The 107786-nt window shown below is 68.8% G+C and carries 124 protein-coding genes and 1 tRNA gene (2 of these 125 cut by a window edge); 47 read left to right on the forward strand and 78 right to left on the reverse strand.

Annotated features, from left to right (window positions below; translation table 11 throughout):
- From C5E05_RS04840 to C5E05_RS19765, 12 genes are all read right to left on the reverse strand, one after another.
- Positions 1-386, reverse strand: the 5' portion of a protein-coding gene (locus C5E05_RS04840) for a hypothetical protein (RefSeq protein ID WP_104341282.1). It extends 19 nt beyond the left edge of the window; the window shows 386 of its 405 coding nt (coding positions 1-386); the start codon lies at positions 384-386; its stop codon lies off the left edge, out of view.
- Positions 383-790, reverse strand: coding sequence for a DUF6093 family protein (locus tag C5E05_RS04845; protein ID WP_104341283.1), 408 nt, complete (start codon positions 788-790; stop codon positions 383-385). The genes C5E05_RS04840 and C5E05_RS04845 overlap by 4 nt, the downstream gene beginning before the upstream one ends.
- Complete coding sequence (locus C5E05_RS04850) at positions 790-1185, reverse strand: hypothetical protein (RefSeq protein ID WP_104341284.1); 396 nt, start codon at positions 1183-1185, stop codon at positions 790-792. Before C5E05_RS04850 ends, C5E05_RS04845 begins: the two co-directional genes overlap by 1 nt.
- Before the next feature lie 15 nt (positions 1186-1200).
- Positions 1201-1557 carry a hypothetical protein gene (locus C5E05_RS04855; RefSeq protein WP_104341285.1) on the reverse strand — a complete coding sequence of 119 codons (357 nt, stop codon included), beginning with the start codon at positions 1555-1557 and terminating at the stop codon, positions 1201-1203.
- Between the two features lie 14 nt (positions 1558-1571).
- A complete protein-coding gene (locus tag C5E05_RS04860) occupies positions 1572-2525 on the reverse strand; it encodes a major capsid protein (RefSeq protein ID WP_104341286.1) in 954 nt (317 codons plus the stop codon).
- A gap of 54 nt (positions 2526-2579) precedes the next feature.
- Complete coding sequence (locus C5E05_RS04865; RefSeq protein ID WP_104341287.1) at positions 2580-3248, reverse strand: hypothetical protein; 669 nt, start codon at positions 3246-3248, stop codon at positions 2580-2582.
- Between the two features lie 67 nt (positions 3249-3315).
- Positions 3316-4560, reverse strand: a complete 1245-nt coding sequence (locus tag C5E05_RS04870; protein WP_104341288.1) for a hypothetical protein — start codon at positions 4558-4560, stop codon at positions 3316-3318.
- A 12-nt stretch (positions 4561-4572) separates the two neighbouring features.
- Positions 4573-6117, reverse strand: coding sequence for a phage portal protein (locus C5E05_RS04875; protein ID WP_181059368.1), 1545 nt, complete (start codon positions 6115-6117; stop codon positions 4573-4575).
- Between the two features lie 11 nt (positions 6118-6128).
- Positions 6129-7790 (reverse strand): hypothetical protein, encoded by a 1662-nt coding sequence (locus C5E05_RS20045; RefSeq protein ID WP_181059370.1) that lies wholly within the window; start codon positions 7788-7790, stop codon positions 6129-6131.
- Positions 7787-8245 (reverse strand): hypothetical protein, encoded by a 459-nt coding sequence (locus tag C5E05_RS04880; protein ID WP_104341290.1) that lies wholly within the window; start codon positions 8243-8245, stop codon positions 7787-7789. The genes C5E05_RS20045 and C5E05_RS04880 overlap by 4 nt, the downstream gene beginning before the upstream one ends.
- 723 nt (positions 8246-8968) lie before the next feature.
- The gene (locus C5E05_RS04885) at positions 8969-9175 is read right to left on the reverse strand and encodes a hypothetical protein (RefSeq protein ID WP_104341291.1); all 207 of its coding nucleotides are present in this window, start codon (positions 9173-9175) and stop codon (positions 8969-8971) included.
- 358 nt (positions 9176-9533) lie between these two features.
- Complete coding sequence (locus C5E05_RS19765; protein WP_146081033.1) at positions 9534-9767, reverse strand: hypothetical protein; 234 nt, start codon at positions 9765-9767, stop codon at positions 9534-9536.
- A 48-nt stretch (positions 9768-9815) separates the two neighbouring features.
- Between C5E05_RS19765 and C5E05_RS04890 the strand changes: the two genes are divergently transcribed.
- Positions 9816-10142, forward strand: coding sequence for a hypothetical protein (locus tag C5E05_RS04890; RefSeq protein WP_104341292.1), 327 nt, complete (start codon positions 9816-9818; stop codon positions 10140-10142).
- On the opposite strand, the gene C5E05_RS04895 is transcribed toward C5E05_RS04890, so the two are convergent.
- The 26 genes from C5E05_RS04895 to C5E05_RS05020 form a co-directional block, all read right to left on the reverse strand.
- Complete coding sequence (locus C5E05_RS04895; RefSeq protein WP_104341293.1) at positions 10139-10765, reverse strand: molecular chaperone DnaJ; 627 nt, start codon at positions 10763-10765, stop codon at positions 10139-10141. The genes C5E05_RS04890 and C5E05_RS04895 overlap by 4 nt on opposite strands.
- A complete protein-coding gene (locus tag C5E05_RS04900; RefSeq protein WP_104341294.1) occupies positions 10762-11217 on the reverse strand; it encodes an ASCH domain-containing protein in 456 nt (151 codons plus the stop codon). Before C5E05_RS04900 ends, C5E05_RS04895 begins: the two co-directional genes overlap by 4 nt.
- Entirely contained in the window at positions 11217-11615 is a 399-nt protein-coding gene (locus tag C5E05_RS04905) for a hypothetical protein (protein ID WP_104341295.1), read from the reverse strand. The genes C5E05_RS04900 and C5E05_RS04905 overlap by 1 nt, the downstream gene beginning before the upstream one ends.
- Before the next feature lie 23 nt (positions 11616-11638).
- Positions 11639-12277 (reverse strand): DUF6349 family protein, encoded by a 639-nt coding sequence (locus C5E05_RS04910; RefSeq protein WP_104341296.1) that lies wholly within the window; start codon positions 12275-12277, stop codon positions 11639-11641.
- A 160-nt stretch (positions 12278-12437) separates the two neighbouring features.
- Complete coding sequence (locus tag C5E05_RS04915) at positions 12438-12788, reverse strand: DUF4326 domain-containing protein (protein ID WP_146081034.1); 351 nt, start codon at positions 12786-12788, stop codon at positions 12438-12440.
- Positions 12785-13522 carry a hypothetical protein gene (locus C5E05_RS04920; protein WP_104341297.1) on the reverse strand — a complete coding sequence of 246 codons (738 nt, stop codon included), beginning with the start codon at positions 13520-13522 and terminating at the stop codon, positions 12785-12787. The genes C5E05_RS04915 and C5E05_RS04920 overlap by 4 nt, the downstream gene beginning before the upstream one ends.
- Complete coding sequence (locus C5E05_RS04925) at positions 13515-13910, reverse strand: hypothetical protein (protein ID WP_104341298.1); 396 nt, start codon at positions 13908-13910, stop codon at positions 13515-13517. Before C5E05_RS04925 ends, C5E05_RS04920 begins: the two co-directional genes overlap by 8 nt.
- Complete coding sequence (locus C5E05_RS04930; RefSeq protein WP_104341299.1) at positions 13903-14196, reverse strand: hypothetical protein; 294 nt, start codon at positions 14194-14196, stop codon at positions 13903-13905. The genes C5E05_RS04925 and C5E05_RS04930 overlap by 8 nt, the downstream gene beginning before the upstream one ends.
- Positions 14193-15383, reverse strand: a complete 1191-nt coding sequence (locus tag C5E05_RS04935; protein ID WP_104341300.1) for an AAA family ATPase — start codon at positions 15381-15383, stop codon at positions 14193-14195. The genes C5E05_RS04930 and C5E05_RS04935 overlap by 4 nt, the downstream gene beginning before the upstream one ends.
- Complete coding sequence (locus C5E05_RS04940) at positions 15380-16090, reverse strand: helix-turn-helix domain-containing protein (protein WP_104341301.1); 711 nt, start codon at positions 16088-16090, stop codon at positions 15380-15382. Before C5E05_RS04940 ends, C5E05_RS04935 begins: the two co-directional genes overlap by 4 nt.
- A complete protein-coding gene (locus C5E05_RS04945; RefSeq protein WP_104341302.1) occupies positions 16083-16328 on the reverse strand; it encodes a hypothetical protein in 246 nt (81 codons plus the stop codon). Before C5E05_RS04945 ends, C5E05_RS04940 begins: the two co-directional genes overlap by 8 nt.
- Positions 16325-16564: a hypothetical protein gene (locus tag C5E05_RS04950; protein ID WP_104341303.1), complete on the reverse strand. Its 240-nt coding sequence runs from the start codon at positions 16562-16564 to the stop codon at positions 16325-16327. The genes C5E05_RS04945 and C5E05_RS04950 overlap by 4 nt, the downstream gene beginning before the upstream one ends.
- The gene (locus C5E05_RS04955) at positions 16561-16986 is read right to left on the reverse strand and encodes a hypothetical protein (RefSeq protein WP_104341304.1); all 426 of its coding nucleotides are present in this window, start codon (positions 16984-16986) and stop codon (positions 16561-16563) included. The genes C5E05_RS04950 and C5E05_RS04955 overlap by 4 nt, the downstream gene beginning before the upstream one ends.
- Positions 16986-17192: a hypothetical protein gene (locus C5E05_RS04960; protein WP_104341305.1), complete on the reverse strand. Its 207-nt coding sequence runs from the start codon at positions 17190-17192 to the stop codon at positions 16986-16988. Before C5E05_RS04960 ends, C5E05_RS04955 begins: the two co-directional genes overlap by 1 nt.
- Complete coding sequence (locus C5E05_RS04965) at positions 17189-17737, reverse strand: hypothetical protein (RefSeq protein ID WP_104341306.1); 549 nt, start codon at positions 17735-17737, stop codon at positions 17189-17191. Before C5E05_RS04965 ends, C5E05_RS04960 begins: the two co-directional genes overlap by 4 nt.
- A 1-nt stretch (position 17738) precedes the next feature.
- A complete protein-coding gene (locus C5E05_RS04970) occupies positions 17739-18098 on the reverse strand; it encodes a hypothetical protein (protein WP_104341307.1) in 360 nt (119 codons plus the stop codon).
- Positions 18098-19009 carry a hypothetical protein gene (locus C5E05_RS04975; protein ID WP_104341308.1) on the reverse strand — a complete coding sequence of 304 codons (912 nt, stop codon included), beginning with the start codon at positions 19007-19009 and terminating at the stop codon, positions 18098-18100. The genes C5E05_RS04970 and C5E05_RS04975 overlap by 1 nt, the downstream gene beginning before the upstream one ends.
- Complete coding sequence (locus C5E05_RS04980; RefSeq protein ID WP_181059372.1) at positions 19006-19215, reverse strand: hypothetical protein; 210 nt, start codon at positions 19213-19215, stop codon at positions 19006-19008. Before C5E05_RS04980 ends, C5E05_RS04975 begins: the two co-directional genes overlap by 4 nt.
- Complete coding sequence (locus C5E05_RS04985; RefSeq protein WP_104341310.1) at positions 19212-20039, reverse strand: hypothetical protein; 828 nt, start codon at positions 20037-20039, stop codon at positions 19212-19214. The genes C5E05_RS04980 and C5E05_RS04985 overlap by 4 nt, the downstream gene beginning before the upstream one ends.
- Positions 20040-20042: 3 nt before the next feature.
- Positions 20043-20462 (reverse strand): hypothetical protein, encoded by a 420-nt coding sequence (locus C5E05_RS04990; RefSeq protein ID WP_104341311.1) that lies wholly within the window; start codon positions 20460-20462, stop codon positions 20043-20045.
- A complete protein-coding gene (locus C5E05_RS04995; RefSeq protein ID WP_146081035.1) occupies positions 20459-20815 on the reverse strand; it encodes a hypothetical protein in 357 nt (118 codons plus the stop codon). The genes C5E05_RS04990 and C5E05_RS04995 overlap by 4 nt, the downstream gene beginning before the upstream one ends.
- A 194-nt stretch (positions 20816-21009) precedes the next feature.
- On the reverse strand, positions 21010-21435 hold the full coding sequence (locus tag C5E05_RS05000; protein ID WP_181059374.1) for a RusA family crossover junction endodeoxyribonuclease: 426 nt from the start codon (positions 21433-21435) through the stop codon (positions 21010-21012).
- Complete coding sequence (locus C5E05_RS20050) at positions 21432-21671, reverse strand: hypothetical protein (RefSeq protein WP_181059376.1); 240 nt, start codon at positions 21669-21671, stop codon at positions 21432-21434. Before C5E05_RS20050 ends, C5E05_RS05000 begins: the two co-directional genes overlap by 4 nt.
- Positions 21672-21951: 280 nt before the next feature.
- Positions 21952-22197: a hypothetical protein gene (locus C5E05_RS05010; protein ID WP_104341315.1), complete on the reverse strand. Its 246-nt coding sequence runs from the start codon at positions 22195-22197 to the stop codon at positions 21952-21954.
- A gap of 97 nt (positions 22198-22294) precedes the next feature.
- Positions 22295-22531 (reverse strand): AlpA family transcriptional regulator, encoded by a 237-nt coding sequence (locus tag C5E05_RS05015; protein ID WP_258064772.1) that lies wholly within the window; start codon positions 22529-22531, stop codon positions 22295-22297.
- Positions 22528-22779, reverse strand: coding sequence for a helix-turn-helix domain-containing protein (locus C5E05_RS05020; protein ID WP_104341316.1), 252 nt, complete (start codon positions 22777-22779; stop codon positions 22528-22530). The genes C5E05_RS05015 and C5E05_RS05020 overlap by 4 nt, the downstream gene beginning before the upstream one ends.
- A gap of 86 nt (positions 22780-22865) precedes the next feature.
- Between C5E05_RS05020 and C5E05_RS05025 the strand changes: the two genes are divergently transcribed.
- The 5 genes from C5E05_RS05025 (at position 22866) to C5E05_RS05045 (ending at position 26366) form a co-directional block, all read left to right on the forward strand.
- A complete protein-coding gene (locus C5E05_RS05025; protein ID WP_146081036.1) occupies positions 22866-23243 on the forward strand; it encodes a hypothetical protein in 378 nt (125 codons plus the stop codon).
- Between the two features lie 68 nt (positions 23244-23311).
- Complete coding sequence (locus tag C5E05_RS05030; RefSeq protein ID WP_104341318.1) at positions 23312-23662, forward strand: ImmA/IrrE family metallo-endopeptidase; 351 nt, start codon at positions 23312-23314, stop codon at positions 23660-23662.
- 2 nt (positions 23663-23664) lie between these two features.
- The gene (locus C5E05_RS05035; protein WP_104341319.1) at positions 23665-24768 is read left to right on the forward strand and encodes a site-specific integrase; all 1104 of its coding nucleotides are present in this window, start codon (positions 23665-23667) and stop codon (positions 24766-24768) included.
- A gap of 153 nt (positions 24769-24921) precedes the next feature.
- Positions 24922-25464: a DinB family protein gene (locus tag C5E05_RS05040; RefSeq protein ID WP_104241828.1), complete on the forward strand. Its 543-nt coding sequence runs from the start codon at positions 24922-24924 to the stop codon at positions 25462-25464.
- A 74-nt stretch (positions 25465-25538) separates the two neighbouring features.
- Positions 25539-26366, forward strand: coding sequence for an SDR family NAD(P)-dependent oxidoreductase (locus tag C5E05_RS05045; RefSeq protein WP_181059378.1), 828 nt, complete (start codon positions 25539-25541; stop codon positions 26364-26366).
- A 70-nt stretch (positions 26367-26436) separates the two neighbouring features.
- Here C5E05_RS05045 and C5E05_RS05050 read toward each other — a convergent pair whose 3' ends face one another.
- Together C5E05_RS05050 and C5E05_RS05055 are read right to left on the reverse strand one after the other, a co-directional pair.
- Positions 26437-27690, reverse strand: coding sequence for an MFS transporter (locus C5E05_RS05050; protein WP_104241830.1), 1254 nt, complete (start codon positions 27688-27690; stop codon positions 26437-26439).
- Complete coding sequence (locus tag C5E05_RS05055) at positions 27687-28535, reverse strand: MurR/RpiR family transcriptional regulator (RefSeq protein ID WP_104241832.1); 849 nt, start codon at positions 28533-28535, stop codon at positions 27687-27689. The genes C5E05_RS05050 and C5E05_RS05055 overlap by 4 nt, the downstream gene beginning before the upstream one ends.
- A 211-nt stretch (positions 28536-28746) precedes the next feature.
- Between C5E05_RS05055 and C5E05_RS05060 the strand changes: the two genes are divergently transcribed.
- Genes C5E05_RS05060 through C5E05_RS05075 form a run of 4 tightly spaced genes read left to right on the forward strand, consistent with a single transcriptional unit; the run spans position 28747 to position 32683 of the window.
- Positions 28747-29334, forward strand: a complete 588-nt coding sequence (locus C5E05_RS05060; protein ID WP_104241834.1) for a tripartite tricarboxylate transporter TctB family protein — start codon at positions 28747-28749, stop codon at positions 29332-29334.
- Between the two features lies 1 nt (position 29335).
- Positions 29336-30907: a tripartite tricarboxylate transporter permease gene (locus C5E05_RS05065; RefSeq protein WP_104241836.1), complete on the forward strand. Its 1572-nt coding sequence runs from the start codon at positions 29336-29338 to the stop codon at positions 30905-30907.
- 29 nt (positions 30908-30936) lie between these two features.
- Positions 30937-32001 carry a tripartite tricarboxylate transporter substrate binding protein gene (locus tag C5E05_RS05070; protein ID WP_104241838.1) on the forward strand — a complete coding sequence of 355 codons (1065 nt, stop codon included), beginning with the start codon at positions 30937-30939 and terminating at the stop codon, positions 31999-32001.
- Positions 32002-32059: 58 nt separating this feature from the next.
- On the forward strand, positions 32060-32683 hold the full coding sequence (locus C5E05_RS05075) for a methyltransferase (protein ID WP_104241840.1): 624 nt from the start codon (positions 32060-32062) through the stop codon (positions 32681-32683).
- 81 nt (positions 32684-32764) lie between these two features.
- Here the strand turns inward: C5E05_RS05075 and C5E05_RS05080 are convergent, their stop codons facing one another.
- Positions 32765-33799 (reverse strand): NADPH:quinone reductase, encoded by a 1035-nt coding sequence (locus C5E05_RS05080; RefSeq protein WP_104241842.1) that lies wholly within the window; start codon positions 33797-33799, stop codon positions 32765-32767.
- 171 nt (positions 33800-33970) lie between these two features.
- Between C5E05_RS05080 and C5E05_RS05085 the strand changes: the two genes are divergently transcribed.
- Together C5E05_RS05085 and C5E05_RS20055 are read left to right on the forward strand one after the other, a co-directional pair.
- Positions 33971-34324: an MmcQ/YjbR family DNA-binding protein gene (locus C5E05_RS05085; protein WP_104241844.1), complete on the forward strand. Its 354-nt coding sequence runs from the start codon at positions 33971-33973 to the stop codon at positions 34322-34324.
- Positions 34325-34419: 95 nt separating this feature from the next.
- Positions 34420-34563, forward strand: a complete 144-nt coding sequence (locus tag C5E05_RS20055; RefSeq protein ID WP_160073511.1) for a hypothetical protein — start codon at positions 34420-34422, stop codon at positions 34561-34563.
- A gap of 72 nt (positions 34564-34635) precedes the next feature.
- Here C5E05_RS20055 and C5E05_RS05090 read toward each other — a convergent pair whose 3' ends face one another.
- Complete coding sequence (locus C5E05_RS05090) at positions 34636-36009, reverse strand: hypothetical protein (RefSeq protein ID WP_104241846.1); 1374 nt, start codon at positions 36007-36009, stop codon at positions 34636-34638.
- Between the two features lie 75 nt (positions 36010-36084).
- Entirely contained in the window at positions 36085-37410 is a 1326-nt protein-coding gene (locus C5E05_RS05095) for a GNAT family N-acetyltransferase (protein WP_181059380.1), read from the reverse strand.
- 80 nt (positions 37411-37490) lie between these two features.
- Here C5E05_RS05095 and C5E05_RS05100 point away from each other — a divergent pair, with 80 nt between their 5' ends.
- Together C5E05_RS05100 and C5E05_RS05105 are read left to right on the forward strand one after the other, a co-directional pair.
- Complete coding sequence (locus C5E05_RS05100; protein ID WP_104341321.1) at positions 37491-37916, forward strand: metalloregulator ArsR/SmtB family transcription factor; 426 nt, start codon at positions 37491-37493, stop codon at positions 37914-37916.
- On the forward strand, positions 37909-39141 hold the full coding sequence (locus C5E05_RS05105; RefSeq protein ID WP_104341322.1) for an MFS transporter: 1233 nt from the start codon (positions 37909-37911) through the stop codon (positions 39139-39141). The genes C5E05_RS05100 and C5E05_RS05105 overlap by 8 nt, the downstream gene beginning before the upstream one ends.
- Here the strand turns inward: C5E05_RS05105 and C5E05_RS05110 are convergent.
- The 9 genes from C5E05_RS05110 to C5E05_RS05150 all read right to left on the reverse strand — a co-directional run bounded on the left by C5E05_RS05110 (position 39132) and on the right by C5E05_RS05150 (position 48183).
- Positions 39132-41045 (reverse strand): FAD/NAD(P)-binding protein, encoded by a 1914-nt coding sequence (locus C5E05_RS05110; protein ID WP_104341323.1) that lies wholly within the window; start codon positions 41043-41045, stop codon positions 39132-39134. The genes C5E05_RS05105 and C5E05_RS05110 overlap by 10 nt on opposite strands.
- Positions 41045-41830, reverse strand: coding sequence for an ABC transporter ATP-binding protein (locus tag C5E05_RS05115; protein ID WP_104241856.1), 786 nt, complete (start codon positions 41828-41830; stop codon positions 41045-41047). Before C5E05_RS05115 ends, C5E05_RS05110 begins: the two co-directional genes overlap by 1 nt.
- Positions 41827-42927, reverse strand: coding sequence for an iron ABC transporter permease (locus tag C5E05_RS05120; RefSeq protein ID WP_104341324.1), 1101 nt, complete (start codon positions 42925-42927; stop codon positions 41827-41829). The genes C5E05_RS05115 and C5E05_RS05120 overlap by 4 nt, the downstream gene beginning before the upstream one ends.
- The gene (locus C5E05_RS05125; RefSeq protein WP_104299328.1) at positions 42927-44000 is read right to left on the reverse strand and encodes an ABC transporter substrate-binding protein; all 1074 of its coding nucleotides are present in this window, start codon (positions 43998-44000) and stop codon (positions 42927-42929) included. Before C5E05_RS05125 ends, C5E05_RS05120 begins: the two co-directional genes overlap by 1 nt.
- A gap of 62 nt (positions 44001-44062) precedes the next feature.
- Complete coding sequence (locus C5E05_RS20440; protein ID WP_258064773.1) at positions 44063-45208, reverse strand: peroxidase-related enzyme; 1146 nt, start codon at positions 45206-45208, stop codon at positions 44063-44065.
- 150 nt (positions 45209-45358) lie between these two features.
- Positions 45359-45949, reverse strand: a complete 591-nt coding sequence (locus C5E05_RS05135) for a GNAT family N-acetyltransferase (protein ID WP_104241864.1) — start codon at positions 45947-45949, stop codon at positions 45359-45361.
- Between the two features lie 395 nt (positions 45950-46344).
- Entirely contained in the window at positions 46345-46800 is a 456-nt protein-coding gene (locus tag C5E05_RS05140; RefSeq protein ID WP_104299330.1) for a hypothetical protein, read from the reverse strand.
- A gap of 6 nt (positions 46801-46806) precedes the next feature.
- Positions 46807-47391 carry an HdeD family acid-resistance protein gene (locus C5E05_RS05145; protein WP_104241868.1) on the reverse strand — a complete coding sequence of 195 codons (585 nt, stop codon included), beginning with the start codon at positions 47389-47391 and terminating at the stop codon, positions 46807-46809.
- Between the two features lie 72 nt (positions 47392-47463).
- On the reverse strand, positions 47464-48183 hold the full coding sequence (locus tag C5E05_RS05150) for a metal ABC transporter ATP-binding protein (protein ID WP_181059382.1): 720 nt from the start codon (positions 48181-48183) through the stop codon (positions 47464-47466).
- A 55-nt stretch (positions 48184-48238) separates the two neighbouring features.
- Here C5E05_RS05150 and aztB point away from each other — a divergent pair, with 55 nt between their 5' ends.
- The 5 genes from aztB (at position 48239) to C5E05_RS05175 (ending at position 53449) form a co-directional block, all read left to right on the forward strand.
- Entirely contained in the window at positions 48239-49114 is an 876-nt protein-coding gene (gene aztB / locus C5E05_RS05155) for a zinc ABC transporter permease AztB (protein ID WP_258063156.1), read from the forward strand.
- On the forward strand, positions 49096-50409 hold the full coding sequence (locus tag C5E05_RS05160; protein WP_104341327.1) for a hypothetical protein: 1314 nt from the start codon (positions 49096-49098) through the stop codon (positions 50407-50409). Before aztB ends, C5E05_RS05160 begins: the two co-directional genes overlap by 19 nt.
- Before the next feature lie 2 nt (positions 50410-50411).
- Positions 50412-51353 carry a zinc ABC transporter substrate-binding protein AztC gene (gene aztC / locus C5E05_RS05165; protein ID WP_104341328.1) on the forward strand — a complete coding sequence of 314 codons (942 nt, stop codon included), beginning with the start codon at positions 50412-50414 and terminating at the stop codon, positions 51351-51353.
- Positions 51354-51413: 60 nt separating this feature from the next.
- Positions 51414-52595 carry a zinc metallochaperone AztD gene (aztD, locus tag C5E05_RS05170; RefSeq protein WP_104341329.1) on the forward strand — a complete coding sequence of 394 codons (1182 nt, stop codon included), beginning with the start codon at positions 51414-51416 and terminating at the stop codon, positions 52593-52595.
- Positions 52596-52780: 185 nt separating this feature from the next.
- The gene (locus C5E05_RS05175) at positions 52781-53449 is read left to right on the forward strand and encodes an AIM24 family protein (RefSeq protein WP_104241881.1); all 669 of its coding nucleotides are present in this window, start codon (positions 52781-52783) and stop codon (positions 53447-53449) included.
- Between the two features lie 163 nt (positions 53450-53612).
- On the opposite strand, the gene C5E05_RS05180 is transcribed toward C5E05_RS05175, so the two are convergent.
- The gene (locus tag C5E05_RS05180) at positions 53613-55439 is read right to left on the reverse strand and encodes a helicase HerA-like domain-containing protein (protein ID WP_104241883.1); all 1827 of its coding nucleotides are present in this window, start codon (positions 55437-55439) and stop codon (positions 53613-53615) included.
- A gap of 33 nt (positions 55440-55472) precedes the next feature.
- Between C5E05_RS05180 and C5E05_RS05185 the strand changes: the two genes are divergently transcribed.
- Positions 55473-55949 (forward strand): type II toxin-antitoxin system RatA family toxin, encoded by a 477-nt coding sequence (locus C5E05_RS05185; RefSeq protein WP_104241885.1) that lies wholly within the window; start codon positions 55473-55475, stop codon positions 55947-55949.
- Here C5E05_RS05185 and C5E05_RS05190 read toward each other — a convergent pair.
- The 5 genes from C5E05_RS05190 to C5E05_RS05210 form a co-directional block, all read right to left on the reverse strand.
- Positions 55946-56440, reverse strand: coding sequence for an HNH endonuclease (locus C5E05_RS05190; RefSeq protein ID WP_104241887.1), 495 nt, complete (start codon positions 56438-56440; stop codon positions 55946-55948). The genes C5E05_RS05185 and C5E05_RS05190 overlap by 4 nt on opposite strands.
- A gap of 335 nt (positions 56441-56775) precedes the next feature.
- On the reverse strand, positions 56776-57813 hold the full coding sequence (locus tag C5E05_RS05195) for a C40 family peptidase (RefSeq protein ID WP_104341330.1): 1038 nt from the start codon (positions 57811-57813) through the stop codon (positions 56776-56778).
- Between the two features lie 196 nt (positions 57814-58009).
- Positions 58010-59176 (reverse strand): NlpC/P60 family protein, encoded by a 1167-nt coding sequence (locus C5E05_RS05200; RefSeq protein ID WP_104341331.1) that lies wholly within the window; start codon positions 59174-59176, stop codon positions 58010-58012.
- Between the two features lie 180 nt (positions 59177-59356).
- A complete protein-coding gene (locus tag C5E05_RS20445) occupies positions 59357-60469 on the reverse strand; it encodes a C40 family peptidase (protein ID WP_258063157.1) in 1113 nt (370 codons plus the stop codon).
- Positions 60470-60745: 276 nt separating this feature from the next.
- Positions 60746-61483, reverse strand: a complete 738-nt coding sequence (locus C5E05_RS05210) for a metal-dependent transcriptional regulator (protein ID WP_104241893.1) — start codon at positions 61481-61483, stop codon at positions 60746-60748.
- Between the two features lie 76 nt (positions 61484-61559).
- Here C5E05_RS05210 and serC point away from each other — a divergent pair, with 76 nt between their 5' ends.
- Positions 61560-62675, forward strand: coding sequence for a phosphoserine transaminase (serC, locus tag C5E05_RS05215; RefSeq protein WP_104241895.1), 1116 nt, complete (start codon positions 61560-61562; stop codon positions 62673-62675).
- A 259-nt stretch (positions 62676-62934) separates the two neighbouring features.
- On the opposite strand, the gene C5E05_RS20060 is transcribed toward serC, so the two are convergent.
- The gene (locus C5E05_RS20060; RefSeq protein WP_181059384.1) at positions 62935-64200 is read right to left on the reverse strand and encodes a DUF3027 domain-containing protein; all 1266 of its coding nucleotides are present in this window, start codon (positions 64198-64200) and stop codon (positions 62935-62937) included.
- A complete protein-coding gene (locus tag C5E05_RS05225; RefSeq protein WP_104241897.1) occupies positions 64200-64583 on the reverse strand; it encodes a cold-shock protein in 384 nt (127 codons plus the stop codon). The genes C5E05_RS20060 and C5E05_RS05225 overlap by 1 nt, the downstream gene beginning before the upstream one ends.
- Positions 64584-64725: 142 nt before the next feature.
- Between C5E05_RS05225 and C5E05_RS05230 the strand changes: the two genes are divergently transcribed.
- The 5 genes from C5E05_RS05230 to C5E05_RS05250 all read left to right on the forward strand — a co-directional run bounded on the left by C5E05_RS05230 (position 64726) and on the right by C5E05_RS05250 (position 69355).
- The gene (locus C5E05_RS05230) at positions 64726-64995 is read left to right on the forward strand and encodes a hypothetical protein (protein ID WP_104241898.1); all 270 of its coding nucleotides are present in this window, start codon (positions 64726-64728) and stop codon (positions 64993-64995) included.
- A gap of 95 nt (positions 64996-65090) precedes the next feature.
- Positions 65091-66680 carry a helicase-associated domain-containing protein gene (locus C5E05_RS05235; RefSeq protein WP_104299342.1) on the forward strand — a complete coding sequence of 530 codons (1590 nt, stop codon included), beginning with the start codon at positions 65091-65093 and terminating at the stop codon, positions 66678-66680.
- A 60-nt stretch (positions 66681-66740) separates the two neighbouring features.
- Positions 66741-68387, forward strand: a complete 1647-nt coding sequence (locus C5E05_RS05240) for a DNA repair helicase XPB (protein WP_104241902.1) — start codon at positions 66741-66743, stop codon at positions 68385-68387.
- A 61-nt stretch (positions 68388-68448) separates the two neighbouring features.
- Positions 68449-68925 (forward strand): hypothetical protein, encoded by a 477-nt coding sequence (locus C5E05_RS05245; protein ID WP_181059387.1) that lies wholly within the window; start codon positions 68449-68451, stop codon positions 68923-68925.
- Positions 68912-69355, forward strand: a complete 444-nt coding sequence (locus tag C5E05_RS05250; RefSeq protein ID WP_104241904.1) for a MerR family transcriptional regulator — start codon at positions 68912-68914, stop codon at positions 69353-69355. Before C5E05_RS05245 ends, C5E05_RS05250 begins: the two co-directional genes overlap by 14 nt.
- Here C5E05_RS05250 and C5E05_RS05255 read toward each other — a convergent pair.
- On the reverse strand, positions 69321-70136 hold the full coding sequence (locus C5E05_RS05255; RefSeq protein ID WP_104341332.1) for a methyltransferase domain-containing protein: 816 nt from the start codon (positions 70134-70136) through the stop codon (positions 69321-69323). The two genes, C5E05_RS05250 and C5E05_RS05255, sit on opposite strands and share 35 nt — an antisense overlap.
- A 126-nt stretch (positions 70137-70262) precedes the next feature.
- Here C5E05_RS05255 and C5E05_RS05260 point away from each other — a divergent pair, with 126 nt between their 5' ends.
- The 3 genes from C5E05_RS05260 to C5E05_RS05270 all read left to right on the forward strand — a co-directional run bounded on the left by C5E05_RS05260 (position 70263) and on the right by C5E05_RS05270 (position 73111).
- Positions 70263-70961, forward strand: a complete 699-nt coding sequence (locus C5E05_RS05260; RefSeq protein ID WP_068479813.1) for a response regulator transcription factor — start codon at positions 70263-70265, stop codon at positions 70959-70961.
- Positions 70962-70999: 38 nt separating this feature from the next.
- Positions 71000-72736 carry a cell wall metabolism sensor histidine kinase WalK gene (locus C5E05_RS05265; RefSeq protein WP_104341333.1) on the forward strand — a complete coding sequence of 579 codons (1737 nt, stop codon included), beginning with the start codon at positions 71000-71002 and terminating at the stop codon, positions 72734-72736.
- A gap of 84 nt (positions 72737-72820) precedes the next feature.
- Positions 72821-73111 carry a WXG100 family type VII secretion target gene (locus C5E05_RS05270; protein ID WP_104299345.1) on the forward strand — a complete coding sequence of 97 codons (291 nt, stop codon included), beginning with the start codon at positions 72821-72823 and terminating at the stop codon, positions 73109-73111.
- A gap of 125 nt (positions 73112-73236) precedes the next feature.
- On the opposite strand, the gene groL is transcribed toward C5E05_RS05270, so the two are convergent.
- The 4 genes from groL to C5E05_RS05290 form a co-directional block, all read right to left on the reverse strand.
- Positions 73237-74856 carry a chaperonin GroEL gene (groL, locus tag C5E05_RS05275; RefSeq protein WP_068479821.1) on the reverse strand — a complete coding sequence of 540 codons (1620 nt, stop codon included), beginning with the start codon at positions 74854-74856 and terminating at the stop codon, positions 73237-73239.
- A 213-nt stretch (positions 74857-75069) separates the two neighbouring features.
- Positions 75070-75285, reverse strand: coding sequence for a cold-shock protein (locus C5E05_RS05280; RefSeq protein WP_068479823.1), 216 nt, complete (start codon positions 75283-75285; stop codon positions 75070-75072).
- Between the two features lie 233 nt (positions 75286-75518).
- Positions 75519-76070, reverse strand: a complete 552-nt coding sequence (locus C5E05_RS05285) for a LytR C-terminal domain-containing protein (RefSeq protein ID WP_104307082.1) — start codon at positions 76068-76070, stop codon at positions 75519-75521.
- A 4-nt stretch (positions 76071-76074) separates the two neighbouring features.
- Complete coding sequence (locus tag C5E05_RS05290; RefSeq protein ID WP_104241914.1) at positions 76075-76368, reverse strand: DUF3263 domain-containing protein; 294 nt, start codon at positions 76366-76368, stop codon at positions 76075-76077.
- A 105-nt stretch (positions 76369-76473) separates the two neighbouring features.
- On the opposite strand from C5E05_RS05290, the gene msrB reads away from it, so the two are divergent.
- From msrB to C5E05_RS05315, 5 genes are all read left to right on the forward strand, one after another.
- Positions 76474-76890 (forward strand): peptide-methionine (R)-S-oxide reductase MsrB, encoded by a 417-nt coding sequence (gene msrB / locus C5E05_RS05295; protein WP_104241916.1) that lies wholly within the window; start codon positions 76474-76476, stop codon positions 76888-76890.
- Between the two features lie 80 nt (positions 76891-76970).
- Positions 76971-77046: transfer RNA gene (locus C5E05_RS05300), tRNA-Thr, on the forward strand.
- A 73-nt stretch (positions 77047-77119) separates the two neighbouring features.
- On the forward strand, positions 77120-78172 hold the full coding sequence (locus C5E05_RS05305; protein WP_104241918.1) for a permease: 1053 nt from the start codon (positions 77120-77122) through the stop codon (positions 78170-78172).
- Positions 78165-78998 carry a TIGR03943 family putative permease subunit gene (locus C5E05_RS05310; RefSeq protein ID WP_104299346.1) on the forward strand — a complete coding sequence of 278 codons (834 nt, stop codon included), beginning with the start codon at positions 78165-78167 and terminating at the stop codon, positions 78996-78998. Before C5E05_RS05305 ends, C5E05_RS05310 begins: the two co-directional genes overlap by 8 nt.
- Positions 78988-80394, forward strand: a complete 1407-nt coding sequence (locus C5E05_RS05315) for a hypothetical protein (RefSeq protein ID WP_104341334.1) — start codon at positions 78988-78990, stop codon at positions 80392-80394. Before C5E05_RS05310 ends, C5E05_RS05315 begins: the two co-directional genes overlap by 11 nt.
- Positions 80395-80473: 79 nt before the next feature.
- On the opposite strand, the gene rlmB is transcribed toward C5E05_RS05315, so the two are convergent.
- From rlmB to C5E05_RS05330, 3 genes are all read right to left on the reverse strand, one after another.
- On the reverse strand, positions 80474-81469 hold the full coding sequence (rlmB, locus tag C5E05_RS05320; protein WP_104241924.1) for a 23S rRNA (guanosine(2251)-2'-O)-methyltransferase RlmB: 996 nt from the start codon (positions 81467-81469) through the stop codon (positions 80474-80476).
- A complete protein-coding gene (gene cysS / locus C5E05_RS05325; protein ID WP_104241926.1) occupies positions 81466-82890 on the reverse strand; it encodes a cysteine--tRNA ligase in 1425 nt (474 codons plus the stop codon). Before cysS ends, rlmB begins: the two co-directional genes overlap by 4 nt.
- Before the next feature lie 119 nt (positions 82891-83009).
- On the reverse strand, positions 83010-83492 hold the full coding sequence (locus tag C5E05_RS05330) for a CarD family transcriptional regulator (RefSeq protein ID WP_104241928.1): 483 nt from the start codon (positions 83490-83492) through the stop codon (positions 83010-83012).
- Positions 83493-83669: 177 nt separating this feature from the next.
- Here C5E05_RS05330 and C5E05_RS05335 point away from each other — a divergent pair, with 177 nt between their 5' ends.
- Positions 83670-84269 (forward strand): DNA modification methylase, encoded by a 600-nt coding sequence (locus C5E05_RS05335; protein WP_104241930.1) that lies wholly within the window; start codon positions 83670-83672, stop codon positions 84267-84269.
- An 80-nt stretch (positions 84270-84349) separates the two neighbouring features.
- On the opposite strand, the gene C5E05_RS05340 is transcribed toward C5E05_RS05335, so the two are convergent.
- Positions 84350-85033, reverse strand: a complete 684-nt coding sequence (locus C5E05_RS05340) for a response regulator transcription factor (RefSeq protein ID WP_068479999.1) — start codon at positions 85031-85033, stop codon at positions 84350-84352.
- 97 nt (positions 85034-85130) lie between these two features.
- Positions 85131-86303: a cell wall metabolism sensor histidine kinase WalK gene (locus tag C5E05_RS05345; protein ID WP_104241932.1), complete on the reverse strand. Its 1173-nt coding sequence runs from the start codon at positions 86301-86303 to the stop codon at positions 85131-85133.
- A 173-nt stretch (positions 86304-86476) separates the two neighbouring features.
- Between C5E05_RS05345 and phoU the strand changes: the two genes are divergently transcribed.
- Positions 86477-87178, forward strand: a complete 702-nt coding sequence (phoU, locus tag C5E05_RS05350; protein ID WP_104241934.1) for a phosphate signaling complex protein PhoU — start codon at positions 86477-86479, stop codon at positions 87176-87178.
- Between the two features lie 137 nt (positions 87179-87315).
- On the opposite strand, the gene C5E05_RS05355 is transcribed toward phoU, so the two are convergent.
- A complete protein-coding gene (locus tag C5E05_RS05355; protein ID WP_104241936.1) occupies positions 87316-88065 on the reverse strand; it encodes a phosphoglyceromutase in 750 nt (249 codons plus the stop codon).
- 72 nt (positions 88066-88137) lie between these two features.
- Between C5E05_RS05355 and C5E05_RS05360 the strand changes: the two genes are divergently transcribed.
- On the forward strand, positions 88138-88950 hold the full coding sequence (locus tag C5E05_RS05360) for a bifunctional 2-polyprenyl-6-hydroxyphenol methylase/3-demethylubiquinol 3-O-methyltransferase UbiG (protein WP_104307086.1): 813 nt from the start codon (positions 88138-88140) through the stop codon (positions 88948-88950).
- A gap of 29 nt (positions 88951-88979) precedes the next feature.
- On the opposite strand, the gene C5E05_RS05365 is transcribed toward C5E05_RS05360, so the two are convergent.
- The 4 genes from C5E05_RS05365 to C5E05_RS20450 all read right to left on the reverse strand — a co-directional run bounded on the left by C5E05_RS05365 (position 88980) and on the right by C5E05_RS20450 (position 92367).
- Entirely contained in the window at positions 88980-90050 is a 1071-nt protein-coding gene (locus C5E05_RS05365; protein ID WP_104241939.1) for an FUSC family protein, read from the reverse strand.
- A 2-nt stretch (positions 90051-90052) separates the two neighbouring features.
- The gene (locus tag C5E05_RS05370; RefSeq protein WP_104341335.1) at positions 90053-91258 is read right to left on the reverse strand and encodes a folate-binding protein YgfZ; all 1206 of its coding nucleotides are present in this window, start codon (positions 91256-91258) and stop codon (positions 90053-90055) included.
- Positions 91251-91862 (reverse strand): FABP family protein, encoded by a 612-nt coding sequence (locus C5E05_RS05375; RefSeq protein ID WP_104242161.1) that lies wholly within the window; start codon positions 91860-91862, stop codon positions 91251-91253. Before C5E05_RS05375 ends, C5E05_RS05370 begins: the two co-directional genes overlap by 8 nt.
- Positions 91863-92076: 214 nt before the next feature.
- Complete coding sequence (locus C5E05_RS20450; RefSeq protein WP_228496617.1) at positions 92077-92367, reverse strand: hypothetical protein; 291 nt, start codon at positions 92365-92367, stop codon at positions 92077-92079.
- 81 nt (positions 92368-92448) lie between these two features.
- On the opposite strand from C5E05_RS20450, the gene C5E05_RS20455 reads away from it, so the two are divergent.
- The 9 genes from C5E05_RS20455 to pstB all read left to right on the forward strand — a co-directional run bounded on the left by C5E05_RS20455 (position 92449) and on the right by pstB (position 102796).
- Positions 92449-93168, forward strand: a complete 720-nt coding sequence (locus C5E05_RS20455) for a winged helix family transcriptional regulator (RefSeq protein ID WP_228496618.1) — start codon at positions 92449-92451, stop codon at positions 93166-93168.
- An 8-nt stretch (positions 93169-93176) separates the two neighbouring features.
- Positions 93177-94046 carry a mycothiol synthase gene (mshD, locus tag C5E05_RS05385; protein ID WP_104341337.1) on the forward strand — a complete coding sequence of 290 codons (870 nt, stop codon included), beginning with the start codon at positions 93177-93179 and terminating at the stop codon, positions 94044-94046.
- A 127-nt stretch (positions 94047-94173) separates the two neighbouring features.
- Complete coding sequence (locus C5E05_RS05390) at positions 94174-96303, forward strand: RNA degradosome polyphosphate kinase (protein WP_228496619.1); 2130 nt, start codon at positions 94174-94176, stop codon at positions 96301-96303.
- A gap of 4 nt (positions 96304-96307) precedes the next feature.
- The gene (locus C5E05_RS05395) at positions 96308-97267 is read left to right on the forward strand and encodes an NUDIX hydrolase (protein ID WP_104241947.1); all 960 of its coding nucleotides are present in this window, start codon (positions 96308-96310) and stop codon (positions 97265-97267) included.
- 146 nt (positions 97268-97413) lie between these two features.
- Entirely contained in the window at positions 97414-98496 is a 1083-nt protein-coding gene (locus C5E05_RS05400) for a phosphate ABC transporter substrate-binding protein PstS (RefSeq protein ID WP_104341338.1), read from the forward strand.
- A gap of 149 nt (positions 98497-98645) precedes the next feature.
- The gene (locus tag C5E05_RS05405; RefSeq protein WP_104241951.1) at positions 98646-99743 is read left to right on the forward strand and encodes a phosphate ABC transporter substrate-binding protein PstS; all 1098 of its coding nucleotides are present in this window, start codon (positions 98646-98648) and stop codon (positions 99741-99743) included.
- A 124-nt stretch (positions 99744-99867) separates the two neighbouring features.
- Positions 99868-100857, forward strand: a complete 990-nt coding sequence (gene pstC, locus C5E05_RS05410; RefSeq protein WP_104241953.1) for a phosphate ABC transporter permease subunit PstC — start codon at positions 99868-99870, stop codon at positions 100855-100857.
- Positions 100857-101969 (forward strand): phosphate ABC transporter permease PstA, encoded by a 1113-nt coding sequence (gene pstA / locus C5E05_RS05415; protein WP_104241955.1) that lies wholly within the window; start codon positions 100857-100859, stop codon positions 101967-101969. Before pstC ends, pstA begins: the two co-directional genes overlap by 1 nt.
- Positions 101970-102016: 47 nt before the next feature.
- On the forward strand, positions 102017-102796 hold the full coding sequence (gene pstB, locus C5E05_RS05420; protein ID WP_104241957.1) for a phosphate ABC transporter ATP-binding protein PstB: 780 nt from the start codon (positions 102017-102019) through the stop codon (positions 102794-102796).
- A gap of 980 nt (positions 102797-103776) precedes the next feature.
- Here the strand turns inward: pstB and C5E05_RS05430 are convergent.
- The 3 genes from C5E05_RS05430 to C5E05_RS05440 are packed head-to-tail and all read right to left on the reverse strand — an operon-like array spanning position 103777 to position 107051.
- Positions 103777-104793, reverse strand: a complete 1017-nt coding sequence (locus C5E05_RS05430) for an L-idonate 5-dehydrogenase (protein ID WP_104341339.1) — start codon at positions 104791-104793, stop codon at positions 103777-103779.
- A 47-nt stretch (positions 104794-104840) separates the two neighbouring features.
- Positions 104841-105605: an SDR family oxidoreductase gene (locus tag C5E05_RS05435; RefSeq protein ID WP_104341340.1), complete on the reverse strand. Its 765-nt coding sequence runs from the start codon at positions 105603-105605 to the stop codon at positions 104841-104843.
- Between the two features lie 54 nt (positions 105606-105659).
- Entirely contained in the window at positions 105660-107051 is a 1392-nt protein-coding gene (locus tag C5E05_RS05440) for a GntP family permease (protein WP_104341341.1), read from the reverse strand.
- A gap of 199 nt (positions 107052-107250) precedes the next feature.
- Between C5E05_RS05440 and C5E05_RS05445 the strand changes: the two genes are divergently transcribed.
- Positions 107251-107786, forward strand: the 5' portion of a protein-coding gene (locus tag C5E05_RS05445) for a FadR/GntR family transcriptional regulator (RefSeq protein ID WP_104341342.1). 214 nt of this gene lie beyond the right edge of the window; 536 of the gene's 750 nt are visible here — the first part of the coding sequence; its start codon is at positions 107251-107253; the stop codon falls past the right edge of the window.

The raw sequence follows: 107786 nt of genomic DNA on the forward strand, positions 1-107786 counted from the left end.
AGCGCCTGGTGCCCGGCGATCTCGATGCCGCGCTCGAAGTCAGCCGTGTTCGCCTCGAGCGCGGACGCGCCCTGGCCGAAGGGTGAGTTGTTGCGGGAGCCGTACTCGATGAGGTTGCCGAGCGCGCCCTGCGTGCGGGCCTTGTCGGGGCCGATCTCCCACCGGATGGACTTGGCGAGCTCCACCGTCTCGTAGCCGATGGAGAACGGGTAGGCGCGTGCCGATCCGCCGCCGAGGTCAGCGAGGGCGAGCGACTTCCAGTCGTCCTTCACGTGACGGGCGGTGACGGTGCCGGCGGTCTTGACGTTCTTCTTCAGCTCGCCTTCCAGGTTGCCGAAGCTCGCGACGAGGCGCTGCACGTCGGAGTAGTCGAAGGATGGACTCATGCGAGCTTCACCCCCTCGAGGAGGAAGCGCCGCGAGGACGCCGCCGACTTCGCGACCGGACCGATGATGCGGAACGTCTCCCCCACGAGCGCCGCGTTCTGCGACGTCGCGATCTCGACGACCATCCCTGACTCGACCTGCTCGGTGTCCCTCATGGGGAGCTTGAGCGTGTACTGCAGCGTCTGGATGAGGCGGCCAGCGTTGTCCTTGAGCTCCACCTGCGTGGCGGACTCCTTGAGCTCGCACGGCCACGGCTCGGCGTTGATGGGCGTGAGGACGGTGTCGTGCTTGAGCGTCTCCGGGTTCGGTTTCTCACTCAGCGTCTCGACGTTGATCGTGCACGTGTCGAGGAACGTCGCTTCCGTCACCGCCTGGGCTTGGGCGAGGAGTGATGGTGTCAGCATCAGAGCTCCAACTGCATGGAGTAGACGCCCTGGCTGGTGCCCGCGATTGGCCTCGGCTGGAAGCGGGCGAGGTCCTCGTCAGCGATGTAGATCTTGCCGCTTGCGAGCGACCCGTCCACGCGCTGCGAATACTCGTCCGTGCCGAACGTGACCAGGCCGCCGGCGTTGCGCACCTTCCGCTCCACCGCGTTCACGAGCGCGTCGCGGACGACGTTCTCGCGGACGTGGCGGGGGTTCTCGGGAGGGAGCGCCTTGCGGGCTTCGAGGTCCGGGACGGCGTCGAGGAGCTTCTCGACGGCCTGGTCGATCCACTGCGGGATCACCCGGACCTCGTCCGCGGTGAGAGGCCGCTCGATGACGCCACGGATCGAGTCGACATTGATCGGTGCTTGCATGAGCGGCCTCCCCTGCTACGCGGCGGGCGTCGTCGGGGGCGTCTCGGCGGGAGTCTCCGCCTCGACGATCTCCGTCTTGCCCGTGTCGAGGTTGTGCTTGACGCGCACCTTCGTGCCGTCCGGGCGCGCCTGCTCGTAGTGCTCCACGCGCTGCTCGGACACCGGTGTCTTCTTCACCGGGGCCTTCGCGACGGGGATCACCGCGTTCTGCGTCCCCGCGGCGATCGCCTCCGGGCTGGGCGTGCCCGGCGTCACCGACGTCGCGATCTCCGTCGGGTCCGTGGTGTCGGCGGGGCCGTCGCCCGGCTCCGTGACCGAGGGCTTCGTCGTGTCGTCGTCGAGGGTGGTGGTCTTGGCTCGAGTGGTTGCCATGATGGTTCTCCGTTCTAGCGTGCGAGGACGCCGGTCAGACGAGCAGCTGCCTTGCCGCCGAAGACAGCGAGGCCGCAGTAGAACTCGATGCGGGTGCGGTAGACGGGCTTCTCCTGCAGCTCGCCCAGGTCGTAGACCTGCACGCCGCCGTTGGTGAGGCCCGTGACGCCCTGGTCGCCCTCGTCGTCGCCGAACTTCACGGCATAGATGCTGGACGCGGTCGTCTCGGTGCCGGCCGTCTCGTTGCCGAGCACGGATGCGCCGGCCGCCGTGTTGCCCGGGTCGAGGACGGGGATGCCGTTCCACGTGAGGACACGCTTCCCGGTGATGTCCTCCTTGACCATCTCCACACCGCCGAGGCGGCGACCCGCGGAGCGGATCTTCGCGTGGATGACGCGGTTGGCGTAGATCGCACCGTTGGACGCGTCGAGGCCGTTGACCTGCGCGACGAGCCCGTCGAGGCGGTCGAAGAAGTCCTGCGCGTCCGTGCCCCCGTTGCCGAGCACGGGTGCGCCGTTGGTGCCGGACGAGATGACCTGGGCGCCGGTGAGGCGCTTGCGGAGACCGTCGAAGCCCTTCGGTTCGACGGCGGTGTCGCCGTTGAAGAAGGAGTCCTGGAACTTGTAGGCGGCAGCCTTGACCTTCATCGCCGTCTGCACGGCGCGCTGGTCGTTGAGGTTGCCTCGCGTCTGGACGATGAAGCGGTCGACGTCCGCGTCGCCACCGAGGATGACCAGGCTCTCAGTGAGCTGGTTCACCGTGCCGGTGGACTCGACGTACGCCTCGTTCACCGAGCGGAACGCGACGCCAGGAAGGGTCGCTTCCTGGTTGTAGGCGTACGCGTTGCCCTCGATGGGCATGAGCGGGATGCGGTCGAGGACGGACGACTCCTGCACGAACGTCTCGAGGACGCCACGCTGCAGGTCGTTGGTGCTCAGGGTTGCTGCCTGGGCGAGTGTCACAGCCATAGCTGCGGTTCCTTTCGGGTGAGGTTGAGCGCCGCCACTGCTGTGACGACGTGGTTACTTCTTGGCGCCGTAGGCGGCCGCGATGCGACTGCGTCCCGGCTGGACGTTGGTGGCCCCACTTGTGGAGCCGACCGAGCCGATGCCAGCGGTGCGGGAGTCGGTGACGGTGTCCTTCACGAGGTACGGCTTGGACTTGGCGAGGGCTTCGAGGAGCGTCTTCGCGGCCGCCCCGTCGACCTCGTCGGCGTCGGAGACGGAGAGTCCCGCGATCTGCTCAGCAGTGAGGAAGGCTCCGACGTCGTTCGGGTCGTTGAACCCGAGGACTGCGGCCTGTGTGCGCAGCTCGTTCGAGCGGAGCTTGTTGTGCAGCCGCTCGTTCGCAGCGTCGTTCGCTTCCTTCGTGGCCTGCTCGCGGATCTTGTCGGCGCTCTTGTCCTGGTTGGCCTGGACGAGTGCTTTCAGGTCGTCCGCGCTGAGCCCGAGTGACGTGAAGGCCTTGAGTTCGCTCTGGGCGGCGTTGCGCTCGCCCTTCATGCGCTCGATGGCCTGCTTGCCGGCGTCGCCGAGACCGTCAGCGCCTTGCGCGCCGTCGCCCCCGCCTGTGCCTGCTCCTGCGGCTCCTGCCTGCTGACCGCTGCCGTCTCCGGCGTCGGTCATGTAGCGGATGCCCATGACGTCGAACTTGCTGCGGAACCCGATGACGGGCGTGAAGTGCTTGCGCATTTCGCTTCTCCTTCGTGTGACGCCTTGCGCGTCGGTGAACCCGGCCCGGCCTTGCGCCGGCGGGAAGTCAGATGAGGCCGAGGAGGCGCGCGAGGTCGCGCACCTGGTCGGGTTGGCGGTCGAGGGTGCGGACCATCAGCTCGAGGTCCATGCGCACGCGCTCGCGCTGGTCTGTCGTGAGGCGCGCAGCGCCGGTCGACGAGAAGGGGTTACGTCCGGCCTTCACGGCCTCCCAGTTGAGGTAGGCGACGTGCAGTCGGCGCTCGGCGGCGGTCTGCGTGCCCGGGTTCAGCGGGTCGCGCTTGCCGGTGCGGATCGCTTCCCGGTAGGACTGCGTCGCGCCCTTGCGGGTGCCGCCGCGCCCCATCGTCCCGGCCATGAGGCCACCGAACTCGGAGAGCCCGTCGTTGCCGCGGATGCTGCCGCCTGGGACCTGACCGGCGGGGAGGATGTAGCCCTCGTCGGTGAGCATCCGGATGGCGTCGTCGCGGGACGTCGCGAGCTTGTTGATGTCGTCGACCGTCATGCGCGTGGGGGTGCCGTAGCGGCGCGCCTGGCGGCTCCTGCCGTCCGAGAGGCCCCGGTTGCGGACGTTCACCACCCGGTAGATGTCGCCGCCGTCACGGATCGCCTGAGCGTCCGCCTTGCCGAAGATCTTGTCCTGCTCGGTCTTCGTGAGGGACTTGAACGCCTCGTAGGGGTCGGTGCGCAGCTCGGCCATGGACTCGCGAGCGGGGATGTGCTCGCAGTCACAGCCGCCGTGGCGCTGAAAGCCCTGGTTCCACCTGTACCAGCGGCCCGCGAGGATGATGCAGTCCTTGCAGGACGGCAGGTTCAGCATCCGCACATACCCCGTCTGCGGGGTGCTCGTGACCGTGGTCGTCGACATGCCGGACGCCGCGCCCGTGAGCTCGTTCGCCGTCAGCCGCTCGAGCCACGACCCGGCCTGCGTGAGCGCCGAGGCGACATCGACGCCTGCCCCGACGAGCTGCTTCGCGCCGACGACCGACGTGCGGGTGACGCGGTCGAGCTCGACGCCCTCGCTGGTCCATCCGACGAACGCGAAGGGGTCAGCGAAGCCGACGGGGTTGCCGAGGTCGAGCTCGTCGCCCATGCCGAGCAGGTGCTCCTGCGCGGCCTGGGACGCGGCGAGCTGGCCCGCCATGATCGCGTCACCGACGTCGAGGCCGATCCGCGACCAGGACAGGTCGAAGTCGTCCGTCATGCCCCGCCAGAGGCGACGGACGGCCTTGACCGTCTTGACCTTGATCTGCTGCTGCTCCTGGTAGTGGACGATCGCGGACTCGAGCACGACGCCCCCGATCTACACGGCCGGTTCGAGCTCGTCCTCGTCCACCTCGGCGGGAGGTGGCGTGCCGGCGCCGCGGAACTCGCGAGCGACGCGCGTGAGGTTCGAGCTGAGTGCTTCCGCGTCCATCTGCTGCATCCACCGCTCGACCTTCTGCGAGGTCGCGCCGGGGATCATCTCGAACGCCGCCTGGTGCGGGAAGTCGACCGCGATGAGCTTCGTGAGCGCGTCGACGATCTGCGAGAACGAACGCGCTTCCGTGTCGGCCCACTGACATTCAGCGGAGGGGTCCCACTCGTGGTCCTCGCCGCGTGCCTTCCACGCGAGCTTCGCGACCTGCTCGTTGCCTTCTCCGGCGGAGAGCTTGATCTCCTCGAGCAGCGACGCGAACGTCGACTCCGCCCCTGCGAGAGCGTCTCCGGAGAGGTTCGCCATGCGCGAGAGGAGGTACTGCGGCGGGATCTGGCCGGTGGCGAAGAAGTTGACGAGGAAGTTCTCGTGCACCTTGATGTAGTTGCCGAGGTCCGACTCCGGCAGGTCCCAAACCTTCGTTCCTTCACCAGGGAAGGCGAGGATACGGTCGACGCCTGCCTTGCCGGGGCTGTGGATGATCGGGATGGGCTGCCCGTTGGCGTCGAGCAGCGGCTGACCGTCCGTGTTCGTCCGGTAGACGATGTTTCCCTCGGCGTCGAGCACGCGCGGGTCGAAGCCCGACACGGCGCGCTGACGGAACGCGGAGAACTGCATGGCGAGGAGCGTGTTGAACCGCACCGTGTTGAGCGCGTCCTGCTGCGGGATCATGTGGTCGAGGCCTGACCACGGCTCGCCGTTGTCCTTGACCTTGTAGTCGTAGAGCGCGAACGGCACTTCCCCCATGGGGTGCGTGCTCTCGAAGACCTTCTCCCAGCCGCCGCCGAACGCCGACGAGACGCCGCCCCGCTCGAAGCGGATCATCTTCTGGTCGTCGTAGACGATGCCGATCGTCTTCGTGCGGCTCATGCCGTTGGGGAGGATGAACGCGTTGGCCTGACCCGTCGCGAGGTCGTCCACCTGGTAGACCTTCGCCGCCCACAGCGGGGTCAGCGGGTCGTCGGGGTCCATCTCGATGTGCACGAGCTCGAAGGACTCGTAGCGGACGATGGGCTGCTTCGGGTTCTTCTTGTTCGGCCACACCGACGCGATGCCTCGGCCGTGGCGCATCAGGGACGCGTAGACGTGCGACTGGCGCACGTCCCACTTGTTCGCCTGGAACACGTCCCGCCAGATGGCCTTGTCGATCTCGCCAATCTCGCCGGCCTTCGGCTTCTTGTCCTTGGTGTCGAGCCCCGCGCGGATGCCGTCCATGCGCAGGCGCTGCACGGGGGCGCTCGACCAGAGGTCCAGCCAGTTCGCGATCGACATGTCGCGCAGCTGCTCGTACTCCTTGTTGACACCGTTCGGCGCGAACGGGAGCTCCTGGATGCCGCGCACATACCGCTCGCGCTTCTGCACCGTGGGGCGCCGGAAGTTGATCTTCTGCTCCGCGTAGCGAAGGCGCTGCTGCGCAAGGGTGGCGTCCACTGCGCCTCCTCTCAGTTGAAGCCGAACGCCACCGTGGAGACCTTCGAGGACTGCGCCTTGCCCAGGCCAGCCGCGATCGAATCGCAGGCGGCCGCGTGGGCGAGGACTCCAGACATCAGGAGGTCGATCTTCTGGTGGTCCTCGGGCTTGCCGATGATGAATGTCTCGCCCGCTCGGGCGCGCACGACCGCGTTGGACACGTTCGTGCGCATCTCCGAGCAGCCGTCGTGCGTGAAAGCCGAGTCGACCTCGAGGACGTCGTCGCGGAAGCGCACCAGCTCGGCGTGCATCCGCTTGATGCCGTTCGTCGGCCACTCGATGACGCGCTTTTCGCCGTACTTCTGGGCCCACGCGGCGATGTCGGTCTGCCACAGGTAGGGGTCGAAGTAGCCGCGGGTCACGTCGTACGTGCGGAAGATGTGCTCGACCGCGGCGCGGACCTCTTCGCGAGGGATGCGCCCCTTCCACTCCTCCGGCTTCCACAGCGCGAGGCGAGTGACGTCACCGGCCGTGTACGTGGGAGTGAACTGGTGCTGGCCCAGCGTCTCGAGGCGGATGCCCGTCCAGTCGTTCGCGTCCGAGCCGTCGAAGCCGAGCGCGACCTTCGTGCGCGGACGCACCTCGACGGGTGAGCGCTTGCCGTCCCACGGCTGCATGTCGGGGAAGAACTTGCCCTTGCCTCGAACCATGCGGTTCCCGAAGAACCGCTCAGCCTGGCCGGGATCGCGCTTCGCGAGCGCGGCGGAGAGCGCCTCGATGCCGTCGACGCTCACCCAGGGCGAGTCGCGGTACACGTAGCGGAAGATCTCGATGCGGTCCTCGGGGATGGAGAAGTCGAGGTCGCGCGGCGGCTCGTCCCAGTAGATGAAGACGTCCTCGCTGGCTTCCTCGATGAGCTTCTGCGCCGCCGAGTTCTCGGACGGGTCGGGAGCGTTCGTCGTGGCGAGGGTGCGCCCGTTCATGCCGGTCGCGTTGCGGTCCTGCGTGTCCGCGACGTTCTGCATGCCGTTCGACTCGAGCCACAGGCCGAACTCGTCCTGCAGTGCGAAGTGGATCGGCTGGCCGAGCTTCGAGGAGGCCTTCGACGTGACGGCGTCGATGCGGTCGCGCTTGCCACCCAGCGAGGAGCCCTGGATGCGCACGAAGTCGTCGCGCACCAGAAGCAGTCTCGAGAGCGGCTCGGCGGCGATCATCTCCGTCAGCGGGCCGTAGACGTTGTCGACCTGGTCGACGGTCAGCGCCGTCAGGTGGATCAGCGGGGACGGGTGTCGGCCACCCATGGGCTCACCGACCTCGTACGCGTACTCCCAGCCGCAGGGGCAACCCCAGTCGGCGCAGCGGTACGCGTCGCCCTTCTTCGCCCAGCCGATGAACTGCGTCGGGCCGACCGCTTCGGCGGACGTGAGGCCGGCGGACCAGGGGCCCTTGCCGGACTTCTGCGGGCCGATGATGAGGCTCTTGCGGTAGACGAACGCCTGCGCGCCGAGCGGGCGCCCGTCGACCGACTGCGCGCCCTCGCGGATGCGGTAGTGGTTCGCGGTGCACCAGTATTGCCAGCGCGTTTGCCCGAAAGGCTCGCCGCGCTGCCACCCATCCGGGATCGAAACGTGCTGAAAGAGCCACGAATCGAGGAGGTGTCCCAGCGTGGGGAACGGGATGACGAGATCGTTCAAGACGCCACCACCCCGAAGTTCCTCCGGCGCTCACCGCCTGCCGACTCGACGCGCTTCTCTTCGCGCTTGACCGCGGTTTCGTCGACGCCGAGAACCCACCCGTTGAGGCGGAGCCCATGCGGCGTCATGCCCAGCTGCTCGGCGAGCTTCAACGCGTTCTGCGCGACCGTGCCGGACGAGTCACCGGCCTCCATCCGCACCAACATGCGGCAGTAGTTGCCGACGAACATCAGCCGCCAGGACTCCTTCGACCACTGCGCGGCCTGCGGAGTGCGCCACAACCAGCGCCACATCTCGGCCTCGCGGTCGGTCTTCGTTGGGAGCGGGAAGCGCGGGATCTTGCCCTTGAACCCACCCGAGGGGAGGGTGATGAGCTGCGTCCCGCGCTTCTCCGACTTCGCCGAAGTGGGGTCCTGCGGGGGGCCTGAGTTCGATCTAGCACCACCAGCTGGCATGCCCTCACCCGCCCTTCATCGACCCTTTGAACCCTCTGGACGGTTTTTTCCTCTCCCCGGCGGTCCTGAAGCCAGGGTCGGAAAGGGGGTATCCCCCACCCCCTGCGCGCCTCTGTGGCGCGTCGGGGTGGTCGAGTCGAGGGTGAGTGTCGTCTGGGTGTGTCCTGGCTCACCTGTGGGCCTTGTGGCCTGCCTTGCGCCTGTTGCATCGTTGGCACTCGGGTCCGGTATGGCGCTTGCCGTCGTCGGTGTGGCCGAGGTCCCATTGGTCGTGCTTGGTGATGGGGCGTTGGCACTCTGCGCAGGGGATGGCTTCGCCGGCGTCGAGCCTCGCTTGGTAGTGGGCTCGCCTCTTGGTGTGTGCGTGGTCGTAGCCGCGTTGGCTTGGCCTGCCTCGTTGCTGCTCGTGCTCTCGTGCGTGGGTGGGGCACCACCTGGTCTGGGTGAGCTCGGGGCAGGGGAACTGGGAGCAGACGCGCCAGGGCATGGCTCCCCTTCGAGTGGGTGCAGGTGAGGCTCGGGAGTGCGTGCCCGGCTTGCGTCCCCGCGTCCTTCGCGGGGAACCTCACCTGCGGGTGGAGTAGGCGCGTAGCGTCGCCTCGTTCTTAGGCCGCCAGTCAGGTCAGTCCTCAGCCCCGCGGGGCGTCACCCACCTTGCTGTTCGGTTGCACGTTTAGGGAACATGCCCTTGTACCAACCAGCGGTCTCCACCTGCCTGTGTGGCTACAGCCCGAGCCGTCCGTTGAGGTCGGCTGCATGCTCTTCGGTGAGCACGACGGTGACGGTAAAGCTGAGGCGGGCGCCGATCATGTTCATGTAGCTGAGCCCGTTGAGGGTCTGCTCTTCGCTGATGCCGGTGACCTCGCGTGCGAAGTCGCCGAGCGTCTTGGCGTTGTCGGCGCTGGCGGTGGTCTGGATGCTGGCGGTCACGGTGTGCTCCTTCGGTGGGGGTGGTGTGTTGCGGGCGCGCAGGTGCACCTCGGCTCGAGTACGGGGCTGCCGATTGTGGGTGTCCTTCGACGTGTGGGCGGCGTTGACGCGCCCGCAAGTGTGGGGTGAGGTGGGGCCGCTGACTCCCCCGAGTCAGCGGCCCTCGCCCTCTGCTCGTCTGTGACACGACGCTGAGCTTGCGTCCCGCGGCCTGTCCCGTCCTGCCCGGTCTCACGCGGGGGCGGGTGCACTGTCCGGATACGACGAAGCCCCGGCGATGTGGCTGCTGCCAGGGATCGTTCCGGGGCCTTCTGAAACTGTGTCGATCTTTACTAAACAGGGTGAAGACGCTCCCCTGTCAAGTCGTGACCGAAATTTCTTTCTGAGATCGTCGGATCCGGTACGGGGTGACGGGGTTCGCGAAGGTCTTCTGCCTCCACCAGAGGAGCAGGTGCTCCTCCTCGACCTCCATGCGGCGGCCCACGAACCGCACCTGCATGCCGTCGCGGCGCCACGTCCGCAACGAACGAACCGACCTATTCACGCGGCGTGCTGCTGCACGCGTTGTGAGATAGGTCGGCTGTTCGCTCATGGGATTGATTATCCCAGGTGGGAAGCTGGATCCAGGTAGCGTTGCGCCATGCGTTCAACCATCGTCATCCTCTACGTCCTCGCCGCGTTGTTGCCACTCGTCGGCTTAGTCCGCCTGTACCTTCTGGCGAGGAAGGAGGCTCAACCAGTACGCGAGAGTCGCGAAGCCGTCATGGAGAAGGTGAAGGGGGATCAGGTGGATCAGCTGGGCCTCTACGACGAGGGCTTTGTCTCGTACGCGGAGGTACAAGCCGGGATGCCGATCATCGTTGCAGCCGTTCGCAACAGGCCGCAGGCTGTGCTCGCAGATCTCTTGTTCATCGGCGTAGGTGTCGTCATGGGGGCCGTCGCTAGTGTGTGGTCGCTCTTCCTCTAGATCTCCCCTGCGTCTCGTAGGTACTGCTCGGCTTCGGTGACGCGCTGGAAGGCCTCGGCGTTGCCCCCAGTGTCGGGGTGGGTCTTGCGCTTCGCCTTGCGCAGGATCTCGACAGCCACGCGGTCGCTGTGGTTCGGAAGAGTCGCCACCTCGTAGCCGGCTGCGTGCCACAGCACGAGCCACGCCGAGCGTGTATCGAGCTTGGGTGCAGCGTCGAGGGCGAGGAAGCCGCGGTACTGCTCGCCGCCCCTGGTGACGCCGTACCGGTCGACCTTGCGGAGCGCCTCGAGGGCGAGGGCGATCGCGCGGACGTTGTCCTGCCATCCCTCGAACGTGTCGCACGGGTAGCTGAGGGCGCCGTGCTTCGAGTCGAGGGTGAGGATCACGCCGGGGTGCTCGGCCTTCGCTGTCGCTCGGGGGCGGCCGTCGAGGCGGAAATGCTGTGCTGGGATGGCGACCTGGAGGCGGACGTTCTTCCCGCCGAGCATGCGCGTCTCACGGTCGAGAAGCTCGAGCGTCTGCGTCCAGGTGGAGGCGAAGTCGGAGCGGCGGCGAGTGGCGGTGAGTGTGCCGGGCCACTCGCCGATCGGGTCGACGGTGAGCTCGTCAGGCCATGCGCTCATGAGAGGGCTCCTTCGATGAGGTTGATGGTTTCGGGGGTGAGCTTGCGGAGGCCGAGCCCGCCCTTGAACGGGATCGGTTCGGTGAGGGGGCGCGGGTTCGCGAGCACGAGATGCCACTCACCGTCCTCGTGCCAGACGGATGTGCAACACCCATTCGGGTCGTCGTGGGGACCTGGACCCTCGTCGTTGTGCACGTCGACTAGGTCGACGACGCCGATGATCGAGCCGCGCTCGTCGACTCGGTGCCGTACAGCTGACGTCTCACGCGCGAACGCGTCTCGGTACTCGTTCTGTTCCCAGACCGGATCGTCATAGTCGACAGCGGTGAGGCCGGCGTGGATGGCGACGGGCCCGCGGTAGCCGCCGGCGAGGTTCCGCGACCGGTTCTCGACGTCCTTCCCGCCGTGGATGATCGCCCACGCCCAGGGCTGACGAACCGTGAGGACGCGCATCAGCGTTCCCCGTCGACGTTGACTCCGATGATCTGAGCACCCGTGGACTCCGCGATCTGTCCGAGGTCGCGCAGCGCGTTTCCCGTGGTCCACATGGCGTCCATGGTGAGGTCCGCTGCCGTGCGCACCTCGAGAGTGGCCCCGTGTTCGTCCACGAGGGCCGCGAGGGCGGCGTTGAAGTCGTGCTCTCCGCCTGCGGGGAGTACGAGGCCCTCAAGCCACGGGAACTGCCTGTAGAGGATCGGTGAGGCTGCTCTAGCCGCCGCAGGGAGTTGGTGCGTCATCAGGCTGTCGTCGAGGACGTGGTCGAGGACTTCGTACAGCTGGCCGATTTCGCAGGCTAGGCGACCACTTGTGGCCGTGACGACGGCGAGGGTGGGGAAGGTCTTCGTGCTCATGGTGTGTCCTTTCGTTGGTGCGGTCAGGCCGCGAGGGTTGTTGTGCTGATGTCGAAGCCACCCCAGGGCGAGTACCCCGGGACGGCGCGTGTGCCTGGTGATTCGCGGTGCGTGAGCATGGGTGCGCCGCCGATCTGGAACTCGGGCGGGTACGCGTCGGTGAGCCACGCGCGCGCCTTCTTGGCCGTGCCCTTGTCCATCGCTCCCGGGCCGACGCCGCCCCCATGCGGTCGCAGCGCGTCGGGGAGGACCGGTAGGTCACGCCACCCTGGCCAGGCGTGGTCGTGCCAGTGCGCGATGACGTCGTCGCCGCTGCCGAACGCGTGCCACGAGCAGGGCTCGCAGATCGCGCGGTGAACGATCTCCCCCACGCACAGGCATCCGGCGTGCCATCCGTGGGCGCACCAGCGCAGCTCGGCGGTGAACGCGGCGAGCGCGTGGCCGTTCTCTGTCGCGTCGAGCGAGTCCATGAGATCGATGTGCCACATGCGCGACACCGCGTAGGCGTTCATGTTCCCGTGTGTGTCCGTCCACTGCTCCCACGCTTCGACCAGTTCCGCCGGCGGGAAGTAGCCGAGCGAAAACCCGTCGGGAACGCGAGTCGCGGGGACCGGCGCGGGTGCTTCGAAGTCGGCGAGGTCGAACAGGGCGAGCGAGGTCATGGCTTGGTGCTCCTCTCTGGTCTCGGTGCGGTGTGGCATTGGCAGGCGCCGCGCTTCCCGCATGGGGAGAACGGGCCGACCCAGCAGCAGTTGCGGTGGCAGGACCCCTTGAGGAGGTTCTTCGGGTGGGTGGGGCGCTCGGCGGCGCGCGACGGGCGGATCATTGGGTGCTCCTGTTGGCGATCCGCAACAGCACGTCGGCATGGCAGAGCTGGCCGAGTGGGCACCAGCAGGCGAGGTCCTTGCCTGCGAGCTCCAAGCGGATCTCGGCGACGGTGGGCCGCGTGCTGCTCTCCGCGCCCTCGTAGTCCGTCCGGCCGTCGCAGTACCTGCCCTGTTCGTCGACGGTGTTGCTGAGCCAGTTCGCGAACCACTGGATCGCTCGCTCGCGTCCGTGCTCGGCGATGCGGAACGGATTCCCCCACCTCGAACCGCGGCCGACGTACACCGCACCCTCCGGCATGCGCCAACCCTTCGTGCGCTTGCGCTGGATGCGCTTCGGCTCGCTCACGACGCTTGCTCCCCTGCTCGCCCGAACTCCTCGAACGCCGCCTGCACCTGCACCTCGAACACGAGACGCGGGTCGAACGCGGGGGCCGGGAGGTGGCAGGTCTTGCACTGCACTTTCGCGGTCCCGTCGTCCTGCCAGTCCACTTCGACGGTGTTCGTGCCGCACACGATGCACGCAGCCCGCGCTCGGCGGGGCCTGGCGTCGTGCATGCCCGCCAGGCTGCGGCCCTTCTTGACGGCGTCGACGACCTCGTCGTGAATGTCGCCCACGAGGTCGAGGTAGGCGACGGACTCGAGGTAGCGGAGCATCCACCCCGCGGCGTCGGCGACCGCCGCGTGTGCGTCCCGCGGGGTCATGACGGCACGGAGCCCACCAGCGTTCATGTCCGCCGCGAGGCGCAGATGCGAGACCTCGGGCCCGGCGACGCCCATGATGCGGATGCACTCGTCCGTGTTGCGGGCGATGACCTCGTGGATGGTGTCGGCCGCTTCGAGGTGGGCGATGGAGAACGGGAGGCGCTGCTCGTGCGACCCGTCCACGCGGATGGCTTCGAAGTCGACGGCCTGCAGGGCAGGGATGACCTCGGAGCGGAGTGTGCTGGTGACGTTCGGCGCCCACGACAGGTGATCACGGAGCCGCAGGAAGCACCACTCGCACAGCTGGCCTCGGGTGGCCTCGGACGGGCCGGACTCGTCGCCGTCCTGCCACGTGCAGCCGCGGATGCAGTCAGCCATTGCGAGCCTCCCGATTCGCTCGCTTCCGGGCGTCGCGCTGGAAGCGGACGACGGCGGCCTCGATAGTCGCCCGAGCGAGTAGTCGGGCACGGCGGCGGGCCTTGCGGCTGCCCTTGATGCGCTCAGTGAAGGCGTGCTCGTCCAGAACGATCGCCGCAGCGTCGATGGTTCGCGCGTTGGTAGCTGCGTCGGTGAAGTCGCCGAGCATCTTCGCGCGCTCCGCGGCCCTGACCTCGGCGTCGTGGACGGTCAGCCACCGGTCGAAGTCGGCAGCCGCGGCCGCCACCGTGTACATGCCGCCCGGGATGGACTTGTGCGGGGCCATGCCCCACGAGTAGCGGCGCTTCACGTCCGCCGTCGACAGCGGTGTCTTCTCCTGCTCAGGCATGACGTGCCCTCCTTGCTTCTCGTTCTTGCTTGCGCCTCGTGGCGCGGTTCGGTACGTACTTCGGGGCTTCGAGTGCGGTCGCCTGCTGCTGCAGGAACGCGCGGATCCGGCGCTCGGCCTCTTCGACGGTCAGCTCGGTGGTGTGGGCGAGCTTCTTGGCCGTCGCGCGGATCTGCGAGTCCTCCGCGACGAGGGCCGGGTCCGTGGTGAGTCCGCCCTCGATGAGGGGCAGCTCCTGGAAGTCGTCGCTCCCCTCGGGGGCGAAGTAGACGGTGTGGTCCTTCATCGGTTCCAGTTCCCTTCCTCGGGTATCTGCCATGGGAGGCCAGTGCTGGCCTTGACCAGCCGGTGCGGCCAGAGACGTTCCTCGCGGTTCCCGCGCCACGGCACGAGCTCCGCTTCCAACGGCTTCCCCCGCGCCGGCTGCAACCCAAGGCCGAACTCCGGCCACCCCAGCAGCGCGGACGAACCGCGAGGCGCGAGGTTCCTGGCGCCCTTCCCGTTGTCCGACTTCCCCGCGTGCGCCTCGATCAGCAGGGCGATGCCGCGGTCGCGGATCGTGTCCAGCGCGGTGAGCACGGGCGCCGCGTCGTCGTCGTTCGTGATCGACCCCGGCACCAACCGGTAGAGGGGGCCGATCATGACGATGTCGGGCTTGTGCCGGTCGATGTACTTGTGCAGCTTCGCGAGGTCGCGGGGCTTCGTGATGTCCCCGCGGGGGATCATCTTCGCCGCGAAGTGATGGTCGACGGAGGCGTGCGCCTGCGCATCCGGGATGCGCTCGGCGAGGTTGCGCAGGTTGCGTGTCCACTGCCGTTCGGTGTTCTCCGCGTCGATCACCAGCACCCGCTTGGGAGGCATCTGCTGGTAGTCGCGGAACGGGTGGATGCCGGCGGCGGCCGCGAACACGAACTGCCGGAGGAGGGCCGTCTTCCCGAACCCCTCCACACCCGTCAGCATGAGCCGGTCCTGGCGTTCGATGAGGCCCGAGATGAGCCAGTCGTGCTCCACCGGCATCGCGATGAGCTCGTTGAAGCCCAGCAGCTTTCCCTCGTCGACGACCTGCTTCTGCTCGACCGCCTCGAGGCCTTCCTTCGCGGCCCTGATCGCCTCCCCCGGGTCGCCCTCCGCGTCGTCCCGCAGCTTCACGGCGACGGCGAGGAGATCCCGAGCGGACGCCTCACGCGCCACCTGCTCCGCGTAGAAGCCCACGTTGGAGCCCGTGAACACTTCCGACGTCCACGCGTGCAGCTCGTGCGCCTCGATGCCGCGGATCCCCCACTCCTGCAGCTGCAGACCGACCGTCATCGCGTCGATGCCCTGACCGCGCTCCCGCATGGTCAGCATCCGCGAGTAGATCTCGCCGAGGCGCACGTCCCCGAAGTCGCTCGCCTCTACGGCCTTCATCGCCTCCGGGAAGTACTGCTCCTCGAGGAGGAGTGCAGCGATGACCGACTGCTCGACGGTGATCATCGTGCCCAGTCCATGTCGTCGACGTAGCCACGCTGCGGAGCAGACTCCGCTCGCTGCGGCAGCGGCTCGTCATCCCAGCGGCCCTTGTTGAGCCACGACGACGGATGCGGGATGTACTGCTTCTCGGGGAGGTTCGGGTCGGCGGCGAAGCGGGCCGCGCCCTCCACGATGTACTGAGCCGGTGTCGAGCGCGCTGCCTTCGCGAACGCCTTGCGCGCATCGACCTTCCCGACCTTGCGCGGGTAGACCTCGTAGAACTTCTCGAAGAGCTCTTCTGTCCGGTCGCTCTCCCCCGGGTTCTTCTTAACGGGTTCTTCTTCTATAAGAGGAGTGGCTTGCAGGCTGTGGCCGGTCGCTACGTCTCCGGTGGCCGGTCGCTTCGGAACCGACCGGACACCCATGGCCGGTCCCTCCTGCGTTTTCCCGTTCGGGTGGAGCGTGTAGCCGTCGGGCAGTCCGTTGCCCTTTCCTCGCGAGTTCGCTCGGCGAGCGACCCGCTGGATGAGGCCACGCTCCTCGAGCTCGGCGAGCCATCGGCGCACCGACCGCTCCGACACCTCGAGCTCGCGGGCGAGGGTCGCCTGCGATGGGTGGATACCTCCGGGGCCCGATCGTGATGCGAGTGCCATGAACACGGACACCGCGCCGCGCGAAATGCTCGGGTCCCGGATGATCCAGTTCGGCACAGCCGCGAAACCCTCAGTCATTGGAGCTCACCGCCAGCACGAGCAGTCCGTCTTCCCATCGAGCGAGGCCTTTGGCCAGCATCTCGCCGATGATGTTGAGCAGCTGGCCCTCCGGGAGGCCAGTGGCCAGCGACAGGAGCGTGAGACGCCCCGCTTCCCATGTGCCGTTGCTGCAGCTGGCGATCGCGACCAGCACCAGCTTCGTCAGCGGATCTTCGGTCTGCTTCCACGCCCAGGTGGTGGCTTCCGTCGAGGTCATGCGAGCACCCCCGCCCCATCGATGAGCGCGATCTGGCTCTCGGACATCGCGAGGTAGTTCGTCATGCCGCGGTCTTCGAGGCAGGTAGCTGCGGAGCACCAGCCGATGCGGGCCAGCGTCGGCTCCTCTGTGCCGATGAGCAAGACGAGTCCGCGGACGGTGACGTGGCCGTCGCCGCAGACGACGCAGTCTCCCCACCCCCAGACCGGGTTCGTTGTGATCGGGATGGCGTTCATGCGGCCAACCTCCATTCGTCGTATTGCGGCCCGTAGATGTCACGCATCGTTGCGAGGGCCTGCTGTTCAGTGATGTGCATGCGGGCGCCCATGATGAGGACGCACCAGATGCGCTCGACGGCGTAGTAGACGGGCACGTCGCCCACGAGGTTCATGCCCTCGCGTTTGCCCTTCTCCTGCAGCCAGCGGGGCACCTTCCACCCGTTGAGGAGCGCCCCCGTCTGCAGGAACCCCTCGAAGGCTTCGTTGCAGATCAGGCACGCGGTGAGGAGTTCCGTGGTCGTGGGGCGGAGCTTCGTGCCGCCCATCCCGACCGCGGCCCGGTGCTGCACGGTGAGCAGCTGCTCTCCCCCACACCTCACGCACCGGAACACGTCCCGCGTGTAGACGGCCTGCCGGTCGGCCGCGGTCGGGTCGGCCATCAGATGACCTGACTCGGCGGGGTCGCGGCGTAGCGGGCCTCGAGGTCGTCGAGCACGAGGCGGCCTTCGAGCTCGCGGATGTAGTCGGTCTGCTCCGCGCACTCCTGCTCGAGGCGAACCGCGGTGTTGCGGGCCCGGTCGCGTTCCCCGCGGAGCTGCTTGTTCGCGTTCACGAGGTTCGCGACGCGGCGAGTGCGGGCGCTCACGACTTCTCCGCCGGCGGGAAGATGCGGTGGCCCGCCGTGATGCGCTCGGCCTTGGGGTCCCAGCTGCCGCGAGTGTCGGTGGCGAACAGCAACACCCCGTTCGCCTTGCGGACGAAGGCACGATGATCCTGGCCCTCGATCGTCAGCTCCCAGAGTTCACCGAGCTGCGCGTCCACCCACGGCTTGGGTTCCGGATGGGCGCCGAAGTAGGCACGAGCCGCTTCTACGTGAGGCCAGCGTGAGGGACCACCCAAATCCTCCTCTCGTACGTAGCCCTTAGTCATGCCATCCGACTCCCGCAGGACCACGGACTTCACGCCAGGGCCGAACATGCGCTCGAACACTGCGTCCACCGGACCGGGGTAGACGACGTAATCCGGGTTCTCCGGCCACCGCCACCGCCCCAGCTGCTCGTCGCACTCCCGCAGGAAGTGGTCACGCAGGGCCGCGATGTCTCCCTCGTAGATGAAGTCCCCGCTCGGAAGGCCGCGCAGCGTGCCATCGTCCTCGATGCGGAGCGTCTGCTCCTGTGTTTCGTTTGCCATCTCAGTGGCCTCTCCCGGAGCCCGAAGCCCCGTACATCTGCATGACTGATTTCAGAACCGACTGGTATGCCGACAACCGGTCCTCCGCCGCCTTCAAGCGGCGCTTCGTCTTCTTGAAGCCCAAGGTCGCGACCTGGGCGGCCGTGCGGAGATCAGCAGTCGCGATCTCCGCACGGATGCGACGCTCAGTCGGCAAACCCTCAGCGTTGAGCCAGGCCAGGTCGTACGCCTGCCGAGCGGCTTCGGTGGCCTCCTCCGAGGCCTCCTCCCACTGCGACACCACGTCCGCGCCCGTCTCGATCTCCGCCGCGAGACGGAGGATGTGCGCCTCGACCTCGACTGGGTTCACCGGCTCGGTCATCAGCTGAAGCCCTCAGGCATCTGCGCCCACTCGGCGAGCTCTTCCTTCGTCGGTTGCCCCGGGTCGCCCGTGAACGGCTCCTCCCCCTGATCGGGAGCGATGAGCGCCATCGGCGCGTCCGCATCCTGGAGCGGCTCCGCGCCCGCCTCCGGGGCTGAATCGGTCGGGGTGGCATCCTCGGACGGTGCGGGCGTCTCAGGCTCCTCAGTGGGCTCCTGCGCCTCCCGTTCGGCCTGCTCCTTGAGCGCCTGCGCCGGCTTCTTCCGCTGGATCGTCGCCCGCTTCGGCTTCGGCTTCTCCGCCTCGGCCGCCGACTCGGGCACGACCGACCCGTCCTCGAGCTCCTCCGCCGCATAGAGGCCCATGAGCATGTCCGAAGCGATCAGCCGCACGAGCTCCGACGTCGCCCTGGCGAGGAGCATCGCCTTCGGCTGCTTCTTCCAGTTGTCCTTGCTCGTGAGCTGCAGGTTCCGAGCACGGTCCAGGTCCCACTCGGACTGCTGCACCCGGTCGTCGCCCTTGCGTCGACCAGCGACGATCGCGCGCTGCGTCGTCGACTCCTCGACCCAGATCTCATGACCGGCCGCCTGCGCCAGGCCTCGGAGCGTGTTCGCCCGGAAGGCGGGTGTGCCCTGGATGACGTCGATCGCTCGCAGAGCGGCCATCGGATCCTTGATGCCGACCCCCCGGGCGGCCATGATCGCGGCCGTCGCGTTGCCCGGGTTCCGCTGGTACTGCTGCGGCACGAACGGGGTCTGCACGAGCGAGCAAGCGAACGCGTAGACGATGTGCATGTTGCGGCTGAACTCGAGGAGGTCGTTCGACGCGTACTCGACCTGCTCGAGGTACTTGACCTCGGTCGGTGCGACGGACTCCTGAGCTTCGAGTTCCGTGTTGGTGGTGTCGGTCATTGGCCGATCCCTTCTGTGAATGTGGTGCGGGGCGTCTCGATACCGAGCGCCTTGTTGGCGTTGACCTTCGCGTCGACGGAGTTCCACAGCGCGCGGCCAGCGGTGACGTAGACGCCACGGATGCGGCGCCGGAGGGCGTTGATCTGGAAGCCCTGCCAGACGATCGCGGCGGCCAGGACGAGCACGAGGAAGCCGAGCGGGGTCATGCCGCGACCCTCGGGCGCAGCGGCGCGCTCTTCCACGTCTCCGCCACTTCCTTGTCGGAGATCGACCGAGCAACCCCGGCCGCGTGAGCGAACGCCGCCCACGTGTCGTCCGAGCACTCCATGTCGTAGACCTCGTACCCGTCCGAGCGGATCCACACCGCCCACGTGTCCGTGATCCCCAGCTCGGAGATCAGCTGCTCGCGCTTCTCCGCGTCCAGGTAGTGGGTGGCCTTCGCGTACGCCGTCAGCTGCAGCGCCGTCTCCGGGTAGATGCCCGTGCGGTTCGTCTTCCAGTCCGCGAGGATCACCCGCCCCGGGAACAGCTTCGAGCGGAGCAGCAGGTCGAACGTGCCCCCGTACAAGGCGCGGTCGTGGAAGACCGACGTCTCCGTGAGGATCACCTCGACCTCGAACTCGTCGAGGAACTTCACCGCCGACTCGACATGCCCGCGGATCTCCGTCGGCACCTCCACCTCCTCGCCGTGCGCGATCCGCTCGGCCAGGTCGTGCACCTCCGTACCTCGCGCCTTCGCCTCGTCGGAGATCGCGTACCTCGACTTGCGGAGCGTCTCGTTGCGCTTCGAGAGGGGAAGCTCGGCGAGCTCGTCCCAGTGGTCCGTCGCGTAGTCCGAGGTGGCGTTCGCCGCCCAGTACACGAGGGCCGGCTTCGGGATGCCGTTCGACAGGATCGTCGTGACGCCGTCGAGCTTCACCTCGGAGCCGTCAGCCTGGCGGAGGTAGTAGGCGTGGTTCTTGCCGTACTTGCGCTTGCGGAAGCGGCTCGTCGACGTGGGCTTGGGCTTGGGTGCTGTCTTCGTCGCCATGGTCTACGCCGCCTTCGGGCCGTCGTCCTCGGGAGTGTCCGAGAAGTCAGGCGTGAGGGGCGGGAAGTCGGAGACGGTGGCTGCGGGGGCCTCGTCGATGTCCAGTTCGACGTCGTCCGTGTCCTCGTCGGTGCCGTCGAAGTCGAGCTGCGCGTCACCCGTTCGTGCCGACGTGAGCCGGTTCAGGGTCTGCACGAGGTGCTTCCGGTCGTCGCCCTCCGCCACCTCGATGCGAGTGATGCGAGCGATCGCGGACGGCTCACCCGTCACGTCGTCGTGCGCCCACTTCTTGCGCTGGATCTCGACGACAGCGATCGTCGTCTCGGTCGGCCCGCCCTGCTCGAGGAACGTGTCGTAGTGCTCCTCGAGGCCGTTCGTCTCGTTGCCGGGGAGTCGGCCGGAGAGCTGGAAGTTGCTGGTCATGGGGTTTCTCCTTGGGTCGAGACCAGTCGCTTGTGCGCCTGGTCGAACTTGCGGTGGCACGACGTGCACCGCGGGTCGTAGTTGCTGATGTCGAGCGAGTAGGCGACCGTGAACCGGCCTCGTGTCCGCCCGGAGATTTCGGCCGTCAGTTCGTCGGGGTCGGCGTTGTTGTAGGACCACTCGCGGGCGGGCCCACCGCAGTCGACGCAGTCGTGTTCCGACGCGCGCCCGAGGGTTCGCGTGAGCCGCTTGTGGATGGCCGCGAAGGTCGGGTGCTCGCCGTCGAGGGGCCTGCCCCGCCGAGGCTCGATGTGAAGGGGGTCGCCGTGCTTCTGGAAGCGAGTCAGGTGCATGGTGCAGAAGCCGTGAGCGTGAGCGGGCCGGCCGCAGTCGCCCACGCTGCAATGCGCCTTCCGCATGTAGTCGACGCCGGGACGTTTCACGACCATCGGGTCGCCGTGCTTCCGCCACCGAGCCCAGTGCTTCTGGCACAGGCCGCGCCCGCGGGACGGGTTTTCGCAGTCGTTCATCCGGCAAGGCGCGCGGTTCACGGGTCTACCCGTTCCCCGACAGCCGAGACACGGACCCGCACGCCAGGCACTTCGCCAGGCAGCACGTAGCGCTTCCGCTCCGCCGACTCGACGATCTGCGAGTCGTCGTAGTAGACGCCGGCCTTGGTCATCGCATCGTTCGTGCTTCTCAGCGTCTTATCGAGATCAGGCGCCGTGGTTGGGAGCGCCCGCTTGACGGTCTTCCCGCGCGGCATTCGAAAAATCATCTGGACGATGACGGGGACGTGCTGCCCGTACCCTCCCTCGGGTGGGAGCGCGGCTCGAGCGGCCTTCTCGACCGCGTCCCGCCACGCCTTGAGGCTCTTCGGGTTCTTGTCGATCACGCGGGCCTTGCCGCCCACGGTCACGGCGGTCTTCGATCCCTGCGCGCTTGGGAGGCCGTCGACCTCGAACTCGATCACAGCGCCACCCACACGTAGTTCGAGGGGTCGATGCGTCCGAACGCCATACGGATCGCGGTCTTGAGGACGAGCTTCCACGGGGTGTTGCGGTACTCGAACCGCCACGACGGGGCGTCGTCGGTGGAGTGGGTGGCGTCGATGCACCATCCCGACTCGACTTGGTGAACGCGGTAGCGCCAGACGGGCAGCTTCGAAGGCTTCGGGGCCCTCGTACGGGGTGTTTTTGGGTACGACAATTGATGCCCCCTTCCAGAGGGGTGAGATGGGGGAACGGCTCAGAGAGGCCGAGAGGTGAGGATCAGATACACGGGGCCGTGAGACTGGCAGCCGGTGCACAGAGCGACGATCGAGCTAGAGGTCGAGACGAGAGAGTGGGCACTGCAGGCGGGCTTCCACGGGCGCAAGCACCCGGGCTTCCGGCAACCCACGAGCCGAGTGGCGGGGTTCGCGCAGCTTCGCGCGTCACAGACGATGGGGGTGGACTTGAAGTCGAGGGCGTCGAGCACCTCAGCCGGGTCAGCCATGGCGAGCCTCGAGGTCGTCATCCAACAGCTGCTGATCTCGGAAGCGGTCCGTCTCCTCGTCGATGTACCCGAACGGATCCAGGTCACGGTCGTACGGATTCACGTCGAGCTCCTCGTCATCCGCCGGGCCGTAGTCCATGACGAGCGACAGCCGCTGCAGGATCTCCGAGTAGAGCCAGACGATGAGGAACGCGAGGGCGACCATCGCCCACGACTGGAGGGGCGTGAGGGGGATCATGCGCGGGCCTCGTATCGAATGAGGCCGAGCGCCGCGTCGACGCCGTCGCGGTCGATGCGGTCCTGCAGCGTCTCCGGGCGGGACCAGTCGCGGGGGGTCACGACGCCACCTGCTGCGCGTCGAGCCATGCGGTGATGTCGCTCGGCTTGTAGCGGACGAGGCGACCGACCTTCGTGGCCTTCGGGCCTCGGTGGCCGTTGTCCTTGGCGTCGAGGTACTTCCAATTGCGGAGCGTGGACTCCTCGACGCCGAGCTGCGCAGCGACCGCCTCGGTGTTGAGGAAGGCCTCCATCGGGGCCGGCGCCGTGCCGGGGGCGGCCTCGGTCGCCCTCATGATGCGACCGCCTTCATGGTCGAAGCCGCGACGGCCTCTGGGACGGCGAGGAGGCCGGGGATGTCGAGACCGAAGACGGCTGCGATCTTGCCGAGGTCTTCGAGGTCGAAGTTGACGGTGTGGCTCATTCGGCGTCCGATCCAGAAGGGGGACTTTCCGAGCTGAGCGGCGAGCCAGGACTGGTTCTTGTCGTGTGCCGCGAGCAGGAGGCGGATGGCCTGGGCTGCAGCGTCGTTGCCTGTTTGCATACGCCAACCATTGCATACGCAAACCGCATCTCGCAAGCTAGTTTTGCACTTGACTAGCGACTAGCGCATATGCCAAGCTCATGGTCGTGACCCGATACAACGACCTGACGCCCTTCTCCATCGCGTTCGCCGCAGCCTTCCGAGGCTTCATGGCAGAGAACAACGTGACCGGAAAGCAGATCGCGTCCAAGCTCGGCCGCAACACGGGCTACGTCTCCGAGCGCATCAACGGAAAGCGCGCCCTCGACACCGAAGACGTCGACGCCCTCGCGATGCTCGCCGGCGGAAGCCTCGACGGAGGCGAGCTGCTCCTCGAGCTCGCTCGCCGCGCCGGAGACTCCATCGCCCGCCCCGACAACGTCTCGCAGTTCCCGACGCAGCCAGGCGCGAACGACATGACCGAGGAACAGGAGCTCAAGTACGCGGCGGACGAGTCGCCGGTCGAAGACGAGATCTTCGACTAGCTCGAGTGTCGGTGGGTCGGTGCAGACTCGCCACGCACCATCTCCCACCTTCCCCGCTAGGAGACAGCATGTATGACCCCTACGAGCACGCCCGCGAACTGGGGCTGAGGATCGAAGAGGGCCGCATCCGGACCGCCAACGCGCTCCTGATCCCCGAGAAGCACCTGATCCTCGTCCGCCCGAAGCTCCCCGCCGTGCACCGTCGCGCGACGATCGCGCACGAGATTGTCCACTTCGAGAAGATGGATGTCGGCCGCGCCGCGTGGCAGGAGGAGCGCGCCGACCGCATCGCCGCGCAGCGCCTCATCCAGCCCGCCGACCTCCTCCGCGCCGAGCGCATGTACGAGCACCCCGAGCTCATCGCGCGCGAGGTCGGAGTGCCCACGAAGTACCTGCGCGCCTGGCTCAAGGCGGCGTAGGCATGGCGACGATCGCGAAGTACGAGACCGACGCTGGCCTCCGCTACCGGGTGCGATACCGGAAGCCGGACGGCAAGCAGACCGACAAGCGCGGGTTCCGCACGAAGAAGGAAGCCGAGGCGTTCGCGAACACCGTCGAGGTGTCGAAGCTGCGCGGAGAGTTCGTTACCGAGGCTGCAGGACGGGTCACTGTCGGCGAGCTCTGGCCGCGGTGGATCGCGACGAAGCAGGGCATGAAGGAGTCGTACAAGCGCACCCTCAACGTCGCCTACTCGACGCACGTCGAAGCGAAGTGGGGTGCTGTCCCGGTCGGCAAGGTGAAGCGCTCCGAGGTGCGCGAGTGGGTGCACGGCATGGCGAAGTCGGCCAGCGTCTCGCGCCGCGCACACGGCATCCTCGCCGGAATCCTGGACCTCGCCGTCGACGACAAGGCGGTGCACGCGAACGTCGCTCGAGGCATCCCACTGCCGCGCAAGGTCCGCCAGAAGCACGCCTACCTCACCGTTCCGCAGCTGGCGACCCTCGCCTCCCACGCGAAGGCCAACGCCGGCATGGTGTGGTTCCTCGGCACAACGGGCCTGCGCTGGGGTGAGGCGGTCGCGCTGCGCGGCAAGCACGTCGACCGTGAGCGGCGTCGCATCCGCGTGGAGGTGTCGGCGACGATGGTCGGGTCGACGCTCGTCCCAGACACCCCGAAGGGCGGCGTCGCCCGCGACGTGCCCGTGACGAAGTTCGCGCTCGAGCGCATCCCCAAGGCGCTCCCCGAGGCGGTCCTGCTGCCGGTGCCGAGCACCGGCCGCATGCGCACGTACTCCCCCGGCTCCGAGTCATGGTTCTCCGGCGCGCTCAGCCGAGCCCAGGCGGAGGATCCGAAGATTCCCGACCTCGTCATCCACGACCTGCGGCACACCGCGGCGTCCATCGCGATCTCGTCAGGCGCGAACGTGAAGGCCGTGCAGCGGATGCTCGGGCACACCTCGGCGGCGATGACCCTCGACGTCTACAGCGACCTGTTCGAGGCGGATCTCGACGCGGTGGCGGATGCGATCGAGGCGAAGCTCGCCGCAGAGTGTGGGCAGAATGTGGGCACTGGGGCTGCGTCCTAGGCTCGACGGCCCCGTCTCGCCTGCTATTCCGGGGCAGTCAGTGAGAAGCCCCGTAGGGTTCGAGTCCCTCCAGGGGCACTGTTCATTCCGTGCGGCAGTCTGCGCATGTGCCAGACTCACGGCTCGCCAGATGGCGGTGCCTAGACTCGCACGATGACGACGATCTTCGACGCGCAGGACCGCCCAGAGCCGCCCCTCGGTGAGGACGAGTGGTCGACGCTCAACGGCTTTCTCGATTTCCACCGGGCGACGCTCGCCTGGAAGCTCTCGGGCCTCGGCTCCGCCGAGCTGTCGAGGACGCTGCCGCCGAGCAGCATGACGCTCGGGGGCCTCGTCAAGCACCTCACGTACGTGGAGGACGACTGGTTCGGGGTTGTCCTCTTCGGCGAGGAGCAACGCGAGCCGTGGGCGTCCGTCGACTGGACGAAGACGCCCGACTGGGAGTGGGACGCCGCGAGCGCGCAGCAGCCAGCCGAGCTGCTCGCCGAGTGGGAGGCGTCGGTTGCACGCGCGCGGGCCGCCGCGGAGCGCGCGTTCCGCGCCGGGGGCCTCGCCTACCCCGCCGCGAAGGGGTTCTCGGACGGCCGGATTCCTCGCCTGCGGTGGATCCTCATCCACATGGTCGAGGAGTACTCCAGGCACAACGGCCACGCCGACCTGCTGCGCGAGGCGATCGACGGGAGCGTCGGCGAGTAAGGGGTCCAGCGCCGGGGCTCGGCTCGGCTGCGTCGATACACCGTGCGGGGAGGATCATCGCCTAGCGTCGAGCTATGAGCACAGCGCAGACCTGGCTGATCACTGGCGCGAACCGCGGACTCGGACGCGCCCTGACCCTCGCCGCACTGGGCGCGTCGCACAACGTCGTCGCGACGGTGCGCGGCGAGCACTCACTCCCGGAGCACGACAGACTGCTGGTCCTCCCGCTCGATGTCCGTGACCGAGCGGCGGCCTTCGACGTCGTCGAGCGGGCCTCCTCGCATTTCGGGGCGGTCGACGTTCTCGTCAACAACGCCGGGTACGGCCTTATCGCCGCGGCGGAGGAAGTCACTGAGCCGGAAGCTCGCAGCATCATCGACACCGATCTCCTCGGACCGCTCTGGCTCAGCCAGGCGGTGCTGCCCGGGATGCGGGCACGCGGCGCCGGCCACATCGTGCAGATCTCGACGGTCGGCGCGGTCGGCACTGTGCCGACGCTCGGCCTCTACAACGCGGCCAAGTGGGGGCTCGAGGGCTTCAGCGAAGCACTGGCCGCCGAGGTCGCCGCCTTCGGCATCCGCGTGACGATCGTGCAGCCGGGCGAGCTCTGCACGGACTGGGCCGGAGGCAGCATGCAGTTCAGCGCGCCTATCAGCGCGTACGACGACCTGCGAACGCAGCTCTTCGGAACGCCGAGCGTCCCCTGGCCTGCGCCGCCGGCCGGTGTGGAACCGAGCGGCACCTCCCCCGCGTCTGCGGCGGAGGCGATCCTCTCGCACGTCGGCGACCCCGGCGACACTCGACTGCGTGTGCTCATCGGCGACGACGCACCACCCCAGGTGCACGCCGCCCTGACCGCCCGCCTCGACGACTACAGCCAGGACCCTCGCTTCCCCCAGTGAGATTCGGCCCCACCGCAGCGATAGCTGGGGTGAGGCCGATGCGCTGCGCACACGGCCCTCGCGCCCGACCTCAGCGCGGGGCCTCCTCGTCATCGACGCTCGCCCCGGTCACGATGAGCAGCGCGGCCGCGAGCACCGCCGCGTTCGCCCACAGGATGACGCTCACGCCGAGCGGCCCGGCGACCGCACCGATGCCGAGCGGCAGCACGATCTGCGCGAAGCGGTTCGCCGTCATGCGCAGGCCGAGCGCCTGCCCGTGCACCTCCTTCGGCGTGATGCGCACCACCCACGACATCGTGAGCGGCTGCGGGATGCCGAGGGCGACGCCCAGCGCGACCATGACGGGAATCGCGCCGAGCGCGGCGACGAACGGCAACGCGACGAGCGCACCCACGCCGCAGCCGATGGAGACGAGCAGCAGCGCCTTGCGCCCGAAGCGGGACACGAGCCGGCTGAGCCCGACCCTCGAGACGACGGACACGAGGGCCCTGACGGCGAGCAGCGCACCCACGGCGACGCTCGACACACCCTTCTCCGAAGCCCACAGGGGAACGAACGTGTACAGGAGATCGACCGTCACGAGGACGGCGGCGCTCACGGCGACCGACCGCCACAGGCCGTTGCCCCTGCCGAGATCGACGAGACGGGGGCGCCGCTTCGCCACCCCGCCGCTCGCATCCGTCGCGGATTCGGCCTCGGGACGCTTCGCCGCTGCGGACTGCCGGTCGGCGCGCAGCAGCGCCGGCGTGCCGAGAAGTCCGAGCACCACCAGCACGATGCAGGCGATCGCCCCGAGCACGGTGTCAGGGGCACTCGCCTCGACGGCCCCGACCGAGGCGGTCAGGGTGACGATGGGCGGACCGACGAGCTGCCCGAGGGATGCGGCGGTGGTGAGCACCGCGAACGTGCCGTCGCTGGTGCCGTCGCGTCCGCGATGGGCCGTGAATGTCTGCTGCCCGATCATGACGAAGAGGCTGCCGATCCCCGTCGTCGCCGCCGCGACCACGAGGATCCAGAGCTCGTTGGCCCAGCAGAGCAGGACTGGGCCGCTCACGAAGACGGCGACGCCGAGCAGCGCGACCCTCGCTCCCCCGATCAGGTCAGACAGCCGTCCGACCGGAAGCGCCGCCACCAGTGCAGGCGCCGCGAACGAGGCCGCGACGAGCCCGAGCGCGAACCCCGTCGCACCGAGCTCGACCGCCTTGTATCCGATCATGAGACGCGCGCCCACCCACGCTGACTGCAGCAGCGCCGCTTGGACGCTCAGCGCGAAGCGCCACGGCTGCTCACCGCCTGCTGGGGGTCGGCGTCGCCGCCCCGTCATGGACGCCGGGGAGCTTCCTCGGAGCCACCGAAGTGCCTGGTCAGGTCCTCGATCTGGCTGCGCACTGCGGCGTAGCGACTGCGGTCGAGGTGGAACACGGCGAGCTGGAGCGAATAGGTGAGAGCGATGGGCACCAGCGGCGTGCGGTAGCTGCTGTCGTCGCCGCGAGGAGCCGCGATGAGGTGGTCCGGGTTCGGCCGGAAATGGAACCCGGGCACGTCGCTGATGAGCACGACCTTCCCGCCTCGGCGCTGGCACTCCGACATGAGCGGGGCGAGACGGATCGACGCCTCCCTGAGGGCGTACGCGATGAGCGTCGAATCGCCATCGAATCCGACCATGTTCTCGGCGAGGTCCTTCGCGCTGTTCTCGAGCGTGACGACCGTGAACCCGAGCCGACGCATGCGCCTCGCCGCGAGATCACGGAGGGGTCGTTCGTCGTCGGCGTCCGAGAAGACGTAGATCGTCGTCGACGCGTCGATCGCTCGAGCCGCGGCCTCCATGACGTCCTGCGGCACGTACTTCGCGAGCCGTTCGAGCGCCTCCGCTTCATCGCTCGCGAACGAGTAGAGGTCGTGGCCCGACTCTGCCCGCATGTAGCTCTCCTGCTCGGCAGCCTCAGAGCCCTCATCCCGCTGCAGATCGGCTCGCAGGTCGGGGTAGCCGCGGTAGCCGAGCTTCTGCGCCAGACGGACGACAGTCGACTCGTGGGTGCCCGCGCGCTGCGCGATCTCGGCCGCCGGCGCCTCCGAGACGCGCTCGCCTGACAGCAGCACGGCCATGACCTTGCGCTCTGAGCTGCTCAGCTGCTTGGTGCTGCTGGCGATGACCGATCTGAAACTCACCTGGACTCCTCATTGAGTGGATGCTGTTGCCCGTGCAACTGCCGCTGCTCACAGCAACACAGTGCCAGCTTTTCTTGCTCTGCTTGACACTCTCCCACAATCCTGCAAGCATGTGCAAGGTTGCAAGTTCCCTCGAAGGGGCGAACGCTCCGGGAGCAGGGCTTTCCCGAAACGCACCAGGATTCGAACCGCAGAGAGGCGGAGGACAACGATGTCATCGAACAGGATCAGAGCCGAATGGGGCATCGCAGCCGCCTGCGTCGTGGCGGCAATCGCCTTCGGCGGCGCCGCGGTGAGCTACGGCCTCACCGCGGATACCGGGGTCGGAGCCGGCCTCATGCCGCTCGTCGCCGCGGTCTTCGTCGGCGGTGCCGGCCTCCTCTGGGCCCTTCGCCTCGCCGCAGAGCGAGTCCGCGGCGCGCCCCCAGCGCACCTCCCGGATCTCCCGACTGCGACCGGCTCGATCGGGACTGACGCACCCTTCGAGGCGCTCCTCGAAGGAGAAGAGAGCGACGAGATGGACGACGAGTCGCTGCCGGACAAGGCGGCGTGGCTCCGGATCGGCACCATCGTCGGAAGCGTCGCCCTCGGCGCCGCACTCCTCCCCCTCCTCGGCTACTCGGTCGTCATGGTGCTCATGCTCACGACCGTCCTCATCTTCGTCGGTGGGCGCCGCTGGTGGATCTCCCTCCTCGTCGCGCTCGTCGTGACGGGCCTCTCGCGCCTCGTCTTCGAGGTGTGGCTCAACACCGCGCTGCCGCACGCGAGCATCGCTCCCCTCAGCTGGATTGGACTCTGACATGGGCTTCGAGAACCTCATCGGCGGCCTCATCACCGTCCTCACCCCCGAGCACCTGCTCTTCGCCCTCCTCGGCTGCGTCATCGGCATGCTCGTGGGTGTGCTCCCCGGCTTCGGCCCAGCCGCCGCCGTCTCGCTGCTGATCCCGGTCACCTTCGGCCTGGACGCGACAACAGCCATCATCATGCTCGCCGCCATCCTCTACGGAGCGGCCTACGGCGGGACGATCACGGCCGTCCTCCTTCGCATACCCGGCGAGGCCTCGTCCATCGCGACGACGCTCGACGGGTACGAGATGGCCAAGAGGGGGCGAGGAGGGCCCGCGCTCGTGATCGCAGCCCTCGCCTCGTTCGTCGGCGGCCTCATCGGGGTCATCGGATTCGTGCTCGTCGCCCCCTTCAGCAGACTCGCCCTCGAATTCGGCGCCCCCGAGCTCTTCCTCGTCTCGGTGCTGGGCATGGCGCTCGTCGCGAGCTTCGCCGGCCGCGACCCGGCCAAGGCGCTCCTCAGCGTCGGCGTCGGACTCGCCATCGCGAGCGTCGGCATCGACCAGGGCCAGGGAGTGCAGCGCTTCACCTTCGAGATGCCCGAGCTCTTCGACGGCCTCGGCCTCGTCGCGATCGTCATGGGCGTGTTCGGCATGAGCGAGGTGCTCGCCCAGGCGCGCGGCGGCAAGGACGGCATCCGCAAGCCCATCAAGGTCGGCAAGCTCCTCCCGACGGGTACCGACCTGCGGCGCTCCGCCGGACCCTTCATGCGCGGATCCTTCATCGGGTTCGTCATGGGCCTCCTGCCCGGCTCGCCCGGCGCCGCGACCTCGCTCGCCTCCTACGCCCTCGAGAAGCGCATCTCGCGCCGGGGCGGGGAGTTCGGAAAGGGCGCCGTCGAGGGCGTCGCGGGGCCGGAGGCGGCGAACAACGCACTCGCCGTCTCCTCCATGATCCCGCTCTTCACGCTCGGCATCCCGACGAGCGCCACCGTGGCCATCATGGCCGGCGCCTTCACGATCAACGGCCTCATCCCCGGCCCGCTCCTGTTCCGCGACAACCCTGAGGTCGCCTGGGCGATCATCGCGAGCCTGCTCGTCGGCAACGTGATCCTCCTCATCCTCAACGTGCCGCTCGCGCGAGTGTGGATCGCGGTGCTCAAGGTGCCGTTCCACTACCTGATGGCCGTCATCATCGCGTTCATGTTCCTCGGCACCTACAGCATCAACGGCTCAGCATTCGACATCTTCGTGATGCTCGGGGCAGGCATCGTCGGCTACCTCTTCCACCTGTTCGCCGTGCCCCTCACCCCGCTGGTGCTCGCCGTGATCCTCGGGCCGATGCTCGAGGAGAACTTCCAGCGCTCCCTCGCCCTCTCACGCGGCGACTACTCCGTGTTCCTCAGCAGCGGCATCAGCGTGACGCTGCTCATCGTGATCGTCGTCGCCGTGCTGTTCGGTGCCGCCCGCCCGCTCCTCAGCTCGCTGCTCGCGAAGCGCGTCACGCGGATGAACGCGAAGCGGCTCGCCCTGGAGCTCGAGGAGCAGACCCCCGAGATGCAGACCACCTCATCCACCAACCGCTAGCACCCCTGGACCGACGAAGGAGTCAGTCAATGTTCACCACACCCAGAATCGAGAACACCCCCGCGTCGCCGAAGCGCCGCGGCTGGGCGAGCAGGAGCACGCGCCTGACGGCGGTCGTCGCAGCCGCCGCCATCGCGTCCCTGTTGAGCGCCTGCGCGACGGGAACCGCTGGGGCCGCCGACGACGGTGCCGAGTTCCCGGAAGCCGGATCCACGATCGAGTGGATCGTGCCTTCTGCGGCCGGAGCCGGCAACGACATCCTCGCCCGCATCATGGCCCCCGCCATGGGCGAAGACCTCGGCGTCAACATCAAGGTCGTCAACAAGGAGGGCGGCAACCAGGTCATCGGCCTCAACGCCCTGGCCTCCGCCAAGCCGGACGGGCTCACGCTGGGCTTCACGAACATCCCCTCGATCTTCGGCCGCTACCTCGACCCGAGCAAGCAGGCCGGTTTCGACCGGGAGAGCTTCGCACCCGTCGGCTCGTTCGCGCTCAACGACATCGTCATCGGCGTCAACAAGGACAGCCCGTACACGAGCACGCAGGAGCTCTTCGATGCCGTCAAGGCGAGCCCCGGCACCATCACCGTCGGCACCGACTCGCGTGCGGGAGACGACCACGTCAACCTCCGCACCCTCGAGAAGGAGCTCGGCCTCGAATTCAACATCGTGCATTACAACAGCGGGGCCGACAAGATCGCAGCTCTCGTCTCCGGCGAGGTCGATTTCGCCCTCGGGGGCGTCTCCTCGTTCATCGGGCAGGCCAAGTCAGGTGAGATCAACGTGCTCTCGGTCCTCAGCGACGTCCCGAGCCCCTTCTTCCCCGACGTCACGACGTTGAACGAGCAGGGCTTCGAAGTGGCGCCGATGTCGAACAACTTCGCCGTCTCGGTCCCGGCCGGAACGCCAGCCGCAACGGTCGCCGCGCTTGAGGCAGCCCTCCAAGCCGCAACCGAGGATCCCGACGTCGTCGCCGCGCTCGAGAATGCGGGAACGGTACCCAACTGGATGCCAGCCGCAGACGTGGCCACGCTCTGGGAGGAGCGAGAAGCGACGACGAAGCCGATCATCGCGGAGCTGATCGCCGGTGAGTAGCACCGCCTCCACTCGACCAACCGCCCCATCAGCCGCTCGACCAGCAGGAGATCGACGCATGAACAGCGAGCACGCAAGCAGCACCGCGACGACCAGCGACCGCCTCATCGACCGCGCTCGGGGCATCCCGAGCGCCAACATCGGGGATGCGCAGGACCGGCTCGGCACGGCCTCAGGGATACGGCCGGTCTGGGATGGCGCGAAGCTCGCGGGCCGCGCGCTTCCCGTCTGGACCCGCCCGGGCGACAACCTCATCATCCACAAGGCCCTCGACGTCGCGCAGCCGGGTGACGTGCTGGTCGTCAACGGCGGCGGCGACGTGAGCCGAGCGCTCATCGGCGACCTCATCGGGCTCCGAGCCCTGCGCCTCGGTGTCGCCGGGTTCGTCATCGACGGGGCGATCCGCGATGCCGTGGGCCTCGGCGAGATCGGGCTCCCCGTCTTCGCCCGCGCGGTGACGCCAGCCGGCCCCTACAAGTTCGGCCCGGGTCGCATCGGCATCCCGGTCGCGATCAGCGGTGTGGTCGTCGAAGCTGGGGACCTCATCGTGGCCGACGACGACGGGGTTGTCGTTGTTCGCAGCGAAGAGGCCGACGAGGTCATCACCCGCGCCGAGGAGATCGAGGCGGGCGAGCGCCGCAAGCGGATCGCGATCGAGGAGACGGCTCGGGTTCGGGTCTAGCCGCCAGAGCCAGGACGAAGGACACACGCCGGCCGCAGCCCCGCAGAGGAGCTGCGGCCGACGTCACTGCAACCGCTGAGATCAGGCCTTCTCGTCCGCGACGCGGATGAGCACCTTCCCCACGGCTCCACCCTCGACCGCGTCGTGCGCCTGGGCCGTCTCCTCGAGCGGGAACCACGTGATGGGCAGGCCAGCCGGCTCCCCCACGGGAAGCGCGCCGTCGACGAGCGCCGCCGTCACGTCCTCGGCCGCCGCGTGCAGCGCATCCGGACCCACCGTGTAGAGCAGCAGCCCCTGCCAGCGGACGTTCTTCGCGAAGCTCGCGATGATGGGCACGGTGAAGTCGTCGCCGTTGTTGTTCGCGTAGTAGGCGATGCTGCCGTGGTTGGCGATGACCTCGACGTCGAGCGCCGCGTTCTGCGTGGGCGAGACCTCGACGATGTGGTCGACGCCGTCCGGAGCCAGTTCCCGGATGCGCTCGGCGAGCGAGGCGTCCGGGTAGCGGACCACGTGGTGCGCCCCGGCTGCGAGGGCCAGGGCTTCCTTCTCGTCGCTGCTCACCGACGTGATCACCGTCGCACCTGCCCACACCGAGAGCTGGATGGCCGCGTGACCGACCGCTCCTGCACCGCCGTGCACCAGCACCGTGCGGCCCGCGAGCGCCTCGGGCGAGAGACGGGCGGGGCCGTGCTCGTGCACCGTGAGTGCCCGGTGCGCCGTCATGGCGGGCACGCCGAGGCTCGCGGCGACGTCGAAGTCGATGCCGTCCGGCAACGCGACGACACGGTCGGCGGGCAGCACCGTGAACTCCTGCGCCGTGCCCGTCGGCCGGTTGTGCGCCGCGAGGTACACCCAGACACGGTCGCCGACGGCGAGCGTGTCCACGCCGTCGCCGAGAGCATCGACGACGCCCGCACCATCCTGGTTCGGGACCACCTCCGGGAAGCCGAGCAGACTGCCCGCGCCACCGCCGTCGCGCGCCTTCCAATCGGTGGGGTTCACGCCAGAGGCGACGACCTTCACGCGGACTTCGCCCGGGCCAGGCTGCGCGACCTCGCGCTCGACCTGGGAGAGGACGCTGGACGGACCGGTGGCTGAGTAGACGATTGCCTTCATACCCGGGTTCAGCGAGCCGGCGCCCCGCGCTATTCCCTCCGTGGCGCGTCCACGGCGATGGCGGCATCCTGGGCCACCGCTCACAGCACGGTCCGCTCGCCCGGACGAAGACGCCGTCTCGTTCCGACAACAACCGGGCACGGGACGGCCGGACGGTGGCACGATGGCGTCATGAGCAGCGACGACGATGTGCGACGGCTGGCGCTCCGCCTGCCGGAGACCTCGGAGCGCACCGCCTACGGCACCCCGGCGTTCTACGTCGGGACGAAGATGTTCGCGCGCATCCACGACGAGCCCGGGGTGCTCGTGTGCTGGCGCGCCGACCTCGGCGAGCGCGAGGCTCTGCTCCAGGGCGAGCCGTCGGCGTTCTTCACGACACGCCACTACGACGGCCACCCGAGCGTGCTGGTGCGGCTCGCGAACGTCCCCCCGCCGAGGCTCGGCGAACTGCTCCAGGAGGCGTGGGAGGCCAGGGCGACCAAACGCATCCTGCGCGAGGCGCGGTCCTCTCCCGAGCGGGACTGACCCACCTCGGGCACGCACCGCCGGCCGAGGCCCGCAGGCGCCCGACGGGCCGCGTCGTGCCGCCCTGGGCCGCGCGTCCGCTCTATGATCAGCGGATGGTCAAGGTCATTGCAGTCATCCGCCCAGTAGCCAGCGAGACGATCGAGGCGGAAGCCGACTCCTACGAGGCGGCGAAGGCGAAGATCGAGGCGATGGTCCCTGAGGGCTACGAGCTGCTTTCCGTGCGCTCCGCGAAGTAGCGAGCGACGCGGCGAACGACGACGGCCGGCGGGAGCCGCGGCAGCGAGGGCCCGACCGGGGTGCCGGAGCCGCTAGTCGAACATCCCGTCGAGCAACCCGCCGATCATGAGGCCGCCGAGCACGCCGCCAACGACGTCGCCCATGTCTCCGCCACGTCGGCCGCCGCGACCGCCGTAGCCGCCCTGGTAGCCGCCGCCACGCGGCTGGCCCCACTCGTCGTATCCCTGCTGCTGCTGCGGACGCGACTGGTCGATGTCGCGCTGCGCGAGCTGCAGCGCCTCGCTCGCGAGCGAACCCGCCCGGCGTGCCAGCGCAAGCGCCTGCTCGCGTTCGTCTTCACCGCCCCGGAAGCTGACCAGCTCGTTGCGGATGCGCTCCGCCTCGGCAAGCCGGGTGCGCGGCGCCGAGCCGATCCAGCCACGGTGGCCGGAGATGACGTCGTTGGCGACGGCGATCTGCCGATCCGCGTCGTCGATGGCGGTCACGACCTGAGTCTGCGACGGGATGGGCCGCGCGGCCCTGTCCCTGGCCTTGGCGATCGCCTCGTCGAGTCCCGTGTTCGCGGCACGGAGCCTCGAGAGCGACGCGAACGGGTCGGTTCGCTCGCCCGCGGGAGGGAGCGCGGCGAGCGCATCGGTGAGCCGCTTCGCGGCTTCCTCGACCTCCTGGCTGCGTGGCACGTCTCTCGCCGCGACGAGATCGCCCCTCGAGTCCGCGATCACGGCAGCGAGCGTCGACTCGGCGCGGAGGGCCTCGATCTCGTAGTTCTCGACGGCGTCGAGCAGCGTATGCACGCGGCGCACGGCCTCCGTGGACGCCTCGAGGGCAAGCCGCGACTGCTCGTTCTGCCCGGCCTCACGGCGGCGCAGCGACACGTCGGCGCTGTGCTCCGCGAAGGTCAGGAGCTGGGCCGCCTCGGCGGGGTTGTCGCCCACCTGGTGCAGCGCGGCGTCCGAGTAGCGCAGCGCGAGACGATCGATGCTGGCCTGCGCGTCCGGGATGCGCGCGCGCAGCCGCTCCGAGTCCCGCTTGACGCCCTCGAGCACGGCGGGCGTCTGCCTCACCACCGCGACGGCCTCCTCGAGCACCGAGGACTTCTCTTCGAGCAGCCCCATCGCCCACTCGCAGATCTGCACGATCCGCGCGTTCCTGGTGCGCAGCTCGTCTGGCGTGTCCGGGATGTCATCGACGTTCAGCTGGTTCAAGTGGAACGCCTCGCCCATGTACTTGCGCACGTTGACGAGCGTGTCCTTCAGATCCTGTGTCGCGCCGGAGCCCAGTTCGGCCTCCGCGAACGAGAGCTCGTCGTTCATGAGCCGGATGCGCTCATCGGCGTCGACGAGCGCAACACCCGCCTTCATCGCCAGGTCCTTGTCGTGGGCGTCGATCTCGGCCTGCTGCGCTTGCTTCGCGCGGCGAGCGCGCCCCCAGAATCCAGATGCCATATCGCAGATTCTAGTTGCGCGCCGCCCCGCCAAGCTGGCGATGTTCACCGTCGGCGGAGCGGCGCACCGCGGAGCTCAGTACCAGATGCCCGGCGAGGGCTCCGGCGAGACCCGCAGCACGCGTCCCGCGAGCTCCGCCGCCCCGTCGCTCAGCTCATGCAGGGAGCCTGCTGCGCGGAGCGCGGCGGGCGATACACCGCCGAGGAAGAGCGACCCGAGCGCGTCCACGCCCAGGCGCACGGCTGCCGAACCCTCGGGCAGAGCATCGACCGGCTCCGCCGCCCCAACGCCATCCGCGCCGACCGTGAGCACGAACGAGCCGCCCGCGAAGCCGAGCGCATCCTCGATCTCGAGTCCGAGCACGCCGGGCGACGAATACCGTCGCGCGTCCAGCACGGCCTTCGTGTCCAGGATGCGCAGCCACTGGTGGTCGGAGGTCGTGACGGTCGCGGCCCGCTGGTCGCCGAGCATCCACCTGATGGGCTCGTCGATGGCGAGCTGCTCCGCCTTGACGGTCGCGACGAGATCGGCCTCGAGGAAGAAGCGCCACAGCGCGGCGTAGGCGTCGTCGCTGACGGCGCGGAGGAACTCGACGTTCAGCGTGTGGCTCGCGTAGTCGTGGTCGCCGCCCTCGAGCTTGAACAGCGCTGCCCCCTCGAGGTCGCCGGCCTCCGAGGTGTAGGTGATGGCGCGGAGCTTCTTGCCATCGCCGTCCTCGTCGTGCACCGTTCCCGCGAGGCGGGGCCACATTCCGTCCCAGCCCTCGATCTCCCCGACCCGCGCCACCCTGACGCGGTCGAAGAGGCCGCCGATCTGCTCGGCCCACTGCTCCCGCCCCACGTAGTCGACGCGACCGCCCGGGGTCGGGCCGGCCCAGCGGACGCGGCGCGTGTCGATGCTGAAGCTCGCGGCGAAGGTCGCGGGCCCGAAGCCGAACCGGCCGTAGATCGTCGACTCCGACACCGTGAGGGCCGCGAGCGGGAGGCCAAGGGCCGCGGCCGTGCGCAGCTCCCCCTCGAGCAGGTTCCTGGCGATCCCGCGGCGGCGGCGAGCCTGGGAGACGGTCACCGAGCTGATCGCCCAGCTGGTCAGCTGGCTGCCGCCCGGCAGCGTGAGGTCGGCGGGCCACGAGCTCACCGTGGCGATGGGCTCGTCGACGAGGGGCGCCGAGTCGTCCCAGACGCCCGTCGTGCGGCGGTAGCCCAGGGATGCGCGCATCCCCTCGAGCTGCTTCTCGCTCGGCTCGGCGGCGAGGAATCCACGGAGGTCTGCTCGCGCCCATGCGTTGAAGGTGGCCGCGTCATCGGTATCGAGCGTCTCGTAGCGCAGGCCGGACTCGGCGAGCTTCGCCGCGGAGGTCGGGTCGATGGGATGGCGCGCGAAGTCGTCGGCTGCAGTCATGCATCCAGGGTAGGGGCCAGGACAGCGCCGCGCTGGGCGCGTCCTCGACGCGACACCCCCAACTATGCCATTATCTGCGTATGCATGCAGATACGCAGGAAGACGGCACGGGTTCATTCGGACACATCGAGCTCGACAACCCGACCGTCGAACTCGCCGCCGAGGTCTTCGGCATGCTCGCCGACGCGACGCGCGTGCGCATCGTGCTCGTCCTCGACGACGGGGAGCACTCCGTGAACGACATCGCCGAGGCCGTCGGCAAGACGCCGGCGAGCGTCTCGCAGCACCTCGCCAAGCTGCGCCTCGCCCGCATCGTCGCGACCAGGCAGGAAGGCACGCGCGTCTTCTACCGGCTCATCAACGGGCACGCGAAGCGGCTCGTTGCCGACGCGCTGTTCCAGGCCGAGCACTCCGTCGCCGGGGTCGGAGGCGCCGACGCCATCCCGCCCCACCACCGGCGAGACCCGCAGCCGAGTCGCGAGCTGCGCGGAGACGTCGATGCGTGAGGTCCTCGCCAACCGGGCGTTCCGGCGGCTCTTCTCCGCCCAGGTCATCGCGCTCGTCGGCACGGGGCTGCTCACGGTCGCGCTCGGCCTCCTCGCGTTCGACCTCGCGGGCGGCGACGCTGGCATCGTGCTCGGCACCGCGCTGACGATCAAGATGATCGCCTATGTCGTGGTGTCGCCCGTCATGGCGGCGGTCACGAGCCGGTGGTCACGACGCCGTGTCCTCATCTCTGCTGACCTCATCCGCGCCCTCATCGCACTCGGCCTCCCCTTCGTCGGCGAGGTCTGGCAGGTCTACGTGCTCGTCTTCGTCCTGCAGGCAGCGTCCGCGACCTTCACGCCCACCTTCCAGGCCGTCATCCCCGACGTGCTCCCGGATGAGCGCCTCTACACGCGGGCGCTCTCGCTCTCGCGCCTCGCCTACGACCTCGAGGCACTCGTGAGCCCGCTGCTCGCAGCCCTGCTGCTCACCGTCGTCAGCTCCAACTCGCTGTTCGTCGGGACCGTCCTCGGCTTCGTCATCTCGGCGACGCTCGTCGGCACGACGACGTTCCCCACCCGCACGCTCGCAGCCCCGAGCCCCTTCATCTCCCGGCTGACCTCCGGGCTGCGGGTCTTCTTGCGCACCCGCGACCTCAGGGCCCTCCTGGCGCTGAACCTGGCGGTCGCGGCCGGCACGGCCATGGTGATCGTGAACTCGGTCGTCTTCGTGCAGGCGCAGCTCGGGCGGGCGCAGTCGGACCTCGCGATCCTGCTCGCCTCCTACGGAGCCGGCTCCCTGCTCGTGGCGCTCGCGCTGCCTCGGGTGCTCGATCGCGTCTCCGACCGCCGGGTCATGCTGGCCGGCGCTGCCCTCATCCCGATCGGCCTCCTCGCGATGGCGGGCGTGCTCTCGACCGATGCAGCGTGGGCCTGGCCACTCGCCCTCCCCGTGTGGGGGCTGCTCGGCGCCGCGACCTCGCTGATCCTGACGCCTTCCTCGCGGCTCCTCCGGAGGGCGGCATCTGGCGAGCAGCGACCCGCGGTCTTCGCGGCCCAGTTCTCGCTCTCACACGCCTGCTTCATGCTCTGCTACCCGATCGCTGGCCTCGCGGGCGCGCAGCTCGGTCTCGCGCCGGCGGGCCTGATCCTCGGCATCGTGGCCCTCCTTGCCGTCCTCGTGGCCGGGCTGACGTGGGTGCCTCGGGGCGCTCGCGAGCCAGCCCCGCACCGCGTTCAGCTCTGACGCTGCTGGCTCGCGAGCCGGACGATCTGCCTCGCGGCGACGTCGGCACCGGCCAGCAGCGGTGAGGGCTTGCGCGGCGTCGCCCCGATCGCGCTGCCCGGCTGCGTGCTGAGGGCCGGGATGCCGAGCACAACCACTCGATCGTCGACGGAGCCGTCGCGCCGCACGAGATTGAGGCCGGGCTCCCCCTCCTCCAGGCTCGCGCCCGTCGCCTCCATGCTGTCCGTCTCGACGGCCGCTCCGTCTCGCGCTCGTCGCGCGTGCACTCGAGCGCGTCCGGAGTCCAGCAGCGCGCGCAGCAGCGGGTCGTCGGTCGCAGGCACCTTCCCCTTCGACATACGAGGTTCGATGAGCGCGCGGGCGCGCACCTCGATGCCCGTGATCGCGGAGCGGGCGACGAACTCGCCGGCCTCGACATCGAGCGATACCGAGGTCTCGGGGCCGGTCAGCCGGAGCAAGCCGGCGTCGATGAGCGCGAGCACCTCACGAGTCCGCCCGGACGGTGGGCCGGATGCGAGGAACAGCCCGTCCGCGTTGAACCAGCCTTCGAAGTCGGTGACAGCCGAGCGGCCCTCGAGCACGCCGCTCACGGCGAGTCGTGCCGCCTGGCCCCGCAGAGCCCCCATCGCGCGGTTGACCGCGGCGCGAGGATGCTCGTCTGGCGAGGACATCGACCCGAGCTCGCTCTCGACGAGCTGCTCGACCTGACGCCGCCAACGCTCGGGGCTCACCTGCTGTCCCCGCGTCGGGCGTCGCAGCGAGTCGATCGTGAACGCGTGGGCACCGTCGTCAGCACGCTGGTCGATGGACGCCGTGAGGATGTCGTCGATGGCGCTGACGTTCTCGGCATCGTCGAGGGCGGCGAGGGCCTCCGGAAGCGAGACAGTGAGGGCGTGGGGTGCCCAACCCGAGAGGGCGGCGAGGTACGCAACAGCGAACTCACGCGCGATGGACGGCCAGACGTCGCCTCGGAAGTCCAACGACTCCGGCTCGGCCGCGGCGAGCGCCCTGAACCACTCCGGGTTCGCGGCGCGTGCCACGAACGGCGACGCCTCCGCCCACCCGTCCGCCTTGGCGCGGTACGGCACGCCGCGGCGCGAACCGGCGTGGAGGATGGGCTCGTTCCCGGACGGCAGGTAGCGAAGTCGCCCTCGCGCATCGCCGGCGACGGGCTCGAACCGTCCGCCGCGCCCCGCCGTGAGCACGGCGACGACGTCGAAGAAGTTCGCGCCGAGGCCGCGGACGATGACGTCCTCGCCCGCTGGCACCTTGCCCCAGTCCTGCTCGGCCGGCATGCCAGGGGCGATGTAGACCAGGCCGAGCTCTCGCGCTGCCCGCTCGAAGCGCTGTGTCTCGTCGCTCGGCAGCGTCTGCACCATGCCCTGGGCGAGCACGACGATCGGCGCCCGCAGCTCGGTGCCGTCGGCGAGCACGACGGTGCGTGCGTCGGGGCCGTCGTCGCGCACGTCCACTGCGGTTCCCCGGATTCGGGCCAGCTCCACGTGCCCGCTCGCTTCGGCCGCTGCCAGCTGCTCGCGGAAGTAGACCCCCTGCAGCCGCCGAGAGGGGAAGCTGCCGGGGCGCACCGCGCGCGCCTCCTCGAGCACCCACGGCGTGGGGTGCTCGCCACGGTCGACGATCGCGGCCGCCCAGTCGACGAGGTCCGGGCCCGGCACGATCGGCCCGGTCATCCTGGTCGACTCGTCGGCGTGGATGGTCGTCGAGCCGGAGGTCGTGTTGTTGAGGAACTCTGCCGGCTGGTCGATGCGCCAGGTCGCTCCGGCCCCCACGTCGATCGCGTCGACGATGGCTACGCGGATGCACGCGTCTGGTCGGCGCGCCACCACCCTGAGGACCGTGGCGACGGCGCGCGGACCGCCCCCGACGATGACGGCGTCGAACATCAGATGCGGTACTCCAGGTCGTCCTCGACGACTGGCCGAACCTCGACGAAGCCTTCGCGCTCCTCGACGGTCACGCGCAGCCCGTAGACCTGCTTGAGGGTGTCCTCCTGCAGCGCCTCAGCCGGTGTCCCGCTCTTGATGATCGTACCCTGGTCGAGCATGACGATCTGGTCGCAGAAGCGGCCGGCGTGGTTGAGGTCGTGGATCGCGATGAGGGCCGTGATGCCCTTCGTGCGGGTGATGCGGCGCACGATCTGCAGCGTCTCGATCTGGTAGCGCAGGTCGAGCGCGCTCGTCGGCTCGTCGAGCAGGAGCACCTTCGGGTCCTGCGCGAGGGCCCTGGCCACGAGCACACGCTGCGCCTGGCCCCCGGAGAGCTCGGACATGTTCCTGTCCACGAGAGAGTCGAGGTTCAGGAGCGTGATCGCGTCCTGGACGTGCCGCCAGTCCTCGGCGCCTGGCGCCATCCCATAGTGGGGCGTGCGACCGAGCAGCACCGCCTCGCGCACCGTGAGGTCGAAGGGCGCCTCTCCGGACTGCGGCACGTAGGCCACCGTTCGCGCGTGCTCGCGCCTGCCGAGGCCGAGCACGTCGGTGCCGTCGAACGTGACGGTCCCCACGCTCGGCTTGTGAACGCGGGCGATGATCTTCGTGAGCGTCGACTTGCCGGAGCCGTTCGGTCCGAGCAGCGCGCAGAAGGTGCCGTCCTGCACTTCGAGGCTCACGCCCTTCAGCACCTTGTGCTTGCCGTAGGCGAACTCGATGCCGTCGATCGTCAGGCTCATTTGAGGGCCGTCTTCCTCGTGAGGATGAGCTGGATGAAGATGGGCGCGCCGATGAAGGCGACCACGATGCCGACGGGGATGACGGCGGGTGCCAGGATCGTGCGCCCGACGGTGTCGGCGACGAGCAGCAGCAGCCCTCCCGTGAGCACCGAGAACGGGATGAGGTAGCGGTGGTCCGCGCCGATGATGAGGCGCGCGATGTGCGGGCCGACGAGTCCCACGAAGCCGATCACGCCGCAGAAGCTGACGATGACGGCGGCGAGCACAACCGCGACGACGATGAGCCCGACGCGGAGCGCCTGCACGTTGACGCCGAGGCTCTTGGCCGCGTCGTCGCCCGCGAAGGCGACGGCATTGAGGTCCTTGGCGAACCACAGCACGAACGGGATCGTCGCGAGGACGAGGATGCCGACCGTCTGCACGTCACCCCACGTCGCGTCGTTCACGGAGCCGAACGTCCAGCGCACGATGGCCTGCAGCGTGTTCTCGTTGGCCGTGAACTGGAGCGCCGCGGTGAGCGCCTCGAAGAGCTGCGTGATGGCGATGCCGAGGAGCAGGAGCGTGGCGATGGCCATGCCCTTGGCGGAGGCGAGCCCGAGTACGAGCGCCGAGACGGCGAGCGAGACGACCAGCGCGCTCGCGATGATCGCCCACGAGGGCAGCGTCGTGCCACCCGCGATGGTGATCGCGAGGGCAGCGCCGAACGCGGCCGCCGGCGAGACGCCGAGCGTGAAGGGGCTCACGAGCGGGTTCCTGAGCAGCCCCTGCATGAGGACACCCGACAGCGAGAGTCCTGCGCCGGCGGCGAAGGCCAGCAGCACGCGTGGGAGGCGCAGCTCGGTGACGATGGAGAACTTCTGCGCGAACTCGTTCTCGAGCGTCCCGCCGAAGATCGACAGGGTGACGGCCTTCCAGACGTCGCCGAAGGTCACTCCGGCCGTGCCGATGGTGACGGCGGCGACGACGGCGAGGGTGCTCACGACCACGCCGCCGATGATGGCGAGCCGCTTGACGTTCGCGCGCTTGCGCTCGCTCGAGGCGACCGCGTTCTGCTCGCCCGGGGTATCCGTGCCGGTCTTCGGCGTCGCGATGGCCACTACGCGGCCGCCTGGTACTGCTGGATGTACTCGCTGGCGCCAGGGAAGTCGGTCTGCTGGAAGTCGACGACCCAGCGCTCGAGGAACTCGTCGGGGTTCACGTCGGCGAACTCCTCCGGGTGCAGCCACTTGGCGAGGTAGAGGGCGCCGATGGACTTCGCGACGGCGCTGGTCGCCCAGCCGTTGGCGAGGTAGACCTCGCCGTCCTGGATGGCCGTGATGTTCGACCAGCCCGGTCGGGACGTGATCTCGGCGCCGAGCGTGTCGAAGCGCTCCTGGCCGGTCGGCGTCGCGCTCGGCTCGAACTCGTGGACGATGACGGCCGGGTTGCGGGTGACGACCTCGGCGGGGTCGACCGTGATCTCCTCCTGCTCGTCGCCACCGCCTGCGGCGTTCTCGAAGACGTTCGTGCCGCCTGCCGCCTCGATGATGGCGTGGAAGCCGGACCCGGGCAGCACCGTCAGGTACGGGTCGACCGTCTCCCAGTAGACGGGCACGGGCTCGACGCCCTCGGTGCGCTCGGCGACGACGTCGAGGATCTCGTTCGAGAAGTCGGTGACGGCGCTTGCTCCCTCTTCCTTCTGGAAGACCTGGCCGAGGAGGGTGACGGTCTCGTCGAACACCGCGTAGTCCCAGGCGGTCGCGACGACGACGGGGATGCCGAACGATTCGAGCTGCTCGGCGGCCTCCTGCCAGACGGCGTTGCGGGGCATGATGACGACGTCGGGGTCGAGCTCCGCGACCGCCTCGTAGTTGATCTGGTCGAGGCCCTCGGCGATGACGTCGCTCTCGTCGACCGGCAGGTACGGAAGGCGGTTGATGGATGCGCGGTCGACGCCCACGACCGTGTCGCCGGCGCCGATCGCCCGCACGAACTCGTTGCCGTAGCTGTTGAGCACCACGGCCCGTTCGACGGGTCCGTTGATCGTGACCTCGCGGTCCTGATCGTCGACGACGGTGATGGTCTCGGCGTCGGCTCCGCCCTCGGGGGTCACCGTGCCGCAGCCGGCGAGGAGCAGGGAGCTGGCGACGAGGGCCGCGATGGCGGCGGGCAGTCGGCGTGAGATGGGCATATCGGTACCTCTCGGTGGCAGGTCGTGCAGAACGTTCAGGGGCGGCGCAGTGGCGCGGATGCTCAGCTGCTGGCGGCTGCGGCGGGCCAGTTCGGCTCGCCGAGGCTCAGCATCAGGCGGTTCGCCCAGGCGAAGAATGCCGTCGACCCAACGAGGTCGAACAGCTCGGCGTCGTCGAGGCCGAGCGCGCGCAGCTCGTCGATCTGCGCGGGCGTGGCACTCGGGCGCAGCGTCGACAGGCTCGCGGCGAAGCGGATGATGGCGCTCCAGCGTTCGTCCTGACCGTCGCTGAGCGCGTCGAGCGAGGTCGGCTGCCAGTCGGCGTCGCGAGCGAGGCCCGAGTCCAGCACCCGCTGCACGTCGTCGTGGCGCTTCGACTGGAAGGTCGCCTTCCTGGAGTGCACCGAGGCGCAGTAGATGCAGTCGTTGACCTTGCTTGCGACGGCCGCGGCGAGCTCCCGCTCGGCGCGAGGCAGCCCGCCCTTGCCGAGGAACACGGCGTTGTCGATGGCGCTGCGGGCCTTCAGCACCGCAGGAACCCTGGACAGGAGCCGGAAGTAGACGCTGTTGGTGGTCGCCTTCGCGGCGAACGAGTCGACCTGCTCGGCCGTCAGCTCCGCCTCGTCGGGGGCGGCCACCCACGGCGACCACTCGAGCTGCTCCTGCGTGTACTCGGTCGGCTTCGCCAGTCCGGCGATGGTGCGGCCCGAGAGGTCCTTCGACCGACCGGCGGCGACCGTGGCGCGGGCGGGCGCATCCACTCGCTCCGGCGCGGTTCCGGCGAGCAGCGCGTCGCCGTCCAGCATGCGTGCCAGGTAGCTCTCGAAGGCCACGAGCTGGCTCAGCAGCACGATCTCGTCCGGGGTGACACCAGCGACCGGCAGCACGTGATGGTCTTCGTGGGTGGCCAGCGCAGGCGACACCGTGATGAGGTCCACGTGCTCCACGAGCGCGCGCAGCTTCGCATCTGCGGGCAGCTCGTCGCCGAGCAGACGAGCATCGGCGCCCTGCGCCAGATGCCAGTCGGCGAGCTGCGCGTTGCCCTGCCAGCGCGCGACCGTCCTGGCGAAGCCATGGAGCAGGCCGCTCTCGATCACCTGCGGGCTCTCGTAGAGCGCCGTGTAGGCGGCGAGCGTCTGCTCGACCACCTCGGGCTTCGCGGCCCTCAGTGAGGCGATCGACTCGGGAACGGTCGGGGAGATGCGCACGTGGGAGTCCTCAGCAGTCGAGATCGGGGAAATCAGATACCAACCTGCCATCCCGTGCGACGCCCCGCGGAATCGCGTTACCCCGCGTGAACTCCCCCGCCGAGGCGCATCCTCACCGAGTACGTCCCGACCTCGGCCACCCGCCTGGCCTCAGGCGAGGCCGAGATCCGGCCGCGTGAGGTCCGGCTGCCGCGGCCCCGCCAGGGAGGCGGTGCGCGGGATGAGCTCGATGTCGGGGACCGGGTCGAGCGTCAGTCGCGCGTGCGTCTCGACGTCGAACCGCTGCTTCCCGTAGCGGAGCTTCTGCCGCTCGATGCCCTCGGGCCTGAACCCGGCACGACTCGCGACGCGGCAGGACGCCGCGTTCCCGGTCCGGTGGCCGAGCTCGAGGCGGAAGAGGCCGAGCTCCGTGAACGCCAGGTCCGCGATCGTGGCGAGGCCACGCGTCGCGAGGCCCCTGCCGCGAGCCCCCTTCGCCAGCCAGTAGTAGGCCCACCCGGTCTGGTGCACGTGCTCGATGTTGCTCAGCCCGACGTTTCCGACCGCGATGCCGTCGACGATGATCGCCAGGTCGTGTTTCGCGGTGCCGGAGACCAGATGCTGCGCCATGTAGGAGACGAAGTCGAGCTCTGTCGAGGGCACACCTCCCGGGAACTGCGCGGCGAGGTCGGGCGACGTTCGCATGGCATTCGCAAGTGCAGGGGCATCGTCGGCCACCCATGGTCGGAGGTGTGCATCCACCCCTGCAGTGTCGCACTCGCAGATGTATCGGGACCGGGGCGACGCGCAGAAGCGTCGAGTGCGACGGAACATCTACACGCTTCTGAGGCGGTGGGGGAACATCAGCGTCGGTCTGCGAGACCTTCGGAGCACACTCACCTTCGCCAGATCGGACATACTCGTGACCTCAGAGACGCACCAGCACGCGTCGAGAAGGCTGCCCCCTCGGCCCACCCGGTCTGACGCGGCACATCCGAACCATCCCCTCAACAGGTTTCGGGATGGGTTCCGCGCTTCCCGATGGGTTGCAACCCATCGGGAAGCGCGGAAGCCATCCCGAGATGGCCAGAGGGTGAGGCGGTGCGGGGGCAGGAGCGTCCGCACATCCAGGAGCGCCCGCACTTCGAGAAACGCCGCTACTTCACGCGGCGGCGCCAGCCTCCGGTCGAGTACAGCGACCACGCGATGAGCACCGGCTGGAAGAAGAGGCGCAGGAAGCGCTTCCTGTCGGTGTCGAGCCCGAACGCGTCGCGGCGACGCGCGAACTGCGCGAGGTTGCCCGGGAAGACGGCCGTGAAGAATCCGGCTGCGATCCAGCCCACGGTCGGACGGGCCGAGCGACGCGCGAACAGGAGCGACAGGCCGAGCGCGATCTCGGCGACGCCGGACGCGAGCACGACCTGATCGGTCGAGAGCGGCGTGTGCTTGGTCACCGACTTCGGCACCTGCGCCGTGAACTCCTCGCGGGCGACCGTGAGGTGCGTGACCCCGGCAAAGACGAGGAAGCCGCCGAGCAGGATGCGCGTGAAGGTGCGCGGCCGCGAGGAGGGTGCGTCGTCGACGAGACGGATCTTGGAGGTGATGGTTGCCATGTCGGGTCAGGCCTTCTTCGCGTGCTTGCCGAAGCGGTACGCCATGACGAGCTGCGTGATCCCGCCGATGACGAGGATGATCGCCACGATCCACAGGGCGACGACGACGACGCCGGCAGGCCAGAGGAGGATGAGGAGGCCGGCGACGATGCTGAGCACGCCGGAGAAGATCGCGAAGCCGCGGGACTGGCCGGGAGATCCATCCGCGAGCGCCGCGATGCCCTCGATGATCCAGGTGATCGCAATGAGGATGCCGAGCGCGTCGATGAGGGCAACGGGCTGGACGAGGGCGATGACGCCACCCGCGATGAGCAGCAGCCCGACGACGCCGTTGAAGACCCGCCAGCCGGTGGGGATGCCCTTGGAGACGACGGCGCGGATGAGGCGCAGGGCGCCCGAGAAGATGAAGAACAGCCCGAAGATCCAGGCGATGGCGGTGAGGGCCTTGATCGGGAAGGCGAGCGCGACGATGCCGAGGATGATCGCCACGGCTCCGCCGATGCCGAAGATCCAGCGCAGCGTGCTCACCTGCCTCTGGCTGAGGAGACTCGGGTCGAGGTTGAAACGAACGATCGGGGTTGACTGGCTCATTGCGGGCTCCTTCGACGGGGATGCGCCGTGCACGGCGCCGACGCTCCTCGTCCGTGGAGCGAGGGGTAGTCGTCATCCTAGTGATGCAGCGCTTCGCGCAGTCATCCGCGATTCCCCGGGGATCACGTGTCCGTCGCGCAGCGCGACGACGGTGTCCGCCGCTGCGATCTCTCCGGCGTCGTGGCTGGCGACGACAACGGCCCTGCCCTGTTCGGCGAGCGCGGCGAGGCACGCCGCGATGCGTGCACTGGATTCCGCGTCGACCCCTGCGGTCGGCTCGTCGAAGAGCAGCACCTCCGTGTCCTGCGCGATGCCCTGGGCGACGAGGGCTCGCTGCCGCTGGCCGCCGGAGAGCTGGCTGAGGAGACGTCCGCGAAGCTCGCCGAGGCCGAGCTGCTGGATGGCGGCGTCGACGAGCTCGGCGTCGCGGGTGCGGGCCTGCGCGCCTCGCCCCCAGCGCCAGCTCGAGGCGCTCGGCCGGTTTCCCGCTCTGCCCCAGCGGCCCATCGCGACGGCGGCACCGACCGTCAGGGGGAAGGCCTCGGGCAGCCGGGCGTGCTGGGGCACGTAGGCGATGCTGCCGGGCCTGGCGTCGAAATCGTGCCAGTCGAGGGTCCCCGAGGTGAGCGGGGTGGTCCCGGCGAGCACGCCGAGGAGCGTGCTCTTGCCTGAGCCGTTGTGCCCGACGATGACGGTGATCGCGGAGCGTCGCACTTCAAGCGAGACGTCGGACAGCGCGGCGTGTGCGTCGTAGCGGACAGTGACGTTCGCGAGCGTGATGAGGGCAGCCATGCGCGCCACCCTATCGGTAATGAGAAGCGTTTTCATTATGCTACGGTCCTTCCTCGTGCCCTTCCTCACCGATCCCCTCGAGGCGAGCTTCTTCGCCAGAGCCCTCCTCGGCGGCTCCCTCGCCGCCGTGCTGTGCGCCTGCGTCGGCACCTGGGTGGTCCTGCGCGGCATGGCCTTCCTCGGCGAGGCGCTCGCCCACGGCATCCTCCCCGGCGTCGCCGTCTCAGTCCTCCTCGGCCTCCCGCCGGTCGCCGGAGCATCCGTCTCGGCAGCCGTCATGGCCGTCGGCGTGCGCACCCTCACGAAGCGGACACGGCTCTCCAACGACACGGCCATCGGCATCCTCTTCGTCGGGATGCTCGCGCTCGGCATCGCGATCGTGTCCAGGTCGGGGAGCTTCGCCGTCGACGTCACGGCGATGCTGTTCGGCGACGTGCTCGCGATCGGGCCAGGCGAGCTCTGGCTCATCGGCGCAGCGCTCGCGCTCGCCGCCGCCGGACTCGCCCTCTGCCACCGGCCCTTCACCGCGCTCGCCTTCGACGAGCGCAAGGCGTTCACGCTCGGACTGCGGCCGGAGCGCGCGAGCCTCGCCCTCATCGCCCTCGTGGCGATCGCGGTCATCGCCTCCTACCAGACCATCGGAACGCTCCTCGTGACCGCGCTCCTCCTCGCTCCCCCGGCCGCCGCATCCCTCAGCAGGAAGAGCGTCGTCGGCATCATGGCGCTCGGCAGCGCGATCGGCATCGCCTCCGTCGTCGTCGGCCTCTACGCCTCGTGGCATCTCGCCATCGCGGCTGGTCCTGCCATCGCGCTGACCGCCGTCATCTCCGTCGGCGTCGCCTCGGTGCTGCGTGCACCGCGCTCCAGCCGCCCCATCCCCCGAACCACCGCTCCAGCAGAAAGCGACCAGTCTTGCCCCGCACACGCCTGATCTCCCCGCTCCCCCGAGTCCCCGCCCGAGGACTCGCACCTCGCGCATCCCTCGCCCTCGTCGGCATGCTCGCCCTCGCCGGATGCACGTCGCCGGGCTCCGAGACCGAACCGACCGCGAGCGCGCCGACCACCGAAGAGCAGGCGCACGGCTTCGTGGCGGGGGCCGAGGAGCTCGCCGAAGCCCAGACGAGCATCGGCAGCATCGGCGCGGACGGCTCCGTGAGCGTCCTCAACCTGCTCACCGGCGAGAGCACCGCACTCGATGCCGTGGCGCCCGCGTCGTGGGCCGTCAGCGACGGCCGGTTCATCTTCTCGGGCTCCGGCGCCGCCGATGGAAAGACGGAGATCATCGACACCGGGGTGTGGACGGTGCCCCACGGGGATCACGTCCACTACTACCGTGCGACTCCTGGCCTCGTCGGCGAGCTCACCGAGACGGGAGCTGCGCGGGTCTCCTCGAACGAGGACCTCGCCGCCCTGAGCTTCGAGACGTCCGGCACGACGGTGGTGCTGGACCGGCACGCCCTCGGCCAGGGCGAGACCGTCGAGCTCACCCGCATCGAGTCGGCGGCCCACTCCGCCGCGGCCGCGCCGCTGGGCGACGCCGTGGTCGCGAGCAGCGTCGCGTCGGCGGGCGCCTCCCCCGTCCTCACCGCCTACTCGTCTGACGGCACGAAGCTCGGCGAGGGAGTCGACTGCCCTGGGCTGAGCGATGTGCAGCAGACGAGCCTCGGCGCGACGTTCGCCTGCGCGGATGGGCTCGTGTTCGCCGCGCCCGCCGAGGGCGAGGACACGGCCGCTGCACCATCGATCACGAAGGTCGCCTACCCGGACGCCGCGTCCGCAGACGCGGCTGGAACTACCGCACCCGGCCAGGCGACCTCGCTCGACAGCCGACCCCACCGCCCGGCCGTGGCCGGTCCCGCTGGAGACTCCGGCATCTGGCTCGCCTCCTCCCGCTCGCAGGAGGTCACCCTCCTGCCGACGACACGCCCCATCCTGACGGCCGTCGCCGTCGGCGACGACAGCGACCGTGTCGTCGCCGTGGACGACGAGGGAACCCTGCTGGTCATCGACGGCGAGAGCGGCGAGGTGACCGGGTCGCAGGCTGGGCTGATCGGCACTCCGGAGTCCGCCTCGAGCATCCACCTCTCCGTCGACACGAGCCGCGCCTACCTGAGCACGCCGGCCTCCGCCGAGCTGCACGAGATCGACTACAAGGACGGCGCGCGCGTCGCCCGCACCCTCGAGCTGCCGACCGCCCCGGCCTTCGCCTTCGAGACGGGAAACTGAGCATGCGCGCATCGACCGCCTCACGGTTCACCCGCAACGGACTCGGCATCGTCGCCTCGCTCGCGATCGCGGCAGGCCTCGTGTCCTGCAGCGCGACCGCAGCAGATGACCGTCCCGAGATCGTCGTCACCACCAACATCCTCGGCGACGTGGTCACCGAGCTCGTCGGCGACCAGGCGCGCGTCGTGACCCTCATGAAGCCCGGCGCCGACCCGCACTCCTTCAGTCTCACGGCCCAGGAGGCCGCCTCGATCGAGAACGCGGACTTCGTCGTCTCCAATGGGCTCGGGCTGGAAGAGGGCGTCGCGCAGCATCTCGAGCAGGTCGATGCGGCCGGCATCCCGCACTTCGTGGCAAGCGACGCCTTCGAGCCCCTCTCCTACACGGAAGGCGACGCGGAAGGCATGGACGATCCGCACTTCTGGACCGACCCCGCGCGGATGTCCGCGGTCGTCGACGCGCTCGGCACCCGACTCGCGACCGACCTCGACGGGTTCGACGCGGCGGCCCTCGACGCCTCCGTCGCCGCCTACGAGAGCGAGCTCGACGAACTCGACGAGTGGATGCAGGGCGAGTTCGACACCATCCCGAGCGAGTCGAAGAGCCTCGTCACCAACCACCACGTGTTCGGCTACCTCGCCGAGCGCTTCGGCTTCACGGTCGTCGGCACCGTGATCCCTGGCGGGACCACGCTCGCGGCACCCAGCGCCGCCGACTTCGCCGAGCTCAGCGCCGACATCACCGCCGCCCGCGTGCCCACGATCTTCGCCGACTCCTCCAGCCCCGACGACCTCGCCCGCGCCCTCGCGGAGGAGGCCGGCATCGACGTCCGCGTCGAGCAGCTCTTCACCGAGTCGCTCACCCCCGCGGGCGGCGGCGCAGAGACCTACCTCGAGATGATGCGCGCCAACACGGAGCGCATCACCACCGGCCTCACCTCGTAGCCCGCTCGACCGCGAGCGCCAATACCCCAAGTAGCAAGCCCGAACACAGAAAGAGTCTCCATGACCCTCGCCTCCCCCACCAGGACCCGCGGCGCCATCGCCGTGACGGCCCTCGGCATCCTCGCCCTCACCGGCTGCACCCAGACCGCTCCCGCCGCGACCGGAGAAGCTGCGGCGACCTCCGGCGCAGCGGCCACCGCCGAACGCGTGACGCTCACGTACGACGGCGGACTCGTCGTCCTCGACGCGACGACCCTCGAGGTCGTCGGCGACGTCCCCATCGACGGGTTCACCCGCGTCAACCCCGTCGGCGATGGCCGCAACGTGCTCGTCACGACCGACGCCGGCTTCCAGGTGCTCGACACTCAGGAGCCGGCGCTCACGGGCGTCACGTTCGAAGGCTCGAAGGCGGGCCACGCGGTCGCGCACGCCGGCAAGACGGTGCTGTTCTTCGACGGCAGCGGCGACTCCGTGATCTTCGACACGGATGCGCTCCTCGACGACGGCACGAAGCTGCCCGAGACCGAGACGGTTGCGAGCGACGCCGCCCACCACGGCGTCTCGATCGAGCTCTCGGACGGCACCTTCGTCACGACGCTGAGCGACCGCACCGGCATCGTCGCGACCGACGCCGACGGCACCGAGCTCGCTCGCTCCACCGACTGCCCCGGCGTGCACGGCGAAGGCACGGTGAAGGACGAGGTCGTGGTCGTCGGCTGCGAGAACGGCGCGCTCGCCTACTCGGACGGCACGATCACGAAGCTCTCCTCCCCGGACGAGTTCGGCCGCATCGGCAACATGCTCACGACCGAGGACTCGGCCATCGCCCTCGGCGACTACAAGACCGACCCGGATGCCGAGGGCTACCTCCTGCAGGCCTTCGCGCTCGTCGACACGGCGAGCGGCAAGATCTCGGTCACCGAGCTGCCTGACGGCGTCGGCTACACGTTCCGCGACCTCGCACGCGGCTCCGACAACGAGGCGATCATCCTCGGCTCCGACGGCTCGCTGCACCTCTTCTCAGAGGAAGACGGCTCGCCCATCACCTCGATCCCCGTGATCGACGCGTGGGAGGGCCCCGCCGAATGGCAGGACGCGCACCCCGCGCTCAAGGTGCAGGACGGCGTCGCCTACGTCACCGACCCGGCGACGAGCACGGTCCACGCCGTCAACCTGGAGACCGAGGAGATCACGAGCTCCGCGACGCTCCCCGGCGTTCCCAACGAGATCGCGCTGAGCTAGCCGGCCGAGCACGCCGGGAGGCCCCCGGCAATACAGCACGAGCCTGAACGGCTCCAGTGGCGCATGGGGAGCACTCCCCATGCGCCACGCCAGCGAACGGCAATAGGATGCCGAACAGCGGGGCCACGGGCCCTGCGAATACAGCCATCGGACGTCCGAGAAACCACAGATGAGGGAGACTCAGCATGCGCAGCGAGCTATTCGCGGAAGCGAACCGGGAGAGCCAGAGCACCGAGCGTTGGGTGCTGCAATCGAAGAAGATGCTTCGCGTCGGATTCGGACCTGAGGTGCTGGCAGCCAAGGGCGCGATGGTCGCCTACCAGGGCCAGTTCGAGTTCAAGCACGAGGGCTCAGGCGGCCTCGGCAAGTTCATGAAGAAGATGGTCTCCGGCGAGGGCGGCTCGCTCATGCGCGTCGGGGGTCAGGGTGAGGTGTTCTTCGCCCGCCAGGCTGCTGACGTCTTCACGCTGGTCCTAGAGGGCGAGGGCATCACCATCAACACCGCCAACCTGCTCGCCTTCGACGCGAACCTGCAGTGGGACATCAAGATGCTCGCGAACGCGGGCATGATGACGGGCGGCCTCTTCAACCTCGAGGTCGGTGGCCACGGCACCGTCGCCGTCTCGAGCGACGGCCCGCCCATGGTCCTCGACTGCTCCGTGCAGCCGACCTTCGTCGACCCCCAGGCTGCGATCTGCTGGTCGCAGAACCTGCAGCCCACCATCAAGAACGACTTCAAGATGGGCTCGCTCATCGGCCGCGGGTCCGGCGAGTCGTTCCAGCTCGCGTTCCACGGGCCAGGCTTCGTCGTCGTGCAGCCGAGCGAGGGTGTCCCCATCGTCACCACGGCCTGAGGGCGTCGCGCCGGTTCCGCGCTCAAGGGCGGCACCGAGTTCGCTGTGGATGTCGGCTCGAGTGCGCTCAGCTAGCGACCAGACCACAGCCTGAGGCGGGTGGCGGATCGAAGAGATCCGTCACCCGCCTTCTCCGTGCTGCGCCGGGGTCTCGCGCGCCGAGCTAGCGGCGCTTCTTGAAGAGCGTGCCGAACACGCCGCGCACCACCTCGCGGACGATCGTCTGGCCGGTCCGGGACCCGAGCATGTCGCTCACGACGTTGCCGCTGCCCGCATCCGGACGTGACCTGGTGGTCGTGCGCGTCTGCGTGCGCGAGCGGGCCGCCTTCTCCGCCCGCTCCCGCTCCTTCGCGTCCTTCGCCGCCTGCTTCTCCGCTTCGATCGCCGCGGCCTCGGCCCGTTCGCGCTCCGCCGCGGCGTTCATCTTGGCCGTCAGCACCTCGTGCGCCGACTGCGGGTCGAGCACCTGCGAATAGCGCGGGTACAGCGACGACGAGGCGACGAGCTGGCGGAGGCCGTCCTCGGGCGTCGGCGACATCGAGGCCTGCGGGGCGCGGAGGCGAGTCCACGCAACCGGCGACGGGGCGCCCTTCTCGTTCATGACGGTGACGATCGCCTCGCCCGTCGCGAGCTGCGTGAGCACTTCCTCGAGGTCGTACCCGCTCTTCGGGTAGGTGCGCACGGTCTGGCGCAGCGCGGTCGCGTCGTCGGGGGTATGCGCGCGCAGCTGGTGCTGGATGCGCGAGCCGAGCTGCGCGAGCACATCGTCCGGGACATCCTTCGGGGTCTGCGTGACGAAGAAGATCCCGACGCCCTTGGAGCGGATGAGCCGCACCGTCTGCGTGATCTGCTCGACGAACGCCTTGGAGGCGCCAGAGAACAGGAGGTGCGCCTCGTCGAAGAAGAAGACGAGCTTCGGCTTGTCGAGGTCCCCGACCTCGGGCAGCTCGTTGAACAGGTCGGCGAGCAGCCACATGAGGAACGTCGAGAAGAGCGCGGGGTTGCTGGCGACGCCGGGCAGCTCGAGGAGGCTGACGACGCCGCGCCCCTCGTTCGTGACCCGCAGGAACTCACGGGTGTCGATCTCGGTCTCCCCGAAGAAGATGTCGGCACCCTGCTCGGAGAAGTTCACGAGCTCGCGAAGGATGACGCCTGCCGTCTGCTTCGAGAGCCCGCCGATCCCCTCGAGCTCGAGCTTGCCCTCGGTGCTCGTGAGGTACTGCAGCACGGTCCGCAGGTCGGAGAGGTCGACGAGCGCAAGCCCCTGCTCGTCGGCGAAATGGAAGACGAGGCCGAGGCTCGACTCCTGCGTCTTGTTGAGCCCAAGCACCTTCGAGAGCATGAGCGGCCCGAAGCTCGAGACGGTCGCTCGGATGGGGACGCCGATGCCTCGCCCGCCGAGCGAGAACACCTCGGTGGGTGCGGCCGCCGGGGCCCAGTCCTGCCCGATGCCCTTCGTGCGCGCCAGGAGCTTGTCGCTCGGCTCGCCCGGCGTCGCGATCCCGGAGAGGTCGCCCTTGATATCGGCCGCGAACACGGGCACGCCGGCGGCGGAGAGCTGCTCGGCGAGCACCTGCAGGGTTTTCGTCTTGCCAGTGCCCGTTGCGCCGGCGACGAGGCCGTGACGGTTGGTCATGGCGAGCGGGATGCGCACGGGAACGCCTGCGACCGCCTCGCCGTTGACGATCGCTCCGATCTCGAGCGCGGCACCCTCGAACGCGTAGCCGGCGCGAACCGCCTCGAGCTGCTGCGCATCCAACGGGCCGGAGGGCGCCGTGGGAGCCGCAGGAGCCGCAGGAGCCGCAGGTGCCGCAGGCGCTGGCGGCTCGGCCTGCGCCGCCGGTGCTGCCGGCTCGGGCACCACGCCCGGGCCCGCCTGAGCGGCAGTCTCGCTCTCGGTCTTCGCTTCGGCCTCGGCGGCCGCGAGCGCAGCGGTGGCCTCCTCGAGGGCTCTGCGTGCGGCTTCGATACGGGCGTCGGCATCAGTCATGGCACCAGGCTAGTCACTCCTAGACTTGGTGCCATGCCTCAGTTGGAAGCGTCCGTCGTCGTGCCCCTCTCCGTCGAAGCGGCCTTCGCGCTCGCGCACACCGTCGGCGAGGCCCGGAGCTGGGATCCGGGCGTCATCCGCAGCGAGTTCATCCGCGGGGCCACGGCGCCCGTCTCCGGAGCGCACTTCTTCACGAAGACTCCGGGAGGGCGGCGCATGATCCTCGAGCTTCGAGTCGTGCACGCCCCGCTCGTGAGCTCCGCCGAGATGGTGAAGGGGCCGGCCTGGCTGACCTCGTTCGGCGAGGGCTGGCGATTCGAGGCCGTCGAGGGCGGCACGAAGGCGACGTGGAAGTTCACGTACAAGCTCGCCTCGCCTGTCTTCGCGTCCACGCTCGGGGCGGCGACCAAGCCAGCGTTCGACCGCGAGCTGCACCAGCGCGCGGCCGCGTTCAAGGAGAGGGCAGTGGCGCTCTCGGAAGCCGGCGAGACGCTGTCAGCAACGAGCTAGGCGGCGGGGAGGTACGCCGCCCACTCGGGCAGCTCTCGTTCGACGCTTCGCGGCGACCAGCCGGTGGCCCGCGGGGGTCTCGGTGTGAGGCGAAGCCGCCACCCCATCTCCCCCGGCGTCTTGTCACCCTTGACGTTGTTGCACCTGAGGCAGCAGGCGACGAGGTTCTCCCAGCTGTCGCGCCCGCCCCTCGACCGCGGCAGGATGTGGTCGATCGTGTTCGCGAAGCCATCGCAGTAGCCGCATCGGTTCGCGTCCCTCCGCAGCACGCCCTTGCGACTCACCGGCTGCATGCGGGCCATGGGAACGCGCACGTACCTGGTCAGCAGGATGACGCGCGGCCGCTCCCAGACGCCGCTTGAGGCCAGCACCGGGTGGTCCTCATCGACGTCGATGACGCTGGCCTTGCCGTGCAGCACGAGCACGAGTGCCCGCCTGTCGGAGACCACCCCGAGCGGTTCGTAGCCTGCGTTCAGGACGAGGGTTCGCATGCTGGACCTGCTTTCGCATCCGTACGAAAAAAGGGCACCGCCCGGATCGGCGGCACCCTTGAATCGAGTAGGTAGATGGACGGACGAGACTCGTCGGCCTGTATTCGAACGGTCTGACAGGCTTCACCGCTCTGGTAGACGTCGAGGGCTGAGCACGCGCGCGCATCCTTGGCGTGGATGCCGCTGCGTGCCCTCATTGACGCTCCCGAGTGTCGTCGATCTGGCAACAGCGTAGACCACGGATGCAGAATGCGGGAGGGGCAGCTTTCCCTGTTCACCGGCCGGAAAGACCGAAGAAAGGGAGCTGCCCCTCCCGCATGTGGGAGACGCGTCGCTCAGAGGCGGACGAAGTAGTAGCTTCCGCCCGCGTCGAGGCCACCGAGCTCGACCATGCGGCCCTCGGTGGGAGCGTCGATCATCTGGCCGTTGCCGGCGTAGATGCCGACGTGGAAGTTCGGGAAGATGACGAGGTCGCCCGGCTGCGGGTCGGAGACGCGTGTGCCCGCCGCCGCCTGCGCGCTGACGCCGTGTGCCACGTCGATGCCGTGGAGGCCGAACACGTACTTCACGAGCCCCGAGCAGTCGAAGCCGTCCGGGGTTGCCCCGCCGAAGACGTACGGCGAGACGCCGATGAATTGCGATGCGGTCTCGACGACGCTTGAGCCGGCGACGCTCTGGCCTGCGGAGCTGCTGCCCGCGCCGCTCGTATCTGCGGCGGCGGCGTCTGCGGTGGCGTCGGCGGTGGGCTCTGGGGTCGCGACTGCGGCGACCTGGTCAGCGCTCATGCTCACGACCGCGGTCTCCGTGCGATCGGTCACGGTCTCCGGTGCTGCGACGGCAGGGGTGGCATCGGCGACGGCGTCGGCGATGGCCGCTTCGACGCTCGCCTGCTCGGGCTGCGCGTCCGCGTTGGTGTCATCTGATGTGGCCACCGCGTTCGAGAGGCTGGCTTCGCTGGCGGGCGCGGGCGCTGCCATGGTGCTCGGCACAACGGCTCCGACCGCGGTGACCGCGGCGAGAGACGCGGCGGCGGCCAGGGTTCCGGCGACGCGGCGGCGGACGACGAGCTGCCTGGGGCGTGGAGCGCGAACCGTCATGGCACGCTCGCCGGCGAAGGCCGCGGGCACGCTGGGCGCCTCGGCTTCGGTCGCCGCGGTTGCGACGCGGTCTGCGGGGACGACCGAGAGGAGCGAGGTCATCGCGTTGCGCTCGATGCGGCCCGTCTCTTCGGGCTGCAGGGCGACGGGTGCTCGGGTGCCGGCGACGGAGGCGAGCGCGGCGGCGCTCAACGACTGCGTGGCGTCCGCGACTGGGCGCACACCGGTCTGGCGTTCGATGGCGCGGGCCTCGCGACGAGTCAGCGTGGTGCTCATGGATTTCCTTCGGGTGGAGCTGAGCACCCGTTGGTGCCCTGGACTTCCACGAGCGTAACCGTTTATAACGAAAATGTCACGCTCAGGTCACAGTCAGGTCGCAAATCATCACATTTTGATCACGACGACAGAACGCCGCGCGCAGCAGAAGCTGCGCGCGGCGTTGCCCACCGGAGTGAGCCGAAGCTCGAGATGTCTAATTGAAGGTGTAGTACACCGGGTTGCCCCACCAGATGGAGCGGTACTGGACGACCTTGCCGCCGTACCCGGGAGAGTCGATGACCATGCCGTCACCGGCGTAGATGCCGATGTGCGCGCCTGGCTGCACGACGAGGTCACCCGGCTGCGGGTTCGACGTCTGGCGTGCGCCCGCGATCTGGTTGCTGACGGACCCCGAAAGCGAGATGCCCTGCGTCGCGTAGACGGCCTTGGTCAGGTCGGTGCAGGCCGGGAAGTAGGAGCCGACGTAGCTGTGCGCCGCCGCGATGAGGCTCGAGGTGTCGACGTTGCCGGACCCACCACTCGGCGCGGCGGACCCCGAGGACGAGGACGTCTGGTTGCTCGAGCTGCCACCCGAGGACGTGTTTCCCGAGGTCGACGAGCTCGACTCTGCAGGAGCCTCGGTCTCCTCTGGCGTCGGAGTCGGTGTCGGCGTCTCAGCGACGGCAGCGAGATCGTCGCTGGAGATCGAGACGACCGTGGAGTCCGTGCGGTCGACGGCAACCTCTGGCGCAGCGACGAGGGCGACCTCCTCCACGGCGGCTTCCTCGGCAGCTGGGACTGGGTCCGATGTGGGTGCCGTCGCGGCTGCGTCTGGCGACGTGGCCGCAACCAGGTTGGCCTGGGACTGCACCTCGCTCTGCCCGTCTGCGACGGCGGCTGGGACGACCATCCCGGCAGTGGCTGCAGCTGCGACGGTTGCAGCGGCGGCGAAGCTGGCGGCGGTGCGCCGGCGGGTCCGTGCGACGAGGGCGGCCGGCTTCGCGGCGCGGATGCTCACGGAGCGCCCGGTGAAGGCCTCGGAGATGTCGGTGACGGGGGCGGGTTCCGAGTGCTCGATGAGGCCCTGGGATTCCGAGGTCGCATCTGCGGCGAGCTGCGAGAACGGCAGGACGGAAACGAGGGCACCTTGGCCGTTGCGCTCGATGCGAGCCGTGTCGTGCACCGAGGGCGCAGAGGCGACGGCAGGAGTGGAGGCGGCGGAGGCGATCTCGGCGACGGAGGCCTCGATGACGGGGGCAGAGACCCCGGCCACGGCCGACGTGACGACGGGACGGACTCCGGTCTGCCGCTCGATCGCGCGGGCTTCGCGGCGGGTCAGCACGGTGGTGCTGTCCGTGCGCGGCGTGCTCGATGTGCTCAAGACTTCTCCTCGGTGCTTTCGAACACCGTTGGAACCGGCATCCTCGACGCGTCCGAGCCTACACAAAGGTCACGGAATTGTCACGGTCAGATCACAAATGGATGCATGATCGGTCACGCGGGAGTAACGACGAAACGCGCCCAGCCGAAGCTGAGCGCGTTTGCCGAGGTGGTTCGTTCCTTAGCGGAGCGTCACGTAGTAGGGGCTGCCCCACGAGATCGAGCGGTGCTGCACCGAGCGTCCGCCGTAGCCGGGGTCGTCGATGACCATGCCGTTGCCGGCGTAGATGCCGATGTGCTCGCCAGGCCAGACGACGAGGTCGCCGGGCTGCGGGTTGGAGGTGGGCGTGCCCATTGCCGCCTGAGCGGAGACGCCACGCGGCAGCGAGATGCCGACTGCTGCGTAGGCGGCCTGGGTGAGCAGGTCGCACGAGCCGAAGTAGCCGCCGACGTAGCTCATGGCCGCAGCGGAGACGCTCGACGAGTCGACGCTCTGTCCGCCGGTCGATGCGGTGTTGGTCTTGCCCGAGGTGCTGCCGCCCGTCGACGTCGTGCCGCCCGTGGAGGCGCTCGAGTCTGCCGTTGCGGTGGGCTCAGGCGTTGCGACGACCTCGGCGACCTGGTCGCTCGAGAGGGTCACGACGCTGGTCTCGGTGCGGTCGACCGCAACCTCTGGAGCGGCGACGAGGTCGACGGAGGCCTGCTCGACAACTTCTTCTGCCGGAGCCTCAGCGGTTGCGTCGGCCTCAGCCGTCGGTGCCTCGGTCTCGACCGTGGTGGCGGCGAGGAGGTTGGCCTGCGCCTGGCTGGCGTTGTTGCCATCGGCGACTGCCGCTGGCACGACGACGCCTGCCGTGGCGATGGCCGCGACGGTTGCTGCAGCGGCGAAGCCACCAGCCGTGCGGCGACGCTGACGAGCGACGAGCGACGCCGGCTTCGCAGCGCGGATGCTCACGGAGCGGCCCGTGAACGCCTCGGGGATGTCGATGACCTCTGCGAGCTGCTCGACGGCTTCGTCGCCGGCGACCTGCGGGAGCGCAGTGGTCGTGGGGAGCACCGACACGAGTGCGCCGAGCTCGTTGCGCTGGATGTGCGCAGTGTCGTGCACGAAGGATGCTGAAGCAGAGGGCGTCGGCACGGATGCCGAGTTGATCTCTGCGACCGAAGCCTCGATCACCGGCGCGGACACACCCGCGACACCGACAGTCGCCACTGGGCGCTGGCCCGTGCGGCGCTCGATCTCACGAGCCTGGCGTCGCGTCAGCGGTGCCGTGGCGTTCGTCAAGTTTTCCAAGTCGTTCCTCCAGCGCCTGACTCCTGGGAGCCGATCCCGCTCTTGCCTGTTACCAGGGGGAGCTAGGTCGAGGAGCGGGATACGGCGCCTCGGCCTGCCAGCTATGCAGACTGCATAGCTCATGACTCGGACAACACTAGTGGAAAAGCTGTGAATTGTCACGCTTCGGTGTCAGAACCCTAACGCCGAGGTAACGAACCCTGAGTTTCCGGGGATGTCAGGCACGTGAAGGCCCGCAGAACGCGGAGGAGATCTTCAGCTGGCCGTGACCAGATCTCAGCCTAGCGCACCTTCGGGGCTCAGGATCGCATCCACGTACACGTGCTCGGCGGTTTCGAGCGAGACCTCGACGCCGATGCCGCCAGAAGCAGGCAGCAGGCCGATCCACGCACCACGGCGCTGCAGGGTGACCTCGGTGCCGGGAAGCACGCCAGCCTCGCGCAGAAGCGTGAGCGTCTGGAGGTCGGACTGGACGGGCTCGCCGAGGCGACGCACCTTCGCGAGCACGGGCTCCGTGGAGGTGGCTCCGCGCGCAGACTCCTCGAGGAGCGCCGAGACGCTCACGACGCCGGCGAGGAACTCCTCGGCAGGCTCGGCGCCGAACTCGACGAGTCCCGGAATCGGGGTGCCGTACGGCGATTCGCTGGGGCGACCGAGCATCTCGAAGATCCGCTGCTCGGCCTCGTCGCTCATGACGTGCTCCCAGCGGCAGGCCTCTTCGTGCACCTGGGCGAGGTCGAGGCCGATGACATTGGCGAGGAGACCCTCGGCGATCCGGTGCTTGCGCAGCACGCGCGTCGCCTTGGCACGCCCGTCGGTCGTCAGCACGAGTCTGCGGTCACCGGCGACCGAGACGAGTCCGTCGCGCTCCATGCGCGCGATCGTCTGCGACACCGTGGGACCCGAGTGCCCGAGTCGCTCGGAGATGCGAGCCCGAAGCGGGGTGATGCCCTCTTCCTCGAGGTCGAGAATGGTGCGGAGATACATCTCCGTGGTGTCCACCAGATTGGTCACGCCCCGCCACCCTCCGTTGCATTGGTCCGCCAAGCCTAGCGGCGAGCGAGCCCGCTTGCGCGCATAGGCTTGCAGCATGCCTGACATTCGCATCCCGACAGAGTTCATTCCGCTCGACGGCCGATTCGGCTGCGGCCCGTCGGTTGTCCGGCCCGCGCAGATCGATCATCTCGTCGCAGGGGCCACCAGCATCCTCGGCACCTCCCACCGCCAAGCACCCGTCAAGGACCTCGTGGGCCGCGTGCGCGCAGGCCTCTCCTCGCTCTACCGTCTCCCCGACGGCTACGAGGTACTGCTCGGCAACGGCGGGTCCACCGCATTCTGGGATTCCGCGGCCTTCGGCCTCATCTCCGAGCGCGCGCAGAACCTGACCTTCGGCGAGTTCGGCGGGAAGTTCGCCAAGGCTGCAGCCGCCCCGTGGCTCACGGCCCCGGACGTGCGCTCCGCCGAGCCGGGCACGATCGCCTCGCCGGAGGCAGTCGCCGGCGTCGATGTCTACGCGTGGCCGCACAACGAGACCTCGACGGGAGCAATGGCCCCCATCCGTCGCGTCCACGGTGATGACGGCGCCCTGACGGTCATCGACGCGACCAGCGCCGCGGGCGGCGTCGACATCGACATCAGCGAGACCGACGTGTACTACTTCGCGCCGCAGAAGAACTTCGGCGCCGACGGTGGCCTCTGGCTCGCGATCGCGTCCCCGGCTGCGATCGAGCGCATCGAGCGTATCGCCGCCTCCGAGCGGTACATCCCCGACTTCCTGAAGCTCAGCCACGTCGTCGAGAACTCGCGCAAGAACCAGACGCTCAACACGCCGGCCATCTCGACGCTGCTCCTCCTCGAGGCGCAGCTCGACTGGATCAACGGCAACGGCGGAATCGCCTGGGCCGACAACCGCACCCGTACCTCCTCCGGCATCATCTACGACTGGGCAGAGGCCTCCGAGTACGCGACTCCGTTCGTCGCGAACCCTGCAGAGCGCTCGCAGGTGGTCACGACGATCGACTTCGACGAGCAGGTGGATGCGGCTGCCGTCGCGGCGGCGCTCCGCGCCAACGCCATCGTCGACACCGAGCCGTACCGGAAGCTCGGCCGCAACCAGCTGCGGGTCGCGACGTTCACGTCGGTCGACCCCGACGACGTGCGCCGTCTCACGGGCGCAATCGACTACGTCGTCGAGCACCTGGGCTGATTCCGCCGGGTCCAACCCCGATCGAAGCGCAGACGAGAGGAGCGTCACCAGCAGCTGCTGGTGACGCTCCTCTCGTCTGTCCTGCGCGTCTTGTCTGTCCTGCGTGTCATGTCTGTCCTGCGTGTCTCGTCTGTCCTGCGTGTCTTGCTCCGCGATCCAGCGTGGCGCGTCTCCGCGCGAGCCGGGAGCTGACTTGTGGTCGCTTCGGGTGAGTTGTGACGACTACAACTCAGCCCTCGGCCACCGAGCATCCGCCGGGCTAGCTCTTGGCGTCGCCTTCGGGCGCTGACACCTCGGAGTCGGGCTCGAAGTCGACCCCGTCGAAGACGTCGTCCATGTCGTCGGCGAACTCCCGGATATCGGCGGCCTCACCGAACTCGGCGGCCTCCTGCGCTGGCAGCTCGTCCTCGCTGCGAGGGACCACGACGACCCGACGCCGCTTGCCCCGTGAGCTGCTCTTCTGGGGCTGCACCTCGTCTGCGAGCGCGGCGGGCGCCTTGGCGGCCCGCTTCGTCTTCGGCACGCTCGGCTCCGGAGCAACGTCGTCGCTCTCGACCGCGCCTGCCTTGGGCTCCTGGCCTGAGGTGTCGTCGGCACCGGCGTCGTCGGCACCGGATTCGCCGTCGACGGCCTTGCCCGCCTTCTTGCGCTTCCGACGCTCGGGCTTCTTCGGGGCTGCCTCGCCATCGGCGTCGCCGTGTGCTTCCGGAGTCGTCTCCTCCGCGGCGGCGTCAGGCGTCGCCTGGTCGACGCGCTTGCGACGCGACCGCTTGGGTTTCTCGGCGGGCGGCGTCTCCGCATCGGTCACCTCGACAGCAGCCTCGTCGGCAGCCGTGTCGCTCGGAGTGCCGTCGGTGTCGACGTCCGACTTCGACTTCTTGGCCGACTTCTCCTTCTTGCGCTTCTTCTTCTTGGGCTTCTCGGCTTCTGCAGATTCGCCGACGGCAGGCTCTGAGCCAGCACCGGCTGCGACATCCTCACTCGCGGGCACCTGAGCCGACTCGTCGTCCGCAGAACCGTCTGCGGTCGACTCGGCCTCGGCCGCACCGTCTGCACCGATGCGACGTCGTGTCCGCGTGCGCCGGATGCGCTTGCTCGACTTGGGCGCAGCCTCCGCGCCCGCGGCCTCTGCGTTCTCGCCGTCGACGTCAACGACCTCGCCGACCTCGAGCAGCTGCGCCGCTTCGTAGTCGGCGAGCCGATCGGACCATGGCACCCACGAAGGTGCCAGCAGGGCCCCGTCGCCGGGCAGCAGCTCGGCCTCGAGGACCGTCGGCTCGGCCTGGTCGACAAGGCGAACGAGGGAGACGTTCCATCGCCAGTCCGGGTAGCCGGGCAGGCGCGTCGTGTACTGGAGCGTGTAGACGCCCTCGTCCTCCTCGGGGACGACGGCGACGAGCTCGCCGAGCTCGGAGGCCGGCGTCACGTCCAGCAGAGCCGACCAGGCGAGCCTTCGCGAAGACTCGAGCTCGACGGCGTCAAGGGCGACCCCGAGCGGGGCTGCAAGCACGGCCTCGTTCGTCATCAGGCGTCCAGGTCGTCCGCGACGCGACGGAGCATCGCCGCGATCTTCGCGCCCTGCGGCTTCTCGGGGTAGCGACCGCGACGCATCGCGCCGCCGACGGAGTCGAGCAGCTTCACGAGGTCCTCGATGATGACTGCCATGTCATCAGGCGACTTGCGCTGGATGCGCGCGACGCTCGGCGGGGCCTCGAGGACGCGGACGGACAGCGCCTGTGCACCGCGTCGTCCGTCGGCGATGCCGAACTCGAGCTTCGTTCCCGGGCGCACCGACGAGGTTCCTGCTGGCAGCGCTGTCGCGTGCAGGAAGATCTCCTGACCGTCGTCGGCCGCAATGAAGCCGAATCCCTTGTCCTCGTCGTAGAACTTCACCTTGCCGGTGGGCATGGCCATCTCCTTGTTCGGCGCACGAAGCACCAGATCGAACTTTCACAGGCGGGGCGGCGAACTTCGCTTCCCCTGGTCGGCCGCGGCGTGCGGCTGATCCGAACCAGTCTACGGTGGCGCGCATGTCGATTAGTCTGGTTCGGTGACCTCTTCCAACGGCGCCCCCATCGCGAAGGGCGAACGCATCCTCGCTTTCATGTCCCTCGGCATCGCGGCGATCTCCTTCATCGCGCTGCTCGTCCTGCTCGCGACGCCACTCCTCGGCATCGAGGTCGACGCGAGCAACCCGATCTGGCCGACGCTGCTGTTCGTCACCTACATCGGCTTCCCCGTCGCGTTCCTTCTCATCCTGTCGCTCATCATCTGGCGCGTCGTCGCGAACCGACGCTCGCGGGGCAGGTCCGAGAGCTGATAGACGCCTCCCCGAGCGCGCTGCGGATCCTCCAACTCCTTCGCAGCCTGGATCGCACCGACCTCGCCAGCCTCGCCGCCTGGCGCAGGCTGTCGATGCGCGGCTCGAGCGGTGCAATGGACATCGCCGAGGCACTCGCAGAAGAGACCGCCCTGAACGAAGCCGTCGCGCGGCTGGGCTGGCGAGACGCCTCGCGACTCGCCTCAGGCGAACCGGAGGCGCTGCAGACGGCTCGACTGCGCGGCCTCGCTGTCGGAACGCCGGAGGCACCCGAGCTCCTCTCGACCACCGCCTCCGCATTGTCCGAGCTCCTCGCGGCATCACCCGACGCCGCCGAGTTCGATGCGTCGAACCTCGCGCCACTCCCCCAGGCCACCGAGCGCGCCCACAGTGCCGCGCAGCTCGCGGCCGACGCGATCGCCTCCCTCGACCTCGCGCCGCGCGCCTACCGCGACGGACGAGGCGGGCTCCAGCTGGGCGCGACGACGGTCCGTCGCATCGCAGCAGAGCTGCACACCGAACAGGCCGTGCTGTCCCCCCTCTTCGAATGGATGCTGGACCTCGGCCTCTGCAGCCCGGTCTCCGACGCCATGCGCCCCACCTCGCTCGGGCGCGTGTTCCGCCTCAGCGCCCCGCTGTCGCGGTGGCGCCAGCTCGCCGACTGCTGGCTGGCAGAGCTCCGCGTCGCAGACAGGACGGGCCTGCTCGTCGACGCGAAGTCGCACGCGACGCCGCAGACAGAGCTCCTCGGCATCACCGTCGAGGGCCAGCTCAGCCAGCTCGGCGTCCTGCTCGCACAGGACGACCTCGACGGCGCGGCCGACCTCCTCGAAGCCTCCCTGCCGGACGAGGTTCCCGGCGTCTACCTGCAGCCGGATCTCTCGATCATCGCGCCTGGCCCGCTCGCCCCCGCCGACGAGCAGGAGCTGCAGTCCGTCGCATCCCTCGAACGACGCGGCCTGGCCTCGAGCTACCGGCTCTCCGAGGCTTCGGTCACGCACGCGCTCGGCACCGGGCTCTCGATCGGCGAGATCAAGGCCACGCTCACTCGGCTCTCGCTCACCGGCATCCCCCAGCCCGTCGAGTACCTGCTCCGCGAGGCCTCGAACCGGCACGGCCGGGTGCGAGTTCGCGAGCACCCCGTCCGCCCCGGCACCATCGTGACGAGTCAGGACCCGGCACTCATGGATGCGCTGAGGGTCGACGCGGCCGTCGCGCCGCTCGGTCTCCGCCAGTCCGGAGAGGGCGCGCTCGTCTCCTCGGCATCCCGCGACACGGTCGTGCTCATGCTGCTCGACGCCCGCTACCCGGCAAGTGCCGAGAACGCCACGGGCCAGCTCGTGCCGCTCCGCCCCCGGGAGACCGCCCCCGCGCGAGAACGGCGTCCGAGCGAGGCCGCGCTGAGGTTTGCGGACGCCCTCCACGACGAGGCGACACGCCTGGACGCGGGAGACGATGCGCAGACGTGGGTGCAGCGTCAGCTCGAGGTGGCGCGACGAGCGAAGAGCGAGGTCACGGTGCGGGTCGACCTGGGAGGCGGCAAGGAGACCACCCTGCGCCTCGTGCCGATGAGCGTCGCGGCAGGCCGCCTCCGGGCGAGGGACCTCGCGGCCGACGTCGAGCGGACCCTCCCGATCCGCGCGATCCTCGAGGTGCAGCTCTCCGAGGTGCCCGAAGACCAGTAGCGCTGCGAGAAGTCGCCGACACCGCTGACGCGCAGGACCCGGCGGGTATGATTGACCGCTATGGCACTTGGACCGTTGATCGTACAGAGCGACAGAACTGTCCTGCTCGAAGTGGCGCATCCCGACGCCGAAGCCGCCCGCCACGCGTTGGCGGTCTTCGCCGAACTCGAGCGAGCGCCTGAGCACATCCACACGTATCGCATCACGCGGCTCGGTCTCTGGAATGCCCGCGCGGCCGGCCACGAGGCCGACGAGATGCTCGACGTCCTCGAGCGCTTCGCGAAGTTCCCCGTCCCAGCGTCCGTCTCGGGCGAGATCCGCGAGACCGTGGCCCGCTACGGGAAGCTCGTCATCTCCCGCGACGAGGAGGGCGAGCTGGTCGTCTCGAGCGACGACCCTGCCGTGCTCCTCCAGATCTCCAGGGCCAAGCACGTCGCACCGCTGCTCGAGGGACCGACCGGCGAGTCCGGATTCCGCGTGCAGGCCTGGGCAAGAGGTGAGCTCAAGCAGCAGCTCGTGAAGCTCGGCTGGCCCGCGGAGGACCTTGCGGGCTACACGCCTGGCACGCCGCACGCCATCGCGCTCGACGAGTCCGAATGGCAGCTGCGCGACTACCAGCGGTCGGCCGTCGACCACTTCTTCGAGGGCGGTTCCGGGGTCGTCGTGCTCCCCTGCGGCGCTGGCAAGACGCTCGTGGGCGCCGGTGCCATGGCGACCGCATCGACGAGCACGCTCATCCTCGTGACCAACACCGTCTCCGCGCGGCAGTGGCGCGACGAGCTGCTCCGCCGCACCACGCTCACGGAAGACGAGATCGGCGAGTACTCGGGCGAGGTCAAGGAGATCAAGCCCGTCACGATCGCGACCTACCAGATCCTCACCGCGCGCCGGAAGGGCGTCTACACGCACCTCTCGCTGCTCGACGCCCTCGACTGGGGCCTCATCGTCTACGACGAGGTGCACCTGCTGCCGGCCCCCGTCTTCAAGCTGACGGCTGAGCTGCAGGCGCGACGGCGGCTGGGCCTCACGGCGACCCTCGTGCGAGAAGATGGCCGCGAGGGCGACGTCTTCAGCCTCATCGGCCCCAAGCGCTTCGACGCTCCCTGGAAGGACATCGAAGCCCAGGGGTACATCTCGCCTGCCAAGTGCTACGAGGTCCGGGTGGACCTGCCGTACGAGACGCGCATGGAGTACGCGGCCGCGAGCGACGACGAGCGCTACCGCATCGCCGCGACGGCGCCCGCGAAGCACGAGCTCGTCAAGGCCCTCATTCGCAAGCATCGAGGCGAGAACATCCTCGTCATCGCCCAGTACCTCGATCAGATCGACAGCATCGCCGAGGAGCTCGGAGTGCCGAAGCTCACGGGCCAGACGCCCGTCGCGGAGCGCGAGGAGCTCTTCCAGGCCTTCAGGGAGGGACGGGAGAAGGTGCTCGTCGTCTCGAAGGTCGCCAACTTCTCGGTCGATCTGCCGGATGCGTCCGTCGCCGTGCAGATCTCCGGCTCGTACGGTTCGCGGCAGGAAGAGGCGCAGCGCCTCGGTCGGCTGCTTCGCCCGAGCTCGAGCGGCGTGACCGCGTCGTTCTACACACTCGTCTCGCGCGAGACCGTCGACCAGGACTTCGCGCAGAACCGGCAGCGCTTCCTCGCGGAGCAGGGGTACTCGTACGAGATCCTCGACGCCGACGCCATCCTCGAACCGGCCTAGCTCGACTCCGGCAATTCTCCGGCTTGACTCTGCACCACGGTGCAGGGTCCACGCTGGCGTCATGCCACACATGAAGCACAGCCGACTCGCCAAGGCGCACGGCCTGATCCGCCTGTCCGCCATCTATGACCTCGTCGTCACCCTCGGGTTCGCCTTCCTGCCGACCGCGTCCCTGATCTTCATCGGGCTGAAGGCCCTGCACGCCGAGCTCGGACTCAGCGGCGAACTCCCCGACGCGAGCTCTCCTTCGACCATGATGTTCGTGAACCTGATGGGCAGCGTCGTGACGGCGTGGGCGCTCTTCCGGATCTTCCGTCCGTCCCTCGCGGCGGGAGCTGCGGACACGCTCGCACGAGCGCTGTTCTCGCTCGCGATGATCACGGCGCTGACCCAAGGCGCGAGCCCGCTGATCGTGGTCATGCTGGCTCTCGAAGTCGCGTGGGGGGTCGCACAGGCGGCCGTGCTCGTCCGAGTGCGACGACCCCGGGCTCCGGCAGATGCGGCCCAGGCCGTAGTCTCCTCAGATGCGCATCGCTGAGCTCGCCGAGCGGGCAGACGTCAAGGTCTCCACCGTCCGCTTCTACGAGCGGCGCGGGGTGCTCGACAGCCCGCCCCGCACGACGGGCGGCTACCGCGACTACGACGATCGGGCGCTCACTCGTCTGCGCTTCCTCCGTCGTGGCCAGGAGCTCGGGTTCACGCTGCGGGAGCTCACCGACTTCGTGGAGCTCTCGGCGGATGCGCGGGCGGGAGCTGCCCAGCCCGAGGCCGTGCAGCGGGCCGCGAACGACAAGCTCCTCGAGATCGACGACCGCATCCGCGACCTTGACCGGACGCGGGCCGCCATCCTCGGGCTCCTCGCCGCCCCGTGCCTCGATCCGACGGCCGAATGCCCGATCGTGGACGCGCTCGGCCGCGAAGCGCGACCGGAGGTCACACGCGGGCGAGGAGCTCCACGTGCGTCATGACGAACTCGGCGTCCTCGTTGTCCGCCCACTCCGACCAGGCATCGGCGATGCGCTGAAGGTCGCCTGACGACGCGATCCCCCGCGCCCTCGCGTCCTCGGCGAACCGCGACCTGGTGGCGCGCTCCGCCCACGTCGACCCCCACCAGGCGCGCTCCTCCGGTGTCGTGAAGATCCAAGCGCTCGCCGAGAGACGCACATCCTCCAGTCCCGCAGAGTGTGCCCATCGCCGCAGGACCCTGCCGGCGTTCGGCTCCCCGTCGTTCGAGCGCGCGACCTTGTCGTACACGGCAAGCCAATGGTCGAGTTCCGGAAGCTGCGGCGACCACACGCACGTTCCGTAGTCGACATCTCGCACCGCGACCAGTCCCCCAGGCTTCGTCACTCGGCGCATCTCCCGCAGCGCCGCGACCGGGTCGGAGAGGTGCTGCAGCACCTGATGTGCGTGCACCACGTCGAACTCGCCGTCGGCGAAGTCGAGCGAGTAGACATCGCCGAGCAGGAACTCCGTCTGCGTGTCCCCGGCTTCGAGTGCGGCGGCACGCGACGCCTCGAGGGGCTCATCCACGACCTCGATGCCGACGACACGGCCGGCGGTGCCGACCCGCCGCGCGAGATCCAGGGTGATCGAGCCCGGCCCGCAGCCGACGTCGAGCACGTGCATGCCCTCTCGCAGCTCCGGGAGGAGGTAGCCGGCGGAGTTCTCGGCCGTACGCCGCCCATGCGAGCGGAGCACGCTCGCGTGGTGGCCATGGGTGTACCTCGGGGCTGCGGAGTCGTCCATGTCGGCACAGTAGCGCACCGCGCGCCCGGACCCGCGTGAGCACGACCCAGAAGATTAGCGCATCCGCACTGCCGCGACACCGCGCGCCGTCAGACTTCACTCAGACGGCGTCAAGATACTTAGTCCATGACTGATGGCCCCAAGATTCTCGTTGTTGACGACGAGCCAAACATCCGCGAACTCCTGTCGACCAGCCTGCGCTTCGCAGGGTTCATGGTGCGTGCCGTCGGCAACGGCGCCGCCGCGATCTCCGCTGTCATCGAGGAGGAGCCCGACCTCATCGTCCTGGACGTCATGCTCCCCGACATGAACGGCTTCGGCGTCACGAAGCGCCTGCGCGCGTCTGGCTACACGAGCCCCATCCTGTTCCTGACCGCCAAGGACGACACCGACGACAAGATCGAGGGCCTCAACGCGGGTGGCGACGACTACGTCACCAAGCCGTTCAGCCTCGACGAGATCGTCGCCCGCATCAAGGCCATCCTCCGCCGCACCATGCAGGCCGAGGAAGAGGCGGTCATCCGCACTGGCGAGCTCACGATGGACCAGGACACCCACGAGGTGTTCATCGGCGACGAGCCGATCGAGCTCTCCCCCACCGAGTTCAAGCTCCTTCGCTACCTCATGCTCAACCCGAACCGCGTGCTCTCGAAGGCGCAGATCCTCGACCACGTCTGGGAGTACGACTTCAACGGTGACGCCGGCATCGTCGAGTCCTATATCTCCTACCTGCGCCGCAAGCTCGACCAGTTCACCGAGGAGCCGCTCATCCAGACCAAGCGCGGCTTCGGCTACATGCTGAAGGTCTCCGGGGCCAAGGCATAGCAGAGGTGACCAAGCCCGACCACGAGGGGAAGTAGGCGGTGCCGTTCAAGGCATGGCGCTGGGATCGGCTCTCACTCCGCAACAAGCTGACGATCGTCAACATCACGCTGCTGACGTTCGGTATCGTCGTCGCCGGAATCGGCACGACGCTGCTGCTGCGGCCGACGCTCGTCTCGCAGACCGACTCACAGCTGAGCGTGTACGCGAGTGACCCCACCCAGTTCCTCGCCGCCGACCCCTCGTCGAGGCTCATCACCTACGACGCCATCCGCATCGCCCCGTCCACGATCTACGTGGCCGTCCTCGATGCTGACGGCCAGGTCGTCGTCGACAACTGGGGACAGTGGCAGCGGCCGCAGGCGATCGCGCCCGAGGTGCCAGCAGACGCCGCGGTCCGCGGCAGCCAGAGCCTCTTCGACATGGAGGACCCGCTCGGGGCGACCTGGCGGACCATCACCGTGCCGGAGGGAGAGTACGCCGCCGATCAGGTGCGCGGCACGCTGCTCATCGCGGCCCCGCTGACGAGCGTCAACGCGACGATGGTGAACTTCCTGGCCATCTTCTTCGGCTTCGGGCTGACGGTCGTGATCTTCGGCGCGGCCCTCACGAGAGTCCTCGTCTCCGCGACGCTGCTCCCCCTGAGGCAGGTCGAGGCCACGGCCATGCAGTTCGCCTCTGGCGACTACTCCCAGCGCCTGCCCGCCGGCACCCCGAACACCGAGGTGGGGCGCCTCTCCCGGTCGCTCAACACCATGCTCGTCCGCATCGATCACGCCTTCGACGAGCGGACGCGCACCATCGCGCAGATGCGTCGTTTCGTCGGCGACGCCAGCCACGAGCTGCGCACGCCGCTCGTCACGGTCCGCGGCTACGCCGAGCTCTACCGCATGGGTGCCCTCAACGACCCCGAGAAGGTCGGCCAGGCGATGGAGCGGATCGAGAAGGAGGCGCTCCGCATGGGGGGCCTCGTCGAGGACCTCCTGCAGCTCGCTCGACTCGACGAGACGCGCGAGCTCGTCAAGGACGTCATCGACCTCGAGCCGATTGCTGAGGACGCGGCGATGGATGCGCACGCGACCGCCAAGGATCGCGTCGTGCGGGCTCTCCCCGTGAACATCATCCAGGAGACCCGCGACGAGGCGGAGCCCCACGGGTCCGAGACGACCGGCGAGCTGCCTGCCGCCGTCGAGGCGGACATCGTCCCGGCCGACGAGTCGGCCAGCGCTCCGGAAGGTGCGGCCGCGAAGCGCGCGCTGTGGCGACGGCGTTCGCTGCCGCGCCCGGCGCTGCGAGGCTTCCCCATCAGGCGCAAGGGGGCCGAGCCGAGTGGGATCGAGGCCGCCGACTCCGACGAGGACCTCGGAGATGTGCCCGCCATGGTGCACGCGAACGAGGACAAGGTCAGGCAGGCGATCTCGAACCTGCTCGGCAACGCCATGCGGTACACGCCGGAGGGGTCGCCCCTCGAGGTGGGCGTGACGGTGGATCTGCAGAACCAGCTCGCCATCGTCGACATCATCGACCACGGTGAGGGCATCCCCCCGCAGATCAGGCAGAAGATCTTCGAGCGGTTCTGGCGCGCAGACACCTCCCGCGCACGCGAGACCGGCGGTTCCGGGCTCGGCCTCTCGATCGTCTCGGCGATCATGAAGGCGCACGATGGCGAGGTCGACGTGCTCGAGACCCCCGGCGGCGGGGCGACGTTCCGCCTCAAGTTCCCGCTGCTCATGTCCGCGCCTGTGGACAGCGCTCTCTCCACAGCCCCGAACAGCTGATCCCCGCTCCCCCGCAGCTGCTCCTAGCCTTCTCGCGAGTTGCCGCCGGAACCACCCGGCGGCCGAAGAAGGGGGAACATTCATATGGCCGTCTACATGGTCGACAGCGAGCAGCTGCAGCTCGCCGTCACGAACACGCAGTCGTCGATCGGGCGAGTGCAGGCAGAGGTCGCCGCACTGCTCGGCAACCTGACCGCACTCGAGGGGTCGTGGAGCGGGGAGGCGGCGGCAGCCTTCCAGGGCCTGGTGCAGCAGTGGCGCTCGACCCAGGCTCAGGTGGAGTCGAGCATCTCCGCCATCAATAGCGCTCTGGGCAGCGCGAGCGCCAGCTACGGCACCGTGGAAGGCGACGTTCGGCGGCTCTTCAGCGTCTGACCGGCTCTGCACTCGGCGGCTTGGCTCGGCCGGAGCCTCGACCCATCGCGTCGAGCCGCGAGGCGGGAACGACGAAGCGGGCGGCTCCGTGAGGAGCCGCCCGCCTGTTGTCGTGCGCGTGGTGCTTAGAAGTCCATTCCAGCGCCCGGGTCCATCGCCGGTGCGCCAGCCTTCTCGGGCTTGTCAGCGACGACGACCTCGGTCGTGAGGAAGAGACCAGCGATCGAAGCTGCGTTGAGCAGCGCGGAGCGCGTGACCTTCACCGGGTCGAGCACTCCAGCCTCGATGAGGTTGACGTACTCGCCGGTTGCGGCGTTGAGGCCCCAGCCGTCTTCGAGTCCGGCGACCTTCTCGGCCACGACGCCGGGCTCGAGGCCAGCGTTCGTCGCGATCTGCTTGAGCGGTGCGAGGATGCCGACCTTGACGATGTTGACGCCGGTCGCTTCGTCGCCCTTGAGCTCGAGCTTGTCGAGAACGCGTGCGCCAGCCTGGATGAGGGCGACGCCACCACCGGCGACGATGCCCTCTTCGACGGCAGCCTTCGCGTTGCGGACTGCGTCCTCGATGCGGTGCTTGCGCTCCTTGAGCTCGACCTCGGTCGCTGCTCCGGCCTTGATGACGGCGACGCCACCGGCGAGCTTCGCGAGGCGCTCCTGGAGCTTCTCGCGGTCGTAGTCGCTGTCGCTGTTCTCGATCTCGGCGCGGATCTGGGCGACGCGGCCGGCGATCTGCTCGGGCGAGCCAGCGCCCTCGACGATCGTCGTCTCGTCCTTCGTCACGACGACCTTGCGGGCCGTGCCGAGGAGGTCGAGCGTTGTGTTCTCGAGCTTGAGGCCGACTTCCTCGCTGATGACCTGTCCACCCGTGAGGATGGCGATGTCCTGCAGCTGGGCCTTGCGGCGGTCGCCGAAGCCGGGAGCCTTGACGGCAACCGACTTGAAGATGCCGCGGACCTTGTTGACGATGAGCGTCGCGAGAGCTTCGCCCTCGACGTCCTCGGCGATGATGAGGAGCTGCTTGCCAGCCTGGATGACCTTGTCGACAACAGGAAGGAGGTCCTTGATGTTGGAGATCTTGCCGTTGACGATCAGGATGTAGGCGTCTTCGAAGACGGCTTCCTGGCGCTCGGGGTCGGTGACGAAGTACTGCGAGAGGTAGCCCTTGTCGAAGCGCATGCCCTCGGTCAGCTCGAGCGTGGTGCCGAACGTGTTCGACTCCTCGACGGTGACGACGCCTTCCTTGCCGACCTTGTCGATCGCCTCGGCGATGATCTCGCCGATCTGCGCGTCAGCAGCCGAGATCGATGCGGTGGCAGCGATCTGCTCCTTGGTCTCGACCTCCTTGGCGGATGCGAGCAGCTCGGCGACGACGGCCTCGACGGCCTTCTCGATGCCGCGCTTGAGCGAGATCGGGTCTGCGCCTGCTGCGACGTTGCGGAGGCCCTCGCGGACGAGCGCCTGAGCGAGGACGGTAGCCGTCGTCGTGCCGTCACCGGCGACGTCGTCGGTCTTCTTCGCGACCTCCTTGACGAGCTCGGCACCGATCTTCTCGAACGGGTCGTCCAGCTCGATCTCCTTGGCGATGGACACGCCGTCGTTCGTGATCGTGGGCGCGCCCCACTTCTTCTCGAGCACGACATTGCGGCCGCGTGGGCCGAGCGTGACCTTCACCGCGTCGGCGAGCGTGTTCAGTCCACGCTCAAGCCCGCGACGGGCCTCTTCGTCAAAAGCAATGATCTTCGACATATGTGTACTGCGTCCTTTCCGGACGTGGTTCGTGAGGTTCGTGGTTGGCACTCGAACGAGGCGAGTGCAAGTCCATATTGGCACTCGGCCCTGTCGAGTGCAAGCCGCCCCGACGCCTTCTCGCTGCGGGCGAACGAGGACGGGAGATCCCGCGCCCTGCACCGAAAACGGCGCCGACCCCCACAGAGGGTCGACGCCGCTTGTCGTCGGGGATCAGAGTGCGCGGACGGACTCCGCCTGGGGGCCCTTGTCGCCGGCCCCGATCTCGAATTCGACCTTCTGTCCCTCTTCGAGAACGCGGTAGCCCTGCATCTCGATGGCCTTGTAGTGCACGAACACATCCTGTGCAGCAGCGCCGTCGAGCGCATCCACAGTGATGAAGCCGTAGCCCTTGTCAGCGTTGAACCACTTCACGGTTCCGTTCGCCATGTTTGTCTCCATTGCTCAGTAGTACTCGCCAGCGCCAGCCGGCGGAGCCCTGCATGCGTGCGAGGGGGACGAACGATGGTGCCCAGGACTCGAGCAAGATACTAGGTCGCGACCTGTTGAGCGTGGAAGCCGAAAACCGCGATCACGTCACCTGGCGACGTTTTGTCTCCAGATGTTCACATTCGTGGAACACAAGGCGCGCATTCCCCGGTGAACCCCCGGGGCTTTCGCCCCTATCCGGCGAGGTCGAGGCCGACGATGACGACGATCGTCCCAGCGGCAGCGACGTTCGGATCCAGCACCGCGGTGCCCCCGCCGAGCGACTGCACGAGCGCCAGGGCAGCAGCCTCCTGAGCGGGGTCGTTGTAGGAGACGGTGGTCGTCGCGTAGTCGGAGGTCGGTGCATCCGCCGTCTCCGTCACGTTCCAGCCGGCGTCAGCGAGCTCGGTGGTCGTTCCGCCGGCGACGCCAGCCAGCTCGGTGCCGTTGAGCACGCGGACGGCGACGTTCGGGTCGAGCTGCGGCACGACCTCGGCAGGCGCCTCCTCGACAGGGGCGGCCTCGGCCGGCGTCTCGCTGGTCTCGGGCTCGGCGGACGGGCTGAACGAGACGGCGCCGTTGATGATCTGCATGGCAACCGCCGCGACGGCGACGATGACGACGACGGCCAGCAGGCCCCAGAGCCACGAGGCGAGCTTGGCGAGACGGGTTCGGGGCGCGCGATGCGCGCCGCGCCTGTCGAGGCCGGGTGGGATGTCGTCGAAGCGATCCTTGGGGTAGTCCACGTTTTTACCGAATCCGTCCTGAGGTGGGAGAGGCGCTGGACATGCGCTGCTCGCGCCGCAGCTGGCGCTCATCCGCCCGCCGCTCGCGCGCACGCCGTAGGCGGCCGACGAGCATCGGCTGGTGAGCGAGCGCAGCTGGTGTCTCGATGAGCGTAGCGAGATTTCGGTAGTACTGCGTCGTCGACCAGCCGAAGCGATCCCTGATCGCTGCCGTCTTCGCTGCGTTCTGCCGCGGATTCAGGTCTTCGAAATCCAGCAGGGCGCGCTCGAGGTCGCTGAGCTCCACGTCCCGTTCCATGCAGGAAGTGTACGAGCACGGCTCACGGACTGGACTCACGCAACGCGCGTATGCTCGTTCCTCCCTGACCGCTCCCAGCGGTCTCGTCGATCTCCAGGAGGCACGGTGTCCTACGCCGTCAACAAGCCCGATTCCGAGTGGCGCGCTGAGCTCACGCCGCAGGAGTACCACGTGCTGCGCGAGGCAGGCACTGAGCGGGCCTACACGGGAGAGCTCCTCGAAGAGGGGCGCGCCGGACTGTACACCTGCCGCGCATGCGGCTCCGAGCTCTTCAAGGCCGGAACGAAGTTCGACTCCGGATGCGGGTGGCCGAGCTTCTACGAGTCGGTCCGCCCCGACGCAGTCCAGCTGCTCGAGGACCGCTCGCTCGGCATGGTGCGCACCGAGGTGCGCTGCGCGAACTGCGGGTCCCACCTCGGGCACGTATTCCCCGACGGCTTCGGCACCCCGACGGGCGACCGTTACTGCATGAACTCGCTCTCGCTCTCCTTCACCCCGGACGACGAGACGCCCTCCGAGTAAGGAGCGCAGCACCCGAGTGGCCATGCGGTGCGCGCCTCGCGCACCGCATGGCTATGATGGTGCCGCTGCAATTGCAGCAGGCCGACTTAGCTCAGCTGGTAGAGCACCGCTCTTGTAAAGCGGATGTCGCGAGTTCGAACCTCGCAGTCGGCTCCAGAATCCTCACCGCCCCGCGCGAGTCCCTCGTTGCCTCCGTGTTCCGAAAGCGGCCCGAACTATACTCGGCTGGATGCACGAGCACACGACTGCGCAGCGCGCACCGCGCCCTCAGCGCACGACCGCAAGTCGCGGTGTGCTCGGACTGACCATCGGCGCGGGCCTGATCCTCACGCTCATCGCGATCAGGACGTTCACGGCTTCGCTCGACGACGCACCGGCCCTCGGCCCGATCAGCGACTTCGTGACGCTCTCCTTGAGCGTCGTCATCGAGTCCATGCCGTTCATCGTGCTCGGCATCCTGCTCTCGATCGTCGTCCAGCACTGGCTCCCGCCGGGCTTCCTGATGCGCATCCTGCCGCAGAGCCCCTGGCTCCGACGCGCCGTGATCTCCCTGTTCGGCATCGCCCTGCCCGTCTGCGAGTGCGGCAACGTGCCCCTCGCCCGCGGCCTCGTGCTCCGCGGCTTCACGCCGGCCGAGTCGATCACGTTCCTGCTCGCAGCGCCCATCCTGAACCCCATCACGATCGTCACGACGTACCAGGCGTTCGGCTGGGACCACGGGATCCTGGCCGCCCGCATCATCGGCGGCTTCGTCATCGCCAACGTCATCGGCTTCCTGTTCAGCCGCCACCCGAGACCACAGGAGCTGCTCACGCCGAGCTTCGCCGCAACCTGCGAGCTGGAGGCGAAGCACGGACACGGGGGCCGCTCCGGCGTCCGCGACCGCTTGCGGGCGAGCGCGTCGATGTTCGGCGCCGAGACCTCCACGATGCTCCCCGCGCTCTTCATCGGATCCGCCATCGCGGGGGCCATCCAGGTCGGCGTCTCACGCGATCTCCTCACGACGCTCGGCGAGCATCCCGTGCTCTCGGTGCTCGTGCTCATGACGCTCGGCTTCGTCATCTCGATCTGCGCGAACGTCGACGCGTTCTTCGCCCTGTCCTTCGTCGGCACGTTCATGCCCGGCGGGATCGTGGCCTTCCTCGTGATGGGGCCGATGATCGACGTCAAGATGCTCGCGCTCATGCGCACGACCTACACGAGCGCGGTCCTCGCGCGCATCACCCTCATCGTCGCGCTGTCGGCCTTCACCCTCGGACTCGGAGTGAACCTCATTGCTTGAACGACTGCTCTCCAGATGGCGCGGGGTCGCGCTCACGCTCTTCACCGTCGTCGCCACGGTGTGGCTCTCCATGACGGGCGGGCTCTCGCTCTACATCCACCCCCGCTACTTCGTGTTCACCTCGATCATGGCGGTCATCGGCGGCGTCCTCGCGATCGCGGCCATCGCCGTCACCCCGGGTCGCGACGACCACGACCACGGACATGACCACGACCACTCGCATGAGTCGGATGCGCTCGGCACATCGACCACACGGCGGAGCAACCGCCGCCCCCGGCTCGGCGCACGTCAGCGCATCGCCGTGATCGCCTCGACGACCGTCACGCTCGTCGTCGTCGCCACGGCGTTCGTGGCGCTCATCATCGCGCCGCCGGTGACGCTCAGCTCCGCGGCGGTGGAGAACCGCTCCCTCAACGCCAACGCGCAGACCGTGGACTCCCCGATCTCGGAGGGCGAGACGCTCCGGGGCCGCGACACCAGCTCCTTCACCGTCAAGGACTGGGCCGCGATGCTCCGCCAGGGCGACGGGGAGCAGCAGGTGCTCGGCGAACGCGCGAAGCTCGTCGGGTTCGTGACCGAGGACCCGGACTCGCCGGACGCCTTCATCCTGGCGCGCTTCGTCGTGAACTGCTGCGCGATCGACGCCGCCCCGGTCGGCGTCGCCGTGCACCAGCCCGGTTGGCAGGGCAGCTACCCCGTCGATTCCTGGGTCGAGGTCGACGGCGCGTTCGTCACGAACCCGAGCGCCTCCAGCGCCGAGCGCGTCGCACTCATGCCGACGACCATCACCGCGATCGACCAGCCGAACGATCCCTATGTCTACTGATCTCGCCTCGGGCGGACGCCGCTTCCGCAGGACGTTCATCCTGGCGGTCATCGTGCTCGCACTGCTCGCCGCGGGGCTCGCCGTCGGCAACATCCTGCAGGGCCCGCGAGTCGCGTCGACGGCGGTCAACGCCATCGGCACGGTCGAGCAGCAGGGCACGCGCCTCGTGCTGACGCCGAACCAGCGCCTCCGCGAGATCGACCCCGCGCAGGTCGTCCTCGAGCCAGCCGCCGACTACAGCCTCACGGAGGAGAACGGCACGATCACGGTGACGTTCGAGCAGCTGCTCGCCTACGACACGAGCTACACCCTCACAGTGACGGACGCCGTGAGCTCCTCGACGGGCGTCTCATCGACCCTCGAGACCGAGTTCACGACTCCACCTCTCGAGGTGTCGACACTCGTCCGCGGGGCTATCTCGACCGGCGGGACGCTCGAGGACCGGGTCATCGAGACGAACGTCTCCGGCGGGGGTGAGCCGACCATCCTGTTCACCGCCCCGCGCATCCAGGAGTATGCCCTCACGGACGCGTTCGTCGCCGTCATCGAACAGGACTCCGCCGGCCTCGGCACGGTCGGCGTCGCGCCCCGCGCTGAGCCCGGACCGGCTGTCCCGCTGAACGTGGACGCGACCGGGAGCTTCTCGAGCCTCGCCGCCGACGCGGCGAGCGGCCTCATCGGCTTCGTCGTCGACGGCGTGCACGCCGACGGGCAGACCGAGCTGGTGCGCTCGCTGTTCGTCTTCGACACGAGCGACACGTCGTTCCGCCCCAAGCAGGTGGCAGGCCCCGACGGCACACCGCTCATGGTCTCGACGTGGGCGTTCGCGCCCCGCACTGGGGCGCTCATCGCGCAGACCCTCGACGAGCAGCTGTACCTCGTGAACGTGCTCGCCGGCACCCCAGCCGAGCCGATCGGCCAGGCGCAGCACTTCCATGGCTTCGTTCCCGGCACGGCCACCGCCGTGACCTCGGGTGTCGGCGGCTACACCCTCTTCGATCTGAGCTCGGGGACCGCGGAGCAGCTCACCCCGGCTCCGATGACGCTCAGCGAGACGCAGTACCTCACGCAGACGAGCGTGCTCGACCCGGAGGGAACCCAGATCTCCGCGGTCGCGGATGCGGCGGCCGGGCTCGCCGACGTCACGGTGGAGTTCGCCGACGCCGACAGCCAGCGCACGCTCTTCGACCCGGGCGACAGCGGCGAGTGGCTGCGCGACATCTGCGTCTCCCCCAACGGCCAGTATCTCGCCGTCGAGACGGGCCTCGGCGCGCAGGGGCCGGACGGCTACGCCGTCCTTCCCGGCATGAAGCAGTCGACGACCACCGTCATCGACATCGCCACGGGCGCGGAGCTCCGCCGCCTCACCGGCTTCCTGACCTCGTGGTGCCGCTGACCCGTCTCCACGACCTGGGACCAGATACGACGATGGGCCCCACCCGCAGGTGAGGCCCATCTGATCGCAGTTGCTGCGCCTACTTTGCGGCGCGCTTGGCAGCCCGCAGCTTCGAGACCTCGTACATCGTGATGCTCGTCGCGATGCCCGCGTTGAGGGATTCCGTCGCCCCGTCGATCGGGATGGAGACGATCGCGTCGCAGTGCTCGGTGACGAGCCTCGAGAGGCCCTTGCCCTCGCTGCCGACGACGACGAGGAGCGGAGAGGTCGCGAGCTCGAGCGACGGCAGCGAAACGTCGCCGTCGCCGTCGAGGCCGATGACGAAGACGCCGGCCTTCTTGTACGCCTTGATGGTGGCCGTCAGGTTCGAGGCCATGGAGACGGGCAGACGTGCTGCGGCGCCGGCAGACGTCTTCCACGCGGAAGCCGTCATGCCGACCGAGCGTCGCTGCGGCACGATGATGCCATCGCCGCCGAACGCCGCCACGGAACGCACGATGGCGCCGAGGTTGCGAGGGTCCGTGATGCCGTCGAGCGCGACGAACAGCGGGTTCCGGCGACGCTGGATGGCGCGGTCGAGCTCCTCCATCGGGTCGGCGTACGTGTACGCCGGCACCTTGATGATGACGCCCTGGTGGACTGCGTCGCGGCCCGCCATGCGGTCGAGCTCGGGACGCATGACCTCGAGGATCGGGATCTTGCGCTCGGTGGCGATCTTGAAGATCTCCTTGACGCGCTCATCCATCTCACCGCGCGCGGCGACATAGAGCGTCGTCGCGGGGATGCCGGCGCGCAGCGCTTCGACCACCGAGTTGCGGCCTGTCACGAGCTCTGTGCTGTCGTCGGTCCGCGCGCGGCGCGGGGCGCCGCCCTCACGCTGCGCCGGACGCGGCTTGGAGCCACCGCGAGCGGCTTCCAGGCGTTCCTTCGCGGCCTTGCGCTTGCCGGCCACGTGCCAGGAACGGTCCTCGGCGCGCGGCGTGTTGCCCCGACCTTCGAGGGACTTGCGGCCGTTGCCGCCGGTGCCCTTCGTGGGGCCCTTCTTGCTGCGGTTGCCGCGCGAATTCGTGCTCATGCCTTCTCCAACGTCCAGAAGCTGCCGTTCGGCGAGTCTTCAATCTGCACGCCGGCTGCTGCCAGCGTGTCTCGAATCTGATCTGCGCGGGCGAAGTCCTTCGCACCGCGGGCCTGCTTGCGCTCCACGAGCAGCGAGTCGACGAGCGCCGCGAGGGCCGTGTCGCCGGCCGCATCCGCTCCCCCGCTCCACTGCTCAGCGCGTGGGTTGATGCCGAGGATGTCGAGCATCGAGGTGACCTCGCGTGCTGCTCGGGCCGCCGCATCCGCCGCGCCCGTGTCGAACGCCTGGTTGCCGGCGGTCACCGTCTCGTGCAGCGACGCTATGGCCTGCGGGACCGCGAAGTCGTCGTTCATCGCGGCGACGAACGCAGCGGGGAGGCCGTCGAATCGCACCGTGCCCGCCGGCTCGACTGGAACCGGGAGGCCGGCCCGCTCCGCGCGCTCGAGGAACGACTCGATGCGCGCGAACGACGCGGCTGCCTCCTCGAGCGAGGTGTCGCCGATCTCGATGGTCGAGCGGTAGTGCGCCGACCCGAGGAAGTAGCGGACCACGACGGGGCGAGCGGAGGACAGGAGGTCGAGCGCCGAGACCGTGTTGCCGATCGACTTCGACATCTTCTGCCCTGCCACCGAGACGAGGCCGTTGTGCACCCACGTGCGAGCGAACTCGAGGCCCGCGGCGCGCGACTGCGCCAGCTCGTTCTCATGGTGGGGGAAGCGGAGGTCACGCCCACCGCCGTGGATGTCGAAGGTCGGCCCGAGGTACTTGGTCGACATCGCCGAGCACTCGATGTGCCAGCCCGGCCGACCTGAGCCCCAGGGCGACGCCCAGGCGGCCGACTCCGGCTCGCCGGGCTTGCGCCCCTTCCAGAGCGCGAAGTCGGCGGCGCTGCGCTTGCCGCGGCTCGGCGCCTCGCCCTCTGCCATGTCCTCGGGGCGCTGGTGCGTGAGCTCTCCGTAGCTCGGCCAGCTGCCGGTGTCGAACCACACGTCGCCGCTCTCGTCGGCGGCCGGATACGCGTGGCCGCGCTCGATGAGCAGCGAGATGAGCTCCTGCATCTCCGGGATGGACCCCGTCGCGCGAGGCTCGTACGTGGGTGGGCGGATGCCGAGCGCCGCGTAGGCGGCATTGAACTCGCGTTCCACGCGGTACGCGAGTGCCCACCACGGTTCGCCAGCGGTGGCTCCGGCAAGAGTCTTGTCGTCGATGTCGGTGACGTTGCGCACGAGCGTCACCCGGAGGCCGCTCGCCTCGAACCATGACCGGAACTGGTCGTAGACGAGCGCCGAACGGAGGTGACCAGCGTGGGGCGCTGACTGCACCGTCGGCCCGCAGACGTACATCGAGACCTCGCCTGGCACCATCGGCGTGAAGTCGCCGAGTGCTTGCGTCTGCGTGTCGTAGATGCGCTGATTCACTGCACCAGCATACGCGTCAGGGCCGCGCGGACGAATGGACGTCCGCGCGGCCCTGACGGCAAAGCGCATGGTGTGCGTTGAACGACCCTCACGAGCCGCAGAACCACCCGGAGTGCTGACTAGGAAGCGAGGACCTTGTCGAGGACGTCGCCGGCCTTCTCCTCGTCGGTCTTCTCGGCGAGCGCGAGCTCCGAGACGAGGATCTGCCTGGCCTTCGCGAGCATTCGCTTCTCACCCGCAGAGAGGCCCCGATCCTGATCGCGTCGCCAGAGGTCGCGCACGACCTCCGACACCTTGATGACATCGCCGGAGGCGAGCTTCTCAAGATTCGACTTGTACCTGCGGGACCAGTTCGTCGGCTCCTCGGTGATGGGGGCGCGCAGCACCTCGAACACACGGTCGAGACCGTCCTGTCCGATGACGTCGCGTACTCCTACCAGGTCGACGTTGTCAGCAGGAACCTCGATGACGAGGTCTCCCTGTGCAACGTTCAACTTGAGGAACATCTTCTCTTCGCCCTTGATGACTCGGATCTTCACCTCTGAAATGGTGGCCGCGCCGTGATGGGGATAGACGACTGTCTCCCCGACCTCAAACTGCATAAATACAAGCCCCTTTCGGCACCTAAGAGTACCATGTCAAAACGGCTCATTCGAGGACTGGGGTGGTAGAGTCCGCCGCCGCTTCGTCCAGGAGGGGCACCTGGATCAGATAGGCTTCCTGCATCCTGTGAATTCGTGCGGCGACAGCCGCACGGTCCGAACCTGGAGGCTCCAGACGTGAAGATCCGCGCCGTCGCGTCCGTCACCCTTGCCGCCGCAGTCGCGGTTGGGCTTGCCGGCTGCAACTACATCTCCCCCCAGCGAACCACGACGCAGTACTCGGCGAGCGACGGCACGAACGCCAACGTCGGCGACCTCGAGGTCCGCAACGCCATCCTCATCACCGACACGCTGGTCGGCACCGACGTGACCGACCGAGCGAACCTCATCTTCTCGGTCGTCAACCACACGGGCAGCGCCGGCTCGCTCGACATCACGTACACGGGACTCATCAACGGCGTCGAGCAGGAGGTCGTCGTGACCGTTCCCGTCGACGCATCCGCGGGCGTCACGCAGGTGGGCTTCGGCGAGGGCGCGACCGTGCTCCTCGAAGGCATGGACTTCACCCCGGGCTCCACCCACGACGTCGACTTCACGGCGACCCTCGACGGCGTCCAGACCATGCAGGCAGTGACCGTCCCCGTGCTCGACGGCACGCTGCCGGAGTACTCGACGCTCGTTCCCGGCCCCGCCCAGACCGAGCCGCCCGCGGCACCGCCGAGCATCGCCCCCACGCCGGCACCCACCGAGGTACCGGAAGAAGGCGGCACGGCCTAGCAGACGCACGCAGACTGCCGAGAAGGGCGCATCCACGTGAGTGGATGCGCCCTTCTCGTGTTGCGCCGTCTGGAAGTCGCTCAGCCCTCGTAGCGGTAGCCGAGCCCGCGCACCGTCACGAGGCGCACGGGGGTCGACGGTTTCTCCTCGATGCGGCTGCGGATGCGCTTGATGTGCACGTCGAGCGTCTTGGTGTCGCCGTAGTAGTCCGGCCCCCAGACGCGGTCGATGAGCTGCCCACGAGTGAGCACGCGCCCCGAGTTCCGCATCAGGTACTCGAGCAGCTCGTACTCCTTCAACGGCATGGGGGTCACCTTGCCCGAGACCTGCAGAGTGTGCCGGTCGAGGTCCATGCGAACCTCGCCGACCTCGATGATGCTGTCATCCTCGCCCTCGTCCTCCTGCTCGTTGCGGCGGAGCACGGCGCGCACGCGGGCCAGCAGCTCGCGCGTGGAGTACGGCTTCGTGACGTAGTCGTCGGCACCCAGCTCGAGACCGACGACGATGTCGACCTCGCTGTCCTTGGCCGTGAGCATGATGATGGGCACCTTCGACGTGAGGCGGATCTGCTTGCACACCTCGGTCCCGGGGACGCCAGGGAGCATGAGGTCGAGGAGCACCAGGTCGGCACCATCACGGTCGAACAGGTCGAGGGCGTCGAGGCCCGTCTCGGCGACAGCGACCTCGTACCCCTCCCGTCCGAGGAGGAAGGAGAGCGGCTCATGCAGTGCGGATTCGTCTTCGACGAGGAGGATGCGGGTCACGGAGGCCATTGTGCATATCTTTCGTGAACATTGAGTGACGTGCCAAGGGCCGCGCCCGTTCGACGGCGTGCCGTCGGTCGGGGCCGCCCGACGCGTCTCAGGCTGAGCGGCGCTCGGTGAAGCGCTGCAGGTCGATCTCCGCGACGACGGAATCGGCGGAGGGGAGGCGAACCGTGAACGTCGATCCCTTCCCGGGCTGCGACCAGACGCGCACGTCGCCGCCGTGGTTCTCGGCCACGTGCCGCACGATGCTCAGGCCGAGGCCCGTGCCGCCGGTGCGTCGGGAACGGGCCTGGTCGACGCGGAAGAAGCGCTCGAAGATGCGCCCCTGATCCTCCGGGGCGATGCCGATGCCCTGGTCTGAGATGGCGACCTCGACGGTGTCGTCGACGAGTCGCGTGCCGATCCCCACCCGCGAGTTCGGCGACGAGTACTGGACCGCGTTGGACACGAGGTTCGTGAAGCACATGAGGAGGTGAGCCCGCTCGCCGTAGACGAACGCATCCACGTCGTCGCCGAGCACGATGTCGACGCCGGCCACCTCGGCGGGCACGCGCGACTGGTCGACGGCGAGCGAGAGGATCTCGTGGATCGAGAGGAGCTCCGGGTCTGCGAGGGAGTCGCTCGACTGCAGCCTGGACAGCTCGATGAGCTCGTTGGTGATCGAGGCGAGGCGCAGGCTCTCCTTGCTGAGCCGCCCCGTGAAGTACTTGACCTGCTCCACGTCACCCGCAGACTCTGCGATGGCCTCTGCGAGCAGCGTGACCGCGCCGATGGGGGTCTTGAGCTCGTGACTCACATTGGCCACGAAGTCCCGGCGCACGCTCTCGACGCGAAGCGCCTCCGTGCGATCCTCCGCGAGCACCAGGAAGAACCGCGTCGAGAGGGGCGCCGCACGCACCCTCACGTGGATCTCCGAGCGCCCGAAGGGGCCACGGGCGATCTCGAGGTCCTTGGTGACCGCCTCGCCCTGACGCCTCGCCTCATCCACGACGGCCCCGACACGCTCGTCGAGGCGCCCGCCGGCACGGACGAGCCCCTTCGACGTAGCCCCCGGGGAGGACTGGTAGACGTTCCTGGACGGGTCGGTGACGATCACGATCGAGTCGAGGGCGCCGAGCAGATGCTCGATGCCCTCGGGGAGGCGGGGGGAGAATGCAGCTCTTGCCTTTGCCTGACGTACCGAGGCGACGTGGAGCAGCCAGACAAAACCTGCACCCAAGAGGAAGCCGAGTACGATCGCAAGGACCACTGCGACGGACGAGTCCATGTGCCCAGCATATGGGCCAGCGGACTCGACACCCGTCGTACACGAGTCGGTTACCTTGGCTCCGTAGAATCGCCCGTGAGAGCAGAGTCACTCCCAGAGGGACTGGGCGACCGGTCTGCCCAGAAACGCGGGCAGCGGCACATCGCCCGTTGCCACGAAACAAGAGGATAAACATGCGCGAAGTTTTCCAGCAGGAACTCGCTGAGGTCAGCAACGGCCTCGTGGAGATCGCCCGCCACGTCGAGTCCGCCATGCAGCGCGCCGCCGTTGCGTTCACCACCTCCGATGTCGCCCTCGCCGAGCAGGTCATCTCCGACGATGCCCGCATCGACGAGCTCGCCATCGCCCTCGATGAGCACACCATCGAGATCATCGCCCGCCAGTCACCCGTCGCGCGCGACCTGCGCCTCGTCGTGAGCGCGCTGCGCATCAGCTCCTCGCTCGAGCGCATGGGCGACCTCGCGGCGCACATCGCGGCGCTCGCTCGCTACCGCTTCCCCGGCGGTGTCGGCCCGAACACGCTTCGTCCCGTGTTCGCCGAGATGAGCCGCCTCGACGTGGCCGTCGCCCGTCAGCTCGTCGCCCTGCTCGACGCGGGCAACGACGAGGAGACGAACCGCATCGCCGACGAGATCAAGGCGAGCGACACGCAGATCGACGACCTGCACCGCAGCACGTTCGACGCGCTCCTGTCCGACGACATCCAGGCGCAGAGCGTCGAGGTCGTCGACGCGACGCTCGCGAGCCGCTACTTCGAGCGCTTCGCCGACCACGCGGTCTCGATCGCACAGAAGGTGCAGTACCTGACCAGCGGCGAGTGGATGCAGGAGAAGGAGCCCTCCACTCCGGTCGCCCCGGTCACCCCCGGCGCCTAGGCGTCTCGGGTCCTCAGGTCCGGGCGTGACAGCCCGAGGGTGAAAAACGGCCCGGCTCTGAGCAGCAGCAGAACGGCGGATGCTCCAGGAGATTCTCCTGGAGCATCCGCCGTTCTGCTGTTCAGCGAGGCCCGGTGCTACTTGCCCTGCGACGCGACCGCGGCAGCTCCTGCGGCTGCTGCCTCCGGGTCGAGGTACTCGCCCTTGCCGAGGACTTCGTGCGTCTCGGGGTCGAAACGGTAGACCAGGGGCATGCCGGTCGGGATGTTCACGGCGGCGATGTCGTCGTCGCTGATGCCCTCGAGGTGCTTCACGAGCGCACGCAGGCTGTTGCCGTGGGCGGCCACCATGACGGTGCCGCGCTTCACGAGCGTCGGCAGCACCTCCTCTTCCCAGTACGGGAGGAAGCGAACGAGGACGTCCTTTAGGCACTCCGTGCGGGGCAGCTCATCGCCGAGGTCCGCGTAGCGCTCGTCGTGCGCCTGCGAGAACTCGCTGCTGTCGTCGAGGGCGGGCGGCGGCGTGTCGTACGAGCGGCGCCACTCCATGAACTGCTCCTCGCCGTACTGGTCGCGGACCTGAGCCTTGTCCTTGCCCTGCAGGTCGCCGTAGTGGCGCTCGTTGAGGCGCCACGTGCGCTCGACGTCGATCCAGCCGCGGCCGGCTTCCTTCAGCGCGAGGTTCGCGGTGTCGATCGCGCGCGTGAGCAGCGACGTGTAGAGCACGTTGGGCTTGAGGCCGGACTCGCGGATGAGGCGGCCCGCGCGGGCACCCTCTTCGCGGCCCTGCTCGGTGAGCTCAACATCCACCCAGCCGGTAAAGAGGTTCTTCTCGTTCCATTCGCTCTGTCCGTGACGGACCAGGATGAGGGTCAGCGCTTCAGTCATGGTCCAAGCGTACCGAGTGGGGGTGACCCGCGTGCGACGGCGAGGAGACCGAAGCTGAAATAGTCTCGTCGCATGCCATTGGGTCGACTCACACGCGGAACGACGGGAACGAACCGCCTGCGGAGAGTCGACCGCTGGATCGCGGAGCACCCCGCGCTGCAGTCCGCCCCGCGCCCGCTTGTCGTCGACCTGGGCTACGGGGCGAGCGGCGCGACGGCATTCGAGCTGGCGGATCGCCTCCGACGGGCCTCTCCCGAGGTGCGAGTGCACGGCCTCGAGATCGACCCGGGGCGCGTGGCGCTCGCCAGAGCGCAGCTCGCCGATCGGCCAGAGCTCGCGGGCCGAGTGAGCTTCGCCGTCGGTGGCTTCGAGGTGCCGACTCCCGGCGGCGAGCAGCCGAGTGTCATCCGAGCCATGAACGTGCTGCGGCAGTACGACGAGTCGGAAGTCGCCGAGGCCTGGGCCCGGATGACCGGTCGACTCGCGCCAGGCGGCCTGCTCGTCGAGGGAACGTGCAACGAGGTCGGCCGCGTATCGTCCTGGATCGGCGTCGACGCGGCCGGACCTCGGACGTTCACGGTCTCGCTGCACACCGCCAGTCTCGAGTCTCCGCTCGTGGTTGCCGAACGGCTGCCGAAGGCCCTCATCCACCGCAACGTGCCTGGCGAAGGCGTGCACGAGTACCTGAAGGCGCTCGACGACGCCTGGCAGCGGGAGGCCCCACGACAGACGTTCGGCGCGAGGCAGCGCTTCATCGCCGTGTGCGAGCGGATGCGCGCGGCCGGCTGGCCGCTCGCCGACTCGCGGAAGCGCTGGCGCCTCGGCGAGATCACGGTCTCGTGGGACGCCGTTGCCCCCGCCTCCGGCGCGCTCGCACCCTCGTAGTCCGCGCGTCGGGGGCCACGGCGCGGCGACTAGTGGACCTCGGGGAGGGCCGTGCGAGCGGCCTCCGCCTCCATGCCGCTCGCGATGAGCAGGTCGACGACGAGGGGCCTGCACTGCATGAGCAGCACCGAGTCGCCGAGCTGCGCTCCGTGCAGGTGCTCCGGCTCCAGCCTGGCCGCCGCGATGAGCAGCGTCTGGCGCGACTGGTGGAGCATCGCGTCGTCGTCGAGACCGAGCTGCAGCTCGAGCATCCCCGACTGGATGTCGCCGAGGAGATCGGCGAGCTCCTCGCGGTGGCGACCATCCCACGACAGCGACCAGGCACGCCGCGCGACTACCCGGAGATTGCGCGTGGCGAGGTCGATGCTCGTTCGCAGTTCCGCCATCCGCTCGACCCTCCCGCGATGGTGGCGCATGAACGGCGAGATCCGGGCGATGGATGCGGCGCTCTCGAGCTCGGTCGACCAGGCGTCGAGCGTGGCCTGCGTCATGCGCAGCTCCTCGAGCGCAGCGAGGCCTGCGTCGCTGTCTCCCCTGCGCAGGGCCTGCGAGATATCGCCGAGCGCCTGGGCGAGCGCGCCGATGAGCCCCTTGGCCTCGTTCTTCGCGAGCGCCGACGCGTTGCGCGGGATGAGCGCGGTCGCCGCGATGGCCACCGCTCCCCCGATGACCGCGTCGAGGAGGCGCGAGTACTCGCCGACGCCCTGGACGGGGATGAGCTGCACCAGCGACGCCTGCACGGCGGCGCCGATCGCGAACCCGGGGCTCGGGTGCACGAGCCGCGCGAGCAGGAGCACGACCGCGAGGACGACGGTCACCTGCCACACGCCGCGCCCGAAGAGCAGGAGCGAGAGGTTGGAGAGCAGCACCCCGAAGGTGATGCCGAGCGCCGTGTCGAAGACACGACGCGGGCGGGCGTCGCGCTGCAGGCCGAGGCTCGTGATCGCGACCGTCACGGCGAGGAACGGGATGGGATGCCCGAGCCCCCAGTGCGCGATCGCGTAGGCGGCGAAGGCCGCCGCCGTGATCTGCAGCACCGCCGGAAGCGAGGCCCGCAGACGGGCGAACGCGGCCCCGACGCCAGCCGCCGGAGCCGACATGTCTACTGCCCGCGACGCTCGAGGCGCGGCAGGCGGGGCACGTCTGCCGCGCGGCCAGCCGTCGGCGACACGATCGTCGTCGCGCTCGCCGAGACCTGCTGCCCGTCGGCGAGCTCCACGACCAGCGAGGCGTCTTCCGCGAGCGAGCGCTTCACGAGCGCCAACGCGATGGGGCCGTCCTCGTGATGGATCGCGACCGAGCTGATGCGTCCGACCGTCTGCGCCTTGGCGTCGCCCTCGACCGAAAGCGTGCTGCCGGCCACGGGAAGCTCGCCGAGCGAGCCGTCCAGGTCGAGGAGGACGATCCTGCGCGGCGGACGACCGAGGAAGTGGACCTTCGCGACCGTCTCCTGCCCGCGGTAGCAGCCCTTCTCGAGGTGGACGGCGCTGCGGAGCCAGTCGAACTCGTGCGGGATCGCCCTCGAGTCGACCTCAGCCCCGAGGCGGGGACGGAGCGCCGCGATGCGGAGCGCCGCGAACGCGTGCATGCCTGCGACGGGCAGCTCGCCCGCCAGTGCGCGGTCGACGAGCCCCTGCAGGCTCGCGCGCTCGAGGACATGCAGCTTCACCGGGAAGTCGGCTCCGGGGTGCGCGTCGACCGCGCCGTCGGCGGGGATGACCGGGAACTGCGAGTAGCTCCAGCCGTGTGCGGGAGGAGTGGCCCACGGGTCGTTCCAGACGAGCGGCGTGCCGTTGGGGGCCGCCGCACCGAGGTCGAGCTGGCCGAGCGTCGCGACGACCGCGAACTGGTCCGTGACCTCGGCGACCTGCACGTCGAGGAGGAACCGCATCCGGTTCAGCCAGGCCGCGAACACGGGAGCCGACTCGCGCTCGGTGATGAGCCAGGTCGCCGTACCGTCGTCGAGCACGGCAGCGCCGTGCTCGATGTGCCCCTGGATGTCGAGGAGCAGCGTCTCAGCACTCTGCCCGGGCTCGAGGGTCGTGAGCCGCTGCGAGGTGAGCGAGTCGAGCCAGGTGAGCCGGTCGGCACCCGTGAGGCGGATGACACCGAGGTGCGAGGCATCCACGATGGAGCGGCCCGCTGCGAGCTCACGCTGGTCGGCCGTCACCTGCCCGTAGTGCCAGGCGACACCCGCGTCGATGCCGACGCCCTCCACCGCGCCGGGGAGCGCGAGGAAGGGCGAACGGTACGGCTGAGGCTCGTCGGCGACAGACGAGGGCTCGTTCGAGACGGGGTGCTCAGTCAAGCTTGGCCAGCTTCGCCGACGCGTGGGTCGCGAGCTCCTGGCCGAGGGCGGCGATGTCCCAGGCCCACAGCAGCTCCCCCGCCACGTAGCCGTACATGCGGGTGGACGCGGTGAACTCCTTCGCGCCGGGCGCGAGCAGGACTTCCTCGGTCTTCAAGTCGATTCGCGGCCCGCGCGCGCTGCCGCTGTAGCGCTCGAGGAGTCCGGTCGGGTGCACGATGGAGACCTCGAGCGGGAACGCCTGCTCGTCGTCGCGGAGCCCCTCGACGCCGTCCGCATCGGTGATGGTGGCGGGGGCCGTCGGGGGAAGGTAGCCGGGACCGACATCGCCGTCGTCCCTCGTGCGCGCCAGCCGCCAGAATCCGGTTTCGCCCGTGAGCGGCACCTGCACGGGCTCGTCGCCCGTGCCCTCCTCGAGCCACAGCTGCGCGGAGTAGTTGAGGTAGGGAAGGCCGTCGTGGCTGAAGCTCACACGTTGGCGGAAGGCCTGCTCGCGCACTTCCTCGCCCACCTTGTACTCGACGTGGCCAGTGCCCTCCCACACGCCGAGCAGCCAGGAGAGCGGCACGATCTCGGGAGGGAGGTCAGTTGGGATGTCGTACACCATCGGGGGTTTCCTCTCGATCCAGCAGCTGCGGCGCCCTACGGGGGCTGGCTAGTTCTGACCCTTGAAGAGGTTCTTCAGCACAACCACGGAGACGAAGCTGATGGCGATGAGCGCGAGCACCAGCAAGCCGGTGAAGATGATTTCGATAACAAGCACGGTGTCCATGCCGTCCATCCTAGCCATTGCGGCCGCGCGCGAAGGGCGGCGCGGTTCAGCTGTGACTCGGTGTTCCGACGACCGCGTCGCCGCCGAGCATCGCGAAGCCGAGCGATGCGACGCCAAGCACGACCAGGGCTCCGACCAGGCTGAGACTCATCCGCATGATGAACCCGTCGCTCTCCTGCAGGCGCAGCTGCAGGAGGCAGGTCAGGCAGATGAGCGTGAGCATGAGGATGCTCACCCAGACCAGGTGCCGCGAGGGATCCGCGAGGATCGCAACGCCGAACACTCCGACCACTGCAGCCAGCCAGACGATGCCGATGCTCACTCGTTCGCGGGTCATTGCCCCATTGTGCACGCTGGAGCTGTCCCGAGGGTGCGTAGACTAGCCAGCGAGTCCGACCAAACATCGAGGAGGCCACATTTGGCAGACGTCCTCTTGTTCAGCGCCGGCGGCGTCGAGCACGCTCTCCCTTCCCTCACACTTCTGGCGCACCGCGTCCGGGTGCTCCCACCGACCGCGTCAGCCCTCGCATCCGCTCCCCAGGCGGACGCGAACATCATCGATGGCACGAGCGACCTCCCGAGCGCGAAGCGCCTGTGCGGCGTGCTCAACACGATCGAGTCGTCCGTTCCCGTGCTGCTCGCCATCACGGAAGGCGGCCTCCCCGCCATCTCCTCCGACTGGGGCATCGGCGACGTCATCCTGCGAACGGCTGGGCCGGCCGAGGTGGATGCGCGCATCCGTCTCCTCCGCCCCCAGGCGGCGGTCGAGGAGCCGAGCGGCACGATCGCCATCGGTCCGTTGACGATCGACGAGCACAGCTACACGGCCAGGTATCGAGGGCGCACCCTCGACCTGACGTTCAAGGAGTTCGAGCTGCTGCGGTATCTCGCCTCGCACCCCGACCACGTGTTCACGCGTGAGCGGCTGCTGAGCGAGGTGTGGGGCTACGACTACTTCGGCGGCACGCGCACGGTCGACGTGCACGTGCGACGACTGCGCGCCAAGCTCGGCGATCAGGAGAGCGTCATCGGCACGGTGCGCAACGTCGGCTACCGGCTCCTGCGCAACGGCGAAGCGGCACGGGACGAGCCGGTGCCCACCGGCGGCTCATCGCTCGACGACGCCACCACCCCCTAGGAGCACCGATGCCCGATCTCTCCACTGCCGCGTCGGCTGCGCCTCGAAGTGCGGAGGTCCGCGAACTCGCAGACGCCGCAACTGCGGCTGACGGTGTCGCCCCGTTCAACGAGGACACGCTCCTGTCGCTCGGCGAGCGGCGACTGACGGCCATCGACGATGCCGGCAGGCTCATCGCCGCGGCCCTCACGCGGGACCTCGACGACGGAACCGTCGAGGGAGAGCTCGTCGTGCATCCGGAGCACCGGCGGCGAGGCCTTGGCGGCGAGCTCTTCGACGCCGTCGCCGCTGAGGGCGAGGCCGCGCCGGTCTTCTGGGCCCACGGCAACCTGGCGGGCGCCTCCGCGCTCGCCTCCTCCCGTGGCCTCGACGCCGTGCGCACGCTCCTGAAGCTCGGTCGCCCCCTCACCGCGGCGGACGCCGAGGCGGCGCCATCCCCCGAGGGATACTCGATCTCACCCTTCACCCCCGCCGACGCCGACGACTTCCTGGCCCTGAACGCCATCGTCTTCCGCAGCCACCCAGAGCAGGGCGCACTCGACTCCCCCGGCCTCCAAGCGCGGCAGTCGACCGACTGGTTCGACGCCGACGACTTCCTCCTGCTGCGCGACGCCGACGGCACGCTGCTCGGCTACAACTGGCTCAAGCGCGAAGGCGATGAGGTCGAGATCTACGTCGTCGGCGTCGCCCCCCAGGCCGCCGGCCGCGGGCTCGGCCGAGCGCTCATGCAGGCAGGCCTCGAGCGAATGCACGCGACAGGTGCCAAGCGCACCTCCCTCTACGTCGAAGGCGACAACGACGCCGCACTCTCGCTCTACCGCTCTCTCGGCTACGAGCAGCTCTCGATCGACGTGCAGTACCGACGCACCCGTTCATGATCCGTTCGCGTGACTCTGCTGATCTTCACCGGCAGGAACCCCCGATTCCTGCAGGACAGGGACGAACTCCCGCGAGACTCGGACGACAAGACGCCGTTCCTCTCCGCACACCTGGAAGGATGACCGCATGACTATCGAACTCCGCGCCCCCGAGGCCGGTGCAGACTCGCAGGAGATGCCGCGCAGCCGCTTCGTCGACCGCGAGCTGAGCTGGCTCGCGTTCAACCAGCGTGTGCTCGAACTCGGCGAGGACCCCTCGACGCCCCTCCTCGAGCGTGCGAACTTCCTCGCCATCTTCTCGTCGAACCTCGACGAGTTCTTCATGGTGCGAGTCGCGGGCCTCAAGCGCCGCATCGCGACCGGCCTCGCCGTCCCGACCCCCGCGGGAGTTCCGCCGCAGGAGGCGCTCGACACGATCCGCTCGAAGGCCTACGAGCTGCAGAAGCGGCACGCCGCGATCTTCAACGGCAGCGTGCGCCCGGAGCTCGCCGACCAGGGTATCCACATCGTCAGCTGGGACGAGCTCTCCGACGCCGAGCGCGTCGAGCTCGGCGACCTCTTCGACGAGCAGATCTTCCCCGTGCTGATGCCGCTCGCCGTCGACCCCGTGCATCCGTTCCCCTACATCTCGGGCCTCTCCCTCAACATCTCCGTGCGGGTCTACAACCCCCGCAGCGAGAAGGAGGAGTTCGCCCGCCTCAAGGTGCCCCCCGTGCTGCCGCGCTTCTACCCGCTGCAGTCCGACCACGGCAAGGCCCGCTTCATCCTCCTCGAGGACCTCATCGCCCAGCACCTCGGGCACGTCTTCCCCGGCATGAAGATCCTCGACCACCACGCGTTCCGCCTCACCCGCAACGAGGACATGACGATCGAGGAGGACGAGACCGAGAACCTCCTGCAGGCCCTCGAGAAGGAGCTCCTGCGCCGCCGCTTCGGCCCGCCCATCCGCCTCGAGGTCTCCAACGACATGGACGACGAGACCCTCGAGCTGCTCATGACGGAGCTCGACATCACCCACAACGAGGTGTACGTCCTCCCCGGCCCCCTCGACCTCGGCGGCCTCTTCGCGCTCGGGGCGATCAACCGGCCCGACCTCAAGTACCGGACGCACGTGCCCGTCACCGCAGCCGCCTTCCGGACGTCCGAGAGCGACGAGAAGGCCGACATGTTCGGCGCCATCGCCCGCCGCGATGTGCTCGTGCAGCATCCATACGAGGCGTTCTCGACGAGCGTGCAGGCCTTCCTCGAGGTCGCCGCAGCCGACCCGAACGTGCTCGCCATCAAGCAGACCCTGTACCGCACCTCCGGCGACAGCCCCATCGTCAACGCCCTCATCAAGGCCGCGGAATCGGGCAAGCAGGTGCTGGTCCTCGTCGAGATCAAGGCACGCTTCGACGAGCAGAACAACATCGTCTGGGCTCGCAAGCTCGAGAAGGCCGGCGTGCACGTCGTCTACGGCACCGTCGGGCTCAAGACCCACTGCAAGCTGCTGCAGGTCATCCGCAAGGAAGACAACGAGCTCAAGATGTACAACCACATCGGCACCGGCAACTACAACCCGAAGACGAGCCGCATCTACGAGGACCTCGGGCTCTTCACGTGCAACGAGAAGATCTCCCGCGACATCACGCGCCTCTTCAACCAGCTCTCCGGCTACGCCATCGAGCGCAAGTTCACGCGCCTCCTCGTCGCCCCCATGCACCTCCGCCCCGGCCTCCTCAACCTCATCGACAAGGAGCGCAAGAACGCGCTCGACGGCAAGCCGAGCCGCATCCGCATCAAGGTCAACTCGATGGTCGACGAGGAGATCATCGACGCGCTCTACCGCGCCAGCCAGGCTGGCGTTCCCGTCGACATCTGGGTGCGCGGCATCTGCGGCCTCCGCCCCGGCGTCCCCGGCCTCAGCGAGACCATCCGAGTGCGCTCCGTCGTCGGGCGCTACCTCGAGCACTCCCGCATCTTCTGCTTCGCGAACGACGGCGACGAGCGCGTGTTCATCGGCTCAGCCGACATGATGCACCGCAACCTCGACCGCCGCATCGAAGCGCTCGTGCGCATCACCGACGAGAACCACGCGGCAGACATCGGCGGCATGTTCGACCTCGCGATGGCCGACACCACCGCGACCTGGCACCTCGGCTCCGACGCCGAGTGGATCCGCCACGCCAGGGACGAGAACGGCGACCGGCTCACCGACCTGCACGACGAGATGATGCGACGCATCAGCAAGCGTCGCAGGCCGACGACGCTGGCCTAGCCGCATGACGATCGACATCCCTGCCGCCTCGCGCACCGTCTACGCGGCAGGCGCTGTGCTGTGGCACGAAGATATCGCCGACGACAAGCTCAAGGTGCTCATCATCCACCGCGGGCGGCATGGCGACTACTCCCTCCCCAAGGGCAAGGTCGACCCCGGAGAGACGCTCCCGGAGACGGCCGCCCGAGAGGTGGAAGAGGAGACCGGCTACCGGGCGACCCTCGGCGCACCCCTCGGGTACGTCGAGTACGTCATGCCGAATGGCAGGCCCAAGGAGGTGCACTACTGGACCGCCGAGGTCGACGACGCCGCGTACGAGGGGCATGTCTTCGAGCCGAACGACGAGGTCGACGGCATCGACTGGGTATCGCTCAAGAAGGCCAAGAAGCTCCTCAGCTACGACCGAGACCGCGAAGTGCTCGAGATCTTCGCCGACCGGTACCGGCGCGGGCTGCACCGCACCTTCGCGATCCTCGTGCTCCGCCACGCGACGGCCGTGCCCCCGCAGTCGTGGCCGGGCGACGACGACTCGCGCCCCATCACGGCCCGAGGATTGGAGCAGGCAGAGACGGTCGTGCCCATCCTCCGCTCGTTCGGCCCGGAAGCGGTCATCACCTCGAATGCCGTCCGCTGCCGCTCGACCGTGGCCCCCATCAGCTCACTGCTCGACCTGACCCCCCAGGTCGAGCGCAGCATCGCCCAGGGCTCGTACACGAAGGACGAGGAAGAGCTCGACGAGGTGGTGCGCAAGCTCATCTCGAGACGGCGCAGCACGGTCATCTGCAGCCACTCCCCCGTCATGCCCGCCATCATCCGCTCCATCGCCCTGCACACGGCGACGCGCCCGAGCTCCCTCGCGCGCCACGCCATGCTGTCGACCGGAGAGTGCTCCGTCATCCACGTCCCCGTCAACCACCCGCGAGCGGGCGTCGTCGCGGCGGAGACGCACGGACCGATCACCTGATCCGCGGCGGCGGATGCGAGCTCTCGCACCCGCCTCCGTTCACCTGCGCGTCACGTCGCGTCCACTTCTCGTCCATACTGATTCAGGCCCTAGTTCGATCCCGGTCGACCCGGGCTCGCCTGACCCCTGATGGCAGAAGGATCTCGATGCACCACTCCCGAGCACTCGCCGCCCTGGCGCTCCTCGCAACCACCGCCCTCGTGACCAGCGGATGCGCGCTCAACGAGATCTCGGTCAGCAAGGATCCGCGGTCGCAGCACCTCGACGGCGTGCTGAGCGCATCCGGTGCGTCATCGCAGGGCGTCGCGCAGACGGCCTGGATCGCAGGCTTCTACCCCATCGAGCCGGATGTGCGCGTCAACTACGCGGGCGGCGGCTCCGGCGCGGGCCGCTCCGACTTCCAGAACGGCACCTCGGCCTTCATCGGCTCGGACCGCGCGTTCGACATCGACGAAATCGAGGAAGGCCCGTTCCGCGCCTGCGCAGACGGCAGCGACCTCGTCGAGATCCCCGCCTACATCTCGCCCATCGCCGTCGCGTTCGCGCTCGAGGGAGTCGACGAGCTGCGACTCGACGCGGCGGCCATCGCCGGCATCTTCTCCGGCGACATCGACTCGTGGGATGCCCCGGAGATCGCGGCCCTCAACCCGGACACGGCCCTCCCCGCGCTCGCCATCACGCCCGTGCACCGTTCCGACAAGTCGGGCACGACTGGCAACTTCACGGCGTACCTCGATGAGGCAGCTGGCGACGCCTGGAGCTACGGCGAGGTCGACGAGTGGCCCGTGAACAGCGGCGAGGCCGCCCAGGAGAGCGCAGGCATGCAGCAGGCCCTGCGCGCCAACGGCACGATCGGCTACATGGATGCGTCCGCCGCCGACGGCCTCACGACCGCCTCCGTCGAGACGGGCGGCGAGTTCGTGCCGTTCTCGCCAGAAGCGGCCGCCGCGGTTGTCGACAACTCCACCATCGAAACGGGACGCGCTCCGACCGACCTCGCGTTCGAGCTGAACCGAACGACGCCTGGCGTCTACCCGATCGTGCTCGTCTCGTACCTGATCGGCTGCGCCGAGTACGCCGACAGCTCAGTCGGCACCAACGCCAAGGCCTACTTCAGCTTCGTCGTGAGCGAGGAAGGCCAGTCAGCCTCTGCAGAGGCCGCCGGCTCCGCTCCCATCTCGGATGCGCTCCGGACGCAGATCGAGCCCGTCCTGGAGCAGATGAAGTAAGCGGGAGCGGCAAGAAATCTGCGCGCATTCCCAGCCCGTTCACCCCCCGTTCACTTTCCCCGCCCCTCCTCGTCACCCTTCGCGCATAGCGTCACCGACGGATCGCAACTGATCCCAAGGAATGTCACCTGTCCCCGAAGGGAAACTCCATGAAGTTCACGCGAGTAGGCGCATCGGTCGCCATGGCCGCAATCGCCGCACTCACGCTTGCGGCTTGCGCCAGCAACGAGCCAACCGCAGCAGAGCCGGGAACCGCAGTTGAAGGTGAAGCGCAGCTCACGGGCACCCTCGCCGCGTCCGGCGCATCGTCGCAGGGCACCGCACAGACCTCCTGGATCGCCGGCTTCGCCGCCGTCCAGCCGAACATCCAGATCAACTACGCCGGCGGCGGCTCCGGCGCCGGCCGCACCGACTTCACGAACGGCACCTCGGCCTTCATCGGCTCCGACCGCGCCTTCAAGATGGAAGAGATCGAGGCAGGCGGCTTCGGCAACTGCGTCGACGGCACCGACCTCGTCGAGATCCCCGCCTACATCTCCCCCATCGCCGTCGCGTTCAACGTCGAGGGCGTCGACTCGCTCAACCTCGACCCCGCGACCCTCGCCAAGATCTTCAAGGGCGAGATCACCAACTGGAACGCCCCCGAGATCGCCGCGCTCAACGCCGGCGTCACGTTCCCCGACCTCGCCATCACGCCGGTCCACCGCTCCGACACGTCCGGCACGACGGGCAACTTCACGTCGTACCTCGTCGAAGCTGCCCCCGACGTGTGGACCTTCGAGGACAGCGACGACTGGCCCATCTCGGGCGGTGAAGGCGCCCAGGAGACCCCCGGTGTCCAGCAGGCACTGACCTCCGGCAACGGCACCATCGGCTACCTCGACGCATCCGCCGCCGGTGACCTCAGCACGGCAGCGATCCAGACGGGCTCCGAGTTCGTCGAGCTCTCCCCCGAGGCGGCAGCCGCCGTCGTCGACAACTCCACGCTCGAGGAAGGCCGCGCCGCGACCGACCTCTCGTTCGAGCTCGACCGCTCCGCCGAAGGCGTCTACCCGATCGTCCTCGTGTCGTACCTCATCGGCTGCGCCGAGTACACCGACCCCACTGTCGGCGCCAACGTCAAGGCCTACTTCGACTACGTGATCAGCCCTGAGGCACAGGATGCGGCCGCCGAGAACGCGGGCTCCGCGCCCATCTCGGACGACCTCCGCACCCAGGCCCAGGCCGCGGTCGACGCCATCAAGTAGTCCGCGAGCACCGAAGATCCGTTTCAGCCCGGTGCCGTGCTGTGAAAGCATGGCACCGGGCGATTCGGCTCTCATCCGCCGCTCGCCTCGTTCCACCCAATTGACTTAGGGAAACCCTCAGCAGATGACTGCAGAACTCGCCCCAGACGCGGGCACATCGGTGAAGGCGAAGTCGCGCCCGGGCGACCGCGTCTTCAGCTTCCTCTCGACGTTCTCCGGATCGCTCATCCTCGCGATCCTCGCCGCCGTGTTCTTCTTCCTGCTCTTCCAGGGGCTCCCAGCTTTCTTCCCTGATGCGGCCGAGAACAGCCACTTCGTCGCCGGAGCGACCAACCTCGCCGAGCCGGAAGCCGAAGGCAACTTCTTCTGGTACGTGCTGCCGCTCATCTTCGGAACGCTCTGGGCCTCGCTGCTCGCGCTTCTCATGGCCGTGCCCGTCGCCATCGGCGTCGCGCTCTTCATCACGCACTACGCGTCGCGCAAGCTCGCCGCCCCCCTCGGCTACGTCATCGACCTCCTCGCCGCCGTCCCCTCGGTCGTCTTCGGCCTCTGGGGTGCAACCGTGCTCGGCCCGTTCGTGCAGCCGTTCTACGTGTGGCTCAACGAGAACCTCTCCTGGCTCCCCTTCTTCCAGGGCCAGGTGTCGGCCACGGGCCGCACCATCCTGACGGCCGCCATCGTGCTCGCCGTCATGGTGCTCCCCATCGTCACCGCCCTCACCCGCGAGGTCTTCCTCCAGACGCCGCGACTCCACGAAGAGGCATCGCTCGCCCTCGGCGCAACGCGCTGGGAGATGGTCAAGATGGCCGTCCTGCCCTTCGCACGCGGCGGAATGGTCTCCTCCATCATGCTCGGCCTCGGCCGCGCCCTCGGCGAGACGATGGCCGTCGCCATGGTCCTCTCCGCGACCGGCGTGATCACCTTCCAGCTGACGTCGAACACCAACCCGTCGACGATCGCCGCCAACATCGCCCTCTCCTTCCCGGAAGCGTCGAACCTCGACATCAACGTGCTCATCGCATCCGGTCTCGTGCTCTTCGCCATCACCCTCCTCGTGAACTCCCTCGCACGATGGATCGTGAGCCGCCGCAAGGAATTCTCAGGAGCCAACTGATGACGTCAACATTGCAGAAACCAGCCCAGAACCAGACGTCTCCCGAGATGATCAACCCGCTCACTCACGGCCGCCTCCCCAAGTGGGGCCCGTACGCGATCCTCGTCGGCGGCTTCGCGCTCTCCGCAGTGATCACCCTGCTCCTCGCGGCAGGCGGCGGCGAGTTCAACTGGACCGGCTTCGCCGTCCTCGGCGCGATCTTCTATATCGCCGGCCAGTGGATCATCGCCCGCATCATCGAGGGCCCCCGCCAGGCCACGAACCGCTTCGTCACCTCGCTCGTCACCGCCGCGTTCGTGCTCGCCCTCGTGCCGCTGCTCTCCCTGCTCTTCACCCTCGTCGCGAACGGGCTCGCCCGCTTCGACATGACGTTCTTCACCTCCTCGATGGTCGGCGTCGTGACGGAAGGCGGCGGAGGCATCCACGCCATCGTCGGAACCCTCCTCATCACGCTCGTCGCGACCCTCATCTCCGTGCCGATCGGGCTCTTCACCTCGATCTACCTCGTCGAATACGGCAAGGGGCGCCTCTCCAAGGCCATCAACTTCTTCGTGGATGTCATGACCGGCGTCCCGTCGATCGTCGCCGGCCTCTTCGCCTACACGATGATCATGCTCATCCTGCAGACGCTCGGCATCCCCCTCACCAACGTGCGCACCGGACTCGCGGGCTCCATCGCCCTCACCGTGCTCATGATCCCCACCGTCGTGCGCTCCTCGGAGGAGATGATCCGCCTCGTCCCCAACGAGCTCCGCGAAGCCTCATACGCGCTCGGCGTGCCGAAGTGGCTCACGATCTCCAAGGTCGTGCTCCCCACCGCACTCGCCGGCATCACGACAGGCGTCATGCTCGCCATCTCCCGCGTCATCGGAGAGAGCGCGCCGCTGCTCATCGCCGCCGGCTTCAACATCTACATGAACTACAACATGACGCAGGGCGCCATGATGAGCCTCCCCGTCTTCGTCTACCGCTCCTACACGCAGCAGGTCGGAGCCGGCGCCGAGAACATGCTCAACCTCGCCTGGACAGGCGCACTCGTCCTCCTCATCATCGTCATGCTGCTCAACCTCGTCGCACGCATGATCACCAAGCTCTTCGCCCCCAAGGGCTAACCGGTCAGACTGACCAGGCCGACCAGCCAGGAAGTTAGGGAAACACAGTGTCCAAGCGCATCGAAGTCAACGACCTCAACGTCTACTACGACAAGTTCAAGGCCGTCGAAGACGTCTCCATGGTCATCGAACCCCGCAGCGTCACCGCCTTCATCGGCCCATCCGGCTGCGGCAAGTCGACGTTCCTCCGCACGCTCAACCGCATGCACGAGGTCATCCCGAAGGCGTGGGTCGACGGTGAGGTCCTCATCGACGGCAACAACCTCTACGGCCCCGGCGTCGACCCCGTCCTCGTTCGTCGCCAGGTCGGCATGGTCTTCCAGCGCCCGAACCCGTTCCCGACGATGTCGATCCGCGAGAACGTGCTCGCCGGCGTGAAGCTCAACAACACGAAGATCTCCAAGAGCGACGCCGACGCCCTCGTCGAGAAGTCGCTGCAGGGAGCCAACCTGTGGAAGGAGGTCAAGGACCGCCTCGACCTCCCCGGCTCCGGCCTCTCCGGCGGACAGCAGCAGCGTCTCTGCATCGCCCGCGCCATCGCCGTCTCCCCCGACGTGCTGCTCATGGACGAGCCCTGCTCGGCCCTCGACCCGATCTCGACGCTCGCGATCGAGGACCTCATCGAGGACCTCAAGACCGAGTACACGATCGTTATCGTGACCCACAACATGCAGCAGGCATCGCGTGTCTCCGACAAGACGGCGTTCTTTAACATCGCCGGCACCGGCATGCCGGGCAAGCTCATCGAGTACGACACGACGAAGACGATCTTCGAGAACCCGTCCGTCCAGGCGACGGAGGACTACGTGTCGGGCCGCTTCGGCTAGACCCGCACTCCCCCGATCCACGACTGCGGCCCCGGCGTTCATCGCCGGGGCCGCCGCCGTCGTGCTCGGCATCCGCGCGGGCGCGCGGGCGCGGCGTGCGGGCAGCGCGAGCAGCGCGAGCAGCGCGAGCAGCTGCGCCTGCACCTGCACCTGCACCTGCACCTGCACCGGCACCGGCACCGGCACCGGCATCGGCGTGCATCCTCCGGGCTCGACGCACCCTCGTCGCGCGTCTCTCGCCACGTCTCGAGATGGCTTTCGCGCATCCGGATGGGTTGCTCCCCATCCCGAAGCGTGAAAGCCATCCCGAGACCGCCGACGCGTGCGCGCACGTGCGCGAGCGCCACCCGGGCGCGGGCACGAAAGAGCGCGCGAGCGCAGATGCGTCGCCTCGGCGATCGACCCGGCGCATGCCCCTCGAACACCGCCCACAGCATTTCGGGATGGCTCTCGCGCATCCGGATGGGTTGCTTCCCATCCCGAAGCGTGAAAGCCATCTCGAGACCGCCGACGCGTGCGCGCGCGTGCGCGAGCGCGACCCGGGCGCGGGCACGAAAGAGCGCGCGAGTGCAGGTGCGTCACCTCGGCGATCGACCCTGCCTGCCGTCTCGTGGAGCATCACCGGCAGCGCTTCGGGATGGCTTTCGCGCATCCGGATGGGTTGCTTCCCATCCCGAAGCGTGAAAGCCATCCCGAGACCGCCGACGCGTGCGCGAGGGCGCGAGCCAGATTGAGCCGAGGCCGGGCGAGGCCGGGCGAGGCGAGGCCGGGCGAGGCGAGGCCGGGCGAGGGCCGCCGGCCTGCGCCGAGTCGCGGAGGCAGAAGAAAAGCCAGGCCGCAGGAACGCCTCTCGGCGGAAGGCCGCTCGCAGCGGCGAATATTGGAGCCCGGGGTTACTGCGGCCCGGCGTCGTCGAGTTTACTGGGATCGACGGCCGCTGTGCACCGTGTTGGCTGACGGCGAACAGACGGCGTGGCGGCTCAGCCCTCTGGCCAGACAGCGACGATGACCTTGCCGGACTCCTCCGAGTTCCGAGCGAGGCCGAAGGCTGTGACGGTGTCGTCGGCGTGCACCTCGTGCGTGATGACCTGCTCGATCTCGGGATGCGCGTCGAGGATGACGATCGCCTCGTCGATCTCGTCCTTGAAGCGGAACGTGCCGAAGACGCGCAGCTCCTTGGAGATGAACGGGGCGAGGTTGATGGGTCGTGGCTCGTTCGGGACCATGCCCACCTGCACGACGGTTCCCGCGGGCTTGGCCGCCGCGAACGCGCTCGACACGGAGACGGCGACGCCCGAGCATTCGAAGACCACGTCGAAGCTGTCGGCGGGCACCTGCTCGCGGCTCACGTCGATCACCTCGGCGGCTCCCATGGCGGAGGCGCGCGCGAGCGGGCCGGCGAGCACGTCGGTCGCGCTGATGTGCGCTGCGCCCTTGACGCGGGCTGCGGCGATGGTGAGGAGGCCGATGGGGCCGGCCCCCGTGACGAGCACTCGCTTGCCGGTCAGGTCTCCCGCCTTGGTGAGGGCGTGGAGGGCGACGGCGAGGGGCTCGGCGAGCACGGCGCGTCGGACCGGCAGCGTGGCTGGGAGCCTGCGGAGCATGCCGCGGTCGACGAGCAGGTACTCGCTCAGCGCGCCCTGCGTGTGCGGGGTCGTGGATGCGCTGCCCAGGTAGGCGCCGCCTGGCCAGAGGTGCGGCGAGTCCTCGAGTTCGCGGCTCGGGGTGCCGAACGTGGCGGGATGCACGGTGACGGGGGCACCGGTCGCGAACTCGTCGAGGGGATCGAGGTCGACCCTGCCGGAGAGCTCGTGACCTGGGACCAGCGGCTCCCGCACCACGAAGGCGCCGTTGGCGCCTTCGAAGTAGTAGTGGAGGTCGGAGCCGCAGATGCCGACGTAGTCGACGCGGATCCGGACCTGCCCCTCCCCCGGCTCCGGGGTGTCGACCTCGGCGAGGTCGAGTGCTTCCTTGCTTTCGATGAACGCTGCGCGCATGGTGTCTCCTGCGTGTCCTGGTGCGAGATGGTCGGCGGTGACCGGGATCAGACGACCGCGGTCATGCCGCCGTCGACGAAGATGTTCTGCCCAGACACGAAGCTCGAGGCGTCGGAGCTGAGGTAGATCAGGGTGCCCGCGAGCTCCTCGAACGCGCCCCAGCGCTGCGCCGGGGTGCGGTTGATGAGCCAGCTGTTGAACTGCTCGTCCTCGACGAGGGCTCGGTTCATCTCGGTCGCGAAGTAGCCGGGCGAGATGGCGTTGACCTGCACGTTGTGTCTGGCGAGGTCGGCCGCCATGCCCTTCGTCAGCTGGGCGACGCCACCCTTCGTGGCCGAGTACGGGGCGATCGTCTGCCTGGCGAGGAGCGACTGCACCGAGCCGATGTTGACGATCTTGCCGGAGCCGCGCTCGATCATGGCGGGGGCCAGGAACCTGGAGACGTAGAAGACGCCGCTCAGGTTGGCGGCGACGAGCGCATCCCAGTCCTCGACCTTGAACTCCGCGAACGGCGCTCGCCGCTGGAGCCCCGCGTTGTTGACGAGGATATCCGGCACCCCGTGCTCGGCGATGAGGGCCGCGATTCCGGCCTCGACGGAAGCCGCATCGGTGACATCGAAGGAGACGATGTGCGCGGGGCGTCCCGTGCGCTCCTCGAGCTCCGCGGCAGCGGTCGCGAGCGCCTCGGCGTCCCGACCGTGGAGGATGATCGTGCTGCCAGCGTCGGCGAGCGCCGTGGCGAGCGAACGGCCGAGGCCGCGCGATGACCCGGTGATGAGGGCGAGCTTGCCCGTGAGGGTGAAGAGATCCATGCTGTTCCTGCTCTGTGAGGTGGTGTCACGCAGACGGGGCGTTCCGGGTCAGGCTCAGAAGAGCGACGCGACCAAGAAGATGACGAGCACGAACGCGAACGCCGTGACCGACTCGATGGTCTGCTGCACCGTCCAGGTCTTGAGCGTCGTCTTCACATCCATGCCCATGAGGCGACCGACGAGCCAGAAGCCGGAGTCGTTGACGTGGCCGGCGAAGACCGAGCCCGCGGCGGTGGCGAGCACGATCGTGGCGACCTGGAACTCGTTGAGGTCGGCCGCGACGACTGCGGGAGCGATGAGTCCGGCCGCGGTGACGAGGGCGACGGTGGCCGAGCCCTGTGCGACGCGGATGACGACGGCGATGACGTAGGCGGCGACGATGAGGGGCAGACCGAGGTCGCTGAGCGTGTCGGCGAGCGCGTCGCCGATGCCGGAGGCGCGAAGGACGCCGCCGAACATTCCGCCGGCGCCGGTGATGAGGATGACGGAGCAGATCGGCCCGAGGGAGGAGTCGAGGATCTTCTCGAGCGCGGTGCCGTTCTCGCCGCGGCGCGTGCCGAGGACGATGCTGGCCGTGACGACTGCGATGAGGAGCGCGATGGGCGAGTTGCCGAGGAGGACCGCGGCCTGGGCCCAGATCGCGTCGCCGTCGACGACTCCGGCGCTGGCGAGGGCCGAGATGCCCGTGTTGAGGAAGATGAGGACCATCGGCAGCAGGAGCAGCAGGATGATCGTGGAGACCTTCGGCGGGTTCTTCGGCTGGTCCTCGTCGAGGTCGCCGAAGAGCGCGGGGACGGGGAGCTGGATGCGCTTGGCGACGAACTTGCCCCACAGGTAACCGGAGACGTACCAGAGCGGGAACACGATGATGAGGCCGAGCAGGAGGACGACGCCGAGGTTGGCTTCGTAGAGCTCGGTGGCGGCGACGGGGCCGGGGTGCGGCGGGAGGAACACGTGCATGACCGAGAAGGCGGCCGCCGCGGGGATGCCGAAGAGGAGGACGTTGTTGCCCGAGACCCGGCGTGCGACGGCGAAGACGATGGGCAGCATCATGATGAGGCCGGCGTCGAAGAACATCGGGAAGCCGAGGATAAGCGAGGCGATGCCGAGTGCGAAGGGGGCTCGCTTCTCGCCGAAGACGTCGACGAGCTTGTCAGCGAGGGCTTTGGCGCCGCCGGAGTGCTCGATGAGGCGGCCGAGCATCGCGCCGAAGCCGATGAGGAGCGCGACGGTCGCGAGGGTGCTGCCGAAGCCGCCGGTGAGGGTGCTCGCGACGGCCGAGACGGGGACGCCCGCGACGAGCGCCGTGAGGAGCGACACGATCACCAGGGTCAGGAACGCGTGGAGCCTGAAGCGGATGATGAGGATCAGGATGAGCGCGATGGCTCCTGCTGCGATGCCGAGCAGCGGTGCGGTGCCCAGTGTCTGGGTCCATTCTTCTTCCATGGTGATCTCCGTCGATTTCTGGAATTCGGACCGTGCGACCGTGCAGCGGTGCCGTGAGGGTGAGGCCGTTCGCGATCTGCGATGATTCGGAACGCGGGTTCTGGCGACACTCAGTGTGGTTCGAGCCTCGCATAATGATCATACTTATTTCAAGTTGTGATCATATCTATATCGTTGCGGTGAGCGAGGAGAGGTGCGCATGGCGCAGGCAGTGCACGGGTCGGTGCTCGACGACCTCGGCGTCCGCATCGCGGGAGGCGAGCTCGAGGCTGGCCAGGTCCTCACCCTCGCGGCTCTCGAAGAGCACTACGCCGTGTCCCGCACCGTCGTGCGCGAAGCCGTCCGCGTGCTGGAGTCCATGGGATTGCTCGTCTCGCGGAGACGAGTCGGCATCACCGTCCAGCCCACGCGCGAATGGAACGCGCTCGACACGACGCTCATCCGCTGGCGGCTGCGAGGGAACAGCCGCAGCCAGCAGCTCGTCGCGCTCACCGAGCTCCGATCGGCGATCGAGCCGGTCGCCGCGAAGCTCGCCGCCTCGCGGGCCTCGCAGCACGAGCGGACTCGCCTGCTCGAGCTCGCCGCGCAGCTGCAGGCGCTCGGTGCCAACGAGCGCGGCGACTCCCCCGAGTACCTGCAGGCAGACATCGAGTTCCACGACCTGATCCTGGATGCGAGCGGCAACGCGCTGCTCGCGGCCGTCAAGGAGCCGATCGCCCAGGTGCTCGCCGGCCG

The sequence above is a fragment of the Pseudoclavibacter sp. AY1H1 genome (assembly GCF_002931055.1).
Lineage (GTDB): Bacteria > Actinomycetota > Actinomycetes > Actinomycetales > Microbacteriaceae > Pseudoclavibacter.

Bases quoted from the DNA above. Each gene is read 5' to 3' on its own strand.
- C5E05_RS04845 (WP_104341283.1), bottom strand. From the start codon at position 790: ATGCTGACACCATCACTCCTCGCCCAAGCCCAGGCGGTGACGGAAGCG.
- C5E05_RS04850 (WP_104341284.1), bottom strand. From the start codon at position 1,185: ATGCAAGCACCGATCAATGTCGACTCGATCCGTGGCGTCATCGAGCGG.
- C5E05_RS04855 (WP_104341285.1), bottom strand. From the start codon at position 1,557: ATGGCAACCACTCGAGCCAAGACCACCACCCTCGACGACGACACGACG.
- C5E05_RS04860 (WP_104341286.1), bottom strand. From the start codon at position 2,525: ATGGCTGTGACACTCGCCCAGGCAGCAACCCTGAGCACCAACGACCTG.
- C5E05_RS04865 (WP_104341287.1), bottom strand. From the start codon at position 3,248: ATGCGCAAGCACTTCACGCCCGTCATCGGGTTCCGCAGCAAGTTCGAC.
- C5E05_RS04880 (WP_104341290.1), bottom strand. From the start codon at position 8,245: ATGCCAGCTGGTGGTGCTAGATCGAACTCAGGCCCCCCGCAGGACCCC.
- C5E05_RS19765 (WP_146081033.1), bottom strand. From the start codon at position 9,767: ATGAGCGAACAGCCGACCTATCTCACAACGCGTGCAGCAGCACGCCGC.
- C5E05_RS04890 (WP_104341292.1), top strand. From the start codon at position 9,816: ATGCGTTCAACCATCGTCATCCTCTACGTCCTCGCCGCGTTGTTGCCA.
- C5E05_RS04895 (WP_104341293.1), bottom strand. From the start codon at position 10,765: ATGAGCGCATGGCCTGACGAGCTCACCGTCGACCCGATCGGCGAGTGG.
- C5E05_RS04900 (WP_104341294.1), bottom strand. From the start codon at position 11,217: ATGCGCGTCCTCACGGTTCGTCAGCCCTGGGCGTGGGCGATCATCCAC.
- C5E05_RS04905 (WP_104341295.1), bottom strand. From the start codon at position 11,615: ATGAGCACGAAGACCTTCCCCACCCTCGCCGTCGTCACGGCCACAAGT.
- C5E05_RS04910 (WP_104341296.1), bottom strand. From the start codon at position 12,277: ATGACCTCGCTCGCCCTGTTCGACCTCGCCGACTTCGAAGCACCCGCG.
- C5E05_RS04920 (WP_104341297.1), bottom strand. From the start codon at position 13,522: ATGGCTGACTGCATCCGCGGCTGCACGTGGCAGGACGGCGACGAGTCC.
- C5E05_RS04925 (WP_104341298.1), bottom strand. From the start codon at position 13,910: ATGCCTGAGCAGGAGAAGACACCGCTGTCGACGGCGGACGTGAAGCGC.
- C5E05_RS04930 (WP_104341299.1), bottom strand. From the start codon at position 14,196: ATGAAGGACCACACCGTCTACTTCGCCCCCGAGGGGAGCGACGACTTC.
- C5E05_RS04935 (WP_104341300.1), bottom strand. From the start codon at position 15,383: ATGATCACCGTCGAGCAGTCGGTCATCGCTGCACTCCTCCTCGAGGAG.
- C5E05_RS04940 (WP_104341301.1), bottom strand. From the start codon at position 16,090: ATGACTGAGGGTTTCGCGGCTGTGCCGAACTGGATCATCCGGGACCCG.
- C5E05_RS04945 (WP_104341302.1), bottom strand. From the start codon at position 16,328: ATGACCTCGACGGAAGCCACCACCTGGGCGTGGAAGCAGACCGAAGAT.
- C5E05_RS04950 (WP_104341303.1), bottom strand. From the start codon at position 16,564: ATGAACGCCATCCCGATCACAACGAACCCGGTCTGGGGGTGGGGAGAC.
- C5E05_RS04955 (WP_104341304.1), bottom strand. From the start codon at position 16,986: ATGGCCGACCCGACCGCGGCCGACCGGCAGGCCGTCTACACGCGGGAC.
- C5E05_RS04965 (WP_104341306.1), bottom strand. From the start codon at position 17,737: ATGGCAAACGAAACACAGGAGCAGACGCTCCGCATCGAGGACGATGGC.
- C5E05_RS04970 (WP_104341307.1), bottom strand. From the start codon at position 18,098: ATGACCGAGCCGGTGAACCCAGTCGAGGTCGAGGCGCACATCCTCCGT.
- C5E05_RS04975 (WP_104341308.1), bottom strand. From the start codon at position 19,009: ATGACCGACACCACCAACACGGAACTCGAAGCTCAGGAGTCCGTCGCA.
- C5E05_RS04980 (WP_181059372.1), bottom strand. From the start codon at position 19,215: ATGACCCCGCTCGGCTTCCTCGTGCTCGTCCTGGCCGCCGCGATCGTC.
- C5E05_RS04985 (WP_104341310.1), bottom strand. From the start codon at position 20,039: ATGGCGACGAAGACAGCACCCAAGCCCAAGCCCACGTCGACGAGCCGC.
- C5E05_RS04990 (WP_104341311.1), bottom strand. From the start codon at position 20,462: ATGACCAGCAACTTCCAGCTCTCCGGCCGACTCCCCGGCAACGAGACG.
- C5E05_RS04995 (WP_146081035.1), bottom strand. From the start codon at position 20,815: ATGCACCTGACTCGCTTCCAGAAGCACGGCGACCCCCTTCACATCGAG.
- C5E05_RS05010 (WP_104341315.1), bottom strand. From the start codon at position 22,197: ATGATCCCCCTCACGCCCCTCCAGTCGTGGGCGATGGTCGCCCTCGCG.
- C5E05_RS05015 (WP_258064772.1), bottom strand. From the start codon at position 22,531: ATGAGGGCGACCGAGGCCGCCCCCGGCACGGCGCCGGCCCCGATGGAG.
- C5E05_RS05020 (WP_104341316.1), bottom strand. From the start codon at position 22,779: ATGCAAACAGGCAACGACGCTGCAGCCCAGGCCATCCGCCTCCTGCTC.
- C5E05_RS05030 (WP_104341318.1), top strand. From the start codon at position 23,312: ATGTATGACCCCTACGAGCACGCCCGCGAACTGGGGCTGAGGATCGAA.
- C5E05_RS05035 (WP_104341319.1), top strand. From the start codon at position 23,665: ATGGCGACGATCGCGAAGTACGAGACCGACGCTGGCCTCCGCTACCGG.
- C5E05_RS05040 (WP_104241828.1), top strand. From the start codon at position 24,922: ATGACGACGATCTTCGACGCGCAGGACCGCCCAGAGCCGCCCCTCGGT.
- C5E05_RS05045 (WP_181059378.1), top strand. From the start codon at position 25,539: ATGAGCACAGCGCAGACCTGGCTGATCACTGGCGCGAACCGCGGACTC.
- C5E05_RS05050 (WP_104241830.1), bottom strand. From the start codon at position 27,690: ATGACGGGGCGGCGACGCCGACCCCCAGCAGGCGGTGAGCAGCCGTGG.
- C5E05_RS05060 (WP_104241834.1), top strand. From the start codon at position 28,747: ATGTCATCGAACAGGATCAGAGCCGAATGGGGCATCGCAGCCGCCTGC.
- C5E05_RS05065 (WP_104241836.1), top strand. From the start codon at position 29,336: ATGGGCTTCGAGAACCTCATCGGCGGCCTCATCACCGTCCTCACCCCC.
- C5E05_RS05070 (WP_104241838.1), top strand. From the start codon at position 30,937: ATGTTCACCACACCCAGAATCGAGAACACCCCCGCGTCGCCGAAGCGC.
- C5E05_RS05075 (WP_104241840.1), top strand. From the start codon at position 32,060: ATGAACAGCGAGCACGCAAGCAGCACCGCGACGACCAGCGACCGCCTC.
- C5E05_RS05080 (WP_104241842.1), bottom strand. From the start codon at position 33,799: ATGAAGGCAATCGTCTACTCAGCCACCGGTCCGTCCAGCGTCCTCTCC.
- C5E05_RS05085 (WP_104241844.1), top strand. From the start codon at position 33,971: ATGAGCAGCGACGACGATGTGCGACGGCTGGCGCTCCGCCTGCCGGAG.
- C5E05_RS20055 (WP_160073511.1), top strand. From the start codon at position 34,420: ATGGTCAAGGTCATTGCAGTCATCCGCCCAGTAGCCAGCGAGACGATC.
- C5E05_RS05090 (WP_104241846.1), bottom strand. From the start codon at position 36,009: ATGGCATCTGGATTCTGGGGGCGCGCTCGCCGCGCGAAGCAAGCGCAG.
- C5E05_RS05095 (WP_181059380.1), bottom strand. From the start codon at position 37,410: ATGACTGCAGCCGACGACTTCGCGCGCCATCCCATCGACCCGACCTCC.
- C5E05_RS05100 (WP_104341321.1), top strand. From the start codon at position 37,491: ATGCATGCAGATACGCAGGAAGACGGCACGGGTTCATTCGGACACATC.
- C5E05_RS05105 (WP_104341322.1), top strand. From the start codon at position 37,909: ATGCGTGAGGTCCTCGCCAACCGGGCGTTCCGGCGGCTCTTCTCCGCC.
- C5E05_RS05110 (WP_104341323.1), bottom strand. From the start codon at position 41,045: ATGTTCGACGCCGTCATCGTCGGGGGCGGTCCGCGCGCCGTCGCCACG.
- C5E05_RS05115 (WP_104241856.1), bottom strand. From the start codon at position 41,830: ATGAGCCTGACGATCGACGGCATCGAGTTCGCCTACGGCAAGCACAAG.
- C5E05_RS05125 (WP_104299328.1), bottom strand. From the start codon at position 44,000: ATGCCCATCTCACGCCGACTGCCCGCCGCCATCGCGGCCCTCGTCGCC.
- C5E05_RS05140 (WP_104299330.1), bottom strand. From the start codon at position 46,800: ATGGCAACCATCACCTCCAAGATCCGTCTCGTCGACGACGCACCCTCC.
- C5E05_RS05145 (WP_104241868.1), bottom strand. From the start codon at position 47,391: ATGAGCCAGTCAACCCCGATCGTTCGTTTCAACCTCGACCCGAGTCTC.
- C5E05_RS05150 (WP_181059382.1), bottom strand. From the start codon at position 48,183: ATGGCTGCCCTCATCACGCTCGCGAACGTCACTGTCCGCTACGACGCA.
- aztC (WP_104341328.1), top strand. From the start codon at position 50,412: ATGCGCGCATCGACCGCCTCACGGTTCACCCGCAACGGACTCGGCATC.
- aztD (WP_104341329.1), top strand. From the start codon at position 51,414: ATGACCCTCGCCTCCCCCACCAGGACCCGCGGCGCCATCGCCGTGACG.
- C5E05_RS05175 (WP_104241881.1), top strand. From the start codon at position 52,781: ATGCGCAGCGAGCTATTCGCGGAAGCGAACCGGGAGAGCCAGAGCACC.
- C5E05_RS05180 (WP_104241883.1), bottom strand. From the start codon at position 55,439: ATGACTGATGCCGACGCCCGTATCGAAGCCGCACGCAGAGCCCTCGAG.
- C5E05_RS05185 (WP_104241885.1), top strand. From the start codon at position 55,473: ATGCCTCAGTTGGAAGCGTCCGTCGTCGTGCCCCTCTCCGTCGAAGCG.
- C5E05_RS05190 (WP_104241887.1), bottom strand. From the start codon at position 56,440: ATGCGAACCCTCGTCCTGAACGCAGGCTACGAACCGCTCGGGGTGGTC.
- C5E05_RS05195 (WP_104341330.1), bottom strand. From the start codon at position 57,813: ATGAGCACCACGCTGACTCGTCGCGAGGCCCGCGCCATCGAACGCCAG.
- serC (WP_104241895.1), top strand. From the start codon at position 61,560: ATGCCTGACATTCGCATCCCGACAGAGTTCATTCCGCTCGACGGCCGA.
- C5E05_RS20060 (WP_181059384.1), bottom strand. From the start codon at position 64,200: ATGACGAACGAGGCCGTGCTTGCAGCCCCGCTCGGGGTCGCCCTTGAC.
- C5E05_RS05225 (WP_104241897.1), bottom strand. From the start codon at position 64,583: ATGCCCACCGGCAAGGTGAAGTTCTACGACGAGGACAAGGGATTCGGC.
- C5E05_RS05235 (WP_104299342.1), top strand. From the start codon at position 65,091: ATGCGCGGCTCGAGCGGTGCAATGGACATCGCCGAGGCACTCGCAGAA.
- C5E05_RS05240 (WP_104241902.1), top strand. From the start codon at position 66,741: ATGGCACTTGGACCGTTGATCGTACAGAGCGACAGAACTGTCCTGCTC.
- C5E05_RS05245 (WP_181059387.1), top strand. From the start codon at position 68,449: ATGCCACACATGAAGCACAGCCGACTCGCCAAGGCGCACGGCCTGATC.
- C5E05_RS05250 (WP_104241904.1), top strand. From the start codon at position 68,912: ATGCGCATCGCTGAGCTCGCCGAGCGGGCAGACGTCAAGGTCTCCACC.
- C5E05_RS05255 (WP_104341332.1), bottom strand. From the start codon at position 70,136: ATGGACGACTCCGCAGCCCCGAGGTACACCCATGGCCACCACGCGAGC.
- C5E05_RS05260 (WP_068479813.1), top strand. From the start codon at position 70,263: ATGACTGATGGCCCCAAGATTCTCGTTGTTGACGACGAGCCAAACATC.
- C5E05_RS05270 (WP_104299345.1), top strand. From the start codon at position 72,821: ATGGCCGTCTACATGGTCGACAGCGAGCAGCTGCAGCTCGCCGTCACG.
- groL (WP_068479821.1), bottom strand. From the start codon at position 74,856: ATGTCGAAGATCATTGCTTTTGACGAAGAGGCCCGTCGCGGGCTTGAG.
- C5E05_RS05280 (WP_068479823.1), bottom strand. From the start codon at position 75,285: ATGGCGAACGGAACCGTGAAGTGGTTCAACGCTGACAAGGGCTACGGC.
- C5E05_RS05290 (WP_104241914.1), bottom strand. From the start codon at position 76,368: ATGGAACGGGACGTGGAGCTCAGCGACCTCGAGCGCGCCCTGCTGGAT.
- C5E05_RS05305 (WP_104241918.1), top strand. From the start codon at position 77,120: ATGCACGAGCACACGACTGCGCAGCGCGCACCGCGCCCTCAGCGCACG.
- C5E05_RS05315 (WP_104341334.1), top strand. From the start codon at position 78,988: ATGTCTACTGATCTCGCCTCGGGCGGACGCCGCTTCCGCAGGACGTTC.
- rlmB (WP_104241924.1), bottom strand. From the start codon at position 81,469: ATGAGCACGAATTCGCGCGGCAACCGCAGCAAGAAGGGCCCCACGAAG.
- C5E05_RS05330 (WP_104241928.1), bottom strand. From the start codon at position 83,492: ATGCAGTTTGAGGTCGGGGAGACAGTCGTCTATCCCCATCACGGCGCG.
- C5E05_RS05345 (WP_104241932.1), bottom strand. From the start codon at position 86,303: ATGGACTCGTCCGTCGCAGTGGTCCTTGCGATCGTACTCGGCTTCCTC.
- phoU (WP_104241934.1), top strand. From the start codon at position 86,477: ATGCGCGAAGTTTTCCAGCAGGAACTCGCTGAGGTCAGCAACGGCCTC.
- C5E05_RS05355 (WP_104241936.1), bottom strand. From the start codon at position 88,065: ATGACTGAAGCGCTGACCCTCATCCTGGTCCGTCACGGACAGAGCGAA.
- C5E05_RS05360 (WP_104307086.1), top strand. From the start codon at position 88,138: ATGCCATTGGGTCGACTCACACGCGGAACGACGGGAACGAACCGCCTG.
- C5E05_RS05365 (WP_104241939.1), bottom strand. From the start codon at position 90,050: ATGTCGGCTCCGGCGGCTGGCGTCGGGGCCGCGTTCGCCCGTCTGCGG.
- C5E05_RS20450 (WP_228496617.1), bottom strand. From the start codon at position 92,367: ATGACCCGCGAACGAGTGAGCATCGGCATCGTCTGGCTGGCTGCAGTG.
- mshD (WP_104341337.1), top strand. From the start codon at position 93,177: ATGCCCGATCTCTCCACTGCCGCGTCGGCTGCGCCTCGAAGTGCGGAG.
- C5E05_RS05390 (WP_228496619.1), top strand. From the start codon at position 94,174: ATGACTATCGAACTCCGCGCCCCCGAGGCCGGTGCAGACTCGCAGGAG.
- C5E05_RS05395 (WP_104241947.1), top strand. From the start codon at position 96,308: ATGACGATCGACATCCCTGCCGCCTCGCGCACCGTCTACGCGGCAGGC.
- C5E05_RS05400 (WP_104341338.1), top strand. From the start codon at position 97,414: ATGCACCACTCCCGAGCACTCGCCGCCCTGGCGCTCCTCGCAACCACC.
- C5E05_RS05405 (WP_104241951.1), top strand. From the start codon at position 98,646: ATGAAGTTCACGCGAGTAGGCGCATCGGTCGCCATGGCCGCAATCGCC.
- pstC (WP_104241953.1), top strand. From the start codon at position 99,868: ATGACTGCAGAACTCGCCCCAGACGCGGGCACATCGGTGAAGGCGAAG.
- pstA (WP_104241955.1), top strand. From the start codon at position 100,857: ATGACGTCAACATTGCAGAAACCAGCCCAGAACCAGACGTCTCCCGAG.
- C5E05_RS05430 (WP_104341339.1), bottom strand. From the start codon at position 104,793: ATGCGCGCAGCGTTCATCGAAAGCAAGGAAGCACTCGACCTCGCCGAG.
- C5E05_RS05435 (WP_104341340.1), bottom strand. From the start codon at position 105,605: ATGGATCTCTTCACCCTCACGGGCAAGCTCGCCCTCATCACCGGGTCA.
- C5E05_RS05440 (WP_104341341.1), bottom strand. From the start codon at position 107,051: ATGGAAGAAGAATGGACCCAGACACTGGGCACCGCACCGCTGCTCGGC.